General features: G+C 75.4%; 99 protein-coding genes, 2 pseudogenes and 2 riboswitches (2 of these 103 running past the window's edge). Of the genes and pseudogenes, 48 read left to right on the forward strand and 53 right to left on the reverse strand.

The features are described 5' to 3' along the window. Positions 1 to 355, reverse strand: partial view of a GNAT family N-acetyltransferase gene (locus tag QSK52_RS16800; RefSeq protein WP_285736882.1) — the 5' portion only. 524 nt of this gene lie to the left of the window's left edge; 355 of the gene's 879 nt are visible here — the first part of the coding sequence; the start codon lies at positions 353 to 355; its stop codon lies beyond the left edge, outside the window. A gap of 300 nt (positions 356 to 655) precedes the next feature. Beyond that, positions 656 to 1,417: an alpha/beta fold hydrolase gene (locus QSK52_RS16805; RefSeq protein WP_285736883.1), complete on the reverse strand. Its 762-nt coding sequence runs from the start codon at positions 1,415 to 1,417 to the stop codon at positions 656 to 658. A gap of 164 nt (positions 1,418 to 1,581) precedes the next feature. Between QSK52_RS16805 and QSK52_RS16810 the strand changes: the two genes are divergently transcribed. Beyond that, positions 1,582 to 2,373 carry a DNA-formamidopyrimidine glycosylase family protein gene (locus QSK52_RS16810; protein WP_285736884.1) on the forward strand — a complete coding sequence of 264 codons (792 nt, stop codon included), beginning with the start codon at positions 1,582 to 1,584 and terminating at the stop codon, positions 2,371 to 2,373. A 34-nt stretch (positions 2,374 to 2,407) separates the two neighbouring features. Here the strand turns inward: QSK52_RS16810 and QSK52_RS16815 are convergent, their stop codons facing one another. Next, the gene (locus QSK52_RS16815) at positions 2,408 to 3,040 is read right to left on the reverse strand and encodes a uridine kinase (RefSeq protein WP_285736885.1); all 633 of its coding nucleotides are present in this window, start codon (positions 3,038 to 3,040) and stop codon (positions 2,408 to 2,410) included. Between the two features lie 181 nt (positions 3,041 to 3,221). On the opposite strand from QSK52_RS16815, the gene QSK52_RS16820 reads away from it, so the two are divergent. The 5 genes from QSK52_RS16820 to QSK52_RS16840 all read left to right on the forward strand — a co-directional run bounded on the left by QSK52_RS16820 (position 3,222) and on the right by QSK52_RS16840 (position 6,825). Further along, a complete protein-coding gene (locus QSK52_RS16820; protein WP_285736886.1) occupies positions 3,222 to 3,734 on the forward strand; it encodes an HD domain-containing protein in 513 nt (170 codons plus the stop codon). Positions 3,735 to 3,793: 59 nt separating this feature from the next. After that, a complete protein-coding gene (locus tag QSK52_RS16825) occupies positions 3,794 to 3,967 on the forward strand; it encodes a hypothetical protein (RefSeq protein WP_285736887.1) in 174 nt (57 codons plus the stop codon). Further along, complete coding sequence (locus tag QSK52_RS16830; protein ID WP_285736888.1) at positions 3,964 to 4,272, forward strand: dsRBD fold-containing protein; 309 nt, start codon at positions 3,964 to 3,966, stop codon at positions 4,270 to 4,272. Before QSK52_RS16825 ends, QSK52_RS16830 begins: the two co-directional genes overlap by 4 nt. A gap of 61 nt (positions 4,273 to 4,333) precedes the next feature. Continuing rightward, positions 4,334 to 6,118 carry a serine/threonine-protein kinase gene (locus tag QSK52_RS16835; protein WP_285736889.1) on the forward strand — a complete coding sequence of 595 codons (1,785 nt, stop codon included), beginning with the start codon at positions 4,334 to 4,336 and terminating at the stop codon, positions 6,116 to 6,118. A gap of 11 nt (positions 6,119 to 6,129) precedes the next feature. Beyond that, complete coding sequence (locus tag QSK52_RS16840) at positions 6,130 to 6,825, forward strand: hypothetical protein (protein ID WP_285736890.1); 696 nt, start codon at positions 6,130 to 6,132, stop codon at positions 6,823 to 6,825. Positions 6,826 to 6,915: 90 nt separating this feature from the next. Here QSK52_RS16840 and QSK52_RS16845 read toward each other — a convergent pair whose 3' ends face one another. Continuing rightward, on the reverse strand, positions 6,916 to 7,194 hold the full coding sequence (locus QSK52_RS16845) for a hypothetical protein (protein WP_285736891.1): 279 nt from the start codon (positions 7,192 to 7,194) through the stop codon (positions 6,916 to 6,918). Between the two features lie 145 nt (positions 7,195 to 7,339). Between QSK52_RS16845 and QSK52_RS16850 the strand changes: the two genes are divergently transcribed. The 4 genes from QSK52_RS16850 to QSK52_RS16865 all read left to right on the forward strand — a co-directional run bounded on the left by QSK52_RS16850 (position 7,340) and on the right by QSK52_RS16865 (position 13,246). Next, positions 7,340 to 9,721 carry an FHA domain-containing protein gene (locus QSK52_RS16850; protein WP_285736892.1) on the forward strand — a complete coding sequence of 794 codons (2,382 nt, stop codon included), beginning with the start codon at positions 7,340 to 7,342 and terminating at the stop codon, positions 9,719 to 9,721. 3 nt (positions 9,722 to 9,724) lie between these two features. After that, the gene (locus tag QSK52_RS16855; protein WP_285736893.1) at positions 9,725 to 10,222 is read left to right on the forward strand and encodes a hypothetical protein; all 498 of its coding nucleotides are present in this window, start codon (positions 9,725 to 9,727) and stop codon (positions 10,220 to 10,222) included. Positions 10,223 to 10,228: 6 nt separating this feature from the next. After that, a complete protein-coding gene (locus QSK52_RS16860; protein WP_285736894.1) occupies positions 10,229 to 11,212 on the forward strand; it encodes a serine/threonine-protein kinase in 984 nt (327 codons plus the stop codon). Positions 11,213 to 11,368: 156 nt separating this feature from the next. Beyond that, entirely contained in the window at positions 11,369 to 13,246 is a 1,878-nt protein-coding gene (locus QSK52_RS16865) for a M1 family aminopeptidase (RefSeq protein WP_285736895.1), read from the forward strand. Between the two features lie 6 nt (positions 13,247 to 13,252). On the opposite strand, the gene QSK52_RS16870 is transcribed toward QSK52_RS16865, so the two are convergent. After that, complete coding sequence (locus QSK52_RS16870) at positions 13,253 to 14,617, reverse strand: streptophobe family protein (protein WP_285736896.1); 1,365 nt, start codon at positions 14,615 to 14,617, stop codon at positions 13,253 to 13,255. Positions 14,618 to 15,572: 955 nt separating this feature from the next. Between QSK52_RS16870 and QSK52_RS16875 the strand changes: the two genes are divergently transcribed. Continuing rightward, entirely contained in the window at positions 15,573 to 16,631 is a 1,059-nt protein-coding gene (locus QSK52_RS16875; protein WP_285736897.1) for a DUF6777 domain-containing protein, read from the forward strand. A gap of 142 nt (positions 16,632 to 16,773) precedes the next feature. Here the strand turns inward: QSK52_RS16875 and QSK52_RS16880 are convergent, their stop codons facing one another. Next, entirely contained in the window at positions 16,774 to 17,334 is a 561-nt protein-coding gene (locus QSK52_RS16880) for a dihydrofolate reductase family protein (protein ID WP_285736898.1), read from the reverse strand. A 283-nt stretch (positions 17,335 to 17,617) separates the two neighbouring features. Here QSK52_RS16880 and QSK52_RS16885 point away from each other — a divergent pair, with 283 nt between their 5' ends. Beyond that, complete coding sequence (locus QSK52_RS16885; protein WP_285736899.1) at positions 17,618 to 18,772, forward strand: serine hydrolase domain-containing protein; 1,155 nt, start codon at positions 17,618 to 17,620, stop codon at positions 18,770 to 18,772. On the opposite strand, the gene QSK52_RS16890 is transcribed toward QSK52_RS16885, so the two are convergent. From QSK52_RS16890 to QSK52_RS16900, 3 genes are all read right to left on the reverse strand, one after another. Continuing rightward, positions 18,754 to 19,086 carry a DUF2087 domain-containing protein gene (locus QSK52_RS16890; RefSeq protein ID WP_285736900.1) on the reverse strand — a complete coding sequence of 111 codons (333 nt, stop codon included), beginning with the start codon at positions 19,084 to 19,086 and terminating at the stop codon, positions 18,754 to 18,756. The two genes, QSK52_RS16885 and QSK52_RS16890, sit on opposite strands and share 19 nt — an antisense overlap. 189 nt (positions 19,087 to 19,275) lie before the next feature. Then, positions 19,276 to 20,676, reverse strand: coding sequence for an NRAMP family divalent metal transporter (locus QSK52_RS16895; RefSeq protein WP_285736901.1), 1,401 nt, complete (start codon positions 20,674 to 20,676; stop codon positions 19,276 to 19,278). Then, positions 20,673 to 22,040, reverse strand: coding sequence for a magnesium transporter MgtE N-terminal domain-containing protein (locus QSK52_RS16900; protein WP_285736902.1), 1,368 nt, complete (start codon positions 22,038 to 22,040; stop codon positions 20,673 to 20,675). The genes QSK52_RS16895 and QSK52_RS16900 overlap by 4 nt, the downstream gene beginning before the upstream one ends. A gap of 692 nt (positions 22,041 to 22,732) precedes the next feature. Further along, a riboswitch (M-box (ykoK) riboswitch) is annotated at positions 22,733 to 22,906 on the reverse strand. 234 nt (positions 22,907 to 23,140) lie between these two features. Here QSK52_RS16900 and QSK52_RS16905 point away from each other — a divergent pair. Then, positions 23,141 to 24,412 carry an acyltransferase family protein gene (locus QSK52_RS16905; RefSeq protein WP_285736903.1) on the forward strand — a complete coding sequence of 424 codons (1,272 nt, stop codon included), beginning with the start codon at positions 23,141 to 23,143 and terminating at the stop codon, positions 24,410 to 24,412. Between the two features lie 14 nt (positions 24,413 to 24,426). Here QSK52_RS16905 and QSK52_RS16910 read toward each other — a convergent pair whose 3' ends face one another. Continuing rightward, on the reverse strand, positions 24,427 to 25,314 hold the full coding sequence (locus QSK52_RS16910; protein WP_285736904.1) for a GNAT family N-acetyltransferase: 888 nt from the start codon (positions 25,312 to 25,314) through the stop codon (positions 24,427 to 24,429). A 278-nt stretch (positions 25,315 to 25,592) separates the two neighbouring features. Here QSK52_RS16910 and QSK52_RS16915 point away from each other — a divergent pair, with 278 nt between their 5' ends. From QSK52_RS16915 to QSK52_RS16925, 3 genes are all read left to right on the forward strand, one after another. Next, positions 25,593 to 26,951, forward strand: coding sequence for a glutamine synthetase family protein (locus tag QSK52_RS16915; protein ID WP_285736905.1), 1,359 nt, complete (start codon positions 25,593 to 25,595; stop codon positions 26,949 to 26,951). 74 nt (positions 26,952 to 27,025) lie between these two features. Then, on the forward strand, positions 27,026 to 28,402 hold the full coding sequence (locus QSK52_RS16920) for an aldehyde dehydrogenase family protein (protein ID WP_285736906.1): 1,377 nt from the start codon (positions 27,026 to 27,028) through the stop codon (positions 28,400 to 28,402). Next, the gene (locus tag QSK52_RS16925; protein WP_285736907.1) at positions 28,399 to 29,178 is read left to right on the forward strand and encodes a 3-oxoacyl-ACP reductase; all 780 of its coding nucleotides are present in this window, start codon (positions 28,399 to 28,401) and stop codon (positions 29,176 to 29,178) included. Before QSK52_RS16920 ends, QSK52_RS16925 begins: the two co-directional genes overlap by 4 nt. 60 nt (positions 29,179 to 29,238) lie before the next feature. Here the strand turns inward: QSK52_RS16925 and QSK52_RS16930 are convergent, their stop codons facing one another. Beyond that, entirely contained in the window at positions 29,239 to 29,640 is a 402-nt protein-coding gene (locus QSK52_RS16930) for a hypothetical protein (RefSeq protein WP_285736908.1), read from the reverse strand. Positions 29,641 to 29,864: 224 nt separating this feature from the next. Continuing rightward, positions 29,865 to 32,963: a SpoIIE family protein phosphatase gene (locus QSK52_RS16935; RefSeq protein ID WP_285736909.1), complete on the reverse strand. Its 3,099-nt coding sequence runs from the start codon at positions 32,961 to 32,963 to the stop codon at positions 29,865 to 29,867. Positions 32,964 to 33,098: 135 nt separating this feature from the next. On the opposite strand from QSK52_RS16935, the gene QSK52_RS16940 reads away from it, so the two are divergent. From QSK52_RS16940 to QSK52_RS16950, 3 genes are all read left to right on the forward strand, one after another. Continuing rightward, positions 33,099 to 34,046, forward strand: a complete 948-nt coding sequence (locus tag QSK52_RS16940) for a pseudouridine synthase (protein WP_285736910.1) — start codon at positions 33,099 to 33,101, stop codon at positions 34,044 to 34,046. A 156-nt stretch (positions 34,047 to 34,202) separates the two neighbouring features. Further along, positions 34,203 to 35,102: an AurF N-oxygenase family protein gene (locus QSK52_RS16945; protein WP_285736911.1), complete on the forward strand. Its 900-nt coding sequence runs from the start codon at positions 34,203 to 34,205 to the stop codon at positions 35,100 to 35,102. A 141-nt stretch (positions 35,103 to 35,243) separates the two neighbouring features. Then, a complete protein-coding gene (locus tag QSK52_RS16950) occupies positions 35,244 to 36,416 on the forward strand; it encodes a CapA family protein (protein WP_285736912.1) in 1,173 nt (390 codons plus the stop codon). Between the two features lie 37 nt (positions 36,417 to 36,453). Here QSK52_RS16950 and QSK52_RS16955 read toward each other — a convergent pair whose 3' ends face one another. Beyond that, complete coding sequence (locus tag QSK52_RS16955) at positions 36,454 to 37,704, reverse strand: transglycosylase family protein (protein WP_285736913.1); 1,251 nt, start codon at positions 37,702 to 37,704, stop codon at positions 36,454 to 36,456. Between the two features lie 3 nt (positions 37,705 to 37,707). Then, a riboswitch (cyclic di-AMP (ydaO/yuaA leader) is annotated at positions 37,708 to 37,875 on the reverse strand. Positions 37,876 to 38,347: 472 nt separating this feature from the next. Between QSK52_RS16955 and QSK52_RS16960 the strand changes: the two genes are divergently transcribed. After that, entirely contained in the window at positions 38,348 to 39,679 is a 1,332-nt protein-coding gene (locus tag QSK52_RS16960) for an MFS transporter (protein WP_285736914.1), read from the forward strand. A 112-nt stretch (positions 39,680 to 39,791) separates the two neighbouring features. Continuing rightward, the gene (locus tag QSK52_RS16965) at positions 39,792 to 41,162 is read left to right on the forward strand and encodes an MFS transporter (protein ID WP_285736915.1); all 1,371 of its coding nucleotides are present in this window, start codon (positions 39,792 to 39,794) and stop codon (positions 41,160 to 41,162) included. 39 nt (positions 41,163 to 41,201) lie between these two features. On the opposite strand, the gene QSK52_RS16970 is transcribed toward QSK52_RS16965, so the two are convergent. After that, on the reverse strand, positions 41,202 to 41,483 hold the full coding sequence (locus QSK52_RS16970) for a pyrimidine/purine nucleoside phosphorylase (protein ID WP_285736916.1): 282 nt from the start codon (positions 41,481 to 41,483) through the stop codon (positions 41,202 to 41,204). Between the two features lie 327 nt (positions 41,484 to 41,810). After that, positions 41,811 to 43,259: a glycine hydroxymethyltransferase gene (locus tag QSK52_RS16975; RefSeq protein WP_285736917.1), complete on the reverse strand. Its 1,449-nt coding sequence runs from the start codon at positions 43,257 to 43,259 to the stop codon at positions 41,811 to 41,813. Between the two features lie 232 nt (positions 43,260 to 43,491). Between QSK52_RS16975 and QSK52_RS16980 the strand changes: the two genes are divergently transcribed. Together QSK52_RS16980 and QSK52_RS16985 are read left to right on the forward strand one after the other, a co-directional pair. After that, positions 43,492 to 44,007, forward strand: coding sequence for a DinB family protein (locus QSK52_RS16980; protein ID WP_285736918.1), 516 nt, complete (start codon positions 43,492 to 43,494; stop codon positions 44,005 to 44,007). A 76-nt stretch (positions 44,008 to 44,083) separates the two neighbouring features. Continuing rightward, a complete protein-coding gene (locus QSK52_RS16985; protein WP_285736919.1) occupies positions 44,084 to 44,575 on the forward strand; it encodes a F0F1 ATP synthase subunit B family protein in 492 nt (163 codons plus the stop codon). A gap of 84 nt (positions 44,576 to 44,659) precedes the next feature. Here QSK52_RS16985 and QSK52_RS16990 read toward each other — a convergent pair whose 3' ends face one another. Both QSK52_RS16990 and QSK52_RS16995 read right to left on the reverse strand, forming a co-directional pair. Then, positions 44,660 to 45,958, reverse strand: a complete 1,299-nt coding sequence (locus QSK52_RS16990; RefSeq protein WP_285736920.1) for a carbohydrate-binding protein — start codon at positions 45,956 to 45,958, stop codon at positions 44,660 to 44,662. Positions 45,959 to 46,231: 273 nt separating this feature from the next. After that, complete coding sequence (locus QSK52_RS16995; RefSeq protein ID WP_285736921.1) at positions 46,232 to 47,029, reverse strand: TetR/AcrR family transcriptional regulator C-terminal domain-containing protein; 798 nt, start codon at positions 47,027 to 47,029, stop codon at positions 46,232 to 46,234. Between the two features lie 298 nt (positions 47,030 to 47,327). Here QSK52_RS16995 and QSK52_RS17000 point away from each other — a divergent pair, with 298 nt between their 5' ends. Continuing rightward, entirely contained in the window at positions 47,328 to 48,836 is a 1,509-nt protein-coding gene (locus tag QSK52_RS17000; protein WP_285736922.1) for an MFS transporter, read from the forward strand. Between the two features lie 70 nt (positions 48,837 to 48,906). Here QSK52_RS17000 and QSK52_RS17005 read toward each other — a convergent pair whose 3' ends face one another. Beyond that, a complete protein-coding gene (locus QSK52_RS17005) occupies positions 48,907 to 50,526 on the reverse strand; it encodes a cellulose binding domain-containing protein (RefSeq protein WP_285736923.1) in 1,620 nt (539 codons plus the stop codon). A gap of 261 nt (positions 50,527 to 50,787) precedes the next feature. Then, entirely contained in the window at positions 50,788 to 51,711 is a 924-nt protein-coding gene (locus tag QSK52_RS17010) for a lytic polysaccharide monooxygenase auxiliary activity family 9 protein (RefSeq protein WP_285736924.1), read from the reverse strand. A 649-nt stretch (positions 51,712 to 52,360) separates the two neighbouring features. On the opposite strand from QSK52_RS17010, the gene QSK52_RS17015 reads away from it, so the two are divergent. After that, the gene (locus QSK52_RS17015) at positions 52,361 to 53,743 is read left to right on the forward strand and encodes a choice-of-anchor A family protein (RefSeq protein ID WP_285736925.1); all 1,383 of its coding nucleotides are present in this window, start codon (positions 52,361 to 52,363) and stop codon (positions 53,741 to 53,743) included. Between the two features lie 247 nt (positions 53,744 to 53,990). Here QSK52_RS17015 and QSK52_RS17025 read toward each other — a convergent pair whose 3' ends face one another. The 6 genes from QSK52_RS17025 to QSK52_RS17050 all read right to left on the reverse strand — a co-directional run bounded on the left by QSK52_RS17025 (position 53,991) and on the right by QSK52_RS17050 (position 61,151). After that, complete coding sequence (locus QSK52_RS17025) at positions 53,991 to 54,743, reverse strand: hypothetical protein (protein ID WP_285736926.1); 753 nt, start codon at positions 54,741 to 54,743, stop codon at positions 53,991 to 53,993. A gap of 147 nt (positions 54,744 to 54,890) precedes the next feature. After that, positions 54,891 to 55,913: a hypothetical protein gene (locus tag QSK52_RS17030; protein ID WP_285736927.1), complete on the reverse strand. Its 1,023-nt coding sequence runs from the start codon at positions 55,911 to 55,913 to the stop codon at positions 54,891 to 54,893. A 71-nt stretch (positions 55,914 to 55,984) separates the two neighbouring features. Beyond that, entirely contained in the window at positions 55,985 to 56,530 is a 546-nt protein-coding gene (locus tag QSK52_RS17035) for a hypothetical protein (protein ID WP_285736928.1), read from the reverse strand. 218 nt (positions 56,531 to 56,748) lie between these two features. Further along, complete coding sequence (locus QSK52_RS17040; protein ID WP_285736929.1) at positions 56,749 to 57,402, reverse strand: hypothetical protein; 654 nt, start codon at positions 57,400 to 57,402, stop codon at positions 56,749 to 56,751. Between the two features lie 333 nt (positions 57,403 to 57,735). Next, a complete protein-coding gene (gene gdhA / locus QSK52_RS17045) occupies positions 57,736 to 59,115 on the reverse strand; it encodes an NADP-specific glutamate dehydrogenase (RefSeq protein WP_285736930.1) in 1,380 nt (459 codons plus the stop codon). A 329-nt stretch (positions 59,116 to 59,444) separates the two neighbouring features. After that, positions 59,445 to 61,151, reverse strand: a complete 1,707-nt coding sequence (locus QSK52_RS17050) for a glycoside hydrolase family 13 protein (protein WP_285736931.1) — start codon at positions 61,149 to 61,151, stop codon at positions 59,445 to 59,447. Positions 61,152 to 61,457: 306 nt separating this feature from the next. Here QSK52_RS17050 and QSK52_RS17055 point away from each other — a divergent pair, with 306 nt between their 5' ends. Beyond that, entirely contained in the window at positions 61,458 to 61,961 is a 504-nt protein-coding gene (locus tag QSK52_RS17055; RefSeq protein ID WP_285736932.1) for a PadR family transcriptional regulator, read from the forward strand. On the opposite strand, the gene QSK52_RS17060 is transcribed toward QSK52_RS17055, so the two are convergent. The 8 genes from QSK52_RS17060 to QSK52_RS17095 form a co-directional block, all read right to left on the reverse strand. Next, positions 61,943 to 63,247: an MFS transporter gene (locus QSK52_RS17060; protein ID WP_285736933.1), complete on the reverse strand. Its 1,305-nt coding sequence runs from the start codon at positions 63,245 to 63,247 to the stop codon at positions 61,943 to 61,945. The genes QSK52_RS17055 and QSK52_RS17060 overlap by 19 nt on opposite strands. 151 nt (positions 63,248 to 63,398) lie before the next feature. After that, positions 63,399 to 64,148: a TetR/AcrR family transcriptional regulator gene (locus QSK52_RS17065; protein ID WP_285736934.1), complete on the reverse strand. Its 750-nt coding sequence runs from the start codon at positions 64,146 to 64,148 to the stop codon at positions 63,399 to 63,401. Positions 64,149 to 64,226: 78 nt separating this feature from the next. Further along, a complete protein-coding gene (locus QSK52_RS17070) occupies positions 64,227 to 65,771 on the reverse strand; it encodes an MFS transporter (RefSeq protein ID WP_285736935.1) in 1,545 nt (514 codons plus the stop codon). 461 nt (positions 65,772 to 66,232) lie between these two features. After that, on the reverse strand, positions 66,233 to 69,994 hold the full coding sequence (locus tag QSK52_RS17075) for an SAV_2336 N-terminal domain-related protein (protein ID WP_285736936.1): 3,762 nt from the start codon (positions 69,992 to 69,994) through the stop codon (positions 66,233 to 66,235). Next, positions 69,991 to 71,070, reverse strand: a complete 1,080-nt coding sequence (locus tag QSK52_RS17080; protein WP_285736937.1) for an AAA family ATPase — start codon at positions 71,068 to 71,070, stop codon at positions 69,991 to 69,993. The genes QSK52_RS17075 and QSK52_RS17080 overlap by 4 nt, the downstream gene beginning before the upstream one ends. Continuing rightward, positions 71,067 to 73,235: a trypsin-like peptidase domain-containing protein gene (locus QSK52_RS17085; RefSeq protein ID WP_285736938.1), complete on the reverse strand. Its 2,169-nt coding sequence runs from the start codon at positions 73,233 to 73,235 to the stop codon at positions 71,067 to 71,069. The genes QSK52_RS17080 and QSK52_RS17085 overlap by 4 nt, the downstream gene beginning before the upstream one ends. A gap of 23 nt (positions 73,236 to 73,258) precedes the next feature. Continuing rightward, entirely contained in the window at positions 73,259 to 73,684 is a 426-nt protein-coding gene (locus tag QSK52_RS17090; protein WP_285736939.1) for a CU044_2847 family protein, read from the reverse strand. 292 nt (positions 73,685 to 73,976) lie between these two features. Next, on the reverse strand, positions 73,977 to 74,963 hold the full coding sequence (locus tag QSK52_RS17095; protein WP_285736940.1) for an AraC family transcriptional regulator: 987 nt from the start codon (positions 74,961 to 74,963) through the stop codon (positions 73,977 to 73,979). Between the two features lie 202 nt (positions 74,964 to 75,165). Here QSK52_RS17095 and QSK52_RS17100 point away from each other — a divergent pair, with 202 nt between their 5' ends. Beyond that, positions 75,166 to 76,137 (forward strand): NADP-dependent oxidoreductase, encoded by a 972-nt coding sequence (locus tag QSK52_RS17100; RefSeq protein ID WP_285736941.1) that lies wholly within the window; start codon positions 75,166 to 75,168, stop codon positions 76,135 to 76,137. Positions 76,138 to 76,358: 221 nt separating this feature from the next. Here the strand turns inward: QSK52_RS17100 and QSK52_RS39455 are convergent. Further along, positions 76,359 to 77,096, reverse strand: a pseudogene (locus tag QSK52_RS39455) (hypothetical protein); the annotation flags it as partial. Here QSK52_RS39455 and QSK52_RS17110 point away from each other — a divergent pair. Continuing rightward, on the forward strand, positions 77,067 to 78,113 hold the full coding sequence (locus QSK52_RS17110) for a LacI family DNA-binding transcriptional regulator (protein WP_285736943.1): 1,047 nt from the start codon (positions 77,067 to 77,069) through the stop codon (positions 78,111 to 78,113). The pseudogene QSK52_RS39455 and the gene QSK52_RS17110 sit on opposite strands and share 30 nt — an antisense overlap. 186 nt (positions 78,114 to 78,299) lie before the next feature. Here the strand turns inward: QSK52_RS17110 and QSK52_RS17115 are convergent, their stop codons facing one another. Then, complete coding sequence (locus QSK52_RS17115; protein WP_285736944.1) at positions 78,300 to 79,751, reverse strand: cytochrome P450; 1,452 nt, start codon at positions 79,749 to 79,751, stop codon at positions 78,300 to 78,302. A gap of 220 nt (positions 79,752 to 79,971) precedes the next feature. On the opposite strand from QSK52_RS17115, the gene QSK52_RS17120 reads away from it, so the two are divergent. Continuing rightward, positions 79,972 to 80,829: a CHAD domain-containing protein gene (locus QSK52_RS17120; protein WP_285736945.1), complete on the forward strand. Its 858-nt coding sequence runs from the start codon at positions 79,972 to 79,974 to the stop codon at positions 80,827 to 80,829. Between the two features lie 245 nt (positions 80,830 to 81,074). Here QSK52_RS17120 and QSK52_RS17125 read toward each other — a convergent pair whose 3' ends face one another. Continuing rightward, positions 81,075 to 81,833, reverse strand: a complete 759-nt coding sequence (locus QSK52_RS17125; protein WP_285736946.1) for a uracil-DNA glycosylase — start codon at positions 81,831 to 81,833, stop codon at positions 81,075 to 81,077. A 122-nt stretch (positions 81,834 to 81,955) separates the two neighbouring features. Between QSK52_RS17125 and QSK52_RS17130 the strand changes: the two genes are divergently transcribed. The 5 genes from QSK52_RS17130 (at position 81,956) to QSK52_RS17150 (ending at position 84,959) form a co-directional block, all read left to right on the forward strand. Further along, complete coding sequence (locus QSK52_RS17130; protein ID WP_285736947.1) at positions 81,956 to 82,882, forward strand: slipin family protein; 927 nt, start codon at positions 81,956 to 81,958, stop codon at positions 82,880 to 82,882. A gap of 132 nt (positions 82,883 to 83,014) precedes the next feature. Continuing rightward, positions 83,015 to 83,437, forward strand: coding sequence for a CBS domain-containing protein (locus QSK52_RS17135; RefSeq protein ID WP_285736948.1), 423 nt, complete (start codon positions 83,015 to 83,017; stop codon positions 83,435 to 83,437). Between the two features lie 85 nt (positions 83,438 to 83,522). After that, the gene (locus QSK52_RS17140) at positions 83,523 to 83,705 is read left to right on the forward strand and encodes a CopG family transcriptional regulator (protein WP_285736949.1); all 183 of its coding nucleotides are present in this window, start codon (positions 83,523 to 83,525) and stop codon (positions 83,703 to 83,705) included. A 2-nt stretch (positions 83,706 to 83,707) separates the two neighbouring features. Beyond that, positions 83,708 to 84,049 (forward strand): VOC family protein, encoded by a 342-nt coding sequence (locus tag QSK52_RS17145; RefSeq protein ID WP_285736950.1) that lies wholly within the window; start codon positions 83,708 to 83,710, stop codon positions 84,047 to 84,049. A gap of 34 nt (positions 84,050 to 84,083) precedes the next feature. Continuing rightward, positions 84,084 to 84,959: a class I SAM-dependent methyltransferase gene (locus QSK52_RS17150; RefSeq protein WP_285736951.1), complete on the forward strand. Its 876-nt coding sequence runs from the start codon at positions 84,084 to 84,086 to the stop codon at positions 84,957 to 84,959. Positions 84,960 to 85,038: 79 nt separating this feature from the next. Here the strand turns inward: QSK52_RS17150 and QSK52_RS17155 are convergent, their stop codons facing one another. Beyond that, positions 85,039 to 85,968 (reverse strand): SGNH/GDSL hydrolase family protein, encoded by a 930-nt coding sequence (locus QSK52_RS17155; RefSeq protein WP_285736952.1) that lies wholly within the window; start codon positions 85,966 to 85,968, stop codon positions 85,039 to 85,041. Positions 85,969 to 86,083: 115 nt separating this feature from the next. After that, positions 86,084 to 86,539 carry a PaaI family thioesterase gene (locus QSK52_RS17160; RefSeq protein WP_285736953.1) on the reverse strand — a complete coding sequence of 152 codons (456 nt, stop codon included), beginning with the start codon at positions 86,537 to 86,539 and terminating at the stop codon, positions 86,084 to 86,086. A gap of 98 nt (positions 86,540 to 86,637) precedes the next feature. Here QSK52_RS17160 and QSK52_RS17165 point away from each other — a divergent pair, with 98 nt between their 5' ends. Then, positions 86,638 to 87,744, forward strand: a complete 1,107-nt coding sequence (locus QSK52_RS17165; protein WP_285736954.1) for a PP2C family protein-serine/threonine phosphatase — start codon at positions 86,638 to 86,640, stop codon at positions 87,742 to 87,744. Between the two features lie 105 nt (positions 87,745 to 87,849). Continuing rightward, positions 87,850 to 88,848: a Gfo/Idh/MocA family protein gene (locus QSK52_RS17170; RefSeq protein ID WP_285736955.1), complete on the forward strand. Its 999-nt coding sequence runs from the start codon at positions 87,850 to 87,852 to the stop codon at positions 88,846 to 88,848. A gap of 74 nt (positions 88,849 to 88,922) precedes the next feature. Here the strand turns inward: QSK52_RS17170 and QSK52_RS17175 are convergent, their stop codons facing one another. Further along, a complete protein-coding gene (locus QSK52_RS17175; protein WP_285736956.1) occupies positions 88,923 to 89,309 on the reverse strand; it encodes a hypothetical protein in 387 nt (128 codons plus the stop codon). Positions 89,310 to 89,448: 139 nt separating this feature from the next. Between QSK52_RS17175 and QSK52_RS17180 the strand changes: the two genes are divergently transcribed. After that, positions 89,449 to 90,702 (forward strand): erythromycin esterase family protein, encoded by a 1,254-nt coding sequence (locus QSK52_RS17180; RefSeq protein ID WP_285736957.1) that lies wholly within the window; start codon positions 89,449 to 89,451, stop codon positions 90,700 to 90,702. Between the two features lie 7 nt (positions 90,703 to 90,709). Here the strand turns inward: QSK52_RS17180 and QSK52_RS17185 are convergent, their stop codons facing one another. From QSK52_RS17185 to QSK52_RS17195, 3 genes are all read right to left on the reverse strand, one after another. Continuing rightward, complete coding sequence (locus QSK52_RS17185; RefSeq protein WP_285736958.1) at positions 90,710 to 91,531, reverse strand: hypothetical protein; 822 nt, start codon at positions 91,529 to 91,531, stop codon at positions 90,710 to 90,712. 193 nt (positions 91,532 to 91,724) lie between these two features. Then, entirely contained in the window at positions 91,725 to 92,720 is a 996-nt protein-coding gene (locus QSK52_RS17190) for a glycosyltransferase family 2 protein (RefSeq protein ID WP_285736959.1), read from the reverse strand. A 233-nt stretch (positions 92,721 to 92,953) separates the two neighbouring features. Next, positions 92,954 to 93,817: a lytic transglycosylase domain-containing protein gene (locus QSK52_RS17195; protein ID WP_285736960.1), complete on the reverse strand. Its 864-nt coding sequence runs from the start codon at positions 93,815 to 93,817 to the stop codon at positions 92,954 to 92,956. A 567-nt stretch (positions 93,818 to 94,384) separates the two neighbouring features. On the opposite strand from QSK52_RS17195, the gene QSK52_RS17200 reads away from it, so the two are divergent. From QSK52_RS17200 to QSK52_RS17210, 3 genes are all read left to right on the forward strand, one after another. Beyond that, positions 94,385 to 95,665, forward strand: a complete 1,281-nt coding sequence (locus tag QSK52_RS17200; RefSeq protein ID WP_285736961.1) for a metallophosphoesterase — start codon at positions 94,385 to 94,387, stop codon at positions 95,663 to 95,665. Positions 95,666 to 95,753: 88 nt separating this feature from the next. Further along, positions 95,754 to 96,092, forward strand: coding sequence for a hypothetical protein (locus QSK52_RS17205; protein WP_285736962.1), 339 nt, complete (start codon positions 95,754 to 95,756; stop codon positions 96,090 to 96,092). Next, positions 96,080 to 96,211 carry a hypothetical protein gene (locus QSK52_RS17210; RefSeq protein ID WP_285736963.1) on the forward strand — a complete coding sequence of 44 codons (132 nt, stop codon included), beginning with the start codon at positions 96,080 to 96,082 and terminating at the stop codon, positions 96,209 to 96,211. The genes QSK52_RS17205 and QSK52_RS17210 overlap by 13 nt, the downstream gene beginning before the upstream one ends. Before the next feature lie 48 nt (positions 96,212 to 96,259). On the opposite strand, the gene QSK52_RS17215 is transcribed toward QSK52_RS17210, so the two are convergent. Further along, on the reverse strand, positions 96,260 to 96,730 hold the full coding sequence (locus QSK52_RS17215) for a DUF2000 domain-containing protein (RefSeq protein ID WP_285736964.1): 471 nt from the start codon (positions 96,728 to 96,730) through the stop codon (positions 96,260 to 96,262). A gap of 49 nt (positions 96,731 to 96,779) precedes the next feature. On the opposite strand from QSK52_RS17215, the gene QSK52_RS17220 reads away from it, so the two are divergent. Continuing rightward, positions 96,780 to 97,577, forward strand: a complete 798-nt coding sequence (locus tag QSK52_RS17220; RefSeq protein ID WP_285736965.1) for a helix-turn-helix transcriptional regulator — start codon at positions 96,780 to 96,782, stop codon at positions 97,575 to 97,577. A gap of 204 nt (positions 97,578 to 97,781) precedes the next feature. Here the strand turns inward: QSK52_RS17220 and QSK52_RS17225 are convergent, their stop codons facing one another. Next, positions 97,782 to 98,225, reverse strand: coding sequence for a hypothetical protein (locus QSK52_RS17225; RefSeq protein WP_285736966.1), 444 nt, complete (start codon positions 98,223 to 98,225; stop codon positions 97,782 to 97,784). Between the two features lie 66 nt (positions 98,226 to 98,291). Further along, positions 98,292 to 99,305 carry a questin oxidase family protein gene (locus tag QSK52_RS17230; RefSeq protein WP_285736967.1) on the reverse strand — a complete coding sequence of 338 codons (1,014 nt, stop codon included), beginning with the start codon at positions 99,303 to 99,305 and terminating at the stop codon, positions 98,292 to 98,294. Positions 99,306 to 99,538: 233 nt separating this feature from the next. Between QSK52_RS17230 and QSK52_RS17235 the strand changes: the two genes are divergently transcribed. Continuing rightward, the gene (locus QSK52_RS17235) at positions 99,539 to 100,768 is read left to right on the forward strand and encodes a glycoside hydrolase family 6 protein (protein WP_285736968.1); all 1,230 of its coding nucleotides are present in this window, start codon (positions 99,539 to 99,541) and stop codon (positions 100,766 to 100,768) included. Between the two features lie 94 nt (positions 100,769 to 100,862). Here the strand turns inward: QSK52_RS17235 and QSK52_RS17240 are convergent, their stop codons facing one another. Continuing rightward, positions 100,863 to 101,357 (reverse strand): MarR family winged helix-turn-helix transcriptional regulator, encoded by a 495-nt coding sequence (locus QSK52_RS17240; RefSeq protein ID WP_285736969.1) that lies wholly within the window; start codon positions 101,355 to 101,357, stop codon positions 100,863 to 100,865. A 111-nt stretch (positions 101,358 to 101,468) separates the two neighbouring features. Here QSK52_RS17240 and QSK52_RS17245 point away from each other — a divergent pair, with 111 nt between their 5' ends. The 3 genes from QSK52_RS17245 (at position 101,469) to QSK52_RS17255 (ending at position 104,879) form a co-directional block, all read left to right on the forward strand. Next, complete coding sequence (locus QSK52_RS17245; protein WP_285736970.1) at positions 101,469 to 102,329, forward strand: alpha/beta fold hydrolase; 861 nt, start codon at positions 101,469 to 101,471, stop codon at positions 102,327 to 102,329. 94 nt (positions 102,330 to 102,423) lie between these two features. Further along, positions 102,424 to 103,158 (forward strand): ABC transporter ATP-binding protein, encoded by a 735-nt coding sequence (locus tag QSK52_RS17250; RefSeq protein WP_285736985.1) that lies wholly within the window; start codon positions 102,424 to 102,426, stop codon positions 103,156 to 103,158. Continuing rightward, complete coding sequence (locus QSK52_RS17255) at positions 103,155 to 104,879, forward strand: DUF6297 family protein (protein WP_285736971.1); 1,725 nt, start codon at positions 103,155 to 103,157, stop codon at positions 104,877 to 104,879. The genes QSK52_RS17250 and QSK52_RS17255 overlap by 4 nt, the downstream gene beginning before the upstream one ends. A gap of 30 nt (positions 104,880 to 104,909) precedes the next feature. On the opposite strand, the gene QSK52_RS17260 is transcribed toward QSK52_RS17255, so the two are convergent. Beyond that, the gene (locus tag QSK52_RS17260) at positions 104,910 to 105,920 is read right to left on the reverse strand and encodes a hypothetical protein (RefSeq protein ID WP_285736972.1); all 1,011 of its coding nucleotides are present in this window, start codon (positions 105,918 to 105,920) and stop codon (positions 104,910 to 104,912) included. Positions 105,921 to 106,106: 186 nt separating this feature from the next. Here QSK52_RS17260 and QSK52_RS17265 point away from each other — a divergent pair. Then, positions 106,107 to 106,739 (forward strand): annotated as a pseudogene (locus QSK52_RS17265) (TetR/AcrR family transcriptional regulator); the annotation flags it as partial. Positions 106,740 to 106,751: 12 nt separating this feature from the next. Beyond that, positions 106,752 to 107,102 carry a VOC family protein gene (locus QSK52_RS17270; RefSeq protein WP_285736986.1) on the forward strand — a complete coding sequence of 117 codons (351 nt, stop codon included), beginning with the start codon at positions 106,752 to 106,754 and terminating at the stop codon, positions 107,100 to 107,102. 70 nt (positions 107,103 to 107,172) lie between these two features. Here the strand turns inward: QSK52_RS17270 and QSK52_RS17275 are convergent, their stop codons facing one another. Continuing rightward, positions 107,173 to 107,532 (reverse strand): 5-carboxymethyl-2-hydroxymuconate Delta-isomerase, encoded by a 360-nt coding sequence (locus QSK52_RS17275; RefSeq protein ID WP_285736973.1) that lies wholly within the window; start codon positions 107,530 to 107,532, stop codon positions 107,173 to 107,175. Between the two features lie 711 nt (positions 107,533 to 108,243). Here QSK52_RS17275 and QSK52_RS17280 point away from each other — a divergent pair. Further along, complete coding sequence (locus tag QSK52_RS17280) at positions 108,244 to 110,256, forward strand: SpoIIE family protein phosphatase (RefSeq protein ID WP_352230290.1); 2,013 nt, start codon at positions 108,244 to 108,246, stop codon at positions 110,254 to 110,256. Positions 110,257 to 110,315: 59 nt separating this feature from the next. Here QSK52_RS17280 and QSK52_RS17285 read toward each other — a convergent pair whose 3' ends face one another. From QSK52_RS17285 to QSK52_RS17305, 5 genes are all read right to left on the reverse strand, one after another. Then, positions 110,316 to 110,741 (reverse strand): SRPBCC family protein, encoded by a 426-nt coding sequence (locus tag QSK52_RS17285; RefSeq protein WP_285736974.1) that lies wholly within the window; start codon positions 110,739 to 110,741, stop codon positions 110,316 to 110,318. Positions 110,742 to 110,863: 122 nt separating this feature from the next. Further along, the gene (locus QSK52_RS17290; protein ID WP_285736975.1) at positions 110,864 to 111,235 is read right to left on the reverse strand and encodes a tetratricopeptide repeat protein; all 372 of its coding nucleotides are present in this window, start codon (positions 111,233 to 111,235) and stop codon (positions 110,864 to 110,866) included. Positions 111,236 to 111,375: 140 nt separating this feature from the next. Further along, positions 111,376 to 112,782, reverse strand: coding sequence for a hypothetical protein (locus tag QSK52_RS17295; RefSeq protein WP_285736976.1), 1,407 nt, complete (start codon positions 112,780 to 112,782; stop codon positions 111,376 to 111,378). Between the two features lie 231 nt (positions 112,783 to 113,013). Continuing rightward, positions 113,014 to 113,364: a Zn-ribbon domain-containing OB-fold protein gene (locus QSK52_RS17300; RefSeq protein WP_285736977.1), complete on the reverse strand. Its 351-nt coding sequence runs from the start codon at positions 113,362 to 113,364 to the stop codon at positions 113,014 to 113,016. Positions 113,365 to 113,551: 187 nt separating this feature from the next. Next, positions 113,552 to 113,645, reverse strand: the 3' end of a protein-coding gene (locus QSK52_RS17305) for a TetR family transcriptional regulator (protein WP_285736978.1). The gene runs 635 nt beyond the window's last position; only the last 94 of its 729 coding nucleotides appear in the window; its start codon lies off the right edge, out of view — the gene reads right to left on this strand; its stop codon occupies positions 113,552 to 113,554.

Here is a 113,645-nt window from a genome sequence, read left to right on the forward strand (position 1 = left end):
CCGGGGCGTCGAGGTCGAGCACCAGCAGCGGGTGCTCGTGCACCTCCAGCCCGGCAGCCTCGACGGCCGCACGCAGGGTGGGGGAGGTCTCGTGCACCCACTCGAAGTTCTCGGGCGCGCCGAGTTCGCGCTGTCGGGCCCGGACCCGTTCCACGTCCTCGGCGGTGAAGACGCCCGGGCCGCCCAGGGTGGGTCGACCGTAGTAGTGCCAGCCCTGCCCGGTGCGGACGAACAGGGTGAGCGGGCCGTGCTCCTCGGTCGTCGCGGAGAAGCGGGGCACCGCGTCGTAGTAAGCCTCGAGCCTGGCCAGGACGGCCTCCGACCCGGAGCCGAGGGGGTGGTTCGTTTCGCGCATCGTGCCGTCCAAGGGTGGAGTTCGTCCTCTTCTGCGGGGGTTCTGCGGAGGTTGATCAGGCGGCATCACATCAGAGCGGTCGATCGTGTGCACGGGTTTTTTCGAACCGCGTGCACCGGCCGTTCGAAGGGGGAGGGCTGACGGCCCGTTGGTGAAGAACCGTTTCCCCCAACTCCCGTTCGATCTGCAGCAGCCGGAAAGGCAGCCGGTCGGCCAGGGCGCCCGTGCTGGCGGGCCCCTGGGCGACCGAGGGGATTCACTCGGGGGAGTGAATCTGGGGAAGGGGCGGGACGACGGGGATCAGCGTCGGCCGACCTCGGCGAGCCGGGTCAGCAGCAGCTCGGCGGTCTCCGCGGGGCGCTCCAGGGCGGGCAGGTGGCCGGCCCAGGGGAGTTCGCGGTGCTCGGCGTCCGGCAGCAGGGCCGCCAGGTCGGCGGCGATCCGGCGGAAGTCGTCCAGGTCGTGCGCGCCGGAGTACACCAGGGTGGGCGCGACGGCCGCCCGCAGGTCGACCGCGACCCGGGTCGGGGAGATCTCCTCCTCGGGCGCCAACTGCACCTCGTACGCATTGCGCTGCATCGTCCGGACCTTCGCCCGGGCCGCCTCGTCCGCGTCCGGCCCGAGCCAGGTGTCGACCATCAGTTCGACCGCCTCGTCCAGTCGGCCGGACTCGACGAGGCCGACCTCCAGCTCGTCCAGCGCGACCAGTTCGGCGCTCGGTTCGTGGTCGGGGCTGCCCGGGCAGAGCAGGGTCAGCGAGCCGACCCGGTCGGGGTGCAGGGCGGCGAACTGCAGGGCGATCCGGCCGCCGAAGGAGGAGCCGACCAGGGCCGCCCGTTCGATGCCGAGTTCGTCGAGCAGGTCCGCCAGGTCGGTCAGGTTGTCGTACGGGCGGTCCGCGCAGGGGGTCTCCCCGAAACCGCGGAAGTCGCACCGCAGCACGCGGTACCCGGCCCCGAGGAGCGCGTCCCACTGCCCGTCCCACATCCGCCGGTCGCAGACGGAGGAGTGCAGCAGCACGACCGCGGGGCCGTCTCCAGCCACCTCGTGAGTGATTGTCATTCCGCCGACCGTAGAGCACGCACACGCCACTGACCAGGGATTTCCGCTGCGGGCGGAGAACGGCGGGGACGACGGCGGCCGCAGCGGCCGGGATCCGGCCGGGGGCGGCCGGCGGCGGAGGGGCGCCGGTCGCGGTGTCGGCGGCGGGCGGCATGATGGAGGGCGTGCCCGAAGGAGACAGCATCTACCGCGTCGCCACCCAGCTCGACCAGGCGCTCGCCGGTCACGTGCTGACGGTGTCGGACTTCCGCGTTCCCGCACACGCCACCGCGGACCTGAGGGGGCGCCAGGTGCTGCGGACGGTGCCGCGCGGCAAGCACCTGCTGACCAGGTTCGAGGGCGGCGTGACGCTCCACACCCACCTGCGGATGGACGGCCGCTGGCAGACCTTCCGGCCCGGCGAGCGCTGGCACGGCGGTCCCGCGTTCCAGGTCCGGGTGGTCCTCGGCACCGGGCACGGCACCGCCGTCGGCTACCGGCTGCCCGTGGTCCAACTGCTGCGCAGCGACCAGGAGCACCGGGTGGTCGGCCACCTCGGCCCCGACCTGCTCGGCCCGGACTGGGACGCCGCCGAGGCGCACCGCCGCCTGCTCGCCGACCCGCTGCGCCCGGTCGGCGAGGCCCTGCTCGACCAGCGGACCCTGGCCGGCATCGGCAACGTGTACGCCAACGAGCTGCCCTTCCTGGCCGGTGTCACCCCCTGGCTGCCGGTCGGCGACCTGCCCGACCCGGACGACCTGCTGGACGGCGCCCGGCAACTGCTGGACGCCAACAAGCTGCGGCCCGGCCACGTCACCACCGGCGACCCCCGCCCCGGCCACCAGCACTGGGTGTACGGCCGGGGCCGCCGCCCCTGCCGACGCTGCGGCACGCCGATCCGCACCGCCAAGCACGACCGGGACCGCGTCGCCTACTGGTGCCCGCGCTGCCAGCAGGGCCCCGTCCCGACCGCCTGAGTCGCCCGGGCACCGGGCCGTCGGCGCGTCCGGTTCAGTCCCGCTCCACCAGCGCCGGGTGCCGGGGGTCCTCCACCCGCACCGTAAGGTCGGCCAGCTCGCCCGGGTCGGTCTCGGTGCGGTAGCGCTCGTGCGCGGGCAGCGTCCACTGTTCGGCCGGCGGGGTGCGGCGGGCCAGCGCGGCGGCGGACTGGGCCAGGTGCACGGTCAGTTCGAACGGCAGCCAGCGGCCGAGCAGGAACGGTCCGTCCAGCAGCAGCACGCCGCGCGGCGGCAGTTCGACGTAGTCGGCCCGGGTGGCGCGGTCGGTCTCCCGGTCCCAGTACGTGGGCAGCACGCGGCCGTCGCCGTCCGGTTCGAGCGGGTCGAGGACCTCGCGGAGCAGCGCGCCCTGGTCCAGCCACAGGTCGTGGAAGGCGTCCGGGTCCTGCTTGCCGTACTCGAAGCGCACCGAGGCGGGCCGCAGGAAGTCGTCCGCCGACACCCGCTGCACCGGTCGGCCGAGCAGCCGCAGCGGCTCCACCAGGGCGTCCGCCAGCTCGCCGGGCCGGGTCGCCGCCGCGCCGTCGACCGCGACCCGCAGCCGCCGTCCGTCGTCGGCCAGTTCGTGGATCCGTCCCGCCAGCAGCTCGACCAGCCGCTCCGGGGAGATCGGGGTCACCCGCACCGGACGATCACTCCCTTCGGTCAACCGGACTATACGTCGCGGCGCCCGAGGTCCCACCGCCCGAACCCCGGCCCCGGGGCGGCCGGGCGGGGCGGGCGTGGAACACTCCGTCGGAGGCCGGGGGCTCCGCCCTGACCACTCCGGCCGTAGTGCTCCAGGTGGAGCGGAGAGCGAGGACGTGATGACCGCGGTGCCGTTCCTGACCCCGGACGAGGTCGACGCCCTCGCCGCCCGCGCGCACGAGGGCCAGTACGACCGGATCGGCGTGCCGTACGTGGAGCACGTGCGCGCCGTCGCCGCGGGCGTCGCCCCGTTCGGCGCGGGCCTGCGGATGGCGGCGCTGCTGCACGACGTCCTGGAGGACACCCCGCTCACCGCCGAGGACCTGCTCGCCGCGGGCGTCCCCGCCGCCGTGGTGGCGACCGTCCGGCGGGTCACCCGCACGCCGGGGGCGGACTACCGGACGATGCTGCTGGACGTCGCCACCGACCAGGCCGCCGCCCTGGTCAAGATCGCCGACAACGCGCACAACTCCCGCGCCGACCGCGCCGCACTGCTCCCGGCGGCGGACCGGGCCCGGCTGGCCGAGCGCTACCGGGCCGCCCGCGCCGTGCTGTGGCCCGCCGTCGCGGAGGCGGACGTCCGGACGATCGTCGCGCTGGTCAACCCGGACCTGCTGGCCGAACTCGACTGAACCCGCCCGCGGGGGCACGCTGGAGGGAGAAGCGGGGGTCCGAGAGCGAGGAGCCCGGGATGTCCGAGATGAGCGACAGGCTCGACGAGAAGGCCCGGCGGGACGAGGACGACGTCCGGTCGGTCGACCCCGAGGAAGGCATCACCTCCTACCAGACCATGCACGCGTGGGAGGAGTCCCAGGCGGAGGGCGATCCGGTCGCCGACCCGTCGCAGCAGGAGGAGCAGCGGTGAGCGGCCGCGCGGCGGCGCCCGAACCGCACAGCAGCGAGTGGTCGGTCCGGCTGCGGGTGGTCGAGGTCGGCGACCTCACCCAGGCGCACGCCGTCCTCGACACCGGCGTCAACCTGATCGAGGTCGAGGCCGAGGCCCACCGCAGCAGCACCGACCCCGCGGACCCCGAGATCGGCGACGAGCTCGCCGTCGGCCGGGCCCTCACCGCCCTCGGCCAGCAGCTCGTCCACCGCGGCTCCGTCGCCGCCGAGGCCGCCGAGTCCACCCGCCGCCGCGACGCGCCGCCCCCCGACGGCGCCTGGTGACGATGCCTGGTGGCGGCCGCCCCTCGGCGGTCCGAAGATCAGTGCACGAAACAGCCGAATCGTGACCTTCCGCCGCCCCCGCGCCGGAACCCGCCCGGCCGGGGGCGCGTCACTCCCGGTGGCCGCGCACCCGCGCCGGCCCGCAGGCGACGAACGGGGCGCCCCCGCACAGCACGGGGGCACCGGGGGTGGACAAGGTGACGGACGCTCAGCACCCGGACGGCAGACCGGCGGACCCGCCCCCGCGGGACGCGCCCGGGCGGACCCCGTCCACTGGGAACTCCCCGACTACGCGCACGAACGCGAACTCGGCGCCGGGGCGTCCGGCCGCGTCGTCCTCGCCCGCCACCGAGCCACCGGCACCCCCGTCGCGATCAAGTACCTGCTGGGCGACCACCCCGACCAGGCCGCCTTCCGGGTCGAGGCCCAACTGCTCGCCACCCTCGACAGCCCGCACGTCACCCGCCTCCACGAGTACGTCGAAGGCCCGCACGGCGCCGCCATCGTGATGGAACTCATCGAGGGCGTCTCGCTGCGCGACCTGCTGCGCGCCGAGGGCAGCACCGGGCCGGAAGCCGCCCTGGTCGTCCTCAAGGGCTCGCTGCTCGGCCTGGCCGCCGCGCACCGGGCCGGTGTCGTGCACCGCGACTACAAGCCCGGGAACGTGCTGGTCACCGTCGACGGTCAGTCCAAACTCGTCGACTTCGGCATCGCCGTCCGCGACGGCGCCAGCGGCACCGTCGCGGGCACGCCCGCCTACATGGCCCCCGAGCAGTGGGCCGGACGCCCCGCCTCCCCGGCCACCGACGTGTACGCCGCCACCGCCACCTTCTTCGAGTGCCTCACCGGCGCCAAGCCGTACGCCGGAACCACCCTGATGGAACTCGCGGTCCAGCACACCGAGGCCGAGATCCCCGACACCCAGGCGCCCGAAGCCCTCCGCCCGCTCATCCGGGCCGGGCTCGCCAAGACCCCCGAACAGCGGCCCCCGGGCGCGGAGGCCCTGGTCGACGAACTGGAGGCCGCCGCCGGTGCCGCCTACGGCGCCGACTGGGAGGAACGCGGACGCAGGCGGCTGGCCGCGCTCGTCGCCCTGCTGCCCCTGCTGCTGCCCACCCCGACCGCCGACGGCGCACTGCCCGGCGCGACCTCGTACGCGACGACGGTGCTCACCGCCCCGCGGGTTCCGTTCCGGGGACGGCTGATCGCCACCGTCGGCGCGATCGTCCTCGTCCTCGGCGCGCTCGCCACGGTCGCCTCGGCCGGTGAGGAGAAGACGGTCGCCGACCCCCGGCCGGCTGCCGCCCCGCCCGCCACCACAACCGTCCACCCCACCACCGCGGCCCCCGCCCCGCCCCCCACCGACAGCCCGAGCCCCTCGCCCACCGAGGAGCCCAGCCCGAGCGCGACACCGAGCCCGAGCCCGAGCCCGACGGCGAAGCCCAGCGCCAGCCCCAAGCCCAGCCCCAGCACCAGCGCGTCCGCCACGCCGAGCCCGTCCGCCACGCCCAGCCCGACGGCGACCGCCCCGCCCGCCACCGTCGGAGTGGGACGGATCTCCGGAAAGGTCTCCTACACCACCCTGCAGGTCGACTTCTCTGTCACGGTGCAGCCCGCCGGGAGCCCAGGGACCGCGGTAACCGTGACCTGGCTCGACGGGGGGAGCTCGCCGGTGTCCGAGACCGTCCCGGTGGTCACTGACAGCACCGGTAGGAAGTGGGTGTCGCTGTCGCACACGTACCCCTGCTACAGCGGCACCAAGAACGTGGGCGTCAGCGTGACCACGACCCCGTCCGGCGGCACTGCGTCCTCCGGTACCTATCTGATGATCTGCCCGCCGCGCTAGGGGGACCGACGATGACCGAACTGCCTCCTGACCCCGGCCTCCGGCTCGGGCCCGTCCGACGGCCCGCCGCGCCCGAAGTGACGGTCCAGTTGCGGGCCGCCGTCCCGCAGGACGAACAGCGCACCGTCCAGCTCCGTCCGGCGGTCCCGTTGTCGGACGCGGCCGAGACCGTGCGGTTGGACGGTCTGGCGGAGACGGTGCGGCTCGAGGCCGCGGAGCCCGGGGCGGAGGACGGGTTGCGGCGGTTCGGGCCCGGGGTGCCGCCCGGGGCGGCGGCGGTGTGGCGCGGGGAGGTGGCTGCGGCGCCGCGGCGGCGGTGGGACAGGTGGCTGCTGGTGCCGTTGGTGCTGCTGCTCGCGCTGCTCGGGTACCTGCTGTGGGACCGCTACGGGCGGCCCGTCGAGGTGGCGGGCGTGACGGCGCGGACCGCGGCCGCCGGGCCCGGGTGCGACGGCACCGCCGTGGTCACGGGCGTGCTGGAGACCGACGGCGGTGAGGGCGAGGTGCGCTACCGCTGGGTGCGCAGCGACGGGACCGACTCCGGGCCGGTCGTGCAGCACGTGGAGGCCGGGCGCCGGCGCACCGAGGTCCGGCTGGAGTGGGCCTTCCGGGGACACGGCGAGTACGCCGCCACCGCCCGGCTGGAGGTGCTGGAACCCGCGGGCGGCCCCAGCGCCGAGGCGGGGTTCGTCTACTCCTGTCCGTGAGGGCCGCGGGGGCCGCGAGGGCCCGAGGACGCACGAAACCCGGGTCGCGGCCGACTGCCTGTCGGTGGCGGCCCGGGAGGGCTGGTCCGGTCACGCCTGTGGCGCGGTGGCACCTCCGCCCGTCTTCACGGCCTCGACCATGCGCTGGTGCACCTCGCGGGCCGCCGCCTCGTCCGCGGCGGCCACGGGGCTGCCCTCCACGGTGAACCAGTCGAGCGCGCCGCTGTACTGCACGGTCAGCCGCGCCTCGCCCTCGATCCACATGGTGTGCACCGTCAGGTCCCCGGTGATGACGCCGATCTCCACGGTCTTCACGCCACCGTGGCCGGACAGAATGCCCTGAGTGGTCCAGGTTGCCCAGGTGTTCACAAGCCCGCTCCCATCCGCCGCCCAACGGGCCGCTCGGTCCCGACCCCACAGGTACCCGATCCGTGGCGACCGCTTCCCACTGTCACCCGAAGGGCCGAAAACCGCCCCCCGGGCGGGTGCCCGCCGCGCGGTCTAGCATCGACGTATGGGAGAGCGAGAGGCTGCGCTCACCGCGCCGAAACTGATCCTGGAAACCGGCGGCGACTCGACGGTCATCACCCCGAGCCGCAGGTACGCCCTCGGGCGCGACCCCACCAGTGACATCGTGCTGACCGACCCGCGGGTCTCCTGGCACCACGCCGAACTGCACGTCGGCGACGGCCACTGGATCGTCGACGACACCGGCTCGACCAACGGCACCTACGCCGCCGACGGCCACCGGGTCGTCCACCTGGAGGTCGAACCCGGCACCGTGCTCTGCCTGGGGAGTCCCGCCGACGGCCCGCGCTGCACGTTCAGCGCGGTGCCCGAACCGACCGCCGTGCACCCGCTGCCCGGCCGCCGCCCGTCCGGGCTGACCGCGATCACCGGCTCCTACCGGCCGCCGTCCAGCGTCATGCCGCTGCCCGCCAAGGTGGTGCGGATCGGCCGGGCGTCCGACAACGACCTGGTGATCGGCGACCTGTCGGTCTCCCGCCACCACGCCGAGCTGCGCGCCGCGCCCGACGGCCGGTACGAGATCACCGACCTGGGCAGCCACAACGGCACCTACCTGAACGGCCAGCCGGTGCGACAGGCCCCCGTCGGGCCCGGGGACCTGGTCGGAATCGGCCATTCGGTGTTCTGCCTGGTCGGCGACGAACTGCAGGAGTTCGTCGACACCGGCGACATCGACCTCGACGTGGAGGGCCTCACCGTCCAGGTCGACGACGGCCGCACCCTGCTCGACCAGGTCACCTTCCCGGTCGGCCAGAAGTGCCTGCTCGCGGTCGCCGGGCCCAGCGGCGCCGGGAAGTCCACCCTGCTCAACGCGCTCACCGGGCTGCGCCCCGCCGACCGCGGCACCGTCCGCTACGACGGCCGCGACCTCTACCGCGACTACGCCGAACTGCGCCGCCGGATCGGCCTCGTCCCGCAGGACGACATCCTGCACACCCAACTGCCCGTCCGGAAGGCCCTCGCGTACGCCGCCGAACTGCGCTTCCCCGAGGACACCGCGCCCGAGGAGCGGGCCGCCCGGGTCGAGGAGGTGATCGACGAGCTCGGCCTCGGCAAGCGCGCCGACCAGGTCATCTCCAGCCTCTCCGGCGGCCAGCGCAAGCGGGTCAGCGTCGCCCTGGAACTGCTCACCAAGCCGTCCCTGCTCTTCCTCGACGAGCCCACCAGCGGGCTCGACCCCGGCATGGACCGGTCCGTGATGCAGATGCTGCGCGGCCTTGCCGACGACGGGCGGACCGTCATCGTGGTCACCCACAGCGTGCTCAGCCTCGACCTGTGCGACCGGCTGCTGCTGCTCGCCCCCGGCGGGCGGACCGCCTGGTACGGGCCGCCCGGCGAGACGCTGGAGCACTTCGGGTTCGCGCACTGGCCGGACGCCTTCGAGGCGTTCGAGAACCAGACCGACCGCGACTGGGCCGGGCAGTTCCGCGCCTCCGCCCCCTACCGCAAGTACGTCAGCGGCCCGGCGGGCGGCCCCGGCGACTGGCCCGGCGCGCTCGCCCCCGCCGAGCACGCCCTGCCCGAGGAGGCGACCCCCGCGCCGCCGCCCCGGCCGCGGAGCTGGCTCGGGCAGGTCGGCACGCTGTGCCGCCGGTACGCCAGCGCGCTCGCCGCCGACCGGACCTTCCTCGCCGTGATGATCGCGCTGCCGTTCGTGATGGGCGCGATGGCGCACGCACTGGCCGGCAGCCGCCTGAACCAGGACACCGCGCTGAACGCGCTGCTGATCCTGTGCGTCGGCGGGGTGCTCACCGGCGCCGCCAACGCGGTGCGCGAACTCGTCAAGGAACGGACGATCTACCAGCGCGAACGCGCCGTCGGCCTGTCCAGATCCGCGTACCTGTGCTCGAAGGTCGTCGTGCTGGGCACCGTCACCGTCGTCCAGTCGGTGGTGCTGACCATGGTCGCGCTGATCGGCGTGCAGCTCAGACCGCAGGGCGGCAGCGGGGTCTTCCTGCCGCCGCTGCTGGAGATCACCCTGGCCGTGGCGCTGCTCTCGCTCAGCGCGATGATGCTCGGCCTGCTGATCTCCGCGCTGGTGAAGAAGGAAGAGGTGACCATGCCGCTGCTGGTGCTGGTCGCCATCGTCCAGGTGGTGTTCTGCGGGGCGCTGCTGCAGCTCGACCACATCCCCGTGCTCAACCAGCTGTCCTGGCTGGTGCCCTCGCGCTGGGCGCTCGGCGCCATGGCCGCCACCATCGACCTGCACACCACCGTGCCCGGCACGCTCACCGACGACCCGCTGTTCGTGCACCGGCAGGGCGTCTGGCTGCTCGACATGGGCATGCTGATCGTGCTGGCCGTCGCGTACGGACTGGTCGTCGCCCGGCTGCTGCGCCGGCACGAGCCGGCCGTGATGCGGCGGTAGCGCATGGCGACGCCCGACGGGTTCCGGCCCACCCACGTCGTCCCCGCCGACGGCATGCCGACCTGGACCGCCCCCGACCCGGCCGCGGTCGGGGTGCCGCTGGACCCCCTGCTGCCGGTCGCGCTCACCCGGACCAACGGCAACTGGGCCCGGATCGTCTGCTCCAACGGCTGGTCCGCGTGGGTCGACGGACGGCTGCTGGTCGCCCTCCCGCAGCGGCCCCCGGCCACCGGCGCCCCGCTCGCCACCACCGACGACCCGCGTCCGCTGCTCGCCGCGCTGGAACGCTCGCTGGCCACCTACCGGCGGCTGGTCGACGACTGGGCGGCCGGCCGGATCGACCTGGAGACCTTCCGCGACGGCACCCGCGACCTGCGGCTCGGCGCGGTCCTGGACGGCCCGGACGCCTGGCTGCTCGACCTCGACCGGGGCCGCTGGTACTACTGCGACGCCACCCAGCTGCAGACCTACGCGGCCGCCGACCGCGCCGACCGGGGCTGACCGCCGATGCCCGGGGAGCCGCCCGAGCAACCGTCCCTGGCCGCCGCCGAGCCGGGCGAGCTGGACGGCCGCACGCTCGCGGGCTACCGGCTGGAGCACGTGCTCGGGCGGGGCGGCATGGCGGTGGTCTACCGCGCCGAGGACCTGCGGCTCGGCCGCACCGTCGCGGTCAAGCTGCTCGCCCCCGAACTGGCCCGCAACGAGACCTTCCGCAAGCGCTTCGTCCGGGAGTCGCACATCGCGGCCTCGCTCGACCACCCGAACATCGTCCCGGTGTACGACGCGGGCGAGGTCGAGGGCGTGCTCTACCTGGCCATGCGGTACGTCCGCGGCCGCGACCTGCGCGCCCTGCTCGACCGGGAGGGGCCGCTGACGGGCGCCCAGACCGTGCGGATCGCCGTCCAGGTGGCCAGCGCGCTGGACGCCGCGCACGCCCGCGAACTGGTGCACCGGGACGTCAAGCCGGGCAATGTGCTGATCGCCGAGGGCACCGACCCCGACCACCCCGAGCACGCCTACCTGACCGACTTCGGGCTGACCAAGAAGTCGCTCTCGCTGACCGGCCTGACCAGCGTCGGCCAGTTCGTCGGCACGCTCGACTACGTCGCCCCCGAGCAGATCTCCGGCAAGCCGGTGGACGGGCGGTGCGACGTGTACAGCCTCGGCTGCGTGGTGTTCGAGATGCTCACCGGCGGCCCGCCCTACCTGCGCGACGACGACCTGGCGCTGCTCTGGGCGCACCTCAACGACCCGCCGCCGGACGTCCGGGAGCGGCGCGCGGACCTGCCCGCCGGGGTGGGGGCGGTGCTGGAGCGGGCGATGGCGAAGCGGCCCGAGGCGCGGTACGGGAGCTGCCTGGAGTTCGTCGCGGAGCTGCGGGCGGCGGTGGGGGAGGGGAGGGCGGTGCGCGGGGCCTTCCGGGAGGGGCCCTCCCGGGAGGGGCGGCCGCCGCTGCCACCGGCCTGGGCGTGGCCGGTGTTCGACCCCTGAGCGGTCGGTCCGTCGTGCCCCGTCGCGTTCCCCGGCGGTCCTCGGCGGTTCCCCGGCGTAACGATCCGTGGCATGAACCTTTCAGAGGTGGAGGTTTGCTGGCAGTCTGCCCCTCGGCCAGGGCCCCCACAGACCCTGGCGACCGAGAGGAGCACCATGAGCAACAGACTCCGCGCCCTCGCCACCCGCGCCGTCGCCGTCCTGGGCACCACCGTGCTCGCGGCCGCCGGCGCCGCGACCGCCACCGGGCCCGCCTCCGCCGCGCAGGCCGCCACCGCACCGGCAGCCGCCTGCACCCCGGCCCAGGTGGTGGTGAACGGCGGCTTCGAGTCCGGCAGTTCGCCCTGGACCTCGTCCAGCGGCGTGATCACCGGCAGCGGCAGCCAGAGCCCCCACGGCGGCACCTCCTACGCCTGGCTGGACGGCTACGGATCCGCGCACACCGACACGCTCGGCCAGACCGTCACCCTCCCCGCGGGCTGCACCGGCGCCACCCTGAGCTTCTGGTTGCACGTCGACACCGCCGAGACCAGCAGGACCACGGCGTACGACAAGCTGACCGCGAAGCTCGGCGGCACCACCCTCGCCACCTACTCCAACCTGGACGCCGCCACCGGTTACCTGAAGAAGAGCATCGACGTCTCCGCCTACGTCGGACAGACCGTCAGCCTCTCCTTCACCGGCGTTGAGGACTCCGGGCTGCAGACCAGCTTCGTGCTCGACGACCTCGCGCTCGACGTCTCCGGCGGCACCACCACCCCGCCCCCCACCACCGACACCACCCGCACCCCCGCACCCGCCGGGTACACCGTCAGCCTGAGCAGCGACGCGAGCGGCGCCACCTGGACCGGCCACCAGAGCATCGCCTTCGGCAACCCCTCGGCGACCCCGCTGACCGAGGTGTACCTGAGGCTGTGGGACAACGCCCACGGCGCCTGCCCCACCACCCCCGTCACCGTCAGCAACCTCACCGGCGGCACCGCGGGCGCGCTCGGCGTCAACTGCACCGCGCTCAAGGTCACCCTGCCCGCGCCGCTCGCCCAGGGCCAGAGCGGCAGCCTCGGCTTCGACCTGACCATCGCCGTCCCCACCGGCGCGGACCGCTTCGGCCGCGACGGCGCGTTCGCCTTCGTCGGCAACGCCCTGCCCGTCCTCGCCGTGCGCGACGGCGCCGGGTGGCACCTCGACCCGTACACCAACAACGGCGAGTCCTTCTACACCCTCGCCTCCGACTACACCGTCACCCTCGACCACCCCAGCGGCCTGCTCGTCCCCGCCACCGGCACCTCCGTCGACACCCCCGGCAGCGCCGGGCGGACCGTCACCAAGGCGACCGCCGAGCACGTCCGCGAGTTCGCCTGGGCCGCCGGGCCGTTCAGCAAGACCTCCGGCACCTCGGCGGCGGGCACCGCGATCAACGTCTACTCGGTCAGCGGCATCGCTTCCGGCGACGCGCAGTCCATGCTGACCACCGCGAAGAGCGCCGTGGACGCGCACGCCGCACGGTTCGGCGCCTACCCCTACGGCGAACTCGACGCCGTGATCGACAACAACTTCTGGTTCGGCGGCATGGAGTACCCCGGCTTCGTCCTCGACCTGGTCTCCACCACCGCGCTCACCCACGAGATCGGCCACCAGTGGTGGTACGGCATCGTCGGCGACGACGAGTACAACAACCCCTGGCTGGACGAGGCGTTCACCGACTACGCCACCGACCTCGCCCTCGGCAGGACCGGCACCAACTGCTGGGCCAGCACCTCCTGGGCCTCCTCCGCCGAGAAGATCAGCAACTCGATGGCCTACTGGGACGCCAACCCCTCCCGCTACTCGACCGTCGTCTACGGCTACGGCAAGTGCGCCCTGCACGACCTGCGCCGCACCATCGGCGACAGCGCGATGACCACGCTGCTGCACGACTACGCGGCCGCGCACCGGTACGGGATCTCCACCACCGCCGAGTTCAAGGCCGCCGCGCAGGCCGCCACCACCGTCGACCTGGCCCCCTTCTGGGTGCAGCACCGCATCGACGGCTGACCCGCGCTAGCGGTTCCGACGCCCCGCCCGGTCGGTCGTCGGGCCCCGCCCGGCGGCGGCACCGGGCGGGGCCGCGCCGCGGCGCCGGGAGCGGCGGACGAGCAGCGCACCCAGCAGGCCGGCCAGCGCGCCCCAGCCCGCGGCGATCGGCACCGCCGTCAGCAGGTCCGGCTCCAGCACCGTCCGGCCCCCGCCGCCCAGGCCCAGCAGCGACAGCCCGAACACCGCCGACACCCGCGTCACCAGGCCGACCGCCAGCACCGCCAGCGCCAGCACCACCGCCCACTGCACGACCGAGCGCCACACCGGCAGCACCGGACGCGTCCGGGCCACCGACACCGCGCCCGCGGCCAGCACCAGCAGCGCCGCCAGCGGCAGCAGCAGCCACGCCCAGCCGTTCTGCTCCGCCAACGCGCCCAGGTCCAGCGTCACGTCCTGACCGGAACGCAGCACCGCCGCCAACGGGTGCGGGAACGGCAGACCCAGACTGTCCGTGACGTGACCGTGCCAGGACGCGCCCAGGCCCACGCCGAACCCCAACCAGGCCAGGTTCGGCAGGCCCAGGAGGACCACCGCCAACGTCTCCCGCGGCTGGCTCCCCGTCACCGCCGCCACCAGGCCCCCGACCAGCGCCAGCACCACGTACACCAGCAGCAGCACCAGCACCGCGTGCACCGTCGGCCGCAGCGTGCCGTGCCAGCGCACCAGGGCGGTCGGCAGCGGCGCCCGACGCGAAGCCGCCAACGCCAACAGCACCACCACCGCCAACCACAGCAGACCGAAACCCACCGCCGGACCCGGATCCACCCGGAACCCCACCACCGGCGCCGCACCGAACGCCCCGCCCAGCTCGTCGAGCAGCGGCTCACCCGTCGACACCGTGAAGGAGTGCCGCGCCGCCGCCGACAGCAGCAGCACCGCCACCACCCAGCAGGCCGCCAGCGCCAGCACCCGGGCCAGCAGCAACCGCCCGCCGACCACCGCGTGCCGACGCAGCGGCCGCAGGAACAGGTACGCCGCCACCAACGCCCCCACCAGCGTCACCGACAGCGGCATCGCCGAGAGCCCGCCCTGCGCGGTCGCCACGAAGGCCGCACCGCCGTCCAACCGGGCCGGCGCACCCAGCGCCATCAGCAGCGTCGCCGCCAGCACCGGACCGAACCCACCGCCCGGCAACCCGTCCGCGCCCGCCAGCCACAGGCCGAGCGCGGCCACCACCGCCATCGCCGCGAGCGCCCCCACCACCGTCACCAGCGCGGAGACCGCGACGGCCGCGGGCGCGGACAGCCGGTCGGACGGGGAGGGGGCGGGAGCGGGTGAGCGTGGCGGCAGGGGTTGGTGGGAGTTCGCAGGAGTGGCGGCACCAGACACGCGCCTCACCGGCCCTTCGAGCGCAGCCCCCCGGCGTCGGCCCGGACCGGCCGACCTTTCCAGCTTCCGACAGGGGGCGGCGGACGGCGAGTCGCCGCAGGCGGGGCGGCCGGGAGGCCCGGAGCGGCGTGGTGGTGGTGCGGATGGTGGTAGCGCGGGGTGGGAGCGGGAGGTAGGGCGGGTGCGGGGCCGGGGTGTGGGGCGGGTGCGGGGTCGTGGGGCGGCGGGTTCGGAGGGGCGGGCGGACAATGGTGGGTGCGCACGTGGACTCGGGGGAGTCCGACCGGAAGGCAGCCCCGTGACTGAGCAGCCGACACCCCGGCAGCCCGAAGAACCGGACAACGAGAACGACGGTGCCCAGGCCCCGCCGCCGCACCGCCCCACCGAACTGGTGGACGGAACGGCCGGACCGCCGACCGAGGTGGTCGGGCCGGGAGCGACGGTGGCCGGGGCCGGGCCCGGTGAGCCGGGGACCGGTGGTTCGACCGGCGCTCCGGAGGGGCAGCCGACCGAGCTGGTGGAACGGGCGGGCGGTGCGGGCGGGGCCGGTGCGGGGGACGCGGGCAGGGCATCGACCGGGGGACCGGTCGGGGAACCGCAGCCCACGGAGGTGGTGCGGCCGCCGACCGGGAGCGGCGCGGGCGGTCCGCCGCCGGTCGGTGGTGCGTTCGGGGTCGGGGTCGGTGGTGCGGCGGCGTCCTCCCCCGCTGCCCCCGGTGCTTCCGGGAGCGGGAGCGAGCCGGCGGGGCCGCCCTCCGGGCCGCTGTCGGCGGGCGGGCTGCGTCCGTCGGCCGCTTCGGGGAGTTCTGAGCTGTCGGGGGGTTCCGGGGGGTCGCAGGGGGCGGGGGCCTCGGGGAGCGGGGTGCCGCCGAGCGGCGGGCGCCCGACGGCCGGGGGCGGGGCGTCGTCCGGTGGCGGTGGGGGCGGGGGGAAGCCGTGGTGGCGGAGGGGGCCGGTGCTCGCCGGGGCGGTCCTCGTCGCCGGGCTGGGCATCGCCCTGGGCGTGGTCGCCACCGGTGGGTCGGGCGGCGGCAGCAGCGCGCAGGCCGTCGAGATGCAGCCGGTGGCCGACTCCGGGCAGAAACCCTTCACGGACTCGGTCGCCAACGGCAGCACGCCCTCCTCGGCCTCGCCGAGCGGGTCCACCTCGGCCGCGGGCTCCGCCCCCTCCGGCGGCTCCGCCTCGTCCCCGGCCGCCTCGACGGCCGGGAGCCCGAGCGCGTCCGGCGGCACCGTGAACGGCGGGCAACCCGGCCTGTACGGCGGAACCCGCGAGGTCGCCAGCTGCGACGTGCCGAAACTCTCCGGGTACCTCGCCGCCAACAGCGACAAGGCCCACGCCTGGGCCGGGGTCGAGGGCATCGACAGCTCGCAGATCAACGGCTACCTGAACGGCCTGACGCCCGTGGTGCTGCGCCAGGACACCCGGGTCACCAACCACGGCTACGAGAACGGGCAGGCACCCGCCTACCAGGCCGTCCTGCAGTCCGGGACGGCCGTGCTGGTCGACAGCCAGGGCGTGCCGCGGGTGCGTTGCGCCTGCGGCAACCCGCTGACGCCACCGAGCGGCACGGGCGGCACGTACACCGGGACGGCCTGGCCCTCGTTCCACCCGGACGGGGTGGTGACGGTGCAACCCGCACCGGCGCCGGTGACCGAGATCGTGCTGGTGGACCAGGCGACGGGCCGTCAGTTCGACCGCCCCGTGGGCGGGACGGGCGGAACCGACGGGTCGGCCTCGCCCAGTGCGTCCGGCTCGGGCGCGTCCGGCAGTTCCTCCGGGTCGGGCAAGTCCTCCGGGGCCTCCTCCTCGGCACCCTCCTCCGGAGCGTCGTCGGCTCCTCCGTCCGGCGGCCCGGGCTCGTCGGGTCAGTCCGGTTCACCGGGTTCGTCCGGCTCGCCGGGCGGCGGTGCGGGTTCGGGTTCCGGCGGTGCGTCGGGGCACGGGAGTTCCGCCGGGTCCGCCGGGGCGCCCGCGGGCGCGTCGAAGTCGGCGGGTCCGAGCACGCCGTGACGAGGTGCGACGAGCTCCGGTGTCCGGCTTCCGGTGTCCCGTGGTTCGGTGGTCGCCTCCTGCGGTCGGGTGCGGGCGCTGCGGGTGCGGACGCTGCGGGTGCGGGACCTGGTCGGGCGGGCGGTGCGCGGCCGGGGCCGGGTCAGCGGCGCAGGTAGCGGAGCAGCGTGACGCCGCTGTCGAAGGTGCGCGTCTCGGCGAGCACCAGGTCGGTGCGGGTGTCGGAGGGCGGGAACAGCGGGCGGCCGCGGCCCAGCACCACCGGGTGGACGTAGAGGCTGTACTCGTCGATCAGGTCGAGTCGGCGGAGTTCGGCGGCGAGGACGGCGCCGCCGACGGCCAGGTCGGACGCGGACGAGGACTTGAGCGCGGTGATCTCCTCGGGGTCGACGGTGCGGGCGATCCTGGTGTTCCAGTCGGCGTGGTCGAGGGTGCGGGAGAAGACCGTCTTCGGCATCTCCCGCCAGATCCGGGCGAACTCGACCACCGGCGGGGTGCTGGCCGGGTCCTGGTCGGCGGTGGGCCAGTACGCGGCCATGAGTTGGTACGTGACGCGGCCGTCGAGGAAGCCGCTCATCGCGGCCAGTCGGCGGTTGAAGTGCTCGTGCAGCTCCTCGTCGATGAGCTGCCACCCCAGCTCGCCGTCGGGACCGGCGAAGCAGCCGTCGAGCGACACGGACATCATGAACACGAGGTCGGACATCGAAACCTCCGGGCCCAGCGGTGGTCAAGGGTGCGGGCCACGCTACTCGCGCGCGGCACCCGAACGGCGGAAGCGGACGGCGGCGGGTGGGCGCGCCGCGGAAAAGCATCCACCGGCTGATGCCGGGGTCAACCGATCGGCTGACGGTGCGTCAGCCGATCGGCGCGCGAACGGTATCCGATCGTCAGGTGGGCGGGTGGTGGGGGCCGGGCACACTCTCCTCAGCAGGAGACAGAAGGTGCGGACGGTGCCGATCGGGCACCGGTGTCGAAAGGGGACGAGCATGCGTGAGGTGCACGAGGTGCACGAGGTGCGCGGGGCGGGCGGCCTGCAGGCGCTGCTGGACCGCTGGGTCGCGGACGGTGCGGTGCCCGGGGCGGTCGCCCTGGTCGCCCGCGAGGGGCAGGTCGAGACGGCCGCCGCGGGCGAGTTGGGCAGGGAGTCGCTGGTGCGGATCGCCTCGGTGGGGAAGCCCGTCACCGCCGCGGCGGTGCTCCAACTGGTCGACGACGGGGCGCTCGCGCTGGACGACCCGGTCGAGCGCTGGTTGCCGGAGCTGGCCGACCGGCGCGTGGTGCGGACACCGGGCGCCCCGGTGACGGACACCGTCCCGGCCGACCGTCCCTTCACGGTGCGGGACGTGCTGGAGTCGCGGGCCGGCTACGGCTTCCCGGCGGACTTCAGCCTGCCCGCGCTGGCCCCGCTGGTCACGGAGCTGGGGCAGGGGCCGCCGCAGCCGCAGCGGGTCCGCCCGCCCGAGGAGTGGACGGCCGTCCTGGCGGGGATCCCGATGCTCCACCAGCCCGGTGCGGGCTGGTTGTACAACACCTGCTCCGACATCCAGGGCGTCCTGGTCGCCAGGGCGACCGGCCAACCGCTCGACCAGGTGCTGGAGGAGCGGCTGTTCGACCCCCTGGGCATGCCCGACACGGCCTTCCACGCGCCAGCCGACCGCCTGGGCCCGCTCTACCGTCCGACCCCGGACGGCACGCTGGAGGTGGCCGACCCACCGGACGGCCAGTGGAGCACCCCGCCCCCGTTCCCCTCCGGGGCCGGCGGCCTGGTGTCCACCCTCGACGACGTGTTCACGTTCCTGCGGATGCTGCGCGCGGGCGGCCGCGCCGAGGACGGACGGCGGGTGCTCTCCCTCGGCGCGGTGCGGCTGATGACCACCGACCACCTGACGGAGCGCCAGCGCGCGGACAGCGCACTCTTCCTGGAAGGGCAGGGCTGGGGCTACGGCGGCTCGGTGGACGTGGTCCGCCGCGAACCGTGGAACGCACCGGGCCGCTACGGCTGGGTCGGTGGCACCGGCACCGCCGCGCACGTGGTGCGGTCGACCGGGCTGGTGACGGTGCTGCTCACCCAGCGGGAGATGACCAGCCCCACCCCGCCGCCGCTGATGCGGGAGTTCTGGCGCTACGCGGCGGGCGGCTGAGCGCCGTCCGGGCCCGCAGGGGCGGTGGGCCCGTCGGCCGGGGCGGTGACGGCGAGGCGGTAGCTCGACCCGTCCCGGGTGCGGGTCAGCAGCAGGGTCTCGACCAGGTAGCGGCGGAGCATGGAGGTGTCGGAGTGGACGGCGAGCAGGACCTCGTTGACCTCCTGCTCGGTGTACGAGCGCTCGGGGTCGAAGAGGGTGTGCGCGAGGTGCTCGAGCAGGGCGGTGCGGCGGGCGGGCTTGCGCGGGACCGACGTCAGCCGGCCGTCGGTGAAGAACGCGGTGAGGGTGGTCGGCGGTTCGTGAACAGACATGACAGGCAGCCTGTCAGGGCGGCTACCTGGAGACAAACGGATTACCGGACGGGGTGTCGGCCCGCGGGACCGGGCCGACACGCCGCAGGAGGGGAGGAAAGGATGGGGACGACCGAGCCGGGGCAGGGCCGGTTCCGGTGGGCGGCGGGGCGTGCGCTGTCGGTGCTCCGCCCCCGCCGGGGCCGGTGCTCACGCCAGGCCGAACCACCCCAGGACGGTCTGCACCAGCAGGACGGTGGACATCAGCGCCACCCCGACGACCACGGCGGTCGCGGCGATCCGGTACCGCGGGCCGTTCGCAGCGGCACCGAGCAGGGAGCGCCGGTTGGTCAGCACCAGCAGGTACACCAGCACGACCGGACTGATCAGCCCCTGGAGCACCTGGGTGCCGATCAGCAACTGGATGACGTCGACCGGGGTCAGCGCCACGATCGCGCCCAGGGCGATCTGCGCGGTGAACACGCCGAGGAACAGCGGGGCGTCCCGGAAGCGCCGGGAGACCGACCGCTCCACCCCGGCGGCCTCGCCGATCGCGTAGCTCGCCGACAGCGGCACCACCGCCCCGGCGAGGGCCGAGGCACCGAGCAGCCCGAAGGCGAACAGCAGCTCCGCTCCCGGCCCGGCCACCGGTTCCAGCGCCCGGGCGGCCTCGGCGGCGGACTGCAGCGGTCCCGTTCCGCCGATCGCCGAGGCGGTGGCGATGACGATGGTCAGACTGATCAGACAGGCGAACACCGCACCGAGCACGGCATCGGCCCGGATCAGCTTGTAGTCCTCGGGCTTCGCGCCCCGGTCCACGACGCCCGCCGCCGCGTAGAACTGCATGTACGGGCTGACGGTCGTGCCGATCAGCGCGACCGCGAGCAGGACGAAGTCACTGGACGGCTGCAGGTGCGGCACCGCCAGGTTCCGGCCGACCTCGCCCCAGTGCGGGTGCCCGAGGACCATGGCGACCGGGTAGGAGAAGAACGCCAGCGACATCACCAGGAAGATCCGCTCCGCCCAGCGGTAGGAGCCGAACAGCACCAGTGCCCACAGCAGCACGGCGGCGGGCGGCACCACCGCCCACTTCGGAACGCCCAGCAGTTCGAAGGCCGCGCCGATCCCGGCGAACTCGCTGACCACCAGGCCGGTGTTGGCCAGCAGCAGGCAGCCGACGGCCAGTGCGGTCAGCCGGAGGCTGAACTGCTCGCGGATCAGCGCCCCGAGCCCCTTGCCGGTGTGCGCGCCGAGCCGGACGGCCATCTCCTGGACCATCACCAGGGCGATGGTCACCAGCACCATGAAGAACAGCGTGCCGTACGCGTACTGCGAACCGGCCGAGGCGTAGGTGGCGATGCCGGCGGCGTCGTTGCCCGCGTTGGCGGCGACCAGGCCGGGGCCGGCCACCATCGCCACCGCGGCGACCCGGCGCAGCCCGCGCCGCCGGGGCGGAGCCTGGGGCCCGGCGGGAACCGGAGCGGTGGCTGGGCCCGCCTGGGCCGGGAGGGAGCCGACGGACGCCCCGGAGGGGAGCGGGGAGGGAACGGAACCGGTGGTGGCGGACGCGGCCGTGGGGTCGACCGGGCCGAGGTCGGTGCGGGCGTTCACTGGAGGAACCTCCGGAAGTGCAGGCGCCCGCGCTCGGGCAGCAGGGCGTCGAGGATGTCGTCGGCGAGGATCCGGCCGAGCGGTCGGCCGTCCTCGTCGGCCACCAGGAGGGAGGACTTGCGGGCGGCCACCAGTCGGTCCGCGGCTTCGGCCAGCCGGGTGTCGGGGGAGAGCGTGACGGTCGGGCCGAACTGGGCCAGCCAGGCCACCAGGTCGGCGACCGGGGTGCTGTCCTCGGCCACTGCCAGGTCGAACAGCGGCACGTCGGCGACCAGCCGGTCGGCGGCGTCCAGCACCACGACGGCGTCGAGCTCGGTGCGGTGCTCGGCCTGTGCGGCCAGAACGGCGCGGACCTCGGCGACGGTCTGCTCGGGCCGGGCCGTGACCAGACGGGTCGTCATGGCACCGCCCGCCGTGCCCTCCCGGTGCGCGAGCAGACCGCGCAGTTCGGCGGCCTCCTCGCTGGGCATCCGGTCGAGCAGGGTCTCCCGTTCGCGCGGATGGAGGTCGCGCAGTGCGTCGGCGGCCTCGTCGGGTTCCATCTCGTCGACCAGTCGGGCGGCGTGCTCCGGCCGGGTCTCGCGGAGCAGGTTCTCCAGTTCGGCGGGCTCCATCTCCTCCAGCGCGTCGGCCGCCTGCTGGGGCTCCAACCAGCCCAGCAGCTGCTGCCGTTCGCTGCGGCCGAGGTCCTCCAGGATGTCAGCCAGGTCCGCCGGACGGAGCCGGTGCAGGGCCGAGCGGGAGGCCCGCAGCCGCACCTCGGCCGGGCCCTCGGTGGCCTGCTCGCCGAACGGGGCGACCGACTGCCAGTCCAGGACGCGCTCCGGGGTGGGCCGGGCCTGCCAGCGGCGCGGCCCGAGTCGGCGCAGCAGGGTCGGCAGCGACACGTCCACCCCGACCAGCACCACCCGATCGGCCAGTGGTGCGAAGTACAGGTCGGCGGCGCGGGTGACCTGCACGCCGTCCACGTCGACGAGTTGGTGGTCCAGCACGTCGCGGGCCAGCAGCACCTCGCCGGGGCGGCGCTGGAAGTCCCGCAGGTCGACGCGGGACGTCCGGAGCCGGACGTGCCCGGCGCCGAGCCGCCCGACCGCGTCGGCGGGCAGGAAGGCCCGGCGGCGCCCGATCCGCAGGATCAGACCGGTCACCGGCGGGTACGGGTCCGGGCCGTACAACCGGGCGACCACGTCGGCCAGCCGGCCCACCTCGGCACCGGCCTGGTTGGTGACCGGCGCCCCGATCAGCCCGGCCAACGAGACGAGGGAGGACCGCACCGCGCGGCCGGCGGTGGCCCGGTGGTCGAGGGTGACCCGGCGGTCGCGCAGCCGGGCTGTGGTGGAACCGAACAGTGTGTTGGTGGCCATGGGGGAACACCTCCTCTGCCCCGGCAGGGCGGGGCGGACGGGCGGTTCGCAGCAGTTCCTCCCGCACCACGGCCGACGGGCACCGCCCGGCCGCACCACCCGGCCGCGCGTCCAGCAGCTGCGTTCGGCCGCGGTGCCCGGAACCGGTGTCCGGGCGCGCCACCGGAGCACGCGGCCGTGTGCCGGTAGGACCGGCGGCAGCGCCGGTCCTACCGTTCACCGGCCGTCGGCCACCCCGCGCCGGAAGGCGTGAGGGCGCGGCGGAACGGTCTGGCAGGTGGTGGGTCCGGCGGCTGCCGGTCCGGTGGAATCGGTCTTCCGGGCGGTGGCGGCCGGTTCCGGGCAGCGGGGAACTGCTGCCGGAGGCGGCCCCGGCAGCGCCGGCGCGGCACGGATCGGGTCGGCGGCAGTCCGACGAGCCGGTCGCACAGCGGCCGACACGACGGACGACCGGTGCACCCGGCCACTCAGCGTCCGCTCGGCGCCCACGGAGCACGGGACCGGCGGAAGGGGACCACGGAGAACCGGATCAGCGGAAGGAGAACTGCCTCGAACCGCGGAACAGCGGAGAGGACGCAACGGTGAGGGGCCGACTGTGCCCCGGACTACTGCTGTCCATCTCGCCTCCTCCCGGTCCTGGCCGACGAGTCCGACTCGCGGCCGCGCGGCAGGCGACCGGGCCGCGGCGGCCCGGCACACCCCAGTCTCGTCAGAGCTTTGGCACTCCACGGCGTGTCCCCGGCAGCGGGGAAGCCACTTGGGGTCACCCCTTGGGCCGGGGAGACCTGTCCTGATCCGGAGCGTCTCTCGACGGGTGGGATCAGTGGCCTGTGTCCGTGAAGACGCCTCACCGAACGAGGTGTCTTGTCGTTGCGCGACCAGGATAGGCCCCCGCCACCCCCACCACCTCATCCTTGACCAGGGTTTGACCGCGCGATCACGTTCCGGCCCGGAGACGGCGGCAGAAGGACGGGGCGCACGACGGGGCGCGACCCGGAGGGAGGGTTGTGGCCGAACCACAACGCGCCGGGGCGGCGGAGGCGGAGGGGTGCTGGCGATGATGACCGCTACCGGAGACGGGAAGAGGACGGGGGAAGGGCGTGGAGGACGGAACGGACCGCAGCAGGTACGTGGACCTGCTGCGCGCGGGGGCGATCGTGCTGGTGGTGCTCGGGCACTGGCTGATCACCGCGCTGGTGCGGGAACCCGACGTGGCGTTGACGGCACCCGAGTTGATGGTGGCCGTGCCGTGGACGCAGTGGCTGACCCCGGGCTTCCAGGTCATGCCGGTGTTCTTCCTGGCCGGGGGCTACGCGGCAGCCGGTTCCTGGAACCGCTGCCGGTCCGGGGACGGTACGGCAGCGGGCTGGATCCGCGGCCGGGCCCTGCGGCTGCTGCTGCCCACCGCCGCGTACCTGCTGCCGACCCTGGGCGGCCTGGCGGTCGCGGGGGCGTGCGGGGCGGATCCGGCGCTGCTCGGCATGATCGGATGGGCCCTGGCGATGCAGTTCTGGTTCCTGCCGGTCTACCTGGTGATCAGCGCGCTGACACCCTGGCTGGCCGCCCTGCACCGGCGCTGGGGCCTGGGCTCGGTCGCGGCCCTCGCCGCCGCGGGGGCGGCCGTCGACCTGCTGGTGCTCGGCGTCGGCACCGACGCGGCGCACCGTGTCGGCCTGCTGAACCACCTGCTGGCCTGGGCCGTCGCCTACCAACTCGGCTTCGCCTGGCGGGAGGGCGGTCCGGCGGCCCGTCCGGCGTTCGCGGCAGCCCTGACCACGGGCGGTGCCGCCGGGTACGCGGCGCTGGTCGGGTTCGGGCCGTTCCCGGTCAGCCTGGTCCTGGTCAGCGGCGAGGAGGTCTCGAACACCGATCCGCCGTCGCTGGCGATGCTGGCCTGGTTGTTCGCCCAGTGCGGGCTGTGCCTGCTGCTCGCCCCCTACGCCGAGCGGACCCTGCGGGCCCGGCGGCGGGCGGGCCGCCTGGTCGAACCGCTCGGCCGGGCCGGCATGTCGCTGTACCTCTGGCACATGGTGCCCGTGCTGGCCGCCGGAGCAGCCTTCTACCTCACCGACCTGGCCCCCGAACCGGAGGTCGGCTCGGCCCCCTGGTGGGCCTGGCGGCCGGTGTGGGTGCTGCTGCTGGCGGCGCTGCTCGGCGGGCTGCTGATCGCGCTCCGGCCGGTCGACGGCCTGCTGCTGCGCCTGGCCCGGCGCCTGCGGCCGCAGGACCGGCCGGTGCTGTTCGCCTTCGCGGTCGGCACCGCCCTGGTCGCGGGTGCGGCGGGCCGGTGGGCCGCCCCGGGGCCCGGGGGCGCCGTGAGCACGGCCGGTGCGGGGGCGCAGCCGGACGGGGGGGTGGAACAGGTGGGTTGAGCGGACGGGACGGCCTACCCGGGCAGCGAGAGGCGGAACTCGACGGAGCGGTGGGTGCTGCGGTAGCCCAGGGCGCGGTTGACCGCCAGCATGTCGGTGTTGTCCTCGGCGGTGTCGGTGAGCAGTCCGGTGATCCCGGGGTGCTCGGCCCGCGTCCAGCGGATCGCCTCGGCCTTCATCGCCCGGGCCAGGCCGCGCCTGCGGTGGGCGGGCTGGACCGCGGTCCCGTAGTGCTGGGCGTCACCGCAGCGGTCGGCGGGCAGCACCAGTTCGCTGAAGCCGACCAGTTCGCCGGTGGCCGTCTCCAGCACCGCGACGGTGTGCAGCAGTTCGCCCCGGTCGGCGACCGCCCGGGCCGCGGACAGCACCCGCTCCTCGTCCCAGGCGACGGTGCCGAACCCGGTGTCGCCCATCGGCATGTCGTCCATGGCGGTGCGCGAGCGGGTGAAGGCGGCCAGCCACTCCCCGGGGCAACTGCCGACCCAGGAGACCAGCCGGTAGCCGGGCGGCAGTTCGACAGCAGGGGGAGTGGCAGGACCGGGAGCGGTGGTGGTCAGGTCCAGTCGGCCGAAGTCGAGGACGAGGGCCCGCGCGAAGCCGCGGGCGGAGAGGAACGCATCGCCCGGGGAACCCTCGACGGCCTGGGCCAGCAGCGTGTCGCGGCCGTCCTCCCGGGCCGCGGCCACGGCGGCCGCGAGCAGTGCCGACCCCGCTCCGCGTCGCCGCTCGGCCGGGTGGACGTCCAGGGTGAGTTCGCCCAGGTGGGCCTGGCCGGGGGAGGTGAACAGCCGGAGGAAGGCACTGCCGAGCGGGGTGCCGTCCGGGGCGGCGGCCAGCCAGGCGAGGCGGCGCGAGCGGGGGCCGTCGGCGGGATCGGTGAGGGCGGTCAGACGGAAGGACACGGGTGGCGGGCTCCGGGGAGGACGGGATCGGGCGGGCACGCGCCACCGAAGCAGGTCCGGGCGCCCGGGGCAATCGGATTTCGGGTCCGGGGGAGGGCGGAGGGGAGCTGGAGAGCTGACTACCGGTCATCTCATCGGCAGTGATGATCTTCTGACGGTTGATCAGGAAAGGGCGACACCCGCGCGGGCACTGGTGCGCCCGGGCCGGGGGCGGGATCATCGTCGCTGTGGCGGACCGGTCCGCGTGCGGCGGGCCGGGTGGCGGAGGTGGTGGGCGGATGACCGGGACACGGCTCACGGTGGAGCGGCTGCGGGACTTGGTGGCCGAGGGCGCGGTGGAGACGGTCGTGCTGGCCGTCACCGACATGCAGGGCCGGCTGCAGGGCAAACGCCTGGACGCCGGGTACTTCCTCACCGAGGTGCTGACCGGCGGCGCCGAGGGCTGCGGCTACCTGCTGGCGGTGGACGTGGAGATGAACACCGTCGACGGATACGCCGTCTCCTCCTGGGAGAACGGCTACGGGGACCTGGTCTTCGCCCCCGACCTCGCCACCCTGCGGATGGTGCCCTGGCACCCGGCCACCGCCATGGTCCAGTGCGACCTCGCCCACCACGACGGCACCCCGGTCGCGGTCTCCCCCCGCCAGGTGCTGCGCCGCCAACTGGAACGACTGGCGGGCTACGGCTGGAGCGCCCACGTGGGCACCGAACTGGAGTTCATGGTGTTCCGGGACAGCTACGAGCACGCCTGGGAGAAGCACTACCAGGACCTGACGCCCGTCAACCAGTACAACGTCGACTACTCGATCCTCGGCACGGCCCGGATCGAACCGCTGCTGCGCCGCCTGCGCACCGGCATGGCCGGGGCCGGGCTGACGGTGGAGTCCGCGAAGGGCGAGTGCAACCTCGGGCAGCACGAGATCGCGTTCCGCTACGCCGACGCGCTGACCACCTGCGACGACCACGCGGTCTACAAGACCGGCGCCAAGGAGATCGCCGCGCAGGAGGGCGTCAGCCTCACCTTCATGGCCAAGTACGACCAGCGCGAGGGCAACTCCTGCCACGTGCACCTGAGCCTGCGCGACGAGCGGGGCCGCCCGGTGTTCCCCGGTGAGGGCGCGCACGGCTTCTCCCGGACGATGGAGCACTTCCTGGCCGGGCAGCTGGCCTGCCTCGACCGGTTCGCGCTGCTGCTGGCCCCGACCGTCAACTCCTACAAGCGCTACGTGCCGGGCAGCTTCGCCCCCACCGCGATCGCCTGGGGCCGCGACAACCGGACGTGCGCGCTGCGGGTGGTCGGGCACGGGCCCTCGCTGCGGTTCGAGAACCGGGTGCCCGGCGGCGACGTCAACCCGTACCTGGCGGTGGCCGCACTGATCGCGGCCGGACTGCACGGGGTGGAGCACCAACTGCCGCTGGAGGCCGAGTCCACCGGCAACGCCTACGCCTCCGACGCGCCCCGGGTGCCCGCGACGCTGCGCGAGGCGGTCGACCGCTTCGAGTCCAGCGAGGCCGCCACCGAGGCGTTCGGCAAGGACGTCGTGCGGCACTACGTCCACGCCGGGCGGGTCGAACTCGCCGCGTACGACGCCGCGGTGACCGACTGGGAGCGCCGCCGCGGTTTCGAGCGGCTGTGACGCGCGGCCGCGCCGAGCTGCTGCGGGCGGCCGCGGTGCGGGAACGGAACAGGACCGAGAGCGAGGAGGAGCAGGTGACCGAGGGGCCCGAGCCGTACCAGGTGGTCAATCCCGCCACCGAGGAGGTGATCGCCACCGTCGACCTGGCCGACCTGGCCGCGACCGACGCCGCGATCGCCCGGGCCGGGGCGGCGTTCGAGAGCTGGCGTCACGTGGCGCCCGGCGACCGGGCCCGGCTGCTGCGCCGCTTCGCCGCCGAAGTGGACGCCGAGCGCGAGCAGCTGGCCCTCCTGGAGGTCGCCAACGCCGGACACACCATCGGCAACGCCCGCTGGGAGGCCGGCAACGCCCGGGACGTGATCGAGTACTACGCGGGCGCGCCCGAGCGGCTGTTCGGCCGGCAGATCCCGGTGGCCGGCGGCCTGGACGTCACCTTCCACGAGCCGCTGGGCGTGGTCGGCGTGATCGTGCCGTGGAACTTCCCGCTGCCGATCGCCGCCTGGGCGCTGGCCCCCGCGCTGGCCGCCGGGAACACCGTCATCGTCAAACCGGCCGAACTCACCCCGCTCACCGCGCTCCGGCTGGCCGAACTCGCCCTGCGCGCGGGCCTGCCCGAGGGCGTGCTGCAGGTGCTGCCCGGCCGCGGCCCGGTGGTCGGGCAGCGCTTCGTCACCCACCCCGGCGTCCGCAAGGTGGTGTTCACCGGCTCCACCGCCGTCGGGAAGTCGGTGATGGCGGGCTGCGCCGCCCAGGTCAAGCCCGTCACGCTCGAACTCGGCGGCAAGAGCGCCAACATCGTCTTCGCCGACGCCGACCTGGACAGGGCCGCCGCCACCGCCCCGTACGCGGTCTTCGACAACGCCGGGCAGGACTGCTGCGCACGCTCCCGGATCCTGGTCGAGGCGAGCGTGCACGAGGAGTTCCTGGAGCGGTTGGAGCGCGCGGTCCGCGGGGTGCGGGTCGGTGACCCGGCGGACGAGAAGACCGAGATGGGGCCGCTGATCTCGGCCGCGCACCGGGCCCGGGTGGCGTCCTACGTGGACGGCGACACCGAGGTGGCGTTCCGCGGCAGCGCGCCCGAGGGGCCGGGCTTCTGGTACCCGCCGACGGTGCTGGCGCCGATCGCCCCCGACCACCGGGCGTTCACCGAGGAGGTGTTCGGCCCGGTCGTCGCGGTGGTCCCGTTCCGCGGCGAGAGCGACGCGGTGCGGATCGCCAACGCCACCGAGTACGGCCTGTCCGGGTCGATCTGGACGCGTGACGTGGGCCGGGCGCTGCGGGTCGCCCGGGCCGTGGAGGCGGGCAACCTGTCCGTCAACTCGCACTCCTCGGTGCGCTACTGGACGCCCTTCGGCGGTTTCAAGCAGTCCGGCCTGGGTCGCGAACTCGGACCGGACGCCCTGCACGCCTTCACCGAGACCAAGAACGTCTTCATCGCGACGGAGGAATGAACCACATGAGCAAGCGACTTGACGGCCGGGTGGCGGTCGTCACCGGCGCGGGCAGCGGCATCGGCCTGGCCACGGTGCGCCGCTTCGCCGCCGAGGGCGCGAAGGTGGTGTGCGCCGACATCGACGAGGAGACCGGCGCCAAGGCCGCCAACGAGGTCGGCGGCCTGTTCGTGCGCACCGACGTCACCGACGAGGAGCAGGTCCGGGCGCTGTTCGACACCGCCGTCGCGCACTACGGCAGCCTGGACGTGGCGTTCAACAACGCGGGCATCTCCCCGCCGGACGACGACTCGATCCTGGTCACCGGCCTGGAGGCGTGGAAGCGCGTCCAGGACGTCAACCTGACCTCGGTGTACCTGTGCTGCAAGTACGCGATCGGGCACATGCGGCGGCAGGGCAAGGGCTCGATCATCAACACCGCGTCCTTCGTGGCGGTGATGGGCGCGGCGACCTCGCAGATCTCCTACAGCGCCTCCAAGGGCGGCGTGCTGGCGATGAGCCGGGAGCTGGGCGTGGAGTTCGCCCGCGAGGGCATCCGGGTCAACGCGCTGTGCCCCGGCCCGGTCAACACCCCGCTGCTGCAGGAGCTGTTCGCCAAGGACCCGGAGCGCGCCGCCCGTCGGCTGGTGCACATCCCGCTCGGCCGGTTCGCCGAACCCGAGGAGATCGCCGCCGCGGTGGCCTTCCTGGCCAGCGACGACTCCTCCTTCATGACCGCCAGCACCTTCCTGGTGGACGGCGGCATCTCCGGGGCGTACGTCACCCCGCTCCCGTAGCAGCGCCGCGGCCGGGCGGGTCCGCTGGGGACCGGCCCGGCCGCGGCGGCGCCGGGGGCGTCAGTGCGAGGAGAAGGCGTCCCCGCCGACCGCGAGGGCGTCGCCGCCGTTGCCCAGCGCGTCGCCGCCGACGGCCAGGGCCGAGCCGCACAGCGCCTCGGCGTCGCCGCCGACCGCGCCCGCGTCCCCGCCCTCGGCCCAGGCGTCCCCGCCGACCGCACCGGCGCTGCCGCCCAGCGCGCCCGCGTCCCCGCCGACGGCCAGCGCGTCGCCGCCCTCGGCCCAGGCGTCGCCGCCCACCGCGCCCGCGTCGCCGCCCTGGGCCGCCGCGTCGCCGCCGACGGCCAGCGCCCCGTGCGGGTGCAGGTGGTGGCAGTGGGCGGAGGCGGTGCTGGCCCCACCGAGCAGGGCGAGCCCGGTGAGGAAGGTGGCGGTGGTGACCTTGGCGAGGCTGGAACGCATCGAGTTCTCCATGCTTGGCGTCGAACGCGTCGGCGTCGGACGCGGGTTGGTGCCGGACGCGACGATCATCGGCGCCCGCGGGCCCGGGCCGCACGCCGCGGGCCGGGCGGTCACCCGGCCGGGGCAAGGGCACCGCCGCGACGGGTGAGCGCGGTACCGCCGGATGCCGTACGGGGCGACGCGCACGGTTGACGGGCCTGCTGCACAAGGGAGTTGACGAGACGTCAGTGTGACGATCGGACCGGAAGCTCCATTTCGAACCAGACCACCTTGCCGTCCCGGGTCGCCCGGCTGCCCCAGCGGTGCGCCAGCTCGTTGATCAGCAGCATCCCCCGCCCGCCCTCGTCGTGCTCGCCCACCGGCCGCAGCCGCGGCTCCCGGCTGTCCGCGTCCGACACCTCCACGGTCAGCAGCGCCCCCCGGAACATCCGCAGCTGCATCGGCGACCCCGCGTGCAGCACCGCGTTCGCCAGCAGCTCGCCGGTCAGCAGCACCACCGGCTCCACCAGCGAGGAGAGCCCCCAGCCGGTCAGCGTCCGCCGGACGAACGCCCGGGCGTGCCGCAGCAGCGCCGGATCGCCGGAGAGCGCCAGGGTCGCCAGCCGGTCCGCGCCGACCGGACCGGCGTGCGCCATGATCACCGCCACGTCATCCTGCCCCAGCGTCGACCCGAACGCCCCCAGCACCGCGTCGCAGCCCCGCTCCAGGGTCGGCTGCCGCTCGGTGACCGTCCTGCGCAGCAGCTCCAGGCCGTCGTCCAGGTCCTGCCCGCGCCGCTCCACCAGCCCGTCCGTGTACAGCACCAGCAGCCCGTCCTCGCGCAGCGGGAAGCGCACCGACTCGAACGGCACCCCGCCCACGCCCAGCGGTGCACCCGGCGGCGGCTCCACCAGCCGGGCCTCGCCGTCCCGCTCCGAGAGCACCGGCGGCAGGTGGCCCGCGGAGGCCAGGATGCACTCCTCGTCCACCGGGTCGAACACCGCGCACACGCAGGTCGCGAACTGGCCCTCGCCGAGCTGCGCGGTCGCCTCGTCCAGCCGCCGCAGCACCCGGGCCGGGTCGAGGTCCAGCGTCACCAGCGTCCGCGCCACCGTCCGCAGCTGGCCCATCGTCGCGGCCGCCCGGATGCCGTGCCCCATCACGTCCCCGACGATCAGCGCCACCCGGCCGCCGGTCAGCGGCACCACGTCGAACCAGTCGCCGCCGATCTCGTCGCCCACCGTCGACGGCAGGTACCGGTGCGCGATCTCCAGCCCCGGCGTGCCGTGCACGTCCTGCGGCAGCAGGCTGCGCTGCAGGGTCAGCGCGGTGTCCCGCTCCCGCCGGTACAGCCGGGCGTTGTCGATGCACACCGCGGCCCGCGCCGCCAGCTCCTCGCCCAGCGCCTGGTCGGCCGGGGTGAACGACTCCGGGTTCGCCAGCCGCACGAACTCCACCCCGCCCAGCACCTGGCCGCGGGCCAGCAGCGGCACCATCAGGTACGAGTGGATCCCGGCGTCCAGGCCCGGCTGGACCCGGTCCGGGTGCGCGACGATCCGGCGCAGCTGGGCCTCGTCCACGTGCGGCACCAGGATCGACCGGCCGGTGCGCATCGCCTGCGCGTACAGCTTGGCCGAGTGCGTGGTCTCCCCGACCTGGTCCGCCGCCCCGGTCAGCAGCGTGCCGCCCTCCCGCTCGCCCACCGCGACCGCCCGCAGCGCCACCGAACCGGACTCCGGCACCGGCTCCGGGTCCTCGCCGGTCAGCACCGCCTCGCGGATGTCCACCGTCACGAAGTCCGCGAACCGCGGGACCACCACGTCCACCAGCTCCTGCGCGGTGATCGACAGGTCCAGCGTGGTGCCGATCCGGGTGGAGGCCTCGTTCAGCAGCGCCAACCGCTGCTGGGCGGCCTCGGCGGCCTCCAGCGCCCGCTGCCGCTGCTCGGCCGCGTCCCGCTCCCGGGTGTACAGCAGCGCGTTGTCGATCGACACCGCCGCCCGCGCCGCCAGCTCGCTCGCCAGCGCCAGGTCGGCCTGCCCGTACGGCGCCGTGTTCCGGGAGCGGAAGAACGTGGCGGTGCCGATCGCCGCGCCCCGGGCGATCAGCGGCACCACCATCAGCGAGAGCACCCCCTGGGCCCGGATCGCCCCGCCGCGCACCGGGTCGTCCGTGAACCAGCTCATCGCCGCGCCGTCCGTGCGCGGCACCAGCACCGGCCGCCCGTGCGACAGCGCCCACGCGTACGGCGTGCTCGGGTGCAGCCGCTGCACCGAACCGACCGGTGCGATCGCGGTCATCCCGCTGTCGGGCACGGTGTGGAACGCCAGCCTGCGCAGCACCGCGGACCGGTCCCGGCGGTCCGGCAGCGCGGGCGGTTCGCCCCGCACCAGGCCGTCCAGCACCTCCACCACCACGGTGTCGGCCAGGATCGGGGCGGCGGTCTCGGCCAGCTCCCGGGCCGTGGTCGCCAGGTCCAGCGTGGTGCCGATCCGGGTGGAGGCCTCGTTCAGCAGCGCCAGCCGCTGCTGGGCGGCCTCGGCGACGGTCTCCGCCTCGAAGCGGTCGGTGATGTCCACCACCGTGGTGCTCACCCCCAGCACCGTGCCGTCCGACTGCTCCAGCCGGAAGGTCGACACCGACCAGGCGTGCTCGCGCTCCGGGTCGGCCGCCGTCCAGCCGTGCGTCCGCAGGTCCACCAGCGGGTGGCCGTCGGCCATGACGCGGCGCATCGTGGCCTCGGCCGTCCGGCCGTCGATCCCCGGCAGCAGTTCGGTCAGCCGCCGCCCCAGGTGCTGCGCCACCGGCAGCCCGTTGATCCGGGCCAGCGCCTCGTTCAGCCGGACGAAGCGCAGCTCGGTGTCGAGCACGCCCATGCCGACCGGCGACTGCGTGAAGAACCCGTCCAGCAGCGCCAGGTCCGCCGCCAGCCGCCGCACCTCGCTGACGTCGGACGCCACCGCCAGCACCATCGGCGAGCCGCTGCGGTCCAGCACCGGGTAGGTCCGGAAGTCGAGCCGCACCAGGTGCCCGTCCCGGTGCCGCACCGGGAACACCCCGGCCCAGGGGCGGCCGCTCAGGATCCGGGCGAACAGTTCCAGCGCCTCCGGGCGCCGTTCCGGGCCGACCAGGATGTCCGCCGCGCGCGTCCCCACCGCGAGGTCCGCCGGGAAGCCGAGCAGGGCCTCCGCGTCCGGGCTCCAGTGCAGGATCCGGCCGTCCGCCGCGATCAGCGCCGTGGCCACCGGGATCGCGAGCAGGCCGTCCGGTACCGGCGCGCCACCTGCCGCGAGCGGGGAGGTGGGGCGGGTCCGGTGTGCCGTGCGCTGTCTGTCGGTGTCCATCTGGCCACCTGCCGTTCCGGGGGCGGTCACCGCCCTGCCATCGTCGCACGGCGGGCCGCCCGCGCCCAGACGGGTGACCTGCCGCTAGGGTGGACCGGATGGACACCCGTCGGACGAACCCCCCGGTGGCGCGCGGTGGTGCGTAGGAAACCCGCCCCCGTCAGCCCGCTGCCGCAACGCGACGGCATCGACCCCGTGCACGTCAGACTGCCGCTGGAGGGCCCCTGGCCGACGGTGCGCGCCTACCTGGAGGAGCGCTACGGCGCCGCCGCCGGGGAGGGGCGGATCGCCGCGATGCTCGCGGCCGGCGAGTTCGTCGCCGCCGACGGCCCGGTCACCGCCGACGCGCCCTACGAGCCCGGCGGCCACGTCTGGTTCCACCGCGAACCCGGACCGCCCGAGCCCGTGGTGCCCTTCCCGGTCGAGGTCCTGCACCGGGACGAGCGCATCGTGGTCGCCGACAAGCCGCACTTCCTCGCCACCACCCCGCGCGGCAGCCACGCCACCGAGACCGCCCTCGCCCGGCTGCGCCGCGACCTCGGCCTGCCCCGGCTCAGCCCCGCCCACCGCCTGGACCGGCTCACCGCGGGCGTGGTGCTGTTCGTCGCCGACCCCGCGCTGCGCGGCGCCTACCAGGGCCTGTTCGAGCGCCGCGAGGCCGTCAAGGAGTACGAGGCGGTCGCCCGGTACGAGGAGGGCGCGGCGGCCCGGCTGCCCGCCGTGGTGCGCAGCCGGATCCGCAAGGACCGCGGTCGGCTCGACGCGTACGAGGTGCCCGGCGAGCCCAACGCGGAGAGCCGGATCGAACTGGCCGAGGCCCGCGACGGCCTGGGCCGCTACCGCCTGGCCCCGCGCACCGGGCGCACCCACCAGCTGCGGGTGCACATGAACGGGCTGGGCCTGCCGATCCTGGGCGACCCGCTCTACCCCGCGGTGCTGGGCGGGGGCGACCCGGAGGACTACCGGCGCCCGCTGCAACTGCTGGCGCGCTCGTTGGAGTTCACCGACCCGGTGGACGGGCGGCGGCGGCGCTTCACCAGCGGGCGGGTGCTGGCGGCCTGGCAGGACCCGGCGGGCTGGTAGGGCCGGGGAGCGCTGGGCAGTGCCGGGGGCGACGGCCCGTCAGGGCCCGGCCGGGGCCGCTTCGTGCGTACTGTATTGACGGGAAGTCTAATAACTTCTACCTTCACGGCAGTGCCACCACTCCACCCTCTCCGCCCCCACCGCGAAGGAGCCGGCATGTCGCCCCAACCTGCCCGCACCGCCCCCGACCGGGAGCGCACCGCCGAACGCCTGCTCGCCTCCTCCGCGAAGCTCTCGTTCAACCCCCTCACGGACGTCGACTGGGACGCCGACCCCGTCCCCGGGGCCTACTACTGCCCGCCCCGCCACCTCTCCCTCTACGGCACCGACCTCTGGGAGCGGATGAGCGAGGAGCAGCGGATCGAACTCTCCAAGCACGAGGTCGCCTCCATCGCCAGCGTCGGCATCTGGTTCGAGGAGATCCTCATGCAGATGCTGCTGCGCCACGCCTTCGACCGGGACCCGACCAGCAACCACGTCCAGTACGCGCTCACCGAGATCGCCGACGAGTGCCGGCACTCGATCATGTTCGCCCGCATGATCGCCAAGATGGGCGTCCCCGCGTACGGCGCCGGGTTCGTCGCCCACAACCTCGGCCGGCTGTTCAAGGCGATCTCCACCCACAGTCAGACCTTCGGCGGCACCATGTACGTCGAGGAGATCCTGGACGCCTTCCAGCGCGAGGTGATGAACGACGACACCCTCCAGCCGCTCACCCGCCAGGTCTCCCGGATCCACGTCATCGAGGAGGCCCGGCACATCAGCTACGCCCGCGAGGAGCTCGTCCGCAAGCGCCTCGGCCCGGTGCGCCGCCGGTACGAGCAGCTGTTCATCGGACTGATCGTCTACTACGCCACCACCGCGCTGATCCACCCCCGGCTCTACGCCGCCGTGGGCATCGACCCCAAGGTCGGCAAGGCCGCGGCCCGTGCCAACCCGCGCTGGCGGGCCACCAAGGTCGAGATGGCGCAGAAGGTCGTCTCGGTGCTCGACCGGGCCGGACTGGTCGGCCGGACCAACCGCTGGCTGCTGCGCGCCGCCGGAGTGGTGGCCTGAACGGACGGCCCCGGGGCGCCGTGCGACCGCTTCCGTCCGATCCGGTTCCCGGATCGTGATCGTTCGGTGTCGGTGTGGACTTCCGGTGTTCGAGCGGCGCGGATAAAGTGCGTCGTCACCGAACCGCCGGGGGGTCCGTTCATGCACCGCACCACGGTCGGCACAGCCGCTGCCGCCGCCACCGTCCTGCTGCTCAGCACCGTCGCCGGGTGCGGCGGACCGGAACCCTCCGCGGACCGGGCCGCCACCGGCACGGCCACCGCGGCCCCGGCGTCCGCCACGCCCGACCCCACGGGCGCCGCGACCGCCGCGCCCACCGGACCGGCCCCCGGAGCGTCGGAGGGGAGCGCTCCGGCGGGCACCGGCACGGGCGGCAGCATCACGGTGGCGTTCGCCGGGGACGTCCACTTCGAGGGACGCACCGCCTCCCGTCTCGGCGCCGCCAAGGCCGACACCGCACTCGGCCCGATCTCCGGCACGCTGTCCGCCGCCGACCTCGCGGTGCTCAACCTGGAGACCGCGATCACCAGCCGCGGCAAGGCCGAACCCAAGACCTACACCTTCCGCACCACGCCCAAGGCGCTCGACGCGCTCAAGGACGCGGGCGTCGACGTGGTCTCCCAGGCAAACAACCACGCCGTCGACTTCGGCCCCGACGGCCTCGCCGACACCCTCGCCGCCAAGGCGGCCTCCCCGATACCGGTGATCGGCATCGGCAAGGACGCCGAGGAGGCGTACGCCCCGTACGTCACCACCGTGCGCGGCGTGAAGGTCGCCGTCCTGGCGGCCAGTCAGGTCAACGAGATCACCAACCAGAAGTGGCGGGCCGGCGCCCGCAAGCCCGGCATCGCCTCCGCCCTCGACGAGAACGCGCTGCTGCACGCCGTCGCCGCGGCGAAGGCGCAGGCGCCCGTGGTCCTGGTCTACCTGCACTGGGGCGACGAGGGCGTGGCCTGCCCGACCCGCGCGCAGACCAGCCTCGCCAAGAAGCTCGCCGACGCCGGAGCGACCGCCGTGGTCGGCACCCACGCCCACACCATGCTCGGCGCGGGCATGCTCGGGAAGACCTACGTGTCGTACGGCTTCGGCAACTTCCTCTGGTACGGCACCTCGAACTACACCGCCTCCGACGAGACCGGCGTCACCACGCTCACCGTCACCGCGGACGGCCGCGTCACCGGCGAGAGCTTCACCCCCGCCCACATCGACGGCCGCGGCGTGCCCGTCCCGCAGACCGGCAACGCCGCGAAGGCCGCCCAGCAGCGCCGCGACGGCCTGCGCGGCTGCACCGGGCTGGCCGCCGTCCCGAAGTGACGGCGGCTCAACCGGGCGCGCACCGGCGGGGCGGGGATCAGCCCAGGTCCAGCACCTGACCGGGGCGGATCAGGTCCGGGTTCTCGCCGACCACCTGCTGGTTCGACTTGTAGAGCTCGGACCAGCCGCCGCCCACGGCGTGCTCGCGGGCGATCGCGGCCAGCGTGTCACCGGGGTTGACGGTGTACGCCTGCGGGGACGGGGCGGTGGCCGGGGTCGGAGCCGGAGCCGGGGTCGGGGTCGCGGCTGTCGGAGCGGTGGACTCCGGAGCGGTGGACGCGCCCGCGGCCGGGGGTGTCGCGGTGCCGGTGGGCGCGGCCTCGGGGGTGGTGCCGGAGGCGCCGGCGTCGGCGGACGGGCCGGGGGACGGGGTGACCGGGAGGGTGGGGATCAGGCCGTTCCCGTTTCCGTTCCCGTTGTTGCCGTTGCCGTTGCCGTTGCCGTTGCCGTTGCCGTTGCCGGGGTTGCTCCCGTTCCCGTTGCTCCCGTTCGAGTTGCCGTCGGCGTTGCCGCCGTCGGCGGGCGTGCTCGGGCTGGGCGTGGCGCTCGGGTCGGTGGGCAGCAGCGGGACGCCGGGGGCGGTCGGCGGGACGGTCGGCGTGGCCTGGGCGTCCGGGGCGGGGGTGCTCGGCTGCGGCTGCGGCTGGGGGTGGGCCAGCTGCATGTAGCGCTCGTACAGGCTCTGGTGGCTGGTCCAGAACCAGGCACCGTTCTTCTCGTACCAGTACACGTGGGAGACCGGGTCGTAGCCGGGCAGGCCGGAGAAGACGGGAGCGGCGTTCCCGGCCGGGACGGTGCTGCCGTCCGGGGCGGCGTTGACCGCTGCCGCGCCGCGGGCGCCGCGCAGCGAACCCGTCTCGTCCGCGGAGTCGTTGTCGTCGACGACGCCCGGTGCGCTGGCGGTGTTCAGACCGGCGTCGTCCGCGCAGGCGGACCAGGGCGAGGGGCCCTCGGTGGCCAGGATGCGCTCGGCCACGGCGATCTGCTGGCTGCGGGTGGCCCCGTTCGGCAGCGGGGCGTACTGGGTGCCGCCGTAGTCGGTCCAGCGCTGGGCGTTGATCTGCAGGCCGCCGTAGAGGCCGTTGCCCTGGTCGGAGGCCCAGTTCCCGCCGCTTTCGCAGTCGGCGACCCGGTCCCAGACCGCGCTGGGAGCGGCGTGCGCGCCGGTCACGGCGAGCAGCGGCAGGGCGATGCCGACGCCGGCCACGCCGGCCGCCGCGATCGCGCGCTCGGTGGCCTTCTCCGCCGGGCCCTGCCGGCGGTGACGTCCCGAACCCGTGAAGAGCATGCGAGATCCTCTCCGCACGCCTGCGAGGTGAGCTGTCGGGTTCGGACCGGGAGGGAGGCCCGGCCGCCACGTCCCGGTCACCCGGCGCGGACGGCTTCACCCCTAGCCGTGGGGAACGGCAACAATCGTGGTTCCCCCGCCCCCGTCCAAGGGTTGTGGTGGTCGACCCGACAGCGCGGCGGACGGGGTTCGGCGTATTCGCGCGCGGGGCCCGGCGGTGCGGGCTGGGAGGAGCCTATTCACTCGAACGTGGCAATCACAAGCGCGTCGCGCCAGGATCACGCCCGCGTCACGCCGGTTGCCGCCTGGTCCGTGGACGACCTGTTGACGGCGCTTCGGACCGGGGTGGACGTCCGTCAGGTGGAGGGAGGGTTCGGTGGATCGGCTGGAGAAGTCTGGCCGATCGGTGGGATTGGGGCAGGGAGCGGCGGGGAAGGCCCGCGCCCGGGTTCGGCCGTGGGGAGACCCGCCTGAGTCAAGTCCCTTTCGGTGAACGGGAGTTCGGCGGAAAAGGGGCATTGGCGGCGTTGCGGATAAATCACGCGACAGGGGGTCGCAGGGCTTCCTACGATCGCCCTGCTCGCTGCGTCAGCCGAGTCGCCGGGTCCGTCGAGGAGGTCCTGTGGGTGTCGTGATTCCTGAAGTGCTCCGTACCGAGCGCCAGTTCGCCCGGCTGTTCGTCGGTCAGGCGCTGTCGGTGCTGGGTGACCGGGTGTCGTTCGTGGCGCTGCCCTTCGCGGTGCTGTCGATCGGGGGCTCGGCGGCCGACGTCGGGCTGGTCACGGCCGCCGGACTGGTCCCGCTGCTGGTGTTCACGCTGGCCGGGGGCGTCTGGGCGGACAGGCTGCCGAGGCAGCGGATCATGCTGGCCTCCGACCTGGTGCGGTGCGCCGTGCAGGCGGCCGTCGCGGTGCTGCTGTTCACCGGCACCGCCCGGGTCGGGGTGCTGGCGTTGCTGATGGCCCTGTTCGGTGTCGCCGACGCCTTCTTCCTGCCCGCCTCCACCGGGCTGCTGCCCCTGCTCGTCCCCGCCGACCGACTGCGCGAGGCGAACGCACTGCGCGGGTTCGTGCAGTCGAGCAGCCTGGTGGTCGGGCCCGCGCTGGCCGGCCTGCTGATCGCCGCGGCCGGCCCGGGCGGGGCGTTGGCGACGGACGCCGCGAGTTTCGCGGTCAGCGCGGCCGTGCTGGCCCGGCTGGGCACGGTCGGCGGTTCGGCGGTCGACGGTCCGGTGGTCGACGGTTCGACGGTGGGCGGTTCGCCGCTCGGCGTGGCGGACGCGGAGCGGGGCGAGCGGCTCGGGTTCCTGGCCGAGCTCCGGGTCGGCTGGCAGCAGGTGCGCAGCCGGACGTGGGTCTGGGCGGGGATGCTGGGGCTGGCGGTCTACCACGTGGTGGTGCTGCCCTCGGTGTTCGTGCTCGGGCCGGTGCTGGCGAAGCGCGAATGGGGCGGGGCCGGTGCGTGGACCGTGGTGGTCATCGCGTTCGGCCTCGGCTCGATCGTGGGAGACGTGTGCGCCTACCGCCTGAAACCGGCCCGTCCGATGGCGGTCGCGGCCGTGGCGCTGGCGGTCGCCTCCTGCCAGGCGCTGATCATCGGATCCGGCGCGCCGGTCTGGGCGATCGCCGCGCTGGAGGCGGTCACCGGAGTGGGGGTGTCCCTGTGCTTCGTGCTGTGGGAGACCTCGCTCCAGGTGCACATACCGGAGCGGGTGCTCTCCCGGGTCAGCTCCTACGACCACCTGATCTCCGTCGCCCTGATGCCGCTCGGGCTGGTGCTGGCCGGTCCGCTCTCCGACGGTCTCGGCGTGCGTCCGACGCTGTTCGGGATGACCGCCCTCGCCGTCCCGGCCTCGCTCGCCCTGTTGCTCCTCCCCGCGGTCCGCCGCCTGCCCGCGAGCCTGCCGGTCGAGGCCGGAGCGGCCTCCGGGCGGCCCGATCCCGATCCCGCTCCCGGAGCGGTGGTGGGAGCGTGACCTCGCCCATAGATCCAGTTATCCAAGAAACATTGGAATATCCTGACCCGCGGAGGGGCCGATCCCCGCCTTGCCCGTGCGCCCCCGCACGCACCACCCAGGAGCAGCACCCATGACCCTCGCCACCCATTCCTCCCCGCAGCACCCCCCGCCGCCCGGCCCCGTCGTGCCCGGCCCCGGCGCGTCCGGCTCCGGCACGCCCGGCCGCCCGGGCGCCCGTCCGGTCAGGCTCGGCCTGCGCGCCAACCTCGCCCAGTTCGGCCTGCTGGTCGCGGTGAACGCACTGGTCGGCGGCCTGCTCGGGCAGGAGCGCACGGTGCTTCCGCTGCTCGCGGACCGGACGTTCCACCTGTCCGCCTACACCGGCGCGCTGACGTACATCCTGGCGTTCGGCGCGACCAAGGCGGTGACCAACTTCTTCGCCGGGACGCTCTCCGACCGCTACGGCCGCAGACCGGTGCTGATCGCGGGCTGGCTGGTCGCGCTGCCGATCCCCGCCATGCTGGCCTGGGGCCCGACCTGGGAGTGGATCGTCGCGGCCAACGTGCTGCTCGGCGTCAACCAGGGGCTCGCCTGGTCCACCACCGTGATCATGAAGATCGACCTGGTCGGTCCGGCCCGCCGCGGCCTGGCCATGGGTCTCAACGAGGCCGCCGGGTACCTCGCGGTGGCCGTCACCGCGACCGCCACCGGCGCGATCGCCGCGCACTGGGGGCTGCGCCCGGCGCCCTTCCTGCTCGGGGCCGCCTACGTGGCGCTCGGCCTCGGCCTGACCGCGGCCGCCGTCCGGGAGACCCGCGAACACGCCCGGGCCGAAGCAGCAGCACACGCGGCCGCACACCCGGCCGCGGCGGGCCAGCAGCCCCGGCTGAGCACCGCCCGAATAGCCCGCACCACCAGCTTCGACGACCGGGCGCTGTCCGCCGCCAGCTGGGCGGGCATGGTCAACAACCTGAACGACGCCCTGGCCTGGGGCGTCCTCCCCCTGCTGTACGCCGCGCACGGGTTGGGCCTGGGGCGGATCGGCGTCCTCGCCGCGCTCTACCCGGCGGTCTGGGGTGCGGGGCAACTGCTCACTGGCTGGTGGTCGGACCGCGTCGGCCGCAAGCACCTGATCACCACCGGAATGCTGCTCCAGGCGGCCGCCCTCGGCCTGGTCGCGGTCGGCACCACCTTCCCGGTGTGGGCGGCGGCCCAGGCCCTGCTCGGCGCGGGCACCGCACTGGTCTACCCGACCCTGCTCGCCGTCATCGGGGACGTCGCCCACCCGGCCTGGCGGGCCCGGGCCGTCGGCGTCTACCGGTTGTGGCGCGACGGGGGGTTCGCGGTCGGGGCGCTGGTCGCGGGCGTCCTCGCCGACGCCCACGGCCTGACCACCGCGGTCTGGGCCGTCGCCGCCCTCACCGCGGCGGCCGGGGTCACGGTGGCGGTGCGGATGTACGAGACCCGTCCGCGGGCGGTCGGACGGGGCCCCGCCGACTGACCCGCCGCGGGCGGGCGGTCCGTCGGCGGGGCGGTGGGGTCAGCAGTACTCGCAGAGGTAGGCCGTGTCGACCGAGACCTGGAGCTGGAACTTGCTGTCACCCGGAACGGAGAAGCGCTCACCGGCGGAGAAGGTCCGCCACTCCTCGGCGCCGGGCAGCTTGACGGTCAGCGCACCGCTGACCACGTGCATGACCTCGGGCGCGGCGGTGCCGAACTCGTACTCGCCGGGGGCCATCACGCCGACGGTCGCCGGGCCGTCGGCCGAGGTGAAGGCGACCGACTTGACCGTGCCGTCGAAGTATTCGTTGACCTTGAGCATGCGCGTTCTCCTGCGGAAGGTGTGCGGGACGGCGGCCCGGGCGTCGCACGCCCGGCCGCGGCGGGGTGAGCCTAGCGGCGCGGGCCACCGCACCACCGGAGGCGTCCGCTGGTTGGTCACCGCGTTCGGGGCGGGCCGCCCTGCCGGTCGGCCGCCCGCTACCGGGGCGGAGACGGCGGGGGCCGAGGCGGCCTGGGCGGAGACGGTCGGCCCGGGCCCGGGCCCGGGCTCGGGGCCGCCGGGGGCGGAGAGCGGCCCGGCCCGGCCCGCGGTGCTGCTGCGGGCCGGGCCGGTCGGCGTCCGGACGGGGACGCGGGGGAGGGAGGATCAGCCGAGCGCGATGCCCGGGTAGAGCGGGTGGTCGGCGAGCAGGTCGACCGCGCGCTTGGCGACCGAGTCGCGCACGGCCTCGTCCAGCGCGTACTGCGCCTTCGAGGAGCCCACCGGGACGGCCGCCGTCAGCACCGTGTGGATCAGCTCGGCGACCTCGTCCAGCTCCGCCGCGCCCAGCCCGCGGGTGGTCAGGGCGGGCGTGCCGAGCCGGATGCCGGAGGTGTACCAGGCGCCGTTCGGGTCCTGCGGGACGGCGTTGCGGTTGGTGACGATGCCGGAGTCCAGCAGCGCCGCCTCCGCCTGGCGACCGGTCAGCCCGTACGAGGAGACGTCCGCCAGCACCAGGTGGTTGTCGGTGCCGCCGGTGACCAGCCGGGCGCCGCGCGCGAGCAGGCCCTCGGCGAGCGCCCGCGCGTTGTCCACGACCTGCTGGGCGTACACCCGGAACTCGGGGCGGCGGGCCTCCGCGAACGCCACCGCCTTCGCCGCCATCACGTGCGACAGCGGGCCGCCGAGCACCAGCGGGCAGCCCCGGTCGACGTGCTCCGCCAGCTCGGAGGTGCACAGCACCATGCCGCCGCGCGGGCCGCGCAGCGACTTGTGCGTGGTGGTGGTGACGATCTGGGCGTGCGCCACCGGGTCGAAGTCGCCGGTCAGCACCTTGCCCGCGACCAGACCGGCGAAGTGCGCCATGTCGACCATCAGGGTCGCGCCGACCTCGTCCGCGATCTCCCGCATCCGGCGGAAGTTCACCAGGCGCGGGTACGCCGAGTACCCGGCCACCAGGATCAGCGGCTTGAACTCCAGGGCGATCCGCCGGACTTCGTCGTAGTCGACCAGCCCGGTCACCGGGTCCGTCCCGTAGCTGCGCTGGTCGAACATCTTGCCCGAGATGTTCGGCCGGAAGCCGTGGGTGAGGTGGCCGCCCGCGTCCAGCGACATGCCCAGCATCCGCTGGTTGCCCAGCTCGCGGCGCAGCTCGGCCCAGTCCTGCTCGCTCAGGTCGTTCACGTTGCGGACCTGGGCCCGCTGCAGCGCCGGGCTCTCCACCCGCTGCGAGAGCACCGCCCAGAACGCCACCAGGTTGGCGTCGATCCCGGAGTGCGGCTGCACGTAGGCGTGCTCCGCGCCGAACAGCTCGCGGGCGTGCTCGGCCGCCAGCTCCTCCACGCTGTCCACGTTGCGGCAGCCCGCGTAGAAGCGGCGGCCGGGGGTGCCCTCGGCGTACTTGTCGCTCAGCCAGTTGCCCATCGCCAGCAGCACCGCGGGCGAGGCGTAGTTCTCACTGGCGATCAGCTTCAGCGAGGCGCGCTGGTCCGCCAGTTCCCCGGAGATCGCCGCGGCGATCCGGGGTTCGACGGCGCGCACCACGTCCAGGGCGCTGCGGAAGGCGGTGTCGGCGGCGGGGCTGCCGAAGGTGTGCGCGGGCAGGGACTCGACCACGGGCGGTCTCCTCGTAGTACGGAACGACGATTCGGACGGCCCAGGCGCACGGCGACAGCGAACGGCGCCCGAGGGCACCGCGCGGGGCCGCTCCCCGATGGTGACTTCCATCCCAGCGCGCCAGTCACGGCCCACCGCGATGCTACCAACCGCCGGGGCCTTCCCGTCCCGGGCCCGGGACGCGGTGAAATCCCCTGGTGCGGTCGGGCCCCGGATCGGCATGATCGGGCACATGACATGGACCGTCCCCGCCGTCTCCCGCCCCGGCGGCTCGCTCACCGCGCCCGAGGCCGAGCTGCTGCCCGACTACCTGGCCTGGCACCGTGCCACCTTCCTGCACAAGTGCGCCGGCCTGACCGGCGAGCAGCTCGCGCTGCGCCCGCTGCCCGTGAGCTCGCTCTCGCTGCTCGGGCTGATGCGCCACCTGGCCAAGGTGGAGCGGACGTGGTTCCGGATCCGCTTCGCGGGCCAGGACGTTCCGCCGCTGCACGCCGTGGAGGGGCACAAGGACGCCGACTTCGACCTGCTGGAGCCGGAGCGGGCCGAACAGGAGTGCCTGGCACTCCTGGAGGAGCAGCGGCTCGCCGACCTCGCGGTGGCCGGTGCCGGGCTGGACGAGACCCTGGCCGCGTACGGCGAGGAGCAGTCGCTGCGGATGACGTACCTGCACGTCATCACCGAGTACGCGCGCCACAACGGGCACGCCGACCTGCTGCGCGAGCACACCGACGGGGTGACCGGGGGCTGAAGTCCCTTGGCATGCAAGGGCGCTGGACCGGTACCCGGACGAACGGTTCGTCAGATGACCGTATAGCATACTGAGTATGGGACCTCTCGAACCGAACGTGCCCGAGCTGATCCTCGGACTGATCGTCTTCTTCGCCCTGTTCTGGGCGCTCGGCAAGGTGCTGCTGCCCCGCATCGAACGCACCCTCGCCGAACGCCACGACAAGACCGACGGCGGCATGGCCCGGGCCGAGGCGGCCCGGGCCGAGGCGGAACGCATCCGCCGGGAGTTCCAGGCCGAGCTCGCCGCGGCCCGGCACGAGGCCGCCGCCATCCGGCAGACCGCCGCCGAGGAGGGCGCGGCCCTGGTCGCCGCCCTGCGGGCGGAGGGCCTGCAGCAGCGCGAGCAACTGGTGGCCGAGGCACACGTGCAGCTGGCCGCCGACAAGGTGCTGGCCGAGGCCGAACTGCGCGAGGACGTCATCAAGTTGGCGTCCGAGCTGGCCTCCCGGGTGGTCGGCGAGCCGCTCGGCGACCTGCCCTCGACCCGGGCCGTCGCGGAGGAGTTCCGCAACCGCGCCGAGGTCTGACACCCCGCCAGGGGAAGCGGACGGGCCGCCCGGTCCCGAGCACGAGGCTCGTGGACCGGGCGGCCCGTCCGTTCGCCGGGTGGTTCAGGAGCACGGGCCGTCGTCGGCCCACACGCCCCACTGGCCGCTGCCGGCCGGGTTCTCGTTCAGCGTCCACCACTTGGCGTGGTAGTTGTGGCCGTTGTAGCTGACCTTGTCGCCGCCCACGTAGGTGGTGGTGGCGGACCAGGCCGGGCTGCAGGTCCCGGTGCCGGGGGAGGAGCTGGTCCCGGTGCTCGGCGAGGTGCTGCTGGTCGGCGACGGGGACGCGGTGCTGGTGGGCGGGGTCGCACCGGCGAACTTCACCGTGTACTTGGTGAAGTCCCAGTCGTTCTGGGCCACGCTGGAGCAGGCGCCGGACAGGCCGGGGTCGACCGTGCCGGGGCACTGGCGGTCGCGGTTGACCGACCAGTAGGTGTAGCGGGCCAGCTTGTGCGCGGTGGCGAAGTCCAGCACGGTCTGGAAGTCCGCCTGCCTGAAGTACTCCGCGGCGTCGGTCCGGCCGTTCATCAGCGACACGCCCTCGTGGGCGTACGCGGTGGCCTCGTTCCAGCCGAAGGTGTTCTGCAGGATCTGGTTGAACTTCACCAGCGCGTCGGTCTGCGCCGCCGCCCCGTTGAACCCGCCGTCGAACGGCATGATCGAGTAGTTGTTCGGCGTGAAGCCCTGGGACTTCGCCTCCAGCAGCATCTGGGTGCCGAACCAGCCGGTGCCGGCGTTGGTGCCCGCGGTGGTGATGGAGACGTAGATGCCCGGGTTGTTCTGCTGCAGGATGCGGGCCGCGCCGATCTCGTTGTGGATGGCGGCGGTGTTCTCGTACTCGGGCTCCTCGAGGTCGAAGTCGATCGCCTTGAGGTTGTACTTGGTGACGACCTTCTGGTACGCGGCGGCGGTGGCCTCCGGGGTGCCGCAGGTCTGGCCGAGCTTGGTGCCGCCGTAGCCGCCCACCGAGACCGAGACGTCGCCGCCCTTGTTGCGGATGGTCTGGATGACGGCCGGCATCGTGGTGTCGGTGTCGATCGAGGACGTCCCGCCCCAGGACGGGCTGCAGGTGCTGCCCTGGGCCAGGATGAACGCGAGTTGGAACGCCTTCTGGCCGGTGGCGTCCATCACGGCGGCGGCGTCCGGCGGGCTGTTGTCCTCCGGCATCAGGTACGGCGCGGAGGCGTACCAGTTGGAGCCGAGCCCGGCCGCGGTCGCGGCGTTCGCCGGGCCGGAGGCGGCGACGGCCGAGACGGCGCCGGCCAGCAGGCCGAACACGGACAGGGCGACCGCGACGGCGCGCCGCGGGCGGCGCGGTCGGGCCGGGGCGGCGGGGGAGTGTGGGGGAAGGGCGCGTTCCATCGAAGACCTCTCCGGGAGGCGGCGAGGACGGCGGCCCGGACGCGCGCGGACGTGGGGGTGCGCGGCCGGGCCAACGGTCGGGTACCTGGCCGAGGTTGACGTGACTGCCACTGGTATAGACCTGTGCCGGTGTGCCGTCAACCCTTGCCGCCGCACTCCGGGCGGGCGGTTCAGGGGGTGGTCAAATCGCGGCAAAGCCCAGGTCAAGGCGGTCGCCGCGGCTGCGTCGACGTCTCGTCGGGCGCCGACGGTCCGTCAGGCGTCGACGGTGCGTCAGGCGTCGACGGTGCGGTCCGCCCGATCGGTGCGGAGCACGTGGTCGGCGCGGTCCCCCCCGTCCGCCCCGCCCGCGCGCCGGGTGCGGGCGTCGGCCGGCAGGTAGGACTCCAGGCCGCGCAGGAACACCTCGATCTTGAAGGCGTAGCGCTCGTCCCCGTCGCCCGTCACCATGGTGTCCGCCATCCCCTGCAGCTTCGGGAAGCGGTCGGTCGGGAGCGCCAGCAGGAAGGTGCGCAGCTGGCCGAAGTACTCGTGGATGTCGGTGCCCCGGGCGATCCGCTCGGCGTACACCGAGGCCTCGTACGCGTCGGTGTCGATCAGCTGGCCGAGCCCGTCCAGCGCCCAGGCGGCGACCTGGGGCGGCAGGCCGACCTGGAGCAGCAGGTCGAGCAGAAACTCGGTGATCGCCAACTGGCTCTCGCCCAGCGGGATGCTGCCCAGCGACACCAGCGACACGTCCCGGTGGGAGGTCAGCACCCGCTGCGCCTCGAAGCAGACCTCGGTGATCTGCTCCTTCCAGCGCTCGGGCTCCGGCCGCGGCGGCAGCCGGATCTCGGAGACCACCCGCTCCAGCACCAGCTCGAACAGCTCCTCCTTGTTGGAGACGTGCGCGTACAGCGAGGCCGGGCCGGTGCCCAGCTCCTGGGCGACCCGGCGCATGGTGACCCCGGACAGGCCCTCGGCGTCCAGCACCCGGACCGCGGTCTCCACGATCAGCGAGCGGCTGAGCGGCTGTCGCGGCTCCGCCTTGCGGGGCTTGTGCCACGGGATCTCGGGCATCTGCGCGGACATCGGGCCACCTGCTTTCGCTGAACGTTCCGTCGGCGATCATCGTACTCCCGACGAACGCCGTTCGACGGGTGCGCGAACCGGCCGCCCCCGGTCCGGGCTCCGGCGCAGGTCGGAGCGGGGGCGACCGGGGGTCGGGCGGGCGCGGTCCGGGGCGGGTCAGGGTCGGAGTGGGGGAGAAGTCAGGGTTAATCCGTTTGACGGGAACGGCGCTCGACTCGTAGAACGGTGTTCGTCCAAGGAAACACCGTTCAATCGCGCGGCCCCCGTCCTCCGCGCCTGGTAGCAAACAGGAGCTGTCATGACCGACGCGGTCGGCCCCACCACCGCGGCGCCGCCCTCCGGCGCCGCCGCCGAACCCTACCGCTGGCGCTGGGTCGCGCTGTTCGTCATCCTCGCCGCCGAGGTGATGGACCTGCTCGACTCGCTGGTGACGAACATCGCCGCCCCCGCGATCCGGGCGGACATCGGCGGCGGCGAGTCCACCATCCAGTGGCTCGGCGCGGCCTACACGCTGGCGATGGCCATCGGCCTGATCACCGGCGGGCGGCTGGGGGACATCTTCGGCCGTCGCCGGATGTTCATGATCGGCGCGGCCGGGTTCACCCTCGGCTCGCTGGCCTGCGGCCTGGCCCAGGAGCCCTGGCAGCTGGTCGCCGCGCGGGTGCTGCAGGGCCTGCTCGGTGCGGTGATGCTGCCGCAGGGCCTGGGCATCATGAAGGAGATCTTCTCGCCCAAGGAGCAGGGCGCGGCCTTCGGCATGTTCGGCCCGGTGATGGGCCTGTCGACGGTCGGCGGCCCGATCCTGGCGGGCTGGCTGGTGGACGCCGACCTGGCGGGCACCGGCTGGCGCATGATCTTCCTGATCAACATCCCGCTCGGCCTGTTCGCCTTCATCGGCGGCCGGGTCTTCCTGCCCGCCCAGGCGCAGGGCCCGACCGTCCGGCTCGACCTGGTCGGCGCGCTGCTGGCCGCGGTCGGCGCGGCCATGGTCATCTACCCGCTGGTCCAGGGCCGCGAGCACGACTGGCCGCTGTGGGCGTTCGCGCTGCTGGCGGTGGGCGTGGCGGTGTTCGGCCTGTTCGGCTGGTACGAGGCGCGCCGCAAGGCCGCCGGGGCGGACCCGCTGGTCGAGCCCAGCCTGTTCGCCAAGCGCGGCTTCAGCGGCGGCATGGCCCTGGGCCTGGTCTTCTTCACCGCGATGACCGGCTTCTGGCTGACGTTCAGCCTGTACACCCAGCTCGGCCTGCACTACAGCGCCTTCAAGTCCGGGCTGGCGGGCATCCCGTCCTCGATCGGCATGGTGATCGCGTTCGTCGCCTCCCAGGCGCTGCAGAAGTACGGCCGCAAGGTGATGCACGTGGGCCTGGTGGTCATGCTGGCCGGCGTGCTCGGCCTGATGTACACCCTGCACAGCCAGGGCGCGGGCGTCACGCCCTGGCAGATGGTGCCCGCGCTGGCGGTCAGCGGCCTGGGCATGGGCCTGGTGATGGCCCCGTTCTTCGGCATGGTGCTGGCCTCGGTGGAGGCGCACGAGACCGGCTCGGCCTCCGGCACGCTGACGTCCGTGCAGCAGCTCGGCGCGGCCCTGGGCAGCGCCATCCTGGGCACGGTCTTCTTCGAGCGCCTGAAGACCGCCGACTTCGCCAGTGCCGAGCAGGTCACCCTGTGGGCCGAGGTCGGCCTGCTGGTGGTGGTCTTCGCCGCGATCTTCCTGCTTCCGATGCACGGCCGCCCCGAGCACGAGGGCGCCGAGGAGGGCGGCCCCGAGGGCGCGCTCCGCACGGAGGGCGAGCACCAGCCCGCCTGACACCCCGACAGGGCCGGCGGCCCGGAGCACACGGCTCCGGGCCGCCGGCCCGTTCGCGTCCGGAGCCGGATCAGCCCTGGTACGCCGCGAAGATCTTCGAGAACTGGTACGGCGTCTGCGGGACGTTGGTGCACTTGGGCAGCGAGCCGGTGCACGCGTTGGCGTCCCGGGTCATCTCCCAGAAGGCCAGCTCGCCGAGGTGGTTCTGCTGGGCGAAGGCGAGCAGCTGCTGGGCGTCGGTGATGCCGAACACCTCGGAGGCGGTGTCGTTCTGGCCGAGCATCGGGGTGACGCCGACCATGGCGTACGCCTGGGCGTCCGTCAGGCCGGTCCACACCGAGCGGATCTGCGCCTGGGTGGACTGCGCGGCCTGGATCGCGTAGGCGCCCATCCTGCCCGCCGGGCTCGGGGCGGCCCAGTCGCCGAAGTCCATCGCCATCACGTTGACCAGGTCGACGGAGAGCCCGGCGTTCTTGGCCGACTGCAGGACGTAGACGCCGTCCGCGGTCAGGCCGCTGGGCAGCACCGGCAGGGTCAGGCTGACCTTCAGGTCGCGGCCCTTGGCCCGCTGGGCGGCCTGGACCTGGGCGAGGGCGGCGGAGCGGCGGTCGACCGAGGCGCGGTCGGTGACGGCGGTGCCCTCGATGTCGAAGTCGACGCGGTCCAGCGCGTAGACGTCCACGACCTTCTGGTACTGGGCGGCCAGTGCGGCCACCGTGGTGCAGGACTGGGCGAGTTCGGTGCCGTTGGCGCCGCCGAAGGACGGACGGACGTCGCCGCCCGCGTCGCGGATCGCGTCCATGTCGGCCTTGTTCCAGCCGGTGGCCGGGTCGTAGGCGCCGAACCAGCTGGCGGTGCACGGCTGGCTGCCGTTGATGATGAACGCCAGCGAGAACTCCTTGATGCCGCTGGTGGCGGAGAGCGCGGGCAGGCTGGGCGTCGGGTACGCGCCGAGGTCCACGTAGGGGGCGGCGGTGCCGGCGCTGGTGCCGGTGCCCGCGGTGGCGGTGACGGCCGCCGAGTTGGCGGACTCGTTGCCCGCCGCGTCGAAGGCGCTGACGGTGAAGGTGTGGCTGCTGCCCTGGAGCAGGCCGCGGACGGTGGCCGAGGTGCCGGTCACGGTGGCGACCACGGTGGAGCCCTCGCGGACGTGGTAGCCGGCCACCGCGGTGTTGTCGGTGGAGGCCGTCCAGCCGAGGGTGATGCTGCCCGGCCCGGTGCCGGTGGAGCGCGGGCTGCCCGGGACGGACGGCGCGGTGCCGTCGGCGGGGGCACCGGCGCACGGCTGGTTGTTGATCGTGCAGTTGACGGGCGCGCTCTGCACCGCGCCGGTGGTGACGCCGAAACCGACCGCGGGGGCGGCGGCGCCGGGCGCCAGCGGGGCGGCCCAGGTCGGCGAGGTCACCGTGTAGTGGGTGCCGGTGGGGGTGGCGGTCGAGGTGAGCGTGCCGTTCCACAGGCTGGAGACGCTCTCGCCGGTCGGCAGGTCGAAGGAGAGCGACCAGCTGTTCACGGTGGCGTTGGTGTGGTTGGTCACGGTGTAGGTGGCCTGGAAGCCGTTCGACCAGCTCTGGGTGACCGCGTAGTCCGCGGTCAGGCCGGTCACGCCGGCCGCTCCGGCGGCGGTGGCGCCCAGCGGGGCGGCGATCAGGGCCGCGGCCGCGGCGAGGGAGAGGGTGACGCGCCTCATGGGGCGGGTCCTCCTTGGCGGTGTGGGGGATGGGTGGGGCCGTGCTCAGGTGCGTGGGGCGCACTCAAGATGGTCCAGACCAATCCGGGCCGTCAAGGTCAAGTCCTGCGGTTTTGCAAGGAGTTGACGGTTCAATCAGGTGCGATTAAGTCGGCCGGGGCGCACGGGAGACGACCCGAGGACGACGGAGGGCGCGGCCCCCGAAACGTGGGGGAAGGGGCCGCGCCACCCGCCTGACCCAGGTCAGGCGTTCGTGGGCCGTCAGGCGGAGACGGCGGTGCCGCGCATCCGGCGGGCCAGGTACGCGCCCGAGGCGGTGGCCGACAGCAGGGCCGCACCGGCCAGGCCGAGCAGCAGGTCGTCGTGGTCCGGCCGTTCGACGGCGGCGGTGCCCGAGGCGGCCACGGCCGCCTCGGCGGCGGTGAGGTCGCCGCCGTGGCCGTGGTGCGAGACGGTCGAGCGGGCGGCGCCCGCGTCGATCTGCGCCTGGGTCGGCGCCGAGGGGGCGCCCGCGGCGAGCGCGCCGGTCGCGGCCGCGGTGGTGGTGCCGCCGAAGTCGAGGTCCGAGCAGCCGTAGAACGCCTCCGGGCTGTCCGAGCGCTGCCAGACCATGTAGACCAGCTGGCGGCCGGTGCGCTGCGGCAGGTTCACGGTGACGTGGTAGTACCCGTTGTCCGAGGTGCGCGCGGTGTCGTAGACCGCGACCGGGCCGGACAGGTCCAGGTCGGACCACTTCAGCGGCTTGGTGGGGTCGTAGCCGGCCTTGGTGATGTACAGCTTCATGGTGCCCTGGTGGGGCGCGGTGACCCGGAAGTCGAAGTTCTTCGCCCCGGCCGTCACCGAGGTGGCCGGCCAGTCGGTGCGGGCCCAGTCCAGGGCGCGGTACTTGTCGCGGTTGGCCGAGCAGAGGTGGCCGTCCGGGATGATCTGCTGGCTCTGGCCGTTGGCGCCGGCGATGTTCACCTCGTTCCAGTCGTACAGCGGCTGGGTGCCGCTGTCCGCGACGAGGTCCTTGCAGACCTGGGACTTGGGGGTCTCGGGGCCTTCCGCGTAGCAGGCCGCGATGCGGCTGGGCGGGCCGAACATGGCGCCGTGCGCGCCGGCGGTGCCCGCGGCGAGGGTGGTGGCGACCAGGGCGCCCGTGCCCACCGCGGAGGCGGTGAGCAGACGGCGGGACCAGGACATGGTTCTCCTCAGGAAGGTCGGGCCGGTCGTGGGGGAAAAGCGGGCACGTCTGCCTGCGGGCCACGGGGAGCGACCCCGGGGCGGTGCGGTGTGGACCCGGCACACCGCGAGCCGTCCGAAGGCTACGATTGGCCTATACCAATTGACAAGTGTCGGCCAACGGCAGGTGGTTGGCGGATGGCGGGATCCGGCCACCGCCACCGTCCTTCCTGCGGTGCGGACCTGGTGCGACGTCAGGTTCCGGTCGGCGGACGGTCGACGGGAAACCGCAGGAGAACGGCCCCGTCCCGCGCCCGCGTCGACTTCCCGGGCGGTCGCGTCCGGCCGCCCGGAGGGCGCTCCGGGTCGCTGCCGCGCAGGCGGCGGGCGTCCGGGGCGGGGCAAGATCAAAGCTGCAGATAATGCTCCGATAAGTCGGCGGGCGGTGCACTCCTGACGAGGTGGCGGGCGCGCGGAGCCGCAGGACGGTTCGGGGCGGCAGCCCGTCGGCGGGATTCCCGGGAGGCGGCTCGCCATTCCCCGGGGCCCCGGGAGTCCGGCGCGGCTCCGCGCGACGGGCCCCCCACCGGGCCTTCGAGGAGTGCCGCCGTCCGTGGGGCGGCCGCGTGGCGGCGTGAGATCGTCCGCTTTGCCCACCTAATCTCCCGCTATGTCCGTACGCCCCTTTGCACTCGCGGCCCTCTCGGTCGGCTTCGTCACCACGCCCCTGCTCGTCCCGTACCTGCTGTCGCCGTCCGCCGTCGCGGTCGGGGCCAAGCGGGCCTCGATCGGCAACCCGGTCGAAGGGAACCTCGGCTTCAACGCCTTCGTGGAGCACGACACCACGCTGGGCAGCACCGAGGCCGAAGGACCGATCGCCACCGGAGGCAACCTCGCCTTCGGCTCCGGCTACAACGTCAGCCTGCACACCCCCGGCACCTTCACCGCCCCCGGCGACGGCCACCCGGCCGCCCTGGTGGTCGGCGGCCGGGTCGACTTCGCCGGGAGCTCCCCGGACGGGGTGCTGAAGGTCCTCAGCGGCGGCTACACCAAGATCGGCGACATGACCGGCTCGCTCGCCGTCGACCGGGACGTCAACAACGCCCAGGTCAACACCCAGGTGGTGGCCGCCGGGACGGCCCACAACTCGGTGCCCCGGATCGAGATGACACTGGACCAGCCGCCCGCCTCGGTCGGACCGGCGCCCGGCCTGATCGACTTCACCACCGCCTTCGAGGTCTTCCGCGAACGGGCCCGGGCGATGGCCGCCTGCGCGCAGAACGTCACCCTGCTCGACGACGCGGGCAACCCACTGCCCGACGGCCCCTACCCGCCCGGCGTCATCGGCCGCCTGACGCTCACCCCCGGCCGCACCAACGTGCTGCACCTGACCGGCCAGCAGATGAACGCCCTCGGCGAGATCAACTTCCGCAACCAGCCGACCCGGGACACCCCGCTGGTGATCGTCACCGACACCACCGCCGAAGGCGGCGTCCTCGACTGGGACAACCCCAACACGTCGGGCATCAGCAGCCCGCAGGCCCCCTACGTGCTGTGGGACTTCCCCGACGCCACCGACATCACCATGGTCAGCGGCGACTCCCTGGAGGGCACCGTCTACGCGCCCGGCGCCCACCTCAAGGACGTCAACGGCTCCAACATCGAGGGCGACATCATCGCCCGCTCCTACGAGGCCGGTCCGCTCGTCGGCGGCCAGTCGGTCCCCGCCGGGGAACTGCACTACTGGCCGTTCGACGCCACCGTCGCCTGCGAGAACACCAGCCCCTCGCCCAGCCCCAGCCCCAGCCCGAGCGGCAGCGGCAGCCCCGCCCCGTCCCCGAGCCCGTCCCCGACCCCGAGTCCTTCCACCAGCACCAGCCCCGCACCGTCCCCCAGCTCCTCGCGGACCCTGCCCGCCCCGTCCCCCACCGGCCCGGGCGGCGAACTGCCCGCCACCGGCGCCGGCCCGGCCCTCCCGCTGACCGCCGCCACCGCGGCCGCGGCCCTCGCCGCCGGAGCCCTCCTGCTGCGCCGTCGCGGCCGCAGGCACTGACCCCGCCCCGCAGAAAGGTTCCACCGTCTCCGACGGTCCGCCGAGGGCCGCCGGAGGCGGTTGCTGCGGGCCGGGCGGGCTCAGGACGAGTCCAGCGCCTCCAACGAGACGAGCAGCCGGGCGACGTCCAACCCGACGTCCAGGTACTCGACGAACAGCCCGTTGTGCAGCGCCCACGGCGAACGCCCCGCCCGGAGCGGTGGTACCCGGAACGGCGGGTGCTCCCCGGGGGTGCGGGCGGGGCGGGTCAGAGGTCGGAGGGGGGCGGGACGTCGGAGGACGGGCCGTACTCGCCCAGGTTCAGTGAGGACACCGCCCGGTAGCCGTCGCCCGCGCAGGTCAGCTCCAGCCGGGAGAGCCGGCCCGCGCTGTCGACCAGCAGGTCGGTGTCGCACTGCTCGATGCGGTGCTCGGCGATCTGCTGGCGGAGCGTGGAGCCGAGCGCGTCGGCGACCTCCGCGACCGGCAGTTCGCCCACCAGGTGGTAGGCCGTGCCGCCGTTCATGCCGCGGAGCTTCTGCAGGCCCCGGTACGCGTCCGGGCCGCGCTGCAGCAGGGTCTGCACCAACGGCCGGTGGTCGATCACCAGCACCGAGCCGGGCTGCCGCTCGTGCTTCTGCCAGGCCGCGCCGTCGACCTGGGTGTACACCGCGTCCCGCGTGGTGGTGACGTTGAGCGTCAGCAGGCCGTCCTTCGTGAGCGAGTGCAGGCCCATCGCGCTGGTCTGGACGTCCGACACGTTGACCGTGCCGTTGCCCCGGACGTGGTTCCGGTCGTCCTGGCTCTCCACCCCGAGCGCGGCCGAGAACGGCTGCGCGGGTGCGGCGATCGCGGCCCGGAGCTGCTCCAGCTCGTGCGCCCGGTCACCCGTCGCGGAGGCAGAGGCGGGAGCGGGCGCGGCGGCCTCCGGAGCGGGGGCGGCACCGGAACAGCCCGTCAGGAGAGCCGCCAGCGCGGCTGCGGACAGCGCCGCCGCGACCCCGTTCGTGCGTGCCTGCACCGACACCACCCCACCTCCGTGAAACACCTGCGAATCGAACAGTGCGGGACACGTTCTCGCAGGTGGGCGGCGCCGCGCAAGTCAATTCGTGGGCGAATTCGAACGATCGACCTGACGCCCGGTCAACCCCCTTGGCCCCCGGGCGGATCAGTCGCGGAACCCCGCGTGCACGTGGTCGTGGTGGGTGGGGTCGCTGAAGAACTGGTTCGCCGTCCGCCCGCCGGACAGCAGCCGCGGACCGCCCACGTTGTACGAGCCGGCCGCCGAGGCCGCCCGCATGAAGGACTCCACCAGATCGGCGGGGGCCGCCGGGTCCACCACCGGGTGCCCCTCGATCCGCCAGGTGTCGAACGCCAGCCCCCGCGGGTGGTCGCTCGGCCGGTCCGTCCCGAACACCAGCAGCGGGTGGCCCGAACGCACCACGCTCACCTCGAAGGCGTACGCCCCCGCCAGCGCCAGCAGCGCCTCCAGCACCGCCCCGTGCACCTGCCCGCTGCGCACGTCCGCCACCGCGGCGGGCGGCAGCGCGATCCGCGGCTGCGCCAGCACCCGGAGCGCCGGATCGGCCGGGGCGGCCGCCGCCGGTCCCGGGTCGGACGGGTGCAGCGCGGTGACCCGCCAGTGCGGCTCGGCGCGGCTCAGCCGGACGTCGACCGTGCTGCCGGTGGACACCGGCGCGCCGTCCGGCCCGGCCAGCCACTGCCGGCACACCACCAGCACGCTCGCCGAATCCGCCAGCAGCCCGCCGTACTGCGCGTACACCACCTCCAGGGCGGCCCGCGGCGCGTCCGCCAGCAGCGGGCCGCCCTGGTCGGCCAGTCCCGGGTCCGCCCCGAGCGCCGCCACCCGGGCCCGGGCCGCCGCCACCCCCTGCCCGCCCGGCGGCCACCCGCCGACCGCCTCCACCACCTGCACGGCCCGCAGCTTGACGTCCGGCTGCAACTCGCCCGGCCCCGGCTGCCAGGCGGCGGGGGAGGGGAAGGCGACGGGCGACGAGTAGGACGGGAAGGACGGGGAGGACGGGGAGGACGGGGAAGGGCCGGCGGGAGTGTTCGGGCCGGTGGTGGAGGAGCAGGCCGTCAGGGCGCAGCCCAGCCCGGCGAGCAGGACGGTGCGGCGGCCGGGCGGGGACGGGGACGGGGGCGGCGACGGGAGCGAAGGGGCGTTCACCCGGCCAGTGTCGGCCGCGACGGGTGGCCGCGACCGGTGCGACCCGCCGCCCCGGGGCGGGTGGCGGCGGGTCAGCCGGAGAGCAGGCCGGTGAAGAGTGCGCCGATCACCAGCAGGAAGCTCGTCGTGCCGAGGGCGGCCAGGGCGAGGAAGGTGGAGCGGCGGGTGAAGAGCGCGGCGCGGCCGGGGGCGTGCCGGAGGGTCAGCAGGCGGCCGCTGCGGTACCCGCCGACGGTCAGGATGGCCAGCGCGATGCCGCCGAAGAACGTGCCGGCACCGAGCCAGGTCCTGAGGTCGGGCCAGCAGGTGCCGCCGTCCTCGCAGCGCACCGCCACCACCTCGCCCGGGCTCCGGTGCCCGACGCCGCGCAGCCGCCAGTGCTCCGCCGCGGCACCGGCCGGGGCGTCGGCGCTCCGGCCGTAGCAGTCGATCTGCTCGTGCGGCACCCGCCCCCTCACGGTGGACCTCGTGCAGGAGGAGACGGTCACCCGCACCTCCGGGCGGCGGCCCGCCTCCGCCAGGTCGAGGAGGGAGGACGTCGAGTAGCAGGCGGCGGCGAGGCCCGCGGCCACCGTGGCCAGGGCGATGCCGATGGCGAGCGGCGTTGGCTCGGGCACGTCCCGGGTCAGCCGCTGGGCCCATCCCCAGTGCGCCTGCGGCGGCCCGGACGGCGGCCCGGATGGCGGGCGCGGGGCGGGTGGCACGGGCGGCGTCGGGGCGGTGCCGGTCCCGGCCCGTCCCGGGTGGTGGCGTCCGGGCATCGCGTCCCTCACTCTCCTCGCGGCGGTGGTGCGCGGGGCTGCTCCCGGGCCGCGCCCCGGTGGGTGGTGCGGCGTCAGGTCAGCATGTACAGCAGGGAACCGGCGGCGGCGAGGACCAGGGTCGCGGCGGCCGCCGCCGCACCGGCGCGCACGGTCCGGGGGCGGCGCAGGGCCGCGGCGCGGGACGGGGCGAAGGCCCCGAGCAGGGTGGTGGTCAGACCGGTCAGCGCCGCGCCGGTCAGCAGCAGGCCGCCGAGGCCGGCGACCAGCGTCAGCACGTGGTCGCCGACCCCGAGCCGGGTGCAGGAGCCGTCCGCGGTGCAGCGGACGTCCGCGACGGTGCCCGCCCGGTAGTCGAGCGGCGCGCCGTCGTACCGCCACGGCCCGGGGGTGACGTCGGTGCCGCCCGGGTCACCGGTGCCCCGGCAGTGGTTGGACAGGCTCCGGGACTCGCCGGTGGTGCGGCAGTCGGTGACCGTCATCCGCAGCTCGGGCAGCCGGTGCTCGGCCCGGACCTCGGCCATCGCGGCGCCGCTGCCGATCAGCACACCCACCCCGAGGGCGAGCCCGGCCAGCGCGAGCAGTGCTCCCAGCAGGGCCGCGAGTGCGGGCGGCAGTCGGCGCCCCGTCGGGCGGCGGGCCGCGCCGCGCCGGGGCGTCGCCCCGGTCTTGGTCCGGTCGGGCCCGTGCGTGCGCCGCTCCCGGCTCCCCCCGGACCTCCCGGACATGGCGACCCCGCCCTTCCCCGTGCGCGTCCGCCGGTCACGGCGTGACGGCACAACCTACCGCCCCCGGGACCTGGGGGAACAGCCCGGGGCGGGAGCGGGGGAGCGGGGGAGCGGACGGGGCGTCAGGCGGACGGGCGGCGGCCCCGGCACCGACCGGCGGCGCGGGGCGGCAGCGGTCGGCCCGCGTCCGGGGCACGAGCGCCTGCGGGACGGCCGGACCGGGGGTGCGGCGAGGAGCTGGCCGCCGGGCGCGGTGCGGCCGCTGGGCGGACGGCCTTCCGCGCGACGGGCCCGGACCGCGGGTGCCGTCCGGGCCCGTCGCGGGACGGACCGTCAGATCAGGCCCTGGGCGAGCATCGCGTCGGCGACCAGCTCGAAGCCCGCGATGTTCGCCCCCACCACGTAGTTGCCGGGGCTGCCGTACTTCTCCGCGGTGGTGTAGCAGGAGTCGTGGATGTGCTTCATGATCTCGCCGAGGCGGGCCTCGGTGTGCTCGAAGGTCCACGAGTCGCGCGAGGCGTTCTGCTGCATCTCCAGCGCCGAGGTGGCGACGCCGCCCGCGTTGGCGGCCTTGCCGGGGGCGAAGGCGACGCCCGCCTCCTGGAAGATCCGCACGGCCTCGGGGGTGGTGGGCATGTTGGCGCCCTCGGCGACGGCCTTGACGCCGCCCCGGACCAGCGCGAGGGCGTCCGACTCGTGCAGTTCGTTCTGGGTGGCGCAGGGCAGCGCCACGTCGCAGGCGACGTTCCACACGCCGGTGCCGGCCACGTACTTCACGTGCGGGCCGCGCGCCTCGGCGTAGTCGGAGACGCGGCCGCGGCGGCTCTCCTTGACCTCCTTGAGCAGGGCCAGGTCGATGCCCTTCTCGTCGACCACGTAACCGGTCGAGTCGGAGCAGGTGAGCACGGTCGCGCCGAGCTGCTGGGCCTTCTCGATCGCGTAGATGGCCACGTTGCCGGAGCCGGAGACGACCACGCGCTGGCCGGCCAGGCTCTCGCCGCGGGTGCGCAGCATCTCCTCGGTGAACATCACGCAGCCGTAGCCGGTGGCCTCGGTGCGGGCCTGCGCGCCGCCCCAGCCCAGGCCCTTGCCGGTGAGCACGCCCGACTCGTAGCGGTTGGTGATCCGCTTGTACTGGCCGAACAGGTAGCCGATCTCGCGGCCGCCGACGCCGATGTCACCGGCGGGGACGTCGGTGTACTCGCCGAGGTGGCGGTGCAGCTCGGTCATGAAGGACTGGCAGAAGCGCATGATCTCGGCGTCCGAGCGGCCCTTGGGGTCGAAGTCGGAGCCGCCCTTGCCTCCGCCGATCGGCATGCCGGTCAGGGCGTTCTTGAAGATCTGCTCGAAGCCGAGGAACTTGACGATGCCCAGGTTGACCGAGGGGTGGAAGCGCAGGCCGCCCTTGTAGGGGCCGAGGGCGCTGGAGAACTCCACCCGGAAGCCGCGGTTGACGTGGATGCCGCCCTCGTCGTCGGACCACGGCACCCGGAAGATCAGCTGGCGCTCGGGTTCGCAGACGCGCTCCACGATCCGGGCGTCGACGAGCTCGGGGCGCTGCTGCAGCACCGGGCCGAGGGTTTCGAGGACCTCGCGGACCGCCTGGTGGAACTCGTTCTCGCCCTGGTTGCGGCGCAGCACCTCCTGGTACAGCGGCTCGATCAGGCGGGCGCCGGCGTCGCTGGACGCGGCAGAGCTGGGGGTGGCCGGCATTCGGGCACAACCTTCCGTGGTCGGATGGTGCACGGGGGCGCTCCCGTCCCGGGGAGCGCCCTTGGTCCTCCTCGCCGTTGAGGACCGTCGGCGGCGCGCCTGACACGCGCCGGCCGACGGGGTGGGACCGGTGGTCTGCACCATTGTCCCAGGGCTGACCTGCGGACATCGACCGTGTGTCCACGATGTGAACGCCCGAATGGGTTATTTCGGTCACCCGGCAGGTAAAGGACGGGTCATCGGCGGCCCATTTTTCGGCTTTGCGATCCAAACTCGGTGAACGGTGTGAGTTTGCTGCGAATTTCGGGCGTGTCCCGGGACGGGGAGGGTCAGCGCCGCGGCTGGATCCACCAGGCGGTGGTGGCGGGCGGCAGCACCCCGGCCGGGCACGGGCCGGAGGACAGCAGCGGCTGGCCGGTCACCGGCGCCGGGGCCGGGACGGTGCCGAAGTTGGTGGCCACCAGCAGGCCGTCGCCCCGGGTGAAGGCCAGCACGTTCGGCGGGGTCTCGATCCAGCGCAGCGTGCCCTCGCCCAACTGCGGCAGCAGGCGGCGCAGGTGCAGCGCCTCCCGGTACAGGTGGTACGGCGAGGTGTGGTCGGCCAGTGCCCGCTCGGCGGTGTGCTGGGCGAACGAGGCGGGCTGCGGCAGCCAGGTCGGCGCCGAGCCCTCCGGGCCGAACCCGTACGGCGCCTCCGTCCCGGACCACGGCAGCGGGACGCGGCAGCCGTCCCGGATGCCCTTGCGGTTGCCGGTGCGGTGGAAGATCGGGTCGGTGATCACCTCGTCCGGCAGGTCGTCGACCTCCGGCAGGCCCAGCTCCTCGCCCTGGTAGAGGTACGCCGCGCCCGGCAGCGACAGCATCAGCAGCGCGGCAGCCCGGGCCCGCTCCGGGCTGCCGAAGCGGGTCGTGGTGCGGACCTGGTCGTGGTTGTTCAGCACCCAGGTCACCGTCGAGCCGGTCGCGGTGATGTCCCGCACCGCGGCGTCGATCACCTGGTGGAAGTGCTCGGCGTCCCACGGGGCGTGCAGCAGGTGGAAGAAGAACGCCTGGTGCAGCTCGTCCCCGCGCACGTACTTGGCCTGCTCGGCCGGGGTCGGCACCGAGGCCTCGCCGACCAGCAGCCGCTGGCGGCCGTCCAGCGCCGTGTACTCCTCGCAGATCGCCCGCCAGGAGCGCCACACCTCGTGCACCTCCGGCTGGTTCCAGGCCAGCGGGTTGACCGAGTCGCGGGTGCGCTCGTCCGCCTCCGGGTCCGGGGAGTCCGGCAGCTCGGAGTGCTTGAACAGGCCCGCCGCGACGTCGATCCGGAAGCCGTCCACGCCGCGGTCCAGCCAGAACCGCAGCACCTTCTCGAACTCGACCGGCACCTCGGGGTTGCGCCAGTTCAGGTCCGGCTGCTCCGGGGTGAACATGTGCAGGTACCACTGGCCCGGGGTGCCGTCCGGCTCGGTGATCCGGGACCACGCCGGGCCGCCGAACATCGCCCGCCAGTTGTTCGGCGGCAGCTCGCCGTCCGCGCCCCGGCCGTCCGCGAAGTGGAACCGGGCCCGCTCCAGGCTGCCCGGGGCGGCGGCCAGCGCCTCCAGGAACCACGGGTGCTCGGCCGAGCAGTGGTTGGGCACGGTGTCCAGCACCAGGCGCAGGCCCAGCTTCCGGCAGTCCTCGACCAGCAGGTCGAAGTCCTCCAGGGTGCCGAACATCGGGTCCACGCCCTTGTAGTCCGCCACGTCGTAGCCGTGGTCGTGCTGCGGCGACGGGTAGAACGGGTTCAGCCACACCCCGTCCACGCCCAGCCGCTTCAGGTACGGCAGCCGGGCCCGCACGCCCGGCAGGTCGCCGATGCCGTCGCCGTCGGAGTCCTGGAAGCTGCGCACGTACACCTGGTAGATCACCGCGTCGCGCCACCACAGCACGTCGGGGGCGGCCGGGGCCGGGTGTTCCTCCGGGAGCGGGCCGTCCGCGGTGAGGACGGCCGAGGCCGGGAGGCCCTCCGCGGGGCGCGACGGGTCGGCGGGGACGACGGACGTGATCATGCGTCACCTTCACGGGAGCGCGCGAGGGAGGTCGCGCTGACAGGCACAGGTCCGCAGGGCCTGACGTCGTGTCAGTTCCTCGGAGATACCTAGATGTTAGGTATAGGCCAAAGGGCATGTCCAGGAGACAGGAGGTGAAGATGTCACCTGCTGAGCCTTCGAGTGCCACCAGTTGGGGCGAATCAGGGCGAATAAGGGGGCGCACAACGGGGTAGAGCAAAGCCAAGGAGAGCCGCCCGGCGTACGACCGACGAAGTTCGGCCGCACGGCGCACTCCCCCCACTCACCTCGAAGGGAGGCGACCGAGTGCGGCTTCCGCTCCTCGCGCTGCTTGCCACGGGCCCCGCACACGGCTACCAGCTCCGGCGCGCCCTGGAGTCCACGTTCGGCCCGGCCTACGCGCGCACCAACGACGGCCAGGTGTACGTCACGCTCGGCCGACTGGAGAAGTCCGGCCTGATCGAGGGGCAGGACGTCGCCCAGGACGGCCGCCCGGCCAAGCGCGTCTTCGCCCTCACCGAGGACGGCCGGCGTGCGCTCGCCGACTGGTTCGCCCGGCCCTCCGACGGCGGCAAGGTCCGCGAGGAGTTCTTCCTCAAGCTCGTCCTCGCCCCGCGCACCCGCCTCGCCGACCCGCGCACCCTGATCGACCTCCAGCGCTCCCACTGCCTCGCCACCATCCGCGGCCTGCACGCCACCGCCGACCGGGCCGCCGACCACGGCGTCTCCCGCCTCCTGATCGAGGGCGAGGTCCTGCACCTGCAGGCCGAACTCGACTGGCTGGAGCGCTGTCAGCAGGAGTTCACCTGAGGGTCGGCGCCCCCGGCGTCCCCCGCACTGCCCGTGCTGCCCGCGCTCCCCGTGTCCGCGGCGGCCGCGGCGCCGCGGCGCAGCTGAGGCGTCGAGGCGGCCACCGCGCCGACCGCCGCCAGGCAGAGCAGACCGCCGCCGACCAGCGCGGCCGCGGCCCCGCCCCAGGCCGCGACGAGACCCGCGCGCAGGTTGCCGAGCTGCGGCCCGGCCTGGCCGACGACGGTCTCCGCCGCCGTCACCCGGCCGAGCATCGCGTCCGGGGTGCAGGTCTGCACGATCGTGGTGCGGGCGAGGACGGCCAGCGCGTCCGCCCCGCCGGCCACGGCCAGCAGGAGCAGGCCCGACCAGGCCCGGTCCGTCAGGCCGAACGCGGCCAGCGAGCCGCCCCAGACCGACGAGGCGGCCAGCATCACCGGGCCCGGGCGGCCGAACCTGGTCACCGGCCCGGAGAGCGCCGTCGCGACCACCCCGCCCACCGCCAGCGCGGACAGGAACAGCCCGAGGGTGCGCGGGTTCCCGTCGAAGCGCTCGGTGTTCACCAGCGGGAACAGCGACACCGGCATGGACAGCACCGTCGCCGCCAGGTCCGTCAGCAGCGCGCCCCGCACCACCCGGTGGCCCGTCAGGAACCGCAGCCCGTCCGCCACCCCGCCCAGCCCCGCCCGGGACGCACCGCCCACCGGGGGCAGCGGCGGCAGCCCGAACGCGCACGCGAAGGAGACGCCGAAGCTCGCCGCGTCCAGCAGGTAGCACACCCCGGCGCCCCACCAGCCGAGCACCACGCCCGCCACCGCCGGGCCCAGCAGCATCATCGCCTGCCCCGAGGCCTGGTTGAGCGCCACGCCCGCCGCGACCTGGTCCTTCGGCAGCAGGCGCGGGACGAACACCCCCGCCGCCGGGGCGCCCAGCGCGCCGAAGGACGCCTGCACGGCGACCAGCACCAGCACCGCGGCCACCGGCACGTGCCCGGTGAACCCCTGCACCGCCAGCAGCAGCGAGCAGGTCGCCTGCCCCGCGTTGCCCAGCAGGTAGATCCGGCGCCGGTCGGCCCGGTCGACCCAGGCCCCCGCGAACAGACCGAACCCGACCATCGGCAGCGCCTGCGCCAGGCCGACCGCCCCGCTCCACACCGGGCTGCGGGTGCGGTCCCACACCTGGAACATCACGGTCACCACGGTCATGAAGCTGCCCAGGGTCGACACCGTCCGTCCGAACAGCAGCCGCCGGAACAGGCGGGAGGTCCGCAGCGGCCGGACGTCGATCAGGGCGCGGGCGAGGCTCACGAGGCACGCACGGGCGGGGGCGCGGGGAGGGCAACGGGCTGGGGCACGCGCAGGACCCTAGCCCATCCGCCCGGTCGGCCGCGGCGGGACGGTGGCCGGCGCAGGGGCGGTCGGCGCAGGGGCGGTGGCGGGGCGGTCGGCGGCGGGACGGTCAGCGGAGGCCGGACTGCATGCCGATCAGGAGCCAGTCGAGGGCGCGGTGGAAGTCGCGTTCGCGGAGCAGGTGGTCGGGTTCGCGGGGGCGTTCGACGATGATGCCGGAGTCGGCGACGCCCGGGAGGTCGCGGACGGCCTCGGTGATCTCCTCGATCAGGTCGTCGGTGCTGCCGTTGGCCTCCGCGGCCTTCTCCGCCCAGTTGACCTCGGTGGCGGTGAAGCCGTAGGTGTACTGGAAGATCGCCGAGAGGGCGGCCATCGCGTCGGCCTCGGAGAGCGGGGAGGAACGGGCGATCTCCAGGGCGCGGGCGGAGTAGCGGACCGAGTTCGGCCCGATGTTCAGGTAGTCGCCGTAGATCCGGATCGCCCAGGGGTGCGCCAGCATGGTGGCCCGCCAGGTCACCGCGAGGGCGCGCAGGCCGTCCTGCCAGTCGGTGCCGTCGCCGACCTCGGGCAGCGCCATCTCGCCGGCCACCACGTCCAGGGCCAGCTCCAGCAGGTCGTCCTTGTCGGCGACGTACCAGTACAGCGACATCGGCGTGACGTCGAGCCGGGAGGCCAGCGCACGCATCGAGAACTTCGGCTCGCCCAGCTCGTCCAGCAGCCGGACGGCCGCGGCGACGATCACCTCGCGGTCCAGGCTGCCCGGCCCGCCCTCGCCCGCCCGCGAGGAGCGGCGGCCGCGGGCCGGGCGGGGGGTGAGCCAGACGCTCTGCTTGACCTGCGAGGCTCGCTTGGTGGCCACGGTGCTCCTTCGCTTCTACGGGGTGTCACCACCGTACGGCCTGCGGCGGAGGGGGCGCGGGGCGGAGGGGCGGAGCGGTCAGCGGGCGGTGGGGACGGGCTCCGCGGCGGGGTCGGGCGAGGGGGCGCCGGTGGCGGGGCGGTCGGCCCGGTGCAGCAGGGCCGCGGAGAGCAGGCCGCCGAGCAGGACGGCCGCGGCGCCGATCAGTTGGCTGGACGTCAGGCCGTGGGCGAAGGCGTCGTGCACCGCCTGTCGGGCGGTGTCGCCCGGGGCGGCGGCCAGCGCCTCGGGCAGCGACTTCGCCGCCGAGGTCGGGACCTCCGGCGGGAGGCCCGCCGCGAAGCGGGAGCCGAGGACCGCACCGAGGACCGCGACGCCCAGGCCACCGCCGAACTCCGTGACCGTGCCCTGCACGCCCGCGCCGGCCCCGGCCCGCTCCGGCGGGATCGCGCCCATCACGGCCGCGGCCATCGCCGGGTTGGCCACCGCGATGCCGCAGCCCATCAGCAGCAGGCCCGCCAGCAGCCCCGGGTACCCGTGGCCGGAGCCCAGCGCGGCGAGCAGCGCCAGACCACCGGCCAGCAGCCCCATGCCGATCGCCACGGCACCGGCGAAGCCGATCTTCGGCAGCAGCCGGGCGCCGACGCCCGACAGGTTGAGCAGCACGATCACCAGCGCCAGCGGCGACATCCGCAGGCCCGCCTCCAACGGCCGGTAGCCGAGCACCAGTTGCAGGTACTGGGTGAGCAGGAACAGCGAGCCCGCCATGCCGAACGCGACCAGGACGCCGCCCGCCACCGCGCCGTTGAAGCGCCGGTTCCGGAAGAAGGCCAGGTCCAGCATCGGGGCGGGGGTGTGCGCCTCCCAGGCGACGAAGCCCGCCAGTGCGGCCAGGCCGACCGCCCCCGACAGCAGCACCGGGCCGGAACCCCAGCCGTGCACCGGACCGGAGATGATCGCGTACACCAGGCCGACCATGCCGACCGTCGACAGCACCGCACCCGGGACGTCCGGACGGCGGCCCGAAGGGTCCTTGCTCTCGGGGAGCAGGCGGGCGACCGCGACCAGGCCGAGCAGCGCCACCGGGATGTTGACCAGGAAGATCGAGCCCCACCAGAAGTGCGCCAGCAGCACGCCGCCGAGCAGCGGGCCGCCCGCGAAGCCGAGCGAGCTGACGGCGCCCCAGACGCCGATCGCCTTCGGCACCTCGGCGCCCTGGAACACCTGCATCACCACCGCCAGCGTGGTGGTCATCAGCAGCGCGCCGCCGATGCCCATCCCGGCCCGGGCGGCGATCAACTGGCCCGAGGACTGGGCGAGCGCCGCGGCCGTCGAACCGGCGCCGAACAGCGCCAGGCCGGTCAGCAGCGCACGCTTGCGCCCGTAGCGGTCGGACAGGCTGCCCGCCGTCAGCAGCAGGCCGGACTGGACCAGCGCGTACGCGTTGATCATCCACTGGACGTCGGCCGTGCCCGCGCCCAGGTCCTCCGTCAGGGAGGGGATGGCCACGTTGAGCACGGTGTTGTCGAGCAGCACCACCAGCGTGGCCAGGCAGACCACCGCCAGGATGGCCCACCGCCGCGGGTGCGGGGCGACGGGCGAGGGGACGGAGGCTTGGGACAAGGGGACTCCAGGGGAAGGTCGGGGCGGCCGGGCGACCGCTCGTTGTACACCGTAGAGGAGTTCTTCTACGGTGTACAACGAATTTCCCGGGGAACCTCCGGACGCTTCCCCGAGGCGTCCCGGGTGCTCCGTCAGGCGGTCATGCCGCCGTCGACCGTGAGGCGGGCGTCGGTGGATGCCCGCGCCCGCCCGGGAGGCCGGCAGCGGCACCGCCGCGGCCACCTCGGCCGGGCGGGTGGCCGAGCGCGTCCGCGTACCACCCCCTGGGCACCGAGACGATCTCGTCCCGCTCGGGGGCCGGGGTGGGAGCGGTGCGGCGGGAGGCGGGAAAGGGCGGACCGGTGGTCGGTTCGAGAACCGTTCAGCCGAGCGGGAGAAGCACGTCGACCGGACGGCAGCCGCCAGGCCCGCGCCGCAGGCTCCGCTCGACGGGGTCAGGGGTCAGGGGTCGGGGCCAGGGGTCAGGGGGCGGGAGCGGGCGGGGGCGCTTCGCCGGGGAGGGGGGTGCCGGTGCGGACCAGGACGGTGTAGGGGGTGGTGGCGATGCGGGCGCCGGGAGGGAAGGGGAGGGGCCGGTCGGGGACCAGGTCCTGCCAGGGGGCGGTGGCGGGGGCGGCGGGGCGGTGGCGGGCACCGATGTCGGTGGCCCGGACGGTGACGGTGCCGTCCTGGAAGGAGACCACCAGGGGGACGCTGTCGGGGGAGAGGGAGAGCGGGAACGAGGACTGCTCCTCGACGGAGAACTGGGCCGAGCAGAACTGCTGGGTGACGGCCTTGAAGTGGGCGAGCAGCGGTCGGGGCCCGAGCGGGGCCAGCAGGGTGCGGTGCTCGGTGCAGACGGCGCCCCCCTCGGCGTTGACGCTCGGCAGGGGCGGTGGGGCGAGACGGGACCGGTAGCGGGTGCAGTCCGTGATCGGGCACCCCCAGCGCTCCCGGGTGAGGCGGTCGAGGGATTCGGCGGGGAGGGGAGGTCGGCCGACGGCGGGCCGCGGCGCGAGCCGGACCACCCGGCCCGGGCCGGTGCGGGGTTCGAGGCGGGAGACCCACGGGGGGAGCAGTGAGCCGGTGGGGGCCGGTGAGATCAACGGCAGGTCGAGGAGCGTGGCGAGTTCGCTCAGGCGTTCCTCGGGGGCGCCGGAGGTCTCGACCAGCTCGTTGTCGATCCAGCTGCGGACGGCCGCGCGGTCCCTCCGGTTCAGGGCGCCCAGGGCGGAGGGGTCGACGACCGCGTGGATGCCGGTGGCCGGGTCCCCGCGGTGGGCGATCAGGGCCCGGAGCGTCGCGTAGACCTGCTCGACGAAGTCGGGCGGTCCGGAGCGGATCAGGGCGGAGAGGTCGAGCAGGGCGTCGGCGGCGCCCGGGACGGTGGAGAGGGCGGCCTGGACCCGGTCCAGCTGGGTCGGGTACGGGGTGGAGTGCGGGGCGCCGAGCCGGTCCAGCGCGGTGGTCGCGACGACCGGCCACCAGCGGCTGCCACCGGCCAGGCCGAGGTCCAGGACGAGGCGGTAGGCGTCGGCGGCCCGGGAGCGGTCGGTCCGTTCCAGGGACGCGCCCTCCTCGGCCGCTTCGAGGATCTGCGCCTCGCTCCGGTCGGGGCCGGGTCGGACCGCGGCGTCGTGCGAGGGGGTGGACGCTCCGACCAGCAGGACGCGGACCCGGGCGTCGGCGGCGGTGCGGAGGAAGCTGTGCAGCGGCGGCGGGGCGACCAGGACCAGGAGCAGGCGGTCGCGGTGCTCGACCAGGTGGTCCAGGACGGTGCCGGACGCGCGGGGGCCCAGTTGCGCGTCGAGCCTCCCCCACAGCCGGCCGGAGTTCAGGTCGCGGGCGTCCACGACGACCGGCCGGAGGTCGGCGACCAGCCACCGGAGGCAGCGCAGCAGCGTGGTCAGTCGCAGCTGCGGGGTCTGGGGGACCGCCAGGGGAGTGCCGCTGCCGTCGGCGAGCCAGGACATCAACGCGTCCAGCAGGAAGGACGGTTCGGACGAAGGCGCCCCGGCGGCGAAGAACGGCAGGAGGGTCTCCGCGGCATCCGCGACGAGGAGGTGCTCGGACGGCGGGGCGAGGGAGGCCAGCAGGTCGGCCGGGGTGGCGGGCGGGGCGGCGCCGTCGGCGACCGCGGCGATCCGGTCGGCGAGCGCGCGGACGAAGCCCCGGCCGGAGGGGCCGCGGCGGACGAGGAGGGTGAGCCGCGGGTTCCCCGGCGGCGGGGCGGGCGGTTCGGCGCGGAGCGGGTGCTGGTCGACGATCAGCAGCAGGCGGCCGAGGCGGCCGAAGGCGAGGCGGAACTCCTGGAGGGAGACGGAGCGCACCTGGCGGCCGCGGGCCGCGGCGAGGCCGTCCGGGAGCAGCAGTTCGACCTGCTGGCCGAAGGCCACCATGGAGTGGCCGGTCAGGTGGACCACCGCCAGGTCGTCGGGGCCGAGCCGGGCGTCCTCCGCCCAGGCGCGCAGCAGGGACACGGCCGGCCGGTCGCCGTTCAGCACGGGCTGCCGGTAGCCGAGGAGGCCGAACGCGAAGGCGAGTTCGGCGGCCCCTTCGGACAGCGTCGCGGCGTCGGGCTCCTCCTCGTGGGGGACGGCGACGCCGACGACCGACAGGAAGAAGCGGCGTCCGGCGGTGGTGGATCCGGTTCGCGCCGGGACGGTGGTGCGGGCCCAGGGGCGGGCGTCGGCGGGGAGGGCGAGCGGGCCCTCCGGGTCCGGGACGGCCGCGGTGAAGCGGGAACCGACCTCCGGGCGGTGGGTCGCGAGGTGGACGGAGACGGTCGCGACGACCTGTTCGGCCTCGTCGCGGCGCAGGGTGGCGAGCAGGCGCTCCCGGACGCCGGGCGCGAACTCGTAGGCCCGGTCCAGGGGTTCGGCGGCGGACCGGTCGGGGACGGCGTGCAGGATGCCGCTGAAGACGATCTCGGCGAGGTCGGCGGGCGGGCTCTCCGGGAGCATCGCGGACTGCACCAGCCGCATCACGCCGAAGTTGAGCGGCACGGTGGCCAGCAGGGCGGCGAGCCGGAAGACCCGGGGCTGCGCCTGGGCCAGGAAGGAGTCGAAGTCGCCCGTCGGCAGCGCGAGTTGCTGCACCTCGCGCGGCCCTGGGCGGTGGCCGGGGGCGAGCAGGACGGCGGGCGCGTCGTAGGCGTGCGGCCCGGCCACGGCCCGGGCCCAGGGGGCGAGCCACTCGGGGGTGAGGCCGAGCACGGGCACGGCGAGGGTGCCGGGCGGTTGCGGGAGCGGGGCCAGGGCGTACGGGGTGAAGCCGGGGTGCGGATCGGCCGGGGAGGCGGTGCGGAAACGGCCCGGCTCGGGCGCCAACGCGGTCTGCGACCACAGGTGTTCGGGAAGGGTGTGCAGGACGGCGGTCGGCCCGGCCAGGGCCCGGCGACGCAGCGCGGCGCGCAGCCGCGGCCCGGCCCAGTCGGGGTGGACGCCGTCGGTGAGGACGAAGGTGGCGGTGCGTCCGGGGCGGGCGGCGCCGGTGTCCTCGTCCGGGAGGTCGGGTCCGGTGAGGTGGTGCAGCCGGACGTCCCGGAAGAGGCCGGACCCGGCCAGCAGCGCGAACAGTTCGCGGGCCAGCGGCTCCCAGAGTGCCGCGCTGTCACCGCGCGCGTCCACGACCAGCCGCGCGTCGAGCCAGCGGTCCAGGGCGGGCGCCAGGACGGGCCACCAGCGCGGATCGCGGGAGAGCAGCTCGGCGGTCGCCTCCTCGTCCAGCACGGTGCGGTCGACGGACGGCACCCGCCGCTTCAACGGCCGCAGCGCGCGGGCGAGTTCGCGGCGGCGGGGCAGCGCGCGGGCGGTGCCGACCCGGATCGGCGCGGCGGGCAGGGGCGGGGGCGGTGGGGGAGTGCGCGGGGTGTCCTGACCGGTTGCTCGGGCGGGGTCCGGACCGGAGGTCGGGGCGGGGCTCGGACCGGGGTGCGGGCCGGGGTTCGGGCCGGGCAGGTGGAGGGGGCGGTCGCGGGCGGGTGGCGGGGTGTGGGCCGGGGCCGGGCGGGGCCGGGCAGGGGAGTGCGGTGGGCGGGCGGAAGCCCCGGCTCCCCCGGTGGCGCGGAGGAACGGCGGCCCGTCGGGACCGGAGCCGGTCGGATCGTCCAACAGGGCGTGCAGCCAGAGCAGTTCGGCGATCTCCCGACCGGTCGGGGCGGGGTCCTCGGTGAGGTCGGCCAGCAGCGCGGCCAGGCGGCGGACGGCGTCCCGCTCCGGATCGGGGGTGGGGACGGTGGTCACGGCCGACCGGTCGCGGAGTCGTTGAGGTGCTGCATGACCAGGTCGACCAGGCGCTCCCGGTCGGGCCCGGCGGAACCACCGGACGGGCTCAACAGGTAGACCGCGTTCAGGAGTTGGTCGGTGGAGAGTTCGCCCGTCGAGGCCCGGGCCAGGAACGCCCCGATGGCGGCCTCGGCGGCCGCGCCCGCCCCCGGCAGGTGGGCCTCGACGATCGCGCGCAGCCGCTCGCCGTCCTGGTGCGCGGACGGCAGGTGCAGCCGGATGCAGCGGCGCAGGAACGCGGGCGGGAACTCCCGCTCGCCGTTGCTGGTGAGGATCACGAACGGGAAGGCCCGGCACTGCACCGACCCGCGGGTCACCGACACGGCCGGCCCGCCGTCGTGCGGGCGCACCGCGACGGTCGGCTGCTGGTCGGCGGCGCGGGTCAGCTCCGGGATCTCGAAACCGCCCTCCTCGAACACGTCGAGCAGGTCGTTGGGCAGGTCCACGTCGCCCTTGTCGATCTCGTCGATCAGCAGCACCCGGGGCAGCGCGTACGGGGCGAGCGCGGTGCCGAGCGGGCCCAGGCTGACGTAGCGGCCGAGATCGGCGAAGGGGGCGGCGGGAGGCGCTCCGGCGGCTCCGGCGGAACCGGCGGACCGGGTGGGGTCGACGGCGGGGGCGGGCTGGTGGCGGGCCAGGCCGGCGTCCTCCAGGCGGCCGAGCGAGTCGTAGCGGTACAGGCCGTCGCGCAGCGTGGTGCGGCTGTTGACGGACCAGCGCAGCACCGGGCCCAGGCGCAGCTCGCGGGCCACCGCGTCGGCCAGGGTGGACTTGCCGACGCCCGGATCGCCACTGACCAGCAGCGGACGGCGCAGGTACAGCGCGGTGTTGACGGCGTCGACGGTGCGTTCGTCGGCCCGGTACGCGGCCCGCCGGGGCAGCCGCCGACGGCCGCCGCCGACCGCGTCGCGGTCCACCCGGGCCAGGGCGCCGTCCGCACCGCCGTCGAACTCCCGCCAGGGCGGCGGGGGCGGCAGGTCGGCGATCCGGTCGTGGGGTTCGTCCACGCCCTGGTAGATGCGCCAGAGGGTCATCGGGGAAGTCCTTCCTGGGTGCGGGGTGAGGGGACGGAAGGCGGCCCCGCCACGTCGGCGGGCTGGGCGGTGACGGCGGTGGGGGCGGTGACGGCGGTGGGTGCGGTGGGGGCGGCCGGGGCCGGAGCGGTGGCGGCCGGGGCGAGGCGGGTGCGCGGCAGTTGGCGGGCCGGGTCGTCCCAGAGCAGGACCACGCGGTGGCCGAGCGGGGCGTCCCGGCCGTCCGGGGCGGGGGCGTGCTCCGGGGCCGGAGCAGGGGCGGGCGCGGGTTCGTCCAGTTCGGCCTCGTTGCGCAGGTCGTACACCCGGTCGGGGAGGGCGTCCCGGTGGGTGCCGGTGAGCGCCTTGCGGGCCGCGCGCAGGAAGCGGCCGTCCGGGCAGTCGCCCCGGCCCGGGGCGGCGCAGCCGGTGGCGCAGACGTCCCGGTCGAGCGGGCGCGGGTCGCGGCCGCGCTCCCACAGCATCACCGGCACGCCGGAGGCCACCGCCACCCGGAACGCCCGGGACAGCGCCTCGCCGCGCGGGGCCCCGGCCAGGGCCAGCGCGGTCAGCTCCGGATCGGTGTTGAACGCCGCGTCCAGCGCCCGGGGGTGCTGGCGGCCGCGCCCGCACACGCACACCAGCGCCCGGTCCAGCGACTGGGCGTCCAGCCGCTCCCAGCGCCTGCGCCAGGCGTGGTGCAGCCGGGGTTCCTGGTGGCGCTCCAGCGGACGGACCACCAACTGGTGCTTGCGCCCCAGCGTCCACCAGTCCAGCCCCGGCCACAGCCGCCAGTCCGCGTAGTCCTCGTCCAACGCCTCGTGCGGTAGGACCAGTTCGACCAGCGCGGCCCGCTCGCTCCCGTCCAGCGCCTCCACCACCTCGATCTGCGGCGGCAGCAACTCGGCCAGCAGGGACAGCGCCTGGGGGAGCGACAGCTCGCCGGACTCGGACCCGGCCGGGACGATCTCCTCGGTGCTGCGGAACTGCCACACCATCACGTGGTACTGGTTGCGGTCGCGCAGCGAGTGCCGGACCCGGGCGATCACCGAGGGACGCGGCGCACCGCCCGCCGCTCCCGCTCCGACGGCCGTCCCGGCGACCGTCCCGGTAGCGGTTCCGGCGGGCGTCGCCGCGGGCGGGCCGTCGTCGATCCGCTGCCGGGCCGCCTCGCCCCGGCCGGTCTCGCCGGCCCGGATCAGCAGCCGGTCGCGCAGCCCCCGGGCCACCGGCAGGTGGGGCGGGAGGGAGCGCACCAGGTCGGCGCAGTAGGCGAGTTCGGGTGTCAGCCGGTCGCCGCCGAGGGTGATCCGGGCGGCCAGCTCCAGGTACGCGTCGCGGCGGTCCAGCAGCGGCAGGTCCGGCTCCGGGGTGCCCGGCGGGGCGGCGCGCAGGAACGCGGCCCGCAACTCGGCGGAGGTGTCCGCGGGCAGCTCGGCGAGCAGCGCCAGGAACGCCCGGTCCGCGGACCGTTCCGCGCCCGCGCCCGCCCGCTGCCCCTCGGCCAGTGCGTCGGCGAGCGAACGCCACCGGTCGTCGGCGGCGTGGAAGCGGTCGTGCGCGCCCAGCACCCGCCGGTACACCGCCGGGTCGAGCAGCCGCAGCGCCGACACCGGCACCCCGTAGCCGCCCATCGCACTGTCCTCCTGCCGGGTCGCCTTGACCACCGCGGCCACCCCGCCCGACCGGTGGCTGAGCACCGGCCCGCCCGACAGGCCCCGGTTGACCTCGCCCGCCACCAGCTCCAGCAGCGCCCGCCCGAACGGGCCGGTCCGCCCGCCGGTGTCCAACAGGGCGGTCCGGGGCCCCAGTTCGAGCGTGAACCCGGCGGCCGTCAGCTTCGTCCCGGAGGACGGCGACTCCGGGTCCAGCCACACGCACGGATGCCCGACCGGCGGGTCGTCCACCTCCAGCAGCGCCAGGTCCGGGTACGGGTACAGCGCGTACGGGGAACGGTCGGCCGCGGACTCGTCCGGCGCGGCGGCCAGCACCGTCGCGCCGTACGCCGCCTCCCCGTGCTCGACCCGCACCCGGGCCCCCGCCGTGCCGCCCGCCACGTGCGCGCAGGACAGCACGTAGCCGGGCGCGACGAAGAACCCGCTGCCGTCCGTCCGGCCGCTCACCCGGACCCGGCAGCGCTCCAGCAACGCCTGCAGGGCGGTCAGTGGATCAGTGGAGTGCCGCATCGCGTGCGCGGGGGCCGCCGCGTTCAGGCCCCGGCGGGGGCGGGAGCGGGGGCGGCGTCGACGGCGGGCGCCCCGGCGGGCGGCTCCACGGTGGAGGCCGCTTCGGCGGACGGCTCCTCGGCGGGCGGCTGTTCGGCGGACGGGCCGTTGGCGGTCCACTTCAGGGCGACCTTGAAGGTGGCCTTCCCGCCGACCCCGGTCAGTGCCGCCACCACCCCGCCGCGCCCGGCGGCCAGCTCCAGTCCGAACTCGACCGACACCTCGTCGGGCCGGACCGCCGCGACCGCGCTGCGCACGTTGGCGGCGACGGCGTGCAGCGACTCCTGCAACCCCTCCAGCCGGGTGGCGAGTTGCTCGCCCAACCCGCTGTCGCGCGGCCCCGACGGGCCCTCCACCAGCGCCCAGACCGTCTGCCCGTCCGGCATCGCCAACTCGACCAGCTGCTGCATCTCCCCGCCCCTCCCCAGGCCGCCGCTCCCCACGGCGGCCCCCCATGCTAGAACGTCCGTGCAGCGGTCCGGGACGCCCGGCCGGAATTCGTCCTGCTCGGAGGCGGAGCGCGGGGTCGGGCGGAACTCCCTTCGGGGACGACCCGTTCGACGGGGCATGACGCCGATCGTCGCGACGGCGGGGACGCTGGTGCTCCCAAGCCTCCTGGTGCTGCTCGGCTTCGCCGCCTCGGTGGTGCGGCGCGCGGACCGAGCGGTAGGGAGCCTGCACCGCAAGAGAATTGACGTGACGTCAGCCAACTCCGGTGGAGAGGTCGGAGGGTGAGCGGCGGTACGCCCCCGGGGGTCGGCCGTGGGCGCGCTTGAACGCGGCGGCGAAGGCGAACTCGGAGGTGTAGCCGAGGCGGGCGGCGACGGTGCGCAGCGGGGCGTCGGTCTCCCGGAGCATCCGGGCCGCGCTGGCCATCCGCCACCAGGTCAGGTAGCGCAGCGGCGGCAGGCCGACCGTCGCGGCGAAGCGCCGGGCGAACGCCGCCCGCGACAGGCCCGCCCGGGCGGCCAGCCCCGCGACCGTCCAGGGTTCGCCCGGGGCGGTGTGCAGCGCGTGCAGGGCGGGGTCGCCCAGGGCGGTGGCCCAATCGGCCGTCCCCTCCGGGGAGTTCCGGGCGTCCCGGGTGTTTCGGCCGGTCCGGACGGCGGGGTCGGTGAAGCAGCGGCGCAGCAGGTACACCAGCAGGGTGTCCAGCAGGGCCGGGACGATCGCGTCGGTGCCCAGCTGCGGGCCGTTCGCCTCGGCGGCCAACAGGCCGACCGCGGCGTGGAGTTCGGGGTGGTCGGCCGGGGCCGACGGCAGGTGCAGGAGCTCCGGCAGGGTGTGCAGCAGCGGATGCGTCCGGGACGGGTCGGTCCGGTAGGCCCCGCAGAGCAGCACGGTCGCCGGGCCGTCCAGACCGAGCCGGTCCACACGGTCGGCGGCGACCGGGGCGGTGTCGGCCGGGAAGCTGTCGGGGGTGCACGCGGGCGCGACCTCGGAGACGGTCGGCGAGTCCGCCAGGACGTGCCCGCCGCCCCGCGGCAGGAACAGGACGTCCCCCCGTTCCAACCGCAGCGGCGCCGTGTCCGGACGCAGCAGCCAGCACCGCCCCTCCAGCACCAGTTGGAAGGCCAGCGCGCCCGGCACCGCGGCGAACTCCTGCGCCCACGGCGCGTGCCACCGCACCCGGGCCGACCGGGGCCGCCCCGTCCGCGCCACCGTGACCACATCGCTCAGCACGTCCACGGAGCGAGCCTACGGACGAGACGACCGCGTAGGAAAGGGGCACCCTGGCGCATGGATCGTCTCGCCACGACGGCCGTAGGTTCTCGGTGCGAGGACGGATCGCGAGGACGGATCTCGAGGACGAGCGCGGCGTTGACCGCACGAGCGCGGCACGGGTCGCACGAACGCGGCACGGACCGGCACCGGAACGAGGGGAACCACCATGACGACCACGACGCACCGCACCACGGGCGGGACGGCGACGATGCGGGCCGTGCGCCTGCACGCCTTCGGCGACCCGTCCGTGCTCCGCCACGAGACGGACGCGCCGCGGCCCCGCCCGGCGGCCGGGCAGGTGCTGCTGCGGGTCGCGGCCACCTCCTTCAACCCGACCGAGGCCGCGCTGCGCGCCGGGCTGCTGCAGTCCTTCCTGCCGGTGGACCTCCCGTACGCACCGGGTTGGGACGTCTCCGGAACGGTGGTCGAACTGGGGCCGGGAACAACGGAGTTGGCCGTCGGCGACCGGGTGGTCGGCCGGGCGGACGCGGGCGGTGGAGCCGCCGAGTACGCGGTGGCCCCGGCCGGGCTGCTGGTGGCCGCGCCGGGGTCGGTGCCGCTCGCGCACGCGGCCGCGCTGCCGGTGGCGGGGCTGACGGCCTGGCAGGCGCTGTTCGAGCACGGGCGGCTGGCGGCGGGGCAGCGGGTGCTGGTGAACGGCGCCGGTGGCGGCATCGGCGGCTTCGCGACGCAACTGGCCAAGCACGCCGGGGCCGAGGTGGTCGCCACCGCGAGCCCGCGCAGCGCCGACGCGGTGCGGCGCCAGGGCGCGGACCTGGTGGTCGACTACACGGCCGGACCGGTCGCCGCCGCCCTGGGCGGCGAGCCCGTCGACCTGCTGCTCAACCTCGTCCCGCTCGGCCCGGCGGACACCGCCGCCCTGGTCGCCACCGTCCGCCCGGGCGGACGGGCCGTCTCGGTCGCCACCCCCGTCGAAGCCCCCGCGGGCTCCGGCGTGACGGCGACGCACCTGGTGGCCCGCAACGACCCGCAGCAGCTGGCCGCCTTGGTGGAACTGGTCGACCGGGGCGCACTCGTCCTCGACATCAGCGCCACCCGCCCGCTCGCCGACCTCGCCGAGGTGCACCGCCTGGGCGAGTCCGGCGGGATCCGGGGGAAGGTGCTGCTCACTCCCTGAGGTGGCCCCCCGTGGCCCCGGGGAGGGGTTCGGCGGGCGGCCGGTGCGGCGGTCCCGACCAGGACGGGGGCGACGAGCACCGGAGGTCGGAGACGTCGCGGTGGTGGACGGCGGTCAGCCCGGCCTGCCGGGCGGCCTCGGGGGCGGTGCGGCTGTCGTCGGCGGTCGTCGACGAAGGCGCAGCGGTGGGCGGGGACGCCCGCGAGGCCGGCGGCGATCCGGCAGACCTCGGGGGCGGGCTCGGCGAGGTGGAGGCGGGAGCTGTTGACCACGTGGTCGGCCAGGTCGGCGGTGCCCGGGTGGGCGAGGTCCTCGTCGAGCCAGCGGGCGGCGTTGGTGACCAGCACCAGCGGGACGGCGCGGCGCACCCGCCGGAGCAGCTCGACCGCCTGCCGGCCCACCCGGGCCGGGGCGTGGGCGAACGCGGCGGCGAGCTCGGCCGCCCGCGCGGCGGGGACCGGGGCGGCCGGCGCCTCGGTGACCGAGGCGGCCCGCTCCGCCCGGCCGATCCGGCCCAGCAGCAGCGGCAGGTTCAGCTCCGGGGCGTAGGCGATCTCCGCGGTGGTGCCGGGGGCGAGGCCGACGGCCCGCTCCAGGCGCTCCACCTCGTCCAGCTCGTAGAACCGGACGAGGTTGTCGAGGTCGCACAGCAGGGCGTCGAACGGGGCGGCGGGGCGGGTGTCGTCCACGATCCGTGATCGTGCCACGGCGTCGCCGTTCGCCCCGGCGTCGCCGCTGCTCCGGCCTCCGGGCGGGAGCACGTCCGCACCGGCGTCCGCACCGGCGTCCGCAGCGGCATCGGCAGAGCGGCGTCGGCAGCGGCGTCGGCAAGAGCCGGCCGCGGGGGGATCCGCGCACGATCCGGCGTCAGTAGTCTGGCGCCGCAAGGGGCCGCACCCCCCACCGACCAGGAAGCAGGAACCGCACCCATGGTGAATCTCGCCGACGTGGCCCGGCACGCGGGCGTCTCGCCCAGCACCGTCAGCTACGTGCTCAGCGGCAAGCGCTCGATCTCGGAGGCCACCCGCCGCCGCGTCCAGCAGGCCGTCGAGGAGCTCGGCTACCACCCGAACGCGGGCGCCCGGGCGCTCGCGGGACGGCGCTCCCACATCATCGCGCTCGTCGTGCCGCTGCGCACCGACGTGTACGTGCCGATCATGATGGAGATCGCCGTCTCGGTCACCATGGCGGCCCGCCAGTACGGCTACGACGTGCTGCTGATCACGAACGACGAGGGCCCCGACGGGGTCCGCCGGGTCGCCGCCAGCGGGCTCGCGGACGGGGTCATCCTGATGGACGTCCAACTCGACGACGAGCGCATCCCCATCCTGCGCGAGCAGGGCATCCAGGCCTCGCTGATCGGCCTGCCCGCCGACAGCACCGGTCTGTCCTGCGTCGACCACGACTTCGCCGCGGCCGGTGCCCAGTGCGCCGACCACCTCGCCGACCTCGGCCACCGGGACGTCGCCTTCATCGGCTACGCCCCCGCCGTCTACCAGCGGCACGCCGGGTACGCGGAACGCACCCTGACCGGGTTCCGGGAGCGCGCCCTGGAGCGGGGCCTGCGATTCCTCCACCGTCCCTGCGAGGGCACCTACGAATCCACGGCGGGCACCCTGGCCCGGATCCTCGCCGACCGGCCCGACACCACCGGCTTCGTGGTGCAGAACGAGAGCGCCATCGGCCCGCTGCTGCAACTGCTGCCCACCAGCGGACGCACCGTCCCCGAGGACACCTCGGTGGTCGCGCTCTGCCCCGAGCAACTCGCCGAGCAGTACTCCCCCGGGCTGACCGCCGTCACCGGGCCCGCCCAGGAACTCGGCCGGGTCGCCGTCGACCAGGTGATGCGCCGGATCGCCGCCGCCGAACGCGGCACCGAACCCGAGGACGAACTCGTCCTGCTCGCCCCCGTCCTCACCCCCCGGCAGAGCAGCGGCCCGCTGCTCGCCCCCGTCCCGCCTACCCGGAGGAGGTAGCGCCGTCCGCGGCGGCCGACCACCCGGCGGCCGACCCGGAGCCGCCGGGGCGCCCGCCGAACCACCCTCCCCGCTCCGGGAGTTGCGTCCCCGACCGCCCCGACCGCCCCGACCGCCCCGACCGCCCCGACCGCCCCGACCGCCCCGACCGCCCCAACCGCAGCCGCAGCCGCAGTCGGTCCGGTCTCAGCGTTCGGCCAGCCGCAGCCGCAGCCGGCGCGGACGCAGCACGGTCGCCAGCGGGACGGGGCGCAGGTCGGCGCCCGGCTCGGGGACGAACCGCCAGCGCGACAGCAGGGCCGCCAGGACGAGGGCGCACTCGGCGCGGGCGAACAGGTCGCCGACGCACCTGCGGGCGCCGGCGCCGAACGGGAGGAAGCCCAGCCGGGCTGCCGGGGTCAGCCGCTCCGGCCGCCAGCGGTCCGGGTCGAAGACGGCGGGCGAGCGGTGCGCGGCCGGGTGCCGGGAGACCGCCGCGGGGGAGAACACCAGCGTGCTGCCGGTCGGCAGCGGACGCCCGGCCAGCTCGGTCGGGGCGGTGGTGATCCGGGTGAACAGCCAGCCCGGCGGGTGCAGCCGCAGCGTCTCCGACACCACCCGGTCGACCGCGGCCAGCCGGGGCAGGTCCTCCGGCCGCGGGGCCCGCCCGTGCGGCAGCACCGCGTCCAGCTCGGCCCGCACCTGCTCGGCCGCCGCCGGGTGCAACGACAGCCGCCACAGCGTCCAGACCAGCGTCGCCGCGACGGTCTCGGTGCCCGCCGCCAGTAGCGTGATCACCTGGTCGTGCACCTCGGCGTCACTCAGCCCCGCCCCGGTGGCCCCGCCCGCCCCGCCCGCCGCGCCGGGACCGCGCGCCACGTCGCCCGTCGCACCGTCGCCCGCGGCGAGCAGCGCCGAGAGCAGGTCGGAGCAGCCCCCGCCCGTCCCGTCCCCGCCCGTCCCGTCCCCGTCGGCCCCGTCCCGGTCCCCGCTCCGGTGGGCGGCGATCAACTGCCGGGTGGCGGCGTGCAGGTAGGCCAGGGCGCGGCGGTGGCGCAGGTTCGCGGGCAGCGGCAGGCGGCGCACCGGCGCGGGCAGGAACATCTGCCGGAACAGCCCGTTCAGCACGGTGTCGAAGGCCCGCTCCACCCCCGTCGCCAGTTCGGCGTCGACCGCGGTCGAGTACAGCGTCCGGGCCAGGGTGCGCAGCGCGATCCCGTAGCAGACCGGGAACGCGTCCACCACCAGCCCCGGCCGCCAGCCCGCGGCGGCCGCGTCCACCTCGGCCTGCACCGCGCCCGCGTAGTGCGCCAACTGCGAGCGCCGGAAGGCCGATTGGACGAGTCGACGTTGCCGCCGGTGGTCCCGGTGCGGGCAGGTCACCAGCCCGTTCCCCGCCACCTCGCGCGCCCGGTCGTAGAACACCCCGCCCTTGTCGAACAGCCGGTCGTCCTCCAGTACCCGGGCCAGCAGCGCCGGATGGCACGGCACCTGCGCCGTCGTCGGCCCCAGCCGCACCGCCACCAGGTCGCCGTGCTCGTGCAGCGAGGACAGGAACCCGATCGGCCCGCGCAGCAGCCGCAACCCGTGCCCCAGCACCGGCAGGGCGCCCGGCGCGGTCGCGGCGGTGAAGGCGGGCGCGGTGGGGAGCGACGACATCCACTCACCGTACGTCCGGTCCGATCGGGCTCGAACCACCCTGCCGCGCACCCCGGTTCGCGGGCCGGGGCCGCGGAAGCGCGACGGCACGGACGTTCGGAGGGCGGCGGCGCGAGCATCCGGTTGACGGTCCGTGCGGAGCCGGACGATTGCCGCGCGGCGGAACGGACAGGCGTTCGTGGGCGGCCTACCCTTGGACGGCACGGAAGGACGTGACCACGTGGCCCACCGGAAGAACGGCAGCGCGGGGGAGGCCATTGCCGCGCGCCTGCGCGCCCAGACCGCCGAGCTCGCCGCCCTCGAACCCGACGTCCGCGCCGACCGGCCCGACGCCGTCCACCGGATGCGCGTCGCCGCGCGCCGTCTGCGCAGCGCCCTGCGCACCCACCGCCGCCACCTGCGCGGCGACCACAGTTCGACCGAGGACGAACTGCGCTGGCTCGGCCGCGCCCTCGGCCGCGCCCGCGACGCCGAGGTGCTCGGCGCCCGCCTGCTCGCCCAGGCCCGCGAACTGCCCCCCGGCAGCGGCCGGGACCGCGTCCTCGGCGAACTCGCCGCCTGGCACGCCCGCGAGACCCGCGACGCCCGCACCCGGGTCCTCGCCGCCCTCGACACCGAGCGCTTCCGCCGCCTGCTCGCCACCCTCACCGCGCTCGCCGCCGACCCGCCGCTCAACTCCCGCGCCGCCAAGCCCCACGGGCCCGAGCTCACCCGCACCCTGCGCCGCGAGCACCGCCGCACCGCCGAACGCCTCGCCGCCGCCCGCCACACCCCCGAGGGCCCGGCCCTCGAACGCGCCCTGCACGACGCCCGCAAGGCCGCCAAGCGCGCCCGCTACGCGGGTGAGACCGCCGGCCGCCCCGCCCGGGCCTTCACCCGCCGGATGAAGGCCCTCCAGGACGTCCTCGGCCGCCACCAGGACGCCGTCGTCGCCCGCGACGCCCTCCGCACCCTCTCCGACGGCAGCTTCGGCTACGGCGCCCTCTACGGTCGCCAGACCGCCGAGCTCGCCTTCGCCCGCGAGCTGCTGCCGCAGGTCTGGGAGCAGGCCGCCCGCAGGCCGCGGAAGCTGCGCTGAGAGCCCTGTGCGGGCGCGATCACCAGAGGTCCGGGGAACGGCGGGCTCGGGGCTGCCGGCGGTGCACTGCCGTTGCGTGCGGTGGCTTCGGGTTCTGTTACCCCGGCCCGAAGCAGCACGGACACACCGGTGGGCTCCGGCCACCAGCAGCTCGGACCCGCCGTTCCCCGAGCCCCTGATGACGCATCCCGCCGTTCCCCGGGCCCCTGACGGGGCCGCTGCGCAGTGCGGCCCGGGCGTCGGACTCAGGTCGGGTCCAGCCCCGCGGCCAGCGCGGCGGTGCGCAGCAGGTCGTCGACCATCGCCGGGGTGAGGCGCCCGGTGTAGGTGTTGCGGGGGCTGACGTGGAAGCAGCCGAAGAGGTGCAGTTCGGGGGCGGCCGGGTCGACGGGGCGGAGCGTCACGTGGGCGCCGTGGCCGAAGACCGGTTTCGGGCGGGGCACCTGCCAACCCGCGGCGGCCACGACGGGGAGCAGGGCCTGCCAGGCGAAGCCGCCGAGCGCGACCACGGCGCGGACGGTGGGGCGGAGCTGCTCGAACTCGCGGACGATCCACGGGCGGCAGGTGTCGCGTTCGGCGTTGGTGGGCTTGTTCTCCGGCGGGGCGCACCGCACCGGGTCGGTGATCCGCACGCCGTGCAGCCGCAGGCCGTCGTCGCGCCAGGTGGACTCGGGGCGGTTGGCCAGGCCGAGCCGGTGCAGCGAGGCGTACAACAGGTTGCCGGAGGGGTCGCCGGTGAAGATCCGGCCGGTGCGGTTGCCGCCGTGCGCGGCGGGGGCGAGGCCGACCAGCAGGAGCCGGGCGTCGTACGGTCCGAAGCCGGGGATCGGGCGGGCCCAGTACTCCTGGTCCTGGAAGGCCCGGCGCTTGACCAGTGCGGTCTCCTCGCGCCAGGCCACCAGCCGCGGACAGGCCCGGCAGTCGACCACCAGTTCGTCCAGTTCGGCGAGGTCGCGGGCCTGCGGGGCCAGCACGGCCGGGGACGGTGCGGGGGTCGGTTCCATGGTTCGGAATCCTACGATCGGCGGCCGGTCCGGGGTGGGACGGCGCGGGACGGCGCGGAGTAGCGTGGAGGTGCGGGCCCGGGCGCGGCCCGGTTTCCCGGTCTCGGGTCGAGGTGACGGCGATGATCGTGGTCGACGCGTTGATCGCGCTGCTGGTGGTGCTGGCGGTGTACGCCGGACTGAGCGTGCGGATGGTCCAGCAGACCCAGCGCGGGGTGGTGTTCCGGTTCGGACGGGTGCTGGGCGAGGTGCGCGGGCCGGGGCTGGCCCGGATCCTGCCCGTCGCGGACCGGTTGCGGCGGGTGAACGTGCAGACCGTCACGATGCCGGTCCCCGCGCAGGAGGGCATCACCCGCGACAACGTGACCGTCCGGGTCGACGCGGTGGTGTACTTCAAGGTGGTCGACCCGGTGAAGGCGATCGTCGACGTCCAGGACTACAAGTTCGCGATGTCGCAGGTCGCGCAGACCTCGCTGCGGTCGATCATCGGCAAGAGCGAGCTGGACGACCTGCTGGCCAACCGGGAGCCGATCAACCAGGGCCTCGAACTGATGCTGGACAGCCCGGCGTTGGGCTGGGGCATCCAGATCGACCGGGTCGAGATCAAGGACGTGGCGCTGCCCGAGTCGATGAAGCGCTCGATGGCCCGGCAGGCCGAGGCGGACCGGGAGCGGCGGGCCCGGATCATCACCGCCGACGGCGAGTTCCAGGCGTCCGCGCGGCTCTCGGAGGCGGCGAAGGTGATGGCCGCGACGCCCGCCGCGCTCCAACTGCGGCTGCTGCAGACCGTGGTGGAGGTCGCCGCGGAGAAGAACTCGACCCTGGTGCTGCCGTTCCCGGTGGAGCTGCTGCGCTTCCTGGAGAGCGCCACTGGGCGCGCCACCGCACAGGCCACCGAGGCGGCCCGGGTCGCCGAGGCGATCGGCCCCGAGGAGCGCGCGGAGGACGAGCGGGGCGTGGAGCAGCTGGAACTCCCGCAGGTCGCCGCCGCCGTCGAACGCGCCGACGGCCAGGGCCCGTTGCGGGTGGCCCCGCCGCACGCGGCCTGAGCGGTCCGCCCCGCGCGGCCCGAGCGGCCCGCCCCAGCGGTGGCGGACCGCCCCGGCCCGGGGCGAGCATGGAGGGGACGGACGTACCGTGCACGGGGCCGCCGTGCGCCAGCCATCTCGGGAGGTCCGGTCATGACCACCGCGAAAGAGATCATGCACCCCGGAGCGGAGTGCGTCACCGGCGAGCAGACCCTCGCCGAAGCCGCCCGGATCATGCGCGACCGCGGCGTCGGCGCGCTGCCGATCTGCGGCGAGCGGCAGAAGCTGCTGGGCATCCTCACCGACCGCGACATCGTCCTCAAGTGCGTCGCCGAGGGGCGCGACCCCGCGGCCGTCCGCTGCGTGGAACTCGCCGTCGGGCGCCCGATGGTGATCGAGGAGGACGAGGAGGCCGACCTCGTGCTGCAGGTGATGGAGGAGCGCCGGGTGCGCCGCCTGCCGGTGATCAACCACCCGGACCACCAGCTCGTCGGCATGATCAGCGAGGCGGACATCGCCCGCCACCTCTCGCAGGAGCGCCTCGCCGAGTTCGTCACCGCCGTCACCGCGCGCTGAACCCCGCCGCACCACCGGCCGGAGCCCGCCCCTCGCGGGTTCCGGCCGCTCTCGTTCTAGCTTGCTAGCATGCTAGCCTCTGAGTGTGGCCACCGGAGATGTCAAACAGTTCAACGTCTACCTGCCGATCGAGCTGATCAAGCAGGTCAAGTTCCGCGCCGTCGAATCGGGCACGTCGCTGTCGGCCCTGGTGGCCGAGGCCCTCCGTGCCTACCTCGACGACGGCGCCGGAGGGGATCCGGCCGCAGGGCCGGGGGAGGAGGGTTGACCGTGTCGACCGAAGGCATCGAGGCCGTGTTCCTGACCACCCACAACTGGGGGCGGACGGCCGGGTTCTTCCAGTCGCTGGGCTACCGGCTGGACTTCGAGACCGACCACGCCTCGGGGCAGCTCCGCAACGGCGACGGGCCGTACCTGTTCGTCGCGGAGGTCCCGGAGAGCGAGCAGCCGCAGGCCCGGATCGTCCTCAAGGTCCCGGACGCCGACGCGTTCCGGCCCGGCCCCGGGGTCGAACTGCTCACCCCGTTCGAGGACACCCACTACGGGACGCGCGAGGCGACCGTCCGCGACCCCGACGGCCGCGAGTGGACCCTGCAGGCACCCGCGAAGTGAGGGGAGGACGACGGAAGCCCGGGGGAGGACGACGATGAGCGGCAGCGACCCGGCCGAGCCCGACAACACGGCGGTGCGGACGGCCCTGTGGCGCGCCCTGCACCTGGCCGCGGACCCGCCCCCGCACGTGTTCCGGGACGAGATCGGGCTGCAACTGGCGGACCCGGACGGGCGGGCCGACCCGGACGGGCGGTGGCGGCAGCGGCCCGACATGGACCCGGCGGGCACGGCCGGGTTCCGGGCCGCGATCGTGGCCCGGGCCCGCTGGGTCGAGGAACTCGTCGACGAGCGGGCCGCGCAGGGCGTCGACCAGTACGTCCTGCTCGGCGCCGGACTGGACAGCTTCGCCCAGCGGCGGCCCCAACCCCCCGGCGGGCTGCGGGTCTTCGAGGTCGACCGGCCGGGGCCGCAGCAGTGGAAGCGCGACCGCCTGACCGCCCTCGGCCACGGCGTCCCCGACTGGCTGCGCCTGGTGCCGGTCGACTTCGAACGCGGCGAGGACTGGCTGGAGCGGTTGGCGGCGGCCGGGTTCGACCCCGGCCGCCGCGCCGTGGTCGCCTCGGTCGGCGTCAGCATGTACCTCAGCGAGGACGCCACCCGCGACGTGCTGCGCGAGGTCGCCGGACTGGCCCCCGGAACGACCCTGGCGATGAGCTTCCTGCTGCCCGCCGACCTGCTCGACCCGGCCGACCGGGCGGGCCTGCGCACCAGCGGCGAGGGCGCCCGCCGGGCCGGGACGCCGTTCCGCAGCTTCTACACCCCCGGGCGGATGCTGGACCTCGCCCGGGAGGCCGGCTTCCGGGAGGTCGCCCACCTCCCCGGCCGGGCCCTCGCCGCACGCTGGTTCACCGACCGGCCGGACGGCCTCCGGCCCTCCAGTGGCGAGGACTTCCTGCTCGCCACCGTGTGAGCGGGCCTCCCACCGGCCGAGCGGGAGGCCCGTCGGGCGAGCGGGCCTCCCGCCGGGCGAGCGGGAGGCCCGTCGGGCGTCACTTCAGGTACTGCGCGGGCACCTCGGCCAGGAAGGCGTCCGCGATCACCTGGTAGCCCGCGTCGTTGGCGTGGATGTCGCCGCGCGCCATGTTGGTCCACTGCAGGATCCGGGCCACGTTCAGCGGCACCTGCTGCCCGCCCAGCGGCACCGTCGGCGCGAAGGCGTCGGTGGCGAAGGCGCCCGCCACGTCGGCCGTCGGGACGCGGTGGCGGGCGTCCACCGAGCCGATCACCTGGTTCAGCGAATCGCTCAACCGCACCGAGGCGGTGGCGAGTTCCTTGCCCCGGTCGCCGGTGGTCCAGGCGGCCAGGAACGGGTCGTACAGGTTCATCCCGACGATCCGGGTGTGCGGGCCCGCCGCCGCCCGCAGCTCGCCCAGGATCCGGTCGAGCCCGGTGCGGACCTGCTCGATGCCGTTCAGCGCGCACGGCAGGTCCAGCGTCCCGCCCGCGGCGCAGCGCTGCACGTCGTTGGCGCCGATGTCGATGGTCACCAGCACCTCGTCCTTCCGGTGGGAGGCCAAGTAGGAGACGGCGGCCTCCAGTTGGGAGCCGGTGAAGGAGTGCGGGTACGGGCAGCCGCCGTCCGCCATGGTGCCGGTGGTCTCGCCCGGGCAGCCCAGGTCGGTGAACTCGAACGGGCGGTGCTGCTGCGCGGCCCGCGCGCCCAGCGTCCGGGCCAGGTCCTGCGCGTAGCCCCGGCCCACCACGTGCCCGCCGGTCGGCGTCGACTGGTAGCCCGCCGCCAGCGAGTCCCCGAGCGCCAGGTAGTACGCGGGGCGGTGCGGGCCGCCCTTCCCGCCGTTCCCGGCCGGTCCGGGCTGCCCGCCCGGCGCGGCGGCGGCGGGAACGGCGCCCGCCGCGGCGAGCGTCAGGGCGGCGAGAGCGGCGGCAACGAGCGTGCGGCGGCGCGCGATTGGGCGCACGGAACCTCCAGGCGGTGGATCGCGATCGGATCGACCAGGGGAGGCTACTGCCCGGTACTGCCGGTGGGTAGGGGTCTCGGCCCGACTGCCGGTCCCCGCTCCCGGGCAGGGCCGCTCAGCCGGGGAAGGCGTAGACGGTGGTGGCGTGGGCGACCGGGTCGGTCGGGGCGTCCGGGGTGACCAGGGTGATGTCGGCGAAGGCGACCCGGCGGCCCAGCTTGGTCAGGCGCGCGGTGACCAGCAGGTCGGTGCCGCGGGCCGGCCGCTGGAAGGTGGTGGACAGCTGGACGGTGGTCATCGGCGCGAAACCGCCGAGCGCCGCGGAGATCGCGATCACGGTGGCGGTGTCGGCCGCCGCCGTCATCGCCTGTCCGGACAGCCCGCCGCCCTCCCGGGCCAGCCGGTCCGACCAGGGCAGCCGGAGCACCGCGTGGCGCTCGCCGGTCTCCACGACGGACAGCCCCAGCTCCTGCACCCAGGGGGCGAAGTGCTCGGCGAGGATCCCGTCCGCCTCGGCGGGGGTGAGCCTGCGGTCCACGGGGTCGGTGGCGGGGGTAGGGGTGGTGGCCATGGGGCCGATGGTAGGGGCGGGCGTCACGCAGCGCCATAGCCCGTGCGCGCAGCGTGCACCGGGTCGTGGGGGTGGCGGCCGCGGTGCATGGTGGTGGGGTGGGAGTGCGGCGGAGACTGGTCGAACTGCTGGGCGAGTGGCGCACCGGGCACCTGATGGTGCTGCTGCCGCTCGGCCTGATCGTGCTGATCTCCGCCGTCGACATCACGATCTCACCGAACATCCACCTCGGCCCGCTGCTGGTGGTCGCCCCCGCCATCACCCCCTCCTTCGCGGGCACCCGGCTGACCGCGCTGGTCGGCGTCCTCGCGCTGGTCGCGCAGGCCGTCATCGCGGCCCTGCACGGCGGCCTGTTCACCCCCAACCACCAGGCGCAACTGCTCGCCCTCACCGTGGTGACCGGCGTCATCGTCGCCTACACCCGCCTCCGCGAACGCCACGACCGCGAACTCGTCCGGGTCCGCACCGTCTCCGACGCCGTCCAGCGCGTCCTGATGCGCCCGCTGCCCGACCGCGCCGGGCCGCTGAGGATCGCCACCCGCTACCTCGCCGCCGACGACGAGGCCAACGTCGGCGGCGACCTGTACGCCGCCGTCCGCACCCCGCGGGCCACCCGCCTGCTGATCGGCGACGTCCGCGGCAAGGGCCTCGCCGCCGTCGGCGACGCCGCCGCCCTGCTCGGCGCGTTCCGCGAACTGGCCCACCGCCACGAGGACCCGGCGACCCTGGCCGACGCCCTCGAGGCCTCCTACCGCCGCCACCTCGACGAACTCGCCGACAGTGGCCAGGACGTCCAGGAGAACTTCGTCACCGCCCTCGTCCTCGACCTCCCCGACGACCGCCCCACCGCCCGGATCGCCGACTGCGGACACCCCCCGCCGCTGCTCCTCACCCCCGGCCGCGCCCGGCCGCTCCCGCTGCACCGCACCGCCCCGCCGCTCGGCATGAGCGCGCTGGGACCGGTCGAGCGGCGCACCGAGGAGTTCGACTTCCCGCCCGGCAGCACCCTGCTCCTCCACACCGACGGCGCCATCGAGGCCCGCGCCGCCGACGGCACCTTCTACCCCCTGCCCGACCGCGCCGCCGCCCTCCCCGCCGACGGCCCCCACGCCCTGCTGGACGCGCTGCGGCTGGACCTGCTCGCCCACGTCGGCGGCCGCCTGCTGGACGACGCCGCGCTGGTCGCCGTCACCCGGCTGCGCTGAGGGGCCTCCGGGGCGGGGTCCGCCCCGCGGACGGGGCTGTCCGGGCAGGTGGGGCGGTGGATAGGGTGGGGCGGCCCGCACCGTCGTCGGACCGGAGGAGCCCCCGTGCAGCCGATCACTGACCGCCCGATCCGTTGGGGCGTCCTCGCCACCGGCGGGATCGCCACCTCCTTCGTGGAGGACCTGGCGGCCGTCCCCGGCGCCGAGGCGTTCGCCGTGGCCTCCCGGCGGGAGGAGACCGCCCGTGCCTTCGCCGACCGGCACGGCATCGCGCACGCGTACGGCAGCTGGCAGGAACTGGCCGCCGACCCCGAGGTCGACGTCGTCTACGTGGCGACCCCGCACGCCGCGCACCACGCCGCGACCGCGCTGCTGCTGGAGTCGGGCAAGGCGGTGCTGTGCGAGAAGCCGTTCACGCTGAACGCCGGGCAGGCCGCCGAACTGGTCGCGCTCGCCCGCAAGCGCGAGGTCTTCCTGATGGAGGCGATGTGGACGTACCTCGACCCGACGGTGCGGCGGATCGCCGAGCTGGTCGCGGACGGGGCGATCGGTGAAGTCCGCTCCGTGCAGGCCGAGTTCGGGTTCACCGCGGAAGAGGACCCGACCCACCGGCTGTGGGACCCGGCGGCGGGCGGCGGCGCCCTGCTCGACCTCGGGGTGTACCCCGTCGCGTTCGCCCAACTGCTGCTCGGCGCACCGGAGTCGGTGCAGGCGTGGGCACGGCTGACCGACCTCGGGGTGGACGCCAACACCGGCATCCTGCTCGGCCACGCGAACGGCGCGACCGCCCTGCTGTCCTGCTCGCTGGACGTGCAGTGCGGCCAGCGCGCCTCCGTCCAGGGCAGCACCGGCCGGATCGAGATCGACCGGGACTTCTTCCACCCCGCCGGGTTCACCCTGCACCGGTACGGCGCCGAGCCCGAGGTCTTCACCGGCCCCGCGAGGGTGGGACACGGCTACGGGCTGGAGGCCGCCGAGGTGGTGCGCTGCCTGCGCGCGGGCGAGACCGAGTCCGCACTGGTGCCGCTGGACTCCACGCTCTCCGTGATGCGCAGCCTGGACGCCGTCCGGGAGCGGATCGGGGTCCGCTACCCGGGCGAGTGATCCGCCGGTCGGCGTCCGCGCCGAGGAGGGCGTGCGGGTGGCGGCGCACCTGGGCCATTGCCGTGCAGCGTAGTTCACCCAGCGTCGTGGCCCGGCTCGACCCGGACGGCGCGCCGCTCCGGAGCCGCCTCCCGCACCGACTCGTCCACCCGGGCCTCCCGCGGCGCGGGCGGTAACCCGTCCGGCACCTGCCGCGCCCACAGCGATGGCACCAGCGTGAACATCCGCAGCGCCACCGCCGTCCGTCCGGGCAGCACCCCCCACGAGCGCGACCGGCGCCCGTCCCGCTCCACGCACGCCCCGCCCGGCACCACCGCCATCGCGAACGGCCCCTGCAGGGTCGGCGGCAGCGGGGCCGGCCCCTCGACGGCCGCCGACAGCGAAGCCGGTCCACCCGCCCGTGCCACCTCCGCCAACGAGGCCCGCGCAGCACGGAACCCCTCCTCGGAGCCCGCGCGCATCGGCGCGAGCAACCCCGGCAACCCACCCGGACACGGACTCGAACGCACCTCCGGAGACGGCCGCGACCCATCTCCCGGTACGGACCTCCACGGCAGCCGGGTGAAGCCCGGACCGGCCCGCCGGGGTAGTCTCGCCGCCATGGGGCGGCGGACGGACGGCGAACTGGACGCATGGCTGGGGCGGCACGCCCGGCGGCTGGAGGCGCTGACGCCCGGGGCACCGACCGAGGACCTCCGACCGCTGGGAGCGGCGCTCCGGGACGTGCGGGTGGTCGGCCTCGGTGAAGCCACCCACGGGACGCGGGAGCTGTTCCGGCTCAAGCACCGGCTGGTTGAGTTCCTGGTCACCGAACTGGGCTTCACCGCACTGGCGATGGAGGCGCCCGCCGCCGCGGCCGACGCCGTCGACGCGTACGTCAGGGGCGGGTCCGGCGACGGCGCCCGGGCGCTGGACGGCCTCGGGTTCTGGATCTGGCGGACGCACGAACTGCTCGACCTGGTCGAGTGGTTGCGCAGGTGGAACCGGGGCCGCCCGCCCGCCCGGCAGGTCGGGTTCACCGGCATCGACGTCCAGCAGTGCGGCCCCTCACTCGTTGTGCTTGACGCGCTGCTGCGCGAGGCGGCCCCCGGGCGGATCGCCGACCTGCTCGATCCGCTGCGCCCCTCGGCCACCGCGGCCCCCGGCTCCCGGCCCGACCCGGAGGGCCGACTGCTGGCCCTGGCCGAGGAGTTGGCGGCCCTGGTCGCGGCGGTCGCGCCCGCGGACACCCATGCGCTGCGGCACGCCCGGCTGCTGCGGGCGGCGGTCGACCTGGTGGGCCGGGAGCGGCGGCACCGTGACCCGGAGCGGACGGCCTGGGCCGTGCGGGACGCCTACATGGCCGAGGCGGTGGACGGGCTGCTGGCCGACCCGGCTGCGAAGGTCGTCGTCTGGGCACACAACAGCCATGTCACGCAGGCGAGTTGGCGCGGCACGTGGCCGACCCTGGGCAGCCGGCTGCGGGCCCGGTACGGCGAGGCCTACTACGCGCTCGCGCTGCTGCTGGGACGCGGCGGGTTCCGGGCCCGCCGCACCTGGCCCGGCCCGTGGACCAGCCCGGCGCCCGGCCCGATCGCCGTGCACCGCCTCGGCCGGGCCCCGGCCGGGACGGTGGAGGCCAGGCTGCTGGCCGCCGCCCCCGGCGACCGGCTGCTCGACCTGCGCGGCGCGGCCGACGCTCCGCCCGAGGTCCGCCGCTGGCTCCACGATCCGCAGGGCGTACGGGAGTTCGGCGCGCTGGCGCCGCGCTGGAGCCACCGCTTCCAGCGCGCCCCGGTGGTGCTCGGCGCGTGCTACGACGGCGTGGCGCTGGTCGCCGAAGGGAGCGCCAGTCGTCCGCTGGAGCGCGGTTGACGCAGCGTCAGGTGCCGTCGGGGGCGGTGGAGGGCTGCTGCGGGATCACCGGCTGGCCCGGGTCGGCGGGCTCCGGCAGGGGGAGCGCGGTGGCCGTCGCGGCCGCAGCCGGAGCGGGGGCCTTGGCGGTAACGGGGGCGGGGGAGGCCGGGGCGACGGGCTGGATCTTGTCGTCGCGCTCGTCGTCGCCCGCCCCGTCCTTGGTGGTCAGGACGGTGTCGAAGACCTCGCGGAGCTTGTCGGTGGCCTGCTTGGAGAACAGGCCGCACAGTCCGGCGATCCCGGCGAAGCCGTACGGGTTGGTGGCGGTGCCGTCGGTGCCGTTGGCGAACAGGCCGCCGCGCAGCAGGAAGTAGACCAGCAGCGCGAGCGCGCCCCCGATCGCGGTGCGCAGCAGGTACCAGGGCAGCCAGCTGGGCAGCAACTGCCGGTTGCCCGCGTAGGTGGCGAAGGAGGTCGCGGCGTGCACGAAGCTGCCGAGGCCGCTGGCGGCGAGCACGGCCAGCAGCATGGCGGTGTTGGAGGTCAGGTGCCAGGGCCCGAGGCCGAGCACCGTCCAGGGCAACGGGTCGCCGGTGGGGGCGTGTTCGGCGGTCAGCGTGGTCAGCGGCGTCCAGACGCTGATGAGCACGGCCATGCAGAGGAACGCCTCGACCAGCAGCAACGTCCCCAGCAGCAGGAGCGTCCAGCCGGAGAGCTGCTGCTGGGGCGGCAGTTGACCGGACGACCCCGGGAGCGGCCCGCCGGAGGTCTCGGTCGGGTCGGTGGCCGAGGGGTCGGCGGCCGGATCCGGCGTCGGGGCCGCCGACGGGGAAGCGGGGGAGGACATCGGGGAGTTCGCCTTCCGGTCCGGTGGTGCGTGCGGGCCTGCGTGCACGGAACTGGGCGCGGTGAGCAGAGCGCGGGCGGACTCGAACTGTCCGCGGGCACGGACTCTACCCCGCGGACCGGGCCGACGGGGCGTCAGGCGGCCGTCGCAGCCGTGTCGTCGGCGGGTCGCGGCCGGACCCGCGGGGGGCGGCTCAGCGGCGGCCGCCCGCCAGCCGGGAGAACTTGGCGACCTCGAAGGTGGCGTACGAATTCGAGGCCAGCAGCGAGAACTTGATGCCCTCGCGGCCCTCGGGGCGCCGGTACCCCTGCGGCAGGAAGCGCTTGTAGTGCTCGGCGGCGCGCTGGAAGAACTGCGGGCGCTCGGCGCGGGTCAGGCACCCCGGCAGGTCGAAGACGAACAGGTAGTGCCGGATCATCCTGGTGAACAGGTGCGGGCGCACCGCGGCGGTGACCGGTTCGGCCTCGGCGGGCTGGGCGTCCAGCAGTTCGAAGGTGCTCTCGTAGCGGTCGAAGACGTCGAAGTGGGTGGCGCCCTCGCTGCCCGCGGGGTGCAGGGTGTGGCGGCGGCGGATGGTGACGCACTCGCGGTCCAGCACCGCGACCCGGGTGGCGGCCAGCAGCGAGCGGTGCACCGCCGGGACCTCCTCGTAGAAGCCGTCCGGGAACGCCGGGATGGTCCCGCTGCGCATCAGCCGGTCCCAGACGAGCGGCGGGGCGCCGAACAGTTCGGGGCGCTCGGCGGAGGAGAACACCCCGGGCCCGGCGGCGGCCAGCAGCTCGGCGGCGTTGCCCGGCCAGAGCTTGCCCCGGTACTCCCGGTTGTGGCCGAACAGCAGCACGTCGACCTCGCCGGTCTCGGCGAGCCGCGCGTCCATCGCCTCGAACGCGTCCTCCGGCAGCAGGTGGTCGGCGTCCAGGAACAGCAGGTACTGGCCGCGGGCGTGCGCCGCCCCGGCCATCCGGGCCCGCCCGATGCCGGTCTCGGCGTCCAGCCTCAGCACCCGCACCCGGGCGTCCCGCAGTTCGTACGCCTCGACCAGCCGCTCGGGGCAGTGCTCGGACGGGGTCTGCACCACGATGATCTCGAACTCGCGGAAGGACTGCCCGAGCAGCGAGTCGAGACACTCCTTCAGTTGTCCTTGCTCGTCGTAGGCGGGCAGCACGACGGTGATCAGTGGTGGGGCCATGGCCGGGAGGCTAGGGGCGGGGACAGCCTCAGGCAAAGGTCGGAAGCCGCACCAAAGCGGCGATACCGGACACCGGCCGCGGGACGTTCGCCGAATCTTCACCGAACGGACATGATTGTGCGATGAAATGTCCGGATAGAGGACGGAACGCCGCGACTTGCTGACGTATCGTCAGATGTCCGCACGGTGGTGGAGCTGCGGAGACCCCGTGCGAGCGGCCCCGCGGCCACCCCTCAGTACCAGTTGTGCGCCTGCCAGAACGACCACGCCGCGCACGGGCTGCCGTACGCCTCGTTCATGTACTGCAGGCCCCACTTGATCTGCGTCACCGGATTGTCCCGCCAGTCCGCCCCCGCCGAGGCCATCTTCGACCCCGGCAGCGCCTGCATCAGCCCGTACGCGCCCGAGGAGGCGTTGGTCGCGTGCACGTCCCAGCTGCTCTCGCGCTCCACGATGTTCGAGAAGCACTGCAACTGCCCCGCCGGCACGATCTGCGCCGCGATCTGCTGCGGCGTACCGCTGTACGCGGAGGACGAGGAGGACGGGGAGGCGGTGGCGGCCAGTGACGGACGCTGCTGCGCCCGGGACGCCGCCGAAGCGGATGCGGACGCGGCCGCCCGGGCCTTTGCCTCCGCGGACGCCTTCGCCGCCGCCTCGGCCTTGGCCTTCGCCTTCGCGGCGGCCTCCGCCTTGGCGCTGGCCTCCGCCTGCGCGGACGCCGACGCGCTCGCACTGGCCTCCGCCGCCGCCTGCGCCGACGCCGAAGCGGCGGCCTCCGCCTCCGCCTGGGCCGAAGCCGAGGCAGCTGCCGAGGCGGACGCCTCCGCCTCCGCCCGGGCCTGCTCGGAGGCGGAAGCAGAGGCGGAGGCCGAGGCCGAGGCTGCGGCCGCGGATCGGGAGGCGAAGGCGTCCGCGGCCGGCTGCGGCCGGTTGGCCAGGGCCGGACCGGCGGCGGCGTCGGCCGGCGCGGCGTTCTGCGGCAGTGCGAGCGCCAGGGTGGCGGTGCCCGCGACGGCGAAGGTGGCGATGCCGGTCACCAGGACGCTCCGGTGGCGACGGAGCTTCTCCGAAAGGGTCAGGGTCCTGCGATGGTGCACGGAGACCTCTCCTCGCGCGGGGGCCGGACGGCCGGACGGACGGACACGGTGGCCGCCGACCGGAACGCGGGGCGCGTCACGGGCCCGGCGGCCGGGGACCGGCCGGGGCGCATCCGGCGCACGCGGTGGCAGGCAGTCCGGCGGTCGAACCGGCCGGACTGCCTGGCGGACGGGGACATTCTTGGCAGACGCCGAACAACCGAACAATGGCCCCCGGAACTACGCACCGTAGTAGCCGGCCTGGCGGCGGAGCCACCGCGACCCGCACCCGCCCGGACCGCGGAACCGCCCCTCCGGGCCCCGCCGGACACCCCGCCGCACCGGAGTTGACCTGGGAGTTCTCCCCGTCCGGCCGACCGATCCGATGACGCGGGACGCCCACCGCCGCGGTCCGCCGCACACCAACTACCCGGGATCGTGGACCACCGCCCCGATGTGCGCGGGCTCACAGGGGGTCACCGGGAACCGAACCCGGGCCACCATCCACCGCGCCCGCCCGGCCACCCAGCGTCCGCCCGAGGCCGCCCCGCCGACCGGCGCGCCCGGACCGGCACCGATACTGGCCGGATGACGATCGCGGTGACGGCGGTGGCGGCCCTCGGAGTGCTCGGGCTGCTCGGGGTGGCGCACTGGTACCTGTGGCGGCGGCTGGTCCGCGACGTCTCCCGTCCCGGCGGCCGGTACCGGCGCACCGGCACCGTCCTGGCCTTCCTGCTGCCCGCCCTGATGCTGCTCGCGCTGGTCGGCGGACGCGCCTTCCCGCTCGCGGTCGAGCGATGGTTCGCCTGGCCCGGCTACCTCTGGGCGGCCGTCGGCCTCTACCTCCTGCTCGCCCTGCTGGTCGGCGAGGCCCTGCGCCCCCTGCTGCGCCGCCTGCACCGCCGCCGGACCCCGGAACCCGCGGCGGCCGTCCCCGCGCCCGTCACCGTCCCCGCGACGCCCCCGGCCCCCGCCGAGCCGCCCGCGCGACCCGCCGCGCCCGAACCGGCGTCCGCGCCCGCGTCCGCGCTCGAACCCGCCGAGGCGTCGCGGCGGCTGTTCGTCTCCCGGCTGGTGGCCGGGGGCGCGGCGGCCGTGGCCGTCGGGGTGGTCGGCAACGGCACGTACGGGGTGCTGCGCGGGCCGCGGCTCAAGCACGTGACCGTCCCGCTGGCGAAGCTCCCGCGCGCCGCGCACGGGTACCGGATCGCGGTGGTCAGCGACATCCACCTCGGGCCGATCCTCGGCCGCTCGCACACCCGGCGGATCGTCGACACCATCAACGCCGTCCAGCCGGACCTGATCACCGTGGTCGGCGACCTGGTCGACGGCACCGTCCCCGAGCTCGGTCCGGCCGCCCGCCCGTTGGCGGACCTGCGGGCCAAGGACGGGGCGTACTTCGTGACCGGAAACCACGAGTACTTCTCCGGCGCCGCGCCCTGGGTGGAGTTCGTCCGCGAGCTGGGCGTGCACCCGCTGGAGAACGACCGGGTCGAACTGGCCTGGTTCGACCTGGCGGGCGTCAACGACCTCGCGGGCACCGCGCAGGGGCAGGGCCCCGACTACGCGAAGGCGCTCGGCGACCGCGACCGCAGCCGCGCCTCCGTGCTGATGGCCCACCAGCCGGTCACCATCCGCGACAGCGTGCACCACGGCGTCGACCTCCAGCTCTCCGGCCACACCCACGGCGGACAGCTCTGGCCCGGCAACTACCTCGCCGAACTGGCCAACCCCACCGTCGCGGGCCTGGAGCGCTACGGCGACACGCAGCTCTACGTCACCCGCGGCGCGGGCGCCTGGGGCCCGCCGGTCCGGGTCGGCGCCCCGTCCGACATCACGGTCGTCACCCTCGCCTCGCTGCAGGTCTGACCGACGGCAACTCCCGTCCGCACGGCGCTCGTTCGGCCCCGGAAAACCGGTGGCGACGACCGGGCGCCGGTCGGCAGGATCACCGTCCATGGAACGTGAACCGCAGCAGCGGGACGAGGAACGGCAGGACGAGGAACGGCAGGACGGGGGCCTGCGGATCGACCCGGCGTCCGGCGCCGCGGCGTGCGTGGAACTGGCGGCCGACAACCACGGCCTCCGGCTCGACGGCACGGTCGCCACGCTGGCCGAGCTCGACGCCCTGAGCGCGGAACTGACCGCCGACGGCCCCCTGGAGGGGAGCGGCTCAACCTCTGGTGGAACCTGCTCTCGACGTACACCGGTGAGCTGCTGGTCCACGAGTACGGCGGCCGGTGGGTCCCGGGGGAGGACCCGGATGGTCCTCCGGCGGTCGAGGTGCTCGGCCTGACGGCCTTCCCGTTCAACAACGCCCTGCGGGTGCTGCAGGGCGAGGAGGGCAAGCAGCTGTCCTCCTTCGTCAGCGTCGTTCCGGCCGTCGCCCGCCACAAGGGCACCGACCGGAAGTGACCCCGGCCCGGGCTCCGGTCCGGTCCGCCGGTCCGGGGCCGCCGGGGCTCAGGGGTGCATCCGGGCCCCCTTGAGCACCTTGTCCACCGCGTTGCGCGGCCCGTGCAGGGCCAGGCCGACCAGGTCCAGCCCCGCCGTCGGCACGGCCCGGACCGCGGCCCGGTTGTCCCGGTCGTTGCCGGTGGCGAACAGGTCCGCGGTGAACACCGCCAGCGGCAGCCCCCGCGCCAGCGCCCGCCCGTGCGCCGTCGCCAGCAGCTCGCGCCCGCCCTCCAGGACCAGCACCGGCTGCCGGAACATCGGCAGGTAGCCGGTGCCGTCCGCGTCCGCGTACGGCTCACCGATCAACTCCGGTACGGCGGTGCCCAGTCCGCTCACCAGGAAGGCCGTCACGTTCAGCCGCTGCCAGGGTGCGAGGTCCTCCCGCAGCAGCACCGCGATCTTGCTGTCGAAGCGGACGGGGGCGGTCGTAGAGGCGGGGGCGGGGGCGGGGGCGGGGGCGGTCGAGGTGTTGTCCATGGACCGAGCCTGCCGCCCGCCCCGCCGCCGGATCTTGTACGTTCTTTGCATGCCCGCAGCGCCGCCGGAGGAGACCACCGCCTGGCGGCCGCGCGTCCCCGGCGTGGTCGAGGTGTTCCACGCGCACTTCACCGCGCACCGCTACCCCATGCACGTCCACGACTCCTGGACGCTGCTGATCGTCGACGACGGCGCCGTCCGCTACGACCTCGACCGCCACCACCGGGGCACCCCGCGCGACACCGTCAGCCTGCTGCCCCCGCACGTCCCGCACAACGGCTCACCGGCCACCGAGGACGGCTTCCGCAAACGCGTCGTCTACCTCGAACTCGACCGGATCGGCAGCGAGTTGATCGGCCCCGCGGTCGACGGACCCGACCTCGCCGACCCGCTGCTGCACCGCCGGGTCGGCCAACTGCACACCGTCCTCGGCGCACCCGGCGAGGAGCTGGAGGCCGAGAGCCGCCTGGCCCTGATCGCCGAACGCCTGCGCCACCACCTGCGCCCCCGCACGGGCACGCCGCCGCCCGCGCCCGGCCTCGCCCACGACCTGCGCGACCTGCTCGACGCCCGCCTCACCGAGCGCACCACCCTCGACGCCGCCGCCCACCGCCTGCACGCCCACCCCGCCCACCTCGTCCGCACCTTCACCGCGACGTTCGGCCTGCCCCCGCACCAGTACCTCACCGCCCGCCGCATCGACCGCGCCCGCCACCTGCTCCTCGACGGCCACCCCCCGGCCGCCGTCGCCACCACCCTCGGCTTCCACGACCAGTCCCACCTGACCCGCCACTTCCGCCGCATCGTCGGCACCACCCCGGGCCGCTTCGCGCGACGACGGCGGTAGCGCAGGGGCGGGGGCCGTCCGCGCCGCGGGGCGCTGCGCGGGCGAGGGGGGTGACGGGCAAGGGAGGGGCTGGGTTCGGCCGCTTCGCGGAGCGACGGCGGCGGTGGGGCGAGGGGCGGCCGCCACGGCGGGGCCGCTCCGCACGACGACGGCGGTGGCGCGGGGGAGGGGGCCGTCTGCGCGGGGGGCCGGGGCGCCGCGGGGTCAGGGCCGGGGGCGGAGCGGGCCCAGGGAGGTGAGCAGGGCTTCGTCCAGCGGGTGTTCCCAGGAGGCCACGCTGACGTGGGTGCGTTCCCAGTCGAAGACCAGCAGGGCCACCCGCCGGTCCGCCCAGTGGTGGCGGACCGCGGGCCGGGGCACTCCGGTGACGGTGACCGTGGTCTCCTCCAGGTCGGGCGGCCCGAGCAGCCCGGCGTGCTCCGGACGCCCGCGGCGGCCCAGCAGGTTGCGCAGCGCGGCCGCGCTCTGCTCCCGCACGGCCGACTGGGCGAACACCAGCAGCGGGGCGGAGCGGCGCCCGGCGGTCAGGTACGAGTGGAGCACCGAGTCGACCACCCGCGGTCCGCCGCCGCTGCTGCTCCCGCCGACGACAGCGACACCCCGGTGCCCGCCCCAGCCGGGGATCCCGAGGACCGGGAACTCCGTCAACTCCGCCTCCACCGCTCACGGACCGCACGCCCCGCCGCCCACCGTACCCGCCCGGGCCGGGTCCGTTCAGCGCAGCGGGCGGCTCAGTTCGATCGCGTACAGGGCCGCGGCGAGGGCCGGTCCGTCCCCGACGTCGAGGGCGGTGTCGGTCAGTTTGAGGACGTGCTCGTCGCCGTGGGCCAGCGCCCGTTCGACGACCTCCTCCGGCGTGCACCCGACCGTCGGGGCGCGGTCGACCGGGGCGTCGGGCGCGTACATCGCGGTGACCGCCGCGGAGGCGGTCCAGGCGGCGTGCAGGCTCGGCGCCCACAGCTCCCCGGGGAGCGCGGGCAGCGTGCGCAGCACGGCGTTGGGCGCGGTCGCCGCGTGGACGAGCATCGTCTCCTCGCCGTGGCCGTGGGTCGCGTACCGGTGGGTCGCGGCCCGGACGAGTTCGGACAGCCGCCGGTGCGCCTCGGCCGGGTCGGTGACGGCGGTCGTCCAGTCGGGCAGGGCCGTGACGCGCGCCAGCCGTTCGGGGAAGCCGCCGGTCCGCCCGGCGACCGGCACCACCGCGTCGAGCGCGGCGGCGGCGCTCCCGGTGACCGGCGCGGCCGGGCGGGCGGCGAGCGGGTGGTGACGGGCGGCCCAGTAGCCCAGGCCGTGGGCGAGTTCGGCCAGCCGGGGCCCGGTCTCCGGCCCGGCCAGCAGGGAGCGGACGGCGTGGCCCACCCGGATCACGGGGTGGGTCGAGCCGCCGTACAGGCCGGGCAGCAGCCGGGGCCACCACCGGGCGAGGACCTCGCGCCACGGACGGTCGGCGAGCTCCCGCCCGAAGTGGTCGATCCAGTCGGCGACGCGGCGCGGATCCCCCAGCGCCCGGCGCCGGTCGTCGGCGGTGGCGAGGCGCCCGACGCGCGCGGGAAACTCCTCCAGGCGGTCCGCGTACAGGTCGAGCCAGCGGTGCACGGCGTCCGCCCGGCCGCGGGCGGCCAGCGCCTCCACCGCCATCGGTGCGTGGTTGGTGAGCCGTCCGAGCCGTTCGGGGCCGCAGGCGTGCAGCCGTTGGAGGGCCTCGTCGAGGGTGCCGGTGGTGTCCACGGGAGGGACGGTAGGCGGGCGCGCGCCGCTCCGGTAAGGGTCCGTGGACGTAGGACCGGGTCCTACGTCCACGGAGCGGCGGCCCCGGGGCGTGAAAGTTTCACCCGGGGGGAAGGCCCTGCTGCGGGTCCGGGCGGGTCCGGGCGGGTCCGGGCGGGCAGCTCTTGACGGGGTGTCGGCGGGGCTGGCTGCATGGCGGCTCCGTTCGCCCACCCCTGACGGAGAGACCCGCCATGCGTCCACCCCACCCCGTCCGAGCCGCGGCCCCGCTGGCCGTGCTGCTCGCCTCCGGCCTCGGACTCGCCACCGCCGTCCCGGCCCAGGCCGCGCCGCCCGCGCCCGCCGCGTCCGGGGCGCGGAGCCTCGCGCCGGACACCCGGTTCTACGTCGACCCGGGGAGCAAGGCCGCGCAGCAGGCGCTGACCGACCTCAAGGCCCACGACCTGCCGGGCGCCCTGGCGATGGCCGAGCTGGCGTCCTGGCCGGTCGCGCAGTGGTTCAACGGGACGGCCACCCCGCAGCAGACCACCGACGCGATGGCCGCGCTGCAGGCGAAGGCCGCCAAGGCCCGGCAGGTGCCGGTCGCGGTGGCGTACAACGTGCCGGGCCGGGACTGCTCGCAGTACTCGGCGGGCGGCGCCTCCAACAGCACCGAGTACGCGGCCTGGATCGACGCCCTGGCCCGCGGCATCGGCGACCGCAGGACGGTGGTCATCCTGGAGCCGGACGGCCTCGCCCTGTCGCCCGCGTACTGCGGCGGCACCCCCGCCCAGCAGCAGGACCGCCTCGCCGAGATCTCCGGCGCGGTGGACCGGCTGGAGCAGCAGCGCGGCGCGATGGTCTACCTGGACGCCGGGCACAGCAGCTGGCAGAACGTCGGCACCCAGGCGCAGCTGCTGATCGACGGCGGCGTCGCCAAGGCGCAGGGCTTCTTCCTGAACGTGTCGAACTACCAGACCGACGCCGCGCTGACCCGCTACGGCACCCTGGTCTCCCAGTGCGTCTGGTACCTGCAGAACACCCCCGGCGCCACCGCCGACTCCTGCGCCAACCAGTACTGGCCCGCCGCGGACGCCGACGCCTGGTACGCCGAGCGCGTCCCGGCCGACGCGAAGCTCACCCACTTCGTGATCGACAGCAGCCGCAACGGCCAGGGCGCCTGGACGCCGGAGCCCGGCAAGTACACCGGCGACCCGCAGACCTGGTGCAACCCGCCCGGCCGCGGCCTCGGCTCCCGCCCCACCGCGAACACCGGCCGGCCCCTGCTGGACGCCTTCCTGTGGATCAAGGTCCCCGGCGAGTCCGACGGCAGCTGCACCCGCGGCACCGCGGGCCCGGCCGACCCCGAGTACGGCTCGGTCGACCCGGTCGCGGGCGGCTGGTGGCCCGAGCAGGCGCACGCGCTCGCGCAGAACGCCGCCCCGAAGCTGACCTTCAACACCGGCCTGCTGCCGCAGCACTGACCCCGCAGCACCGACCCGCACCACCCCGGACGCCCGGGCGAGCGACCACTCGCCCGGGCGTCCGCCGTTCTCCCCCCGCCCGTTCACCCGCCCGTCAGCCGCCCGCCGCGTCGGCGTGTCGGGCGACGATCCCCCGCATCGCCGCCAGGAAGCCCTGCACGGTCTCCCGTTCGGCCGCCGACAGCCCGTCGACCAGCGCGACCGTCTCGCCGATCAGCGGCCCGAAGAAGCCCTGGCCCAGCGCCACCGCCCGCTCGGTGACCTCCAGCAGGACGCGCCGCCGGTCGTGCGGGTCGCGGGCGCGGCGGACGTGGCCCAGCCGCTCCAGCCGGTCCAGGACGGCGGTGGTGCCCGCCGAGTTGAGGCCCAGCTCGCGGCCGAGCCGGCCCGGCGTGGCGGGCGTGCCCTCCCGGGCGGCGTCCAGCAGGGCGATCAGCGCCCGCAGGTCGGTCGGGTGCAGGCCGTGGCGCTGGGCGAACGCGGCGGCCAGCAGGTCGAGTTCGACGGTCAGGGCGCGCAGTTGGTGCACCGTGCGCAGCCCGGGGCCGGGATCCGGGAAGGGGGGCGCGGTCGGGGTCGGGTCGGTCATGCCGGGCCTTTCGACGGGTCGGGGCGGTTGTCCGGGGTGGCTCCGGTGTGCATATTATCTCGCCGAGCGAGAAGATTGCCGAGCGAGACAAAACCCTCCCAGGAGACCAGCATGGGATTCGACCGGTCCGCCTTCCTGTCCGCCTACGACGCCCTGCTCGACCGCTGGCCCGTCCCGGTCGACACCCTCGACCTCGACACCCCCTGGGGCACCACCCGGGTCAACGCCGCCGGAGCGCCCGACGCCCCGCCCCTGCTGCTGCTCCACGGCGGCGGCGCGACCGCCGCCGGTTGGTGGGCCAACGCCGCCGCACTCGCGCGCACCGCCCGGGTGTACGCCGTCGACCGGATCGGCGAGGCGGGCCGCTCCGACCCCGGCGACCGCACGCCCCCGCGCACCGTCGACGAGCTCCACCGCTGGCTCGACACCGTCCTCGACGCGCTGGGCACCGGCCGCGTCGACCTGTGCGGCCACTCCTACGGCGGCTGGATCGCCCTGAGCTACGCCCTGCGCCGCCCCGACCGGATCTCCCGGCTGGCCCTGCTCGACCCCACCGGCTGCTTCACCGGCTACCGCCCCTCGTACCTGCTGCACGCCGCCCCGATGCTGGCCCGCCCCAGCGAGCGCCGCGCCCTGGCCTTCCTCGCCTGGGAGACCGGCGGCGTCCCCCTCGACCCGGACTGGACCCGGCTGTACGGCCTCGCCGCGACCTTCCCCGCCGCCCGCCCCGTCACCGGCCCCCGCCCCACCCCCGCGGCCCTCGCCACCCTGGCGGCGCCCTGCCTGCTGCTGCCCGCCGCCGACAGCCGCACCCACGACCCGCGCGTCCTCGCCGCCCGCGCCGCGCACCTGCTCCCGCAGGCCCGCGTCCGCACCCTGGCGGGCGTCTCCCACCACGGCCTCCCGTACCTGCGGGCCGCCGAGCTCGACGCCGAACTGACCGCCTTCCTCGCCCCCTCCCCGACGCCCTGAACGGCCCGGCCCGCAGCGGCGGCCGGGCCGGTGGGGAGAGGGCACGGGCCACGGTCCATACTTGGGCGATCACTCGTCGAGAGGCACCGCCCGGATGGCCGAGAACTCCTCCGCAGCACGCGGAGCACTGCTGCAACTGACCGGCGTCAGCCGCTCGTACGGCGGCCGGGAGGTGCTGCACCCCGTCGACCTCGCGCTCGCGGCCGGCGAGTGCGTGGCCCTGCTCGGGCACAACGGCTCCGGCAAGTCGACCCTGCTGCGGGTCGCGGCCGGACGCGACCTGCCCACGAAGGGCACCGTCCGCTTCGACGGCCTGGCGATGGACGAGAACGACCCCCGGATCCGGGCCCGGGTCGCCGTCGTCGGCGACACCGTCGCCTGCTACCCCGACCTCACCGTCCGCGAGCACCTGCTGCTGGTCGCCGTCGCGCACGGCGTCGCCGACGCCGCCGACTGGGTCGACCAGGTGCTGGAGAACCGCTCGCTCACCGAACGGGCCGACGCCCTGCCCACCGCCCTCTCCTCCGGTCAGATGCAGGCCCTGCTGCTGGCCTGCGCCATGGTCCGCCCCCGCGACCTGCTGCTGCTCGACGAACCCGAGCAGCGCCTCGACCCGGAGGCCCGCCGCCGGCTCGCCGAACTCCTGAAGGCCGAACTCGCCGACGGGGTCGCGGTGCTGCTGGTCACCCACCACACCGACCTCGCCCTGGAGGTCGCCGACCGCGCCGTGGTCCTGGAGGACGGCCGGGTCGTCCGCCAGGGGCCGCCCGCCCGGGTCCTCGCCACCGCGGCCGCCGCCCCCGGCGCCGGAACGGCCGGGCTCCGGTGAGCGGCCCGGACACCGCGGTCGAGGCCGAGGAGGAGCAGGAGCGGGACGCGGCCGCCGCGTGGACGGCGGACGACGACTGGACCGACGAGGCGCTCGCCCTGCTGCGCGCCCTGCGCGCCCCGCACCGGCGCAACCGGGCCAAGCAGGTCGCCTTCGCCCTCTACTGCACGGTGCTGCTCCTGGTGGTCTGGGGCGGCATCCCCAGCCTCGGCCTCTTCCTGCAGGCCTCGATGGGCGCCGACTACACCGGCTACGGCCCCGGCCTGCTCGCGGGCCTTCCCAGCGGCACCGCCGCGGCCGGGCTCGCCGTCCTGCTGCTGGCCGTCCGCGACGGGCTGTGGCGCGGCCCGGTCGTCCCGCCCCGGGCCACCACCGACTGGCTGCTCGCCCACCCCGTCCGGCCCCGACCCGTGCTGCGGCCCTGGTTCTGGCTCTCCTGCGCCCTGGCCCTCTTCCCCGGCCTGGTGGCCGCCCTCGGCGGCACGGTCGCGCTCGGCCTGACCGTGCGCACCGGCCTGCCCGCCGCCCTCGCCTGGTGCCTGGTCGGCGGGGCCTGCCTGCCGCTGCTGGGCGTCTGCGCGGGCCTGCTGGTGCAGCGCGACCCGCGGGCCGCCCACTGGGCGCGCCGACTGACCCCGTACGCGACCGCGCTGGTCGTCGCCCTCGCCGTGCAGAGCGCGCTGGCCGTCGCCGGACACCCCGTGCACTGGCTGGAGCGGGTCGAACTGTGGTCCGGCCCGTGGGGCTGGGCCGGGATCGCCGCCCTGGCCCCGACCCCCGCCGCCGTCCCCGGCGGGCTGCTCGCCGCCGCCCTGCTGGTCGTGCCGACCGCGTTGGCCCTGGTGCTCGCCGACCGGGCCGTCGCCACCGTGTCGCTGGCCCTGCTGCGGGAGCGCGCCCGCACCGCCGCGGGGGTGCTGGCCGCGCTGCGGACGGTCGAACTGCGCGCCGCCCGGCTGGCCGTCTCCAGCGCCTCCGGGGAGGGCAGTCGGCTGCGGGTGCGGCTGCCCGCGCCCCGACGGCCCTGGCTGGTCCTGTACTGGCGCGACACCCTCTCCCTGCTCCGCACCCCCGCCCGGCTCGGCCGCGCGGTGCTGCTGGCGGTGCCCGCCCTGCTCTGCGCCGTCCCGGCGAGCGACGCCCGGGGCCTGCTGTCCTGGGCGGTCACCGGGCTCGCGCTGCTCTTCGGCTACCTCGCCCTGGCCCAACTGCTGGAGCCCGCCCGGATCGAGACCGACGACGTGCGCCGCTCCTCCTGGTCCCCGTACCCGTTCGCCGGGCTGATGCTGCGCCACGCGGTGGTGCCCACCGTCCTCGGACTCCTGCTCGGGACGGCCGGGGCGGTGGCGGTGCTCGCGCTCGGCGGCGGCGCGACGGCCTGGCTCGCGCTGCCGGCCGTCCCGCCGCTGGTCGCCGCCGGGCTGGTGAACGCCTGCCGCGGCGCGGCCCGCAACGACCTGCTGTACCGCTCGCCCCAGCCCAGCGGCGGGAGCACCGGCGTCCTGATGTTCACCGCCTGGTACGCGGCCGGTCCGGCCGTGACGGTGCCGCTGCTGGCGCTGCCGCTGTCGGTGGTGCTGCGCGGCGGGCCGGGGGTCGGGCCGCTGCCGGTCGCGGCGTTCGGGCTGCTGCTGGCCGCCGCCCTGCTCCAGTGGGCCCGGCTCCGGGCGACCGCCCTGCCCCGGCAGGCCCGGCCCGCCACGGCGGCGGCCAGGGCGTAGCGGCCCGCGGCCCGGCGACCCGGCGGCGCGTCAGCCGCGGTAGCGCCGGGCCACCGCGGCGAAGGCGGCCTTGGGCTCCCAGGCCATCTCCGGGTAGGTGGTGCCGCGGCGGTCCTCCAGCAGCCTGACGATGCCCAGGGACGCCCGGTCCAGGTCGTTCCTGGGGTCGCCGTCCGGGCGGTACGGGTAGCCGGAGAGGGCGAACAGGAAGACGAACGCGCTGTCCACGCCCTCCTCCTCGAAGACCTCCAGCAGCTCGTCCAGGTACGCGGCCTGCCCCTCCTCGTCGCGCTCGTGCACGCCGTCCAGGCGCAGCGGCGCCCCGGTCACCGGGTCGTGCTCGACCACCTCCAGCACCCGCCCGCCGCGGTCGCCCGCGCCGCGGTAGGCGGCGGTGCCGAAACCGGTGACGGCGAGCGGCTTCGGACCCCGGGCCAGGGTGCGCACCGCCCCGCGGAACACACCGGCGACCTCGGCGGAGCGCAGCAGCTCGAAGGTGGTGAAGTCGAAGGGCGTCCAGTCGACCTGCTCGAACTGGATCGCCGCGTAGGTCAGCCGCCCGCCGAAGCGGGCCCGGACCTCGGCGGCGGCCCTGCCCAGGAAGGCGTTCATCCGCCCGCCCAGCTCGCGGATCGCCCCCGCCCGCTCCTCCGGCCGGGCCATCAGCCGCCCGACCCGCTCCTCGGGGCCGTCCCCCGGCAGGAAACCGCGGTTCATCACGCTCAGCTCGACCCCCGCGACGAACACCACCTCGGCCCCGCCGCGCCGCAGCCGCTCGGCCCGCTCCGCGCAGTCGCGCAGCAGCGCGAGGACCTGCTCCGGCTCCAGCTCCAGCGGGTAGGGCGAGAACCACACCTCCAGCCCCAGCCCGGCCGCCGCCGCCGCGGCCAGCTCCAACCGCTCCGGATCGCCGCCGATCACCTGGACGGCGTTGCAGTGCAGGTCGTCGCGGATGACGGCGAGCTCGCGCCGCACCACCGCCGGGTCGAAGTCCGGGCGGGACGTCCGGCCGTGCACGACGAACCCGGTGTCGTAGGTCATTCCCCTTGCCCGCACGGTGCTCTTCCTCTCCTCGGTCCTTGTTCGGCGCGAGCCGAGACTGGCAAGAAAAATGCGCGCACGCAAATTTGCTTCCGCGCAAGTTTACGGTTGGGCAAGTTTGCGGTTGGGCAAGTTTGCGGTTGGGCAAGTTTGCGGGCGCGCAGAGCGGTGTGGAAGGCTGGCCGCGTGACGACACCCGGGCTGCGGGAGCGGAAGAAGCGGGCCACCCGTGCGGCCCTGCGCGAGGCGGCGCTGCGCCTGGCCCTGGAGCGGGGCCCCGACGCCGTGCGGGTCGAGGAGATCGCCGAGGCGGCCGGAGTCTCCCCGCGCACCTACAACAACTACTTCGCCAGCCGCGAGCAGGCGATCGCCTCCGCCGTCAGCGCCGACCGGGAGGCGAGGATCGCGGCGGCCGTCGCCGCCCGGCCCGCGGAGGTACGGCTGGCCGAGGCCGTCACCGACGCGGTGGTCGAGCAGTACGCGGACACCGGTGCGCAGGCCCCCGAGGCACTGCTGCTGGTCGTCACCCGGCCCGCACTGCGCGAGGCGTTCCTCGGCACCACCGCCGGGATCGAACCCCCGCTCGCCGAGGCGATCGCCGCCCGGCTCGACGGCGGCGCCGCACCGGAGACCGCCCGCGTCCTCGCGGCCGCCACCGCCGCGGCGGTCCGCCTCGCGCTCCAGGACTGGCTCCGCCCGGCGGACGGCGCGGGGGCCGGGGGCCTGGTCGTGCCCACCGGTTCGCTGTCCGAGCGGCTCCGCGCGGCGCTGGCCCCGCTCGCGCCCGCCTTCGACGCGGCCGAGCAGCAGGTCCGGCCGGAGCGCCGTCAGGTGCGGCGCGTGGTGCCCAACCTGCAGGTGCCGGGGGAGGGGGCGCAGCGCAGGAACCTGGAGTTCTACCGCCTGCTCGGCCTCGAGGAGGCGATGAACCACGGATGGATCATGACGCTGTTCGCCCCCGGCAACCCGACCGCCCAGCTCAGCCTCGCGACCCGGGACGGCACCGCGCCCGTCGTCCCGGACCTCAGCGTGGAGGTGGACGACGTGGACGCGACGTACGCGGCGGTGCGGGAGGCGGGAGCGGAGATCGTCCACTCCCTGCGCGACGAGGAGTGGGGCGTGCGGCGCTTCTTCGTCCGCGACCCGAACGGCCGGGTGGTCAACGTCCTCGGCCATCGCTGAGGACCCGCCCGGACCTCGGGTCGGTCTCCGAGGTCGGTCTCCGAGGCCGGTCCGGGCGGTCGGTGCGCGGCTACCAGCCGCTGCGCAGGCGGTAGGAGTCGGTGAGGTCGCGGACCTCGGCCGAGCGCACCACCTCGCGGCCCAGCACCGGCCGCAGGTGCTTGTCCAGCAGCCGCAGCACCTCCTCGGAGAGCCGGGCCTTGAGGCCTTCCGGCCGCCCCGGCAGCAGGCCGATCGCGATGTGCACGAAGGCGACCAGCTGGCCGTCCGCGGTGTCGACCCAGGTCTCCGCGGCCGGGCGGAAGAAGGTCTTGCACACCCCCCGGGAGGCCACCCACTCGCGCACCAGCGGGTGCAGCTCGCGGACGAAGCCGGGGCGGTCGAAGGCGTCGGCGAGCTGCGGGGAGTAGTCGACGGTGATGTGCGGCATGACGGGGACCTCTCCGCGCAGATGCTTGGCTTCTACATCCACCCATCCTCCTCCCGCCCCGTCCCGGCCCCGCGCCCGGGGTGCCCGCCCAGCGGACGCCCCGGACCGGAGAGCGGTCACCAGCGGCCCCACCACGGCGGCGGGGGCGGATCCGCCGGCGCCGCCGAGGGCTGCTCCGGGTGCAGGCCGAGCCTGCGCAGCGCCGCCGCGTCCACGCCCACCTGCACCACGCACCGTCGCCGCCCGTCCGGCCAGAGGCAGTTCAGCAGGTCGATGCGGATCTCGTCGTCACCCAGCGGGAACCAGTCGATGCCGCGGGCGCGCAGTCAAGCCCGCAGGTGCTCCTCCCACGACGGCTGCTTCGCGGTGTTCCGGTACTCCAGCACGTACACCCACTGCTCCTCGGCCTCGGCCTCGGCCTCGACCCCGGTCGGTTTCTCGTCCATGTGGCCCAGTCTGCTCCCGCCCTGAGCTCCTGTCAGGCGAACAGGGTCCGGTGGAACCGGATCGCCGCCCGGGAAAATCCGGGCGCGGCCATTGGCCCGGTCCGAGCCGGGAGTGTAGGAATGGGCGTATGACCCGGTTTCGGGCAGCACCCGGTGGACGCAGCGTGGCGGACCAGGCCCCTCCGCGACAGCTGTCCATCCCCCCGCGCCCCCCGCGCCGCGCCCCCGGGGCGCCCCCGGCCCCCGCCCCCGCCGGACGGCCCGGATGACGGCCGCGGCGCACGGGACGGGACGGCACCGCGCGCCCGAACCCGTCCTCGTCCGCGAAGGCGTCCTGCTGCTCGACGCCGACCTGCGGATCCGCTACGCCAACGACGAGGCCCGCCGCCTGCTCGACTTGCCCGCCGACTGCGAGGGCCGCCCGGTCGACGCGCTCGGCCTGCCGGAGGGCCTCACCGCCCTGCTGCACCGCGACGGCGAACTCACCGGCGCCCCGGTCGCCGTCCACGGCCGCGCCCTCACCGTCGACCTGCACGCCGCCGACCGCACCGGCGGGCCGCCCTGCCGGATCGCCACCCTGCGCGACAGCGCCCCGCTCACCGGCCCCGACACCGCCCGGCTGCGCCTGGAACTGCTCTACCGGGCCGGTGCCTCGATCGGCACCACCCTCGACATCACCCGCACCTGCGAGGAGCTCGCCGCCGCCCTCGTCCCCGCGTTCGCCGACTTCGCCAGCGTCGACCTGTACGAGGGCGTCCCGGCGGGCGGCGAACCCCGCCCCGGGCAGAACCGCCCGCTGCGCCGCGCCGCCCTGGCGGGCGTCACCGACCTGCCGCCGCTGCTGGCGCCCGGCTCGCCCGTCCCGCTGATCCCCGGCACCCCGCGGGCCCGGGCCGTCGCCGGGCTGTGCTCGGTGGTCGAACCTGACCTGTCGGCCGCCCTCGCGGCCTGGGACGAGATCAACCCCGGCACCGTCGAGGCGATGCGCGAGCAGCGGGTGCACACCCTGGTCACGGTGCCGCTGGCGGTCGGCGGGACGCTGCTGGGCGTGGCCACCTTCTGGCGGGCCCGCCCGCGCCCCGCCTTCGACGAGGAGGACCGCACCCTCGCCGAGGAGCTCACCGCCCGCGCCGCCGTCCTGGTGGAGAACGCCCGCCGCTACACCCGCGAGCACACCATGGCCGTCGCCCTGCAGCACAGCCTGCTGCCCGCCGGGCTGCCCGAGCAGCACGCCCTGGAGGTCGCCTCCCGCTACCTGCCCGCCCAGGCGGGCGTCGGCGGCGACTGGTTCGACGTCATCCCGCTCTCCGGAGCCCGGGTCGCCCTGGTCGTCGGCGACGTGGTCGGCCACGGCGTCCACGCGGTCGCCACCATGGGACGGCTGCGCACCGCCGTGCACACCTTCTCCTCGCTCGACCTCGCCCCCGACGAACTGCTCGGCCACCTCGACGCCCTGGTCAACCGCCTCGACCAGGAGCACCCCGCCCCCGACGGGGCCGAGCGCCCGATCACCGGCGCGACCTGCCTGTACGCCGTCTACGACCCGGTCACCCGCCGCTGCACGCTCGCCCGGGCCGGCCACCTGCCGCCCGCGGTGGTCCACCCCGACGGCCGGGTCGAGATCGTCGACCTGCCCGCCGGACCGCCGCTCGGCGTCACCGGCCTGCCCTACGAGACCGCCGAACTCGACCTCCCCGAGGGCAGCCGCCTGGTGCTGTACACCGACGGGCTGCTCGCCCCCCGCGGCCACGACCTCGACCACGGCCTGAAACTGCTGCGCGCCGCCCTCGCCCGTCCCGGCCGCGACCCCCGGCAGACCTGCGAGGACCTGCTCGCCGCCCTGCTGCCCGCCGACCCCGCCGACGACGTCGCCCTGCTGGTCGCCCGCACCCGGGCGCTGCCCGCCGACCACGTCGCCGACTGGGAGGTCCCCGCCGACCCGGCCGCCGTCGCCCGGATCCGCGCCGCCGTCACCCGCCGCCTCGACGACTGGGGCCTGTCCGAGCAGGCCTTCGCCGCCGAACTCGTGCTCAGCGAACTGATCACCAACGCCATCCGGTACGCCGCCCCGCCGATCCGGGTCCGGCTGCTCCGCGACCGGGCGCTGATCTGCGAGGTCTGGGACGGCTCGGCCACCTCCCCGCACCTGCGCTACGCCACCGACACCGACGAGGGCGGCCGCGGCCTGTTCCTGGTCGCCCAGCTCGCCGAACGCTGGGGCACCCGCTACCCCGCCAGCGGCAAGGTCATCTGGGCCGAACTCCCGCTGGGGGAGTGAGCCCGGGGGCGCCCCCGGGGAGCCGCCCGGACGGCTCCGGGACAGCTCCTCAGGACGGTTCACTCCTCGCAGAGCTGCTTGAACAGCTCCAGGTCGGCGCGCACCGCCTCCTCCACGGCCCGGCTCTGCGCGAAGCCGCCCGGGCCGCCCAGCACCCCGGCCAGCTCCTGCGGGTCGTACTCCAGGCGCAGCTGCACCCGGGTGTGCGCCGCGTCCAGCGGGCGCAGCGCGAAGGTGCCGCGCAGCGGCGGCCCCTCGACCGTCTCCCAGCTCATCACCCGGCCCCGCCCGCGGTCGGTCAGCTCCGCGTCCACCGCGTGCCGCTCGCCGCCGAACTCCACGTCCAGGTGCGCGTGGTGGCGGCCGTGCGCGCTGGCGTGCACCACCCCGGCGACGAACAGCGGGTACTCCGCCACCCGGTGCAGCTGCGACCAGGCCGTCCCCACCGGGGCGGTCACCTCGATCTGCTCCTCCAGCGTCCGCATCGGCCGCACCTCCGTGTCGGTTCCCCGCGCGCTCCCTCCAGCCTGCCAGGGGCCGGGCCGGGCGACGACAGCAGACCGCCCCCGGCCGTCGGACGGCCGGGGGCGGTGCGGGCGGGGCGGGGTCAGGCGTCGGGGAACTCCCCGTCGAACGCCGCGGCCAGCCGCAGGTACGGGGCGGCCTCGGCGGCCCGGCCCTGGCGCTCCAGGACGCGGCCGAGCACCAGGTGCGCGTAGTGCTCCACCGGGTCGCGCTCGATCACCTCGCGCAGCTGCTCCTCGGCGCGGCGCAGCTGGGCCGAGTGGTAGTAGGCGCGGGCCAGCAGCAGGCGCGGGCCGACCTGCTCGGGCACCTCGTCGACGACCCCGGCGAGGATCAGCGCGGCGTCCGAGTACGCCTTGGAGTCGAAGAACAGCTGGGCGCGGGCCCAGCGCTCGGCGGCGCTCTCGCCCGGGTTCACCAGGGACGCACTGCCGTGGCGGAGGTCGGTGGTCATGCCTGCTCCTTCCCGTTTCCGGGTCCTGCCGGGCCGCGGTGCCCGACAGTCGGTTGAACATTCACCTACCTGGGGGTATTCCACGCGCCCGCCGCACCGCCCGGGACGGCCCGGAGCGGTTCAGGACGGTCCGGAGCCGCTCAGGACAGCTCCAGCAGCCGGTGCATGAACGGCACCGGCAGCGCCGGGTTCGCCGCCGCGGCCTCCGGCTGCGCGTCCGGCTCCAGCGCACCCAGCAGCGCCCGCAGCGGCAGCCGCGGATCGCCCGCCGCCGCCCGCGCCACCACCGCGTCCCGGTCCGCGGCCAGCGCCGCCAGCACCCCCGGCTCCAGCTCCGGATCGCGCAGCGCCGCCAGGCGCAGCGCGGGCTCCGCCCGGTCCGCCCAGCGGGCCAGGCCCGGCGCCGCGAACCGCGGGTCCGCCACCAGCGAGGCCGGGCCGAGCAGCTGCTCGTACACCGAGCGCAGCAGTTCGCCCGGGGCGTCCGCGCAGTGCTCCGCCAGCGCCAGGCGCACCGACAGCTCCCGGTCCGCGGCCAGCACCGCCACCACCTCGCCGGGCAGCCGCTCCAGCGAGGCCACCGCGCAGCGCACCAGCGGGTGCGCCGAACCCGCCAGCCGCCGCAGCTCCGCCGGGTCGCCCGCCCGCTCCGCCACCCACGGCAGCGCCGGGGGCACGTCCGGCAGCCGGTAGGCCACCGCCGCGCGCCGGGCCTCCGTCAGGTCCGCGCGCAGCGACACCGCCAGGCGCACCGCCTCGTGCGGGTCCGTCGCCAGCCCCAGCGCCAGGTCGGTGGGCAGGTGCGGGTTGCCCGCCACCGCGGCCCGGATCCGCGGGTCGTCGTCCAGCACCAGCCACTCGCCCAGCGCCCGCTCGATCGCCGCCGAGGCCGCCGTCCGCTCCCGGCGCGCCGGGTCGCTCTCCGCGATGTACCCGGCCAGCGTCACCGGCAGTTCCCGCTCCACCCGCAGCGCCCGCCGCACCGCGGCCCGCACCGCCGGATCCCGGTCCGCCCGCAGCCCCGTGCGCACCGTCGGCGGCAGGTGCGGCCAGGACTCCGCCCGCACCGCGGCCGCCCGCACCAGCGCCGAGCCGTCCTGCGCCAGGCGCACCAGCAGCTCCGGCGGCAGGCCCGCGCAGCCCGGCACCCGGCGGCGGGTGTCCGGGTCCCGGTCGGCGGCCAGCGCGGCCAGCACCGCCGGGGGCAGCACCACCCGGTGCGCGGCGGAGGCCGCGGCCCGCCGCACCCGGCGCTCCCGGTCGCCCGCCAGCGCCGCCAGGGTCTGCGCCGACAGGCCCGGACGCTCGGCCAGCGCCGCCCGCACCTGCCACTGCGGATGCCGCAGCGCGGCCTCCGCCACCGGCGCCGGCAGCTCCGCGCGGCGCGCCAGCCAGCCGGGCTCCGCGCCGTCCGCCAGCAGCCGCTCCAGCACCTCGGCCGGGGCCCCCGGATTGGCCGCCAGGCCGCTGCGCCAGGCCCGCACCGGTGGCGGGCCGGACAACGGGCGCCAGGCGGCAGCCGACTGATGTGCGCTCAGATCGAGCACCTGTGGATACCTCCCCCGGAACGACAAACGCCACCGACCCTACCCGCGCGGCGGCGGTGCGTGCACCGGTTCCCGCCAGGCGGGCACGGACGGTCCACGGCATGTCGGAAGTGTGCGCACGACGCGGACGTCCGAAGGAGGAACGCCCCCGGCGCATGGCACCGAGTGCCATGCGCCGGGGGCGCGGACCGGGCGCCGGTGGGGCGGCGGCCGGTGGACGGTGGGGAGCGGTCAGAGCCGGGGTGCGAGGCGGAAGGTCAGCACCCGGCCGCCCTCCTCGCTGGTCACCAGGTGCACCCGGGAGCCGATCGGCACCGCCCCCGGCAGGCCGCCGAGCACCGCGGCCTGCACGGTGAACCCCTCGTCCAGCACGATCAGGTACGGCCGCCCCAGGTGCGGGCCCCGGCGGGTCGGACGCAGCAGGCGCTGCACCGTGCCCTGGCCGCAGGCCCGCGCGGGCGTCAGGTCCGCCGAGCCGCACACCGGGCACAGCAGGCAGGTCGCCGCGCTGGCCGAGTGGCACCAGTGGCAGCGCCGGTAGTCGAGTTCCGCCTCGGCCGGCGCGAGCATCGTGAGGGTCATGGCCGTCTCCTCCCTGAGCCTGGGTGCGCCGCCGTACCGCCGCCCGGGAGCGGGCGTGCGGTCGGGGCGTCTGCCAGAAGGAAGGTATGGCACTCAGTGCCTCGTGTAAAGGTACGGAGTGCCAGTCATATCGGCCGATCTTCGACGGGGCGTCAGTTCCGCAGGTCGGTGGACGGGTGCAGCGGCCTCAGCCCTCCAGGGCGGCCTCGACGCCCTGCACCACCCGCCACATCGGCGTCCCCCGCCGGGCCACCATCACCACCACCTCGTCGTCCTGCGAG

Source organism: Kitasatospora phosalacinea (assembly GCF_030268885.1).
In the GTDB taxonomy this organism is placed as follows: domain Bacteria; phylum Actinomycetota; class Actinomycetes; order Streptomycetales; family Streptomycetaceae; genus Kitasatospora; species Kitasatospora phosalacinea_C.

Coding starts and splice junctions, on each gene's coding strand:
- QSK52_RS17250 (WP_285736985.1), top strand. CDS start 102,424: ATGGCCGAGAACTCCTCCGCAGCACGCGGAGCACTGCTGCAACTGACC.
- QSK52_RS16805 (WP_285736883.1), bottom strand. CDS start 1,417: ATGACAATCACTCACGAGGTGGCTGGAGACGGCCCCGCGGTCGTGCTG.
- QSK52_RS17175 (WP_285736956.1), bottom strand. CDS start 89,309: ATGCGCGCGGGCTCCGAGGAGGGGTTCCGTGCTGCGCGGGCCTCGTTG.
- QSK52_RS16840 (WP_285736890.1), top strand. CDS start 6,130: ATGACCGAACTGCCTCCTGACCCCGGCCTCCGGCTCGGGCCCGTCCGA.
- QSK52_RS16850 (WP_285736892.1), top strand. CDS start 7,340: ATGGGAGAGCGAGAGGCTGCGCTCACCGCGCCGAAACTGATCCTGGAA.
- QSK52_RS16950 (WP_285736912.1), top strand. CDS start 35,244: ATGCACCGCACCACGGTCGGCACAGCCGCTGCCGCCGCCACCGTCCTG.
- QSK52_RS16990 (WP_285736920.1), bottom strand. CDS start 45,958: ATGGAACGCGCCCTTCCCCCACACTCCCCCGCCGCCCCGGCCCGACCG.
- QSK52_RS17085 (WP_285736938.1), bottom strand. CDS start 73,235: ATGCGGCACTCCACTGATCCACTGACCGCCCTGCAGGCGTTGCTGGAG.
- QSK52_RS17275 (WP_285736973.1), bottom strand. CDS start 107,532: ATGCCGCACATCACCGTCGACTACTCCCCGCAGCTCGCCGACGCCTTC.
- QSK52_RS17160 (WP_285736953.1), bottom strand. CDS start 86,539: ATGGCCACCACCCCTACCCCCGCCACCGACCCCGTGGACCGCAGGCTC.
- QSK52_RS17040 (WP_285736929.1), bottom strand. CDS start 57,402: ATGTCCGGGAGGTCCGGGGGGAGCCGGGAGCGGCGCACGCACGGGCCC.
- QSK52_RS16980 (WP_285736918.1), top strand. CDS start 43,492: ATGACATGGACCGTCCCCGCCGTCTCCCGCCCCGGCGGCTCGCTCACC.
- QSK52_RS16935 (WP_285736909.1), bottom strand. CDS start 32,963: ATGGACACCGACAGACAGCGCACGGCACACCGGACCCGCCCCACCTCC.
- QSK52_RS16890 (WP_285736900.1), bottom strand. CDS start 19,086: ATGTCTGTTCACGAACCGCCGACCACCCTCACCGCGTTCTTCACCGAC.
- QSK52_RS16855 (WP_285736893.1), top strand. CDS start 9,725: ATGGCGACGCCCGACGGGTTCCGGCCCACCCACGTCGTCCCCGCCGAC.
- QSK52_RS17150 (WP_285736951.1), top strand. CDS start 84,084: ATGAGCGGCAGCGACCCGGCCGAGCCCGACAACACGGCGGTGCGGACG.
- QSK52_RS16970 (WP_285736916.1), bottom strand. CDS start 41,483: ATGCTCAAGGTCAACGAATACTTCGACGGCACGGTCAAGTCGGTCGCC.
- QSK52_RS17090 (WP_285736939.1), bottom strand. CDS start 73,684: ATGCAGCAGCTGGTCGAGTTGGCGATGCCGGACGGGCAGACGGTCTGG.
- QSK52_RS17245 (WP_285736970.1), top strand. CDS start 101,469: ATGGGATTCGACCGGTCCGCCTTCCTGTCCGCCTACGACGCCCTGCTC.
- QSK52_RS16995 (WP_285736921.1), bottom strand. CDS start 47,029: ATGTCCGCGCAGATGCCCGAGATCCCGTGGCACAAGCCCCGCAAGGCG.
- QSK52_RS16880 (WP_285736898.1), bottom strand. CDS start 17,334: ATGTCCGACCTCGTGTTCATGATGTCCGTGTCGCTCGACGGCTGCTTC.
- QSK52_RS17290 (WP_285736975.1), bottom strand. CDS start 111,235: ATGACCACCGACCTCCGCCACGGCAGTGCGTCCCTGGTGAACCCGGGC.
- QSK52_RS17080 (WP_285736937.1), bottom strand. CDS start 71,070: ATGACCCTCTGGCGCATCTACCAGGGCGTGGACGAACCCCACGACCGG.
- QSK52_RS16965 (WP_285736915.1), top strand. CDS start 39,792: ATGACCCTCGCCACCCATTCCTCCCCGCAGCACCCCCCGCCGCCCGGC.
- QSK52_RS17000 (WP_285736922.1), top strand. CDS start 47,328: ATGACCGACGCGGTCGGCCCCACCACCGCGGCGCCGCCCTCCGGCGCC.
- QSK52_RS17125 (WP_285736946.1), bottom strand. CDS start 81,833: ATGGAACCGACCCCCGCACCGTCCCCGGCCGTGCTGGCCCCGCAGGCC.
- QSK52_RS16865 (WP_285736895.1), top strand. CDS start 11,369: ATGAGCAACAGACTCCGCGCCCTCGCCACCCGCGCCGTCGCCGTCCTG.
- QSK52_RS16955 (WP_285736913.1), bottom strand. CDS start 37,704: ATGCTCTTCACGGGTTCGGGACGTCACCGCCGGCAGGGCCCGGCGGAG.
- QSK52_RS17005 (WP_285736923.1), bottom strand. CDS start 50,526: ATGAGGCGCGTCACCCTCTCCCTCGCCGCGGCCGCGGCCCTGATCGCC.
- QSK52_RS17285 (WP_285736974.1), bottom strand. CDS start 110,741: ATGCGGACGCTGGAGGAGCAGATCGAGGTGACCGCCCCGGTGGGGACG.
- QSK52_RS17260 (WP_285736972.1), bottom strand. CDS start 105,920: ATGACCTACGACACCGGGTTCGTCGTGCACGGCCGGACGTCCCGCCCG.
- QSK52_RS17205 (WP_285736962.1), top strand. CDS start 95,754: ATGGAACGTGAACCGCAGCAGCGGGACGAGGAACGGCAGGACGAGGAA.
- QSK52_RS16820 (WP_285736886.1), top strand. CDS start 3,222: ATGACCGCGGTGCCGTTCCTGACCCCGGACGAGGTCGACGCCCTCGCC.
- QSK52_RS17010 (WP_285736924.1), bottom strand. CDS start 51,711: ATGTCCTGGTCCCGCCGTCTGCTCACCGCCTCCGCGGTGGGCACGGGC.
- QSK52_RS17100 (WP_285736941.1), top strand. CDS start 75,166: ATGACGACCACGACGCACCGCACCACGGGCGGGACGGCGACGATGCGG.
- QSK52_RS17130 (WP_285736947.1), top strand. CDS start 81,956: ATGATCGTGGTCGACGCGTTGATCGCGCTGCTGGTGGTGCTGGCGGTG.
- QSK52_RS17215 (WP_285736964.1), bottom strand. CDS start 96,730: ATGGACAACACCTCGACCGCCCCCGCCCCCGCCCCCGCCCCCGCCTCT.
- QSK52_RS16930 (WP_285736908.1), bottom strand. CDS start 29,640: ATGCGTTCCAGCCTCGCCAAGGTCACCACCGCCACCTTCCTCACCGGG.
- QSK52_RS17190 (WP_285736959.1), bottom strand. CDS start 92,720: ATGGCCCCACCACTGATCACCGTCGTGCTGCCCGCCTACGACGAGCAA.
- QSK52_RS17110 (WP_285736943.1), top strand. CDS start 77,067: ATGGTGAATCTCGCCGACGTGGCCCGGCACGCGGGCGTCTCGCCCAGC.
- QSK52_RS17050 (WP_285736931.1), bottom strand. CDS start 61,151: ATGATCACGTCCGTCGTCCCCGCCGACCCGTCGCGCCCCGCGGAGGGC.
- QSK52_RS17135 (WP_285736948.1), top strand. CDS start 83,015: ATGACCACCGCGAAAGAGATCATGCACCCCGGAGCGGAGTGCGTCACC.
- QSK52_RS17185 (WP_285736958.1), bottom strand. CDS start 91,531: ATGTCCTCCCCCGCTTCCCCGTCGGCGGCCCCGACGCCGGATCCGGCC.
- QSK52_RS17240 (WP_285736969.1), bottom strand. CDS start 101,357: ATGACCGACCCGACCCCGACCGCGCCCCCCTTCCCGGATCCCGGCCCC.
- QSK52_RS17235 (WP_285736968.1), top strand. CDS start 99,539: ATGCGTCCACCCCACCCCGTCCGAGCCGCGGCCCCGCTGGCCGTGCTG.
- QSK52_RS16925 (WP_285736907.1), top strand. CDS start 28,399: ATGAACCACATGAGCAAGCGACTTGACGGCCGGGTGGCGGTCGTCACC.
- QSK52_RS17115 (WP_285736944.1), bottom strand. CDS start 79,751: ATGTCGTCGCTCCCCACCGCGCCCGCCTTCACCGCCGCGACCGCGCCG.
- QSK52_RS16945 (WP_285736911.1), top strand. CDS start 34,203: ATGTCGCCCCAACCTGCCCGCACCGCCCCCGACCGGGAGCGCACCGCC.
- QSK52_RS17280 (WP_352230290.1), top strand. CDS start 108,244: ATGACGGCCGCGGCGCACGGGACGGGACGGCACCGCGCGCCCGAACCC.
- QSK52_RS16985 (WP_285736919.1), top strand. CDS start 44,084: ATGGGACCTCTCGAACCGAACGTGCCCGAGCTGATCCTCGGACTGATC.
- QSK52_RS16825 (WP_285736887.1), top strand. CDS start 3,794: ATGTCCGAGATGAGCGACAGGCTCGACGAGAAGGCCCGGCGGGACGAG.
- QSK52_RS16885 (WP_285736899.1), top strand. CDS start 17,618: ATGCGTGAGGTGCACGAGGTGCACGAGGTGCGCGGGGCGGGCGGCCTG.
- QSK52_RS17300 (WP_285736977.1), bottom strand. CDS start 113,364: ATGACCCTCACGATGCTCGCGCCGGCCGAGGCGGAACTCGACTACCGG.
- QSK52_RS17015 (WP_285736925.1), top strand. CDS start 52,361: ATGTCCGTACGCCCCTTTGCACTCGCGGCCCTCTCGGTCGGCTTCGTC.
- QSK52_RS16860 (WP_285736894.1), top strand. CDS start 10,229: ATGCCCGGGGAGCCGCCCGAGCAACCGTCCCTGGCCGCCGCCGAGCCG.
- QSK52_RS17200 (WP_285736961.1), top strand. CDS start 94,385: ATGACGATCGCGGTGACGGCGGTGGCGGCCCTCGGAGTGCTCGGGCTG.
- gdhA (WP_285736930.1), bottom strand. CDS start 59,115: ATGCCGGCCACCCCCAGCTCTGCCGCGTCCAGCGACGCCGGCGCCCGC.
- QSK52_RS16915 (WP_285736905.1), top strand. CDS start 25,593: ATGACCGGGACACGGCTCACGGTGGAGCGGCTGCGGGACTTGGTGGCC.
- QSK52_RS17180 (WP_285736957.1), top strand. CDS start 89,449: ATGGGGCGGCGGACGGACGGCGAACTGGACGCATGGCTGGGGCGGCAC.
- QSK52_RS16900 (WP_285736902.1), bottom strand. CDS start 22,040: ATGGCCACCAACACACTGTTCGGTTCCACCACAGCCCGGCTGCGCGAC.
- QSK52_RS17220 (WP_285736965.1), top strand. CDS start 96,780: ATGCCCGCAGCGCCGCCGGAGGAGACCACCGCCTGGCGGCCGCGCGTC.